This is a genomic window from Methylobacillus sp. DLP286, assembly GCF_056636515.1.
This window is the reverse complement of record NZ_CM153145.1, coordinates 1308002-1419760: the sequence shown is the minus strand read 5'-3', so window position 1 is coordinate 1419760 and position 111759 is coordinate 1308002. Positions and strand designations below refer to the sequence as shown.

116 protein-coding genes, 1 tRNA gene and 1 pseudogene (1 of these 118 running past the window's edge) are annotated in these 111759 nt (G+C 58.6%); 64 read left to right on the top strand and 54 right to left on the bottom strand.

What is annotated here, in order from left to right; genetic code table 11:
* The 12 genes from ACWXTG_RS06855 to ACWXTG_RS06800 all read left to right on the top strand — a co-directional run.
* On the top strand, positions 1 to 91 hold the final stretch of the coding sequence (locus ACWXTG_RS06855) for a flagellar assembly protein FliH (protein ID WP_480221146.1). The gene continues 590 nt to the left of window position 1, outside the view; only the last 91 of its 681 coding nucleotides appear in the window; the start codon falls outside the window, past its left edge; it ends in the stop codon at positions 89 to 91.
* Entirely contained in the window at positions 84 to 1502 is a 1419-nt protein-coding gene (fliI, locus tag ACWXTG_RS06850; RefSeq protein ID WP_480221145.1) for a flagellar protein export ATPase FliI, read from the top strand. Before ACWXTG_RS06855 ends, fliI begins: the two co-directional genes overlap by 8 nt.
* Before the next feature lie 24 nt (positions 1503 to 1526).
* Positions 1527 to 1979 carry a flagellar export protein FliJ gene (gene fliJ, locus ACWXTG_RS06845; protein WP_407996889.1) on the top strand — a complete coding sequence of 151 codons (453 nt, stop codon included), beginning with the start codon at positions 1527 to 1529 and terminating at the stop codon, positions 1977 to 1979.
* Positions 1980 to 1993: 14 nt separating this feature from the next.
* Positions 1994 to 3121: a flagellar hook-length control protein FliK gene (locus ACWXTG_RS06840; protein WP_480221144.1), complete on the top strand. Its 1128-nt coding sequence runs from the start codon at positions 1994 to 1996 to the stop codon at positions 3119 to 3121.
* Between the two features lie 325 nt (positions 3122 to 3446).
* On the top strand, positions 3447 to 3956 hold the full coding sequence (gene fliL, locus ACWXTG_RS06835; RefSeq protein ID WP_480221143.1) for a flagellar basal body-associated protein FliL: 510 nt from the start codon (positions 3447 to 3449) through the stop codon (positions 3954 to 3956).
* Positions 3957 to 3977: 21 nt separating this feature from the next.
* The gene (gene fliM, locus ACWXTG_RS06830; protein ID WP_407993875.1) at positions 3978 to 4985 is read left to right on the top strand and encodes a flagellar motor switch protein FliM; all 1008 of its coding nucleotides are present in this window, start codon (positions 3978 to 3980) and stop codon (positions 4983 to 4985) included.
* Entirely contained in the window at positions 4975 to 5403 is a 429-nt protein-coding gene (fliN, locus tag ACWXTG_RS06825; RefSeq protein WP_309566556.1) for a flagellar motor switch protein FliN, read from the top strand. The genes fliM and fliN overlap by 11 nt, the downstream gene beginning before the upstream one ends.
* 14 nt (positions 5404 to 5417) lie before the next feature.
* Entirely contained in the window at positions 5418 to 5846 is a 429-nt protein-coding gene (gene fliO / locus ACWXTG_RS06820) for a flagellar biosynthetic protein FliO (RefSeq protein WP_480221142.1), read from the top strand.
* 6 nt (positions 5847 to 5852) lie between these two features.
* Positions 5853 to 6605 (top strand): flagellar type III secretion system pore protein FliP, encoded by a 753-nt coding sequence (gene fliP / locus ACWXTG_RS06815; RefSeq protein ID WP_407993873.1) that lies wholly within the window; start codon positions 5853 to 5855, stop codon positions 6603 to 6605.
* Between the two features lie 18 nt (positions 6606 to 6623).
* Positions 6624 to 6893 (top strand): flagellar biosynthesis protein FliQ, encoded by a 270-nt coding sequence (gene fliQ / locus ACWXTG_RS06810; RefSeq protein ID WP_309566552.1) that lies wholly within the window; start codon positions 6624 to 6626, stop codon positions 6891 to 6893.
* A 10-nt stretch (positions 6894 to 6903) separates the two neighbouring features.
* Positions 6904 to 7701 (top strand): flagellar biosynthetic protein FliR, encoded by a 798-nt coding sequence (gene fliR, locus ACWXTG_RS06805; RefSeq protein WP_407993872.1) that lies wholly within the window; start codon positions 6904 to 6906, stop codon positions 7699 to 7701.
* Between the two features lie 102 nt (positions 7702 to 7803).
* On the top strand, positions 7804 to 9021 hold the full coding sequence (locus ACWXTG_RS06800) for an EAL and HDOD domain-containing protein (protein WP_480221141.1): 1218 nt from the start codon (positions 7804 to 7806) through the stop codon (positions 9019 to 9021).
* Between the two features lie 216 nt (positions 9022 to 9237).
* Here the strand turns inward: ACWXTG_RS06800 and flgL are convergent, their stop codons facing one another.
* The 11 genes from flgL to flgB form a co-directional block, all read right to left on the bottom strand.
* Entirely contained in the window at positions 9238 to 10152 is a 915-nt protein-coding gene (flgL, locus tag ACWXTG_RS06795) for a flagellar hook-associated protein FlgL (RefSeq protein WP_480221140.1), read from the bottom strand.
* A 14-nt stretch (positions 10153 to 10166) separates the two neighbouring features.
* Entirely contained in the window at positions 10167 to 12104 is a 1938-nt protein-coding gene (gene flgK, locus ACWXTG_RS06790) for a flagellar hook-associated protein FlgK (RefSeq protein WP_480221139.1), read from the bottom strand.
* Between the two features lie 55 nt (positions 12105 to 12159).
* Positions 12160 to 13041, bottom strand: coding sequence for a flagellar assembly peptidoglycan hydrolase FlgJ (gene flgJ / locus ACWXTG_RS06785; RefSeq protein ID WP_480221138.1), 882 nt, complete (start codon positions 13039 to 13041; stop codon positions 12160 to 12162).
* 12 nt (positions 13042 to 13053) lie between these two features.
* Positions 13054 to 14160, bottom strand: coding sequence for a flagellar basal body P-ring protein FlgI (locus tag ACWXTG_RS06780; protein WP_480221137.1), 1107 nt, complete (start codon positions 14158 to 14160; stop codon positions 13054 to 13056).
* 10 nt (positions 14161 to 14170) lie between these two features.
* The gene (locus ACWXTG_RS06775; RefSeq protein ID WP_309566544.1) at positions 14171 to 14839 is read right to left on the bottom strand and encodes a flagellar basal body L-ring protein FlgH; all 669 of its coding nucleotides are present in this window, start codon (positions 14837 to 14839) and stop codon (positions 14171 to 14173) included.
* Positions 14840 to 14873: 34 nt separating this feature from the next.
* Positions 14874 to 15659, bottom strand: a complete 786-nt coding sequence (gene flgG, locus ACWXTG_RS06770) for a flagellar basal-body rod protein FlgG (RefSeq protein WP_309566543.1) — start codon at positions 15657 to 15659, stop codon at positions 14874 to 14876.
* A 74-nt stretch (positions 15660 to 15733) separates the two neighbouring features.
* Entirely contained in the window at positions 15734 to 16474 is a 741-nt protein-coding gene (flgF, locus tag ACWXTG_RS06765; RefSeq protein WP_407993866.1) for a flagellar basal-body rod protein FlgF, read from the bottom strand.
* 258 nt (positions 16475 to 16732) lie between these two features.
* Positions 16733 to 17986 (bottom strand): flagellar hook protein FlgE, encoded by a 1254-nt coding sequence (gene flgE, locus ACWXTG_RS06760; protein ID WP_480221136.1) that lies wholly within the window; start codon positions 17984 to 17986, stop codon positions 16733 to 16735.
* A 34-nt stretch (positions 17987 to 18020) separates the two neighbouring features.
* Positions 18021 to 18707, bottom strand: a complete 687-nt coding sequence (locus ACWXTG_RS06755) for a flagellar hook assembly protein FlgD (RefSeq protein ID WP_407993864.1) — start codon at positions 18705 to 18707, stop codon at positions 18021 to 18023.
* Positions 18708 to 18736: 29 nt separating this feature from the next.
* Complete coding sequence (flgC, locus tag ACWXTG_RS06750; protein WP_309566538.1) at positions 18737 to 19144, bottom strand: flagellar basal body rod protein FlgC; 408 nt, start codon at positions 19142 to 19144, stop codon at positions 18737 to 18739.
* Positions 19145 to 19176: 32 nt separating this feature from the next.
* Positions 19177 to 19572, bottom strand: a complete 396-nt coding sequence (flgB, locus tag ACWXTG_RS06745; protein ID WP_309566537.1) for a flagellar basal body rod protein FlgB — start codon at positions 19570 to 19572, stop codon at positions 19177 to 19179.
* A 232-nt stretch (positions 19573 to 19804) separates the two neighbouring features.
* Between flgB and flgA the strand changes: the two genes are divergently transcribed.
* The 3 genes from flgA to ACWXTG_RS06730 all read left to right on the top strand — a co-directional run bounded on the left by flgA (position 19805) and on the right by ACWXTG_RS06730 (position 21446).
* Entirely contained in the window at positions 19805 to 20512 is a 708-nt protein-coding gene (flgA, locus tag ACWXTG_RS06740; RefSeq protein WP_480221135.1) for a flagellar basal body P-ring formation chaperone FlgA, read from the top strand.
* A gap of 152 nt (positions 20513 to 20664) precedes the next feature.
* On the top strand, positions 20665 to 20967 hold the full coding sequence (flgM, locus tag ACWXTG_RS06735; protein WP_407993862.1) for a flagellar biosynthesis anti-sigma factor FlgM: 303 nt from the start codon (positions 20665 to 20667) through the stop codon (positions 20965 to 20967).
* A gap of 29 nt (positions 20968 to 20996) precedes the next feature.
* Entirely contained in the window at positions 20997 to 21446 is a 450-nt protein-coding gene (locus tag ACWXTG_RS06730; RefSeq protein WP_480221134.1) for a flagella synthesis protein FlgN, read from the top strand.
* 46 nt (positions 21447 to 21492) lie between these two features.
* Here ACWXTG_RS06730 and motD read toward each other — a convergent pair whose 3' ends face one another.
* Genes motD through flhB form a run of 7 tightly spaced genes read right to left on the bottom strand, consistent with a single transcriptional unit; the run spans position 21493 to position 29212 of the window.
* Entirely contained in the window at positions 21493 to 22296 is an 804-nt protein-coding gene (gene motD, locus ACWXTG_RS06725) for a flagellar motor protein MotD (RefSeq protein ID WP_309566532.1), read from the bottom strand.
* Between the two features lie 12 nt (positions 22297 to 22308).
* Positions 22309 to 23049, bottom strand: a complete 741-nt coding sequence (locus tag ACWXTG_RS06720) for a flagellar motor protein (protein ID WP_480221133.1) — start codon at positions 23047 to 23049, stop codon at positions 22309 to 22311.
* Positions 23031 to 23765, bottom strand: a complete 735-nt coding sequence (locus ACWXTG_RS06715; RefSeq protein WP_309566530.1) for an RNA polymerase sigma factor FliA — start codon at positions 23763 to 23765, stop codon at positions 23031 to 23033. Before ACWXTG_RS06715 ends, ACWXTG_RS06720 begins: the two co-directional genes overlap by 19 nt.
* 13 nt (positions 23766 to 23778) lie before the next feature.
* Positions 23779 to 24603 (bottom strand): MinD/ParA family ATP-binding protein, encoded by an 825-nt coding sequence (locus tag ACWXTG_RS06710; protein WP_480221132.1) that lies wholly within the window; start codon positions 24601 to 24603, stop codon positions 23779 to 23781.
* Entirely contained in the window at positions 24600 to 25994 is a 1395-nt protein-coding gene (gene flhF / locus ACWXTG_RS06705) for a flagellar biosynthesis GTPase FlhF (RefSeq protein WP_480221131.1), read from the bottom strand. The genes ACWXTG_RS06710 and flhF overlap by 4 nt, the downstream gene beginning before the upstream one ends.
* The gene (gene flhA / locus ACWXTG_RS06700; protein ID WP_480221130.1) at positions 25991 to 28063 is read right to left on the bottom strand and encodes a flagellar biosynthesis protein FlhA; all 2073 of its coding nucleotides are present in this window, start codon (positions 28061 to 28063) and stop codon (positions 25991 to 25993) included. Before flhA ends, flhF begins: the two co-directional genes overlap by 4 nt.
* A 3-nt stretch (positions 28064 to 28066) precedes the next feature.
* A complete protein-coding gene (gene flhB / locus ACWXTG_RS06695) occupies positions 28067 to 29212 on the bottom strand; it encodes a flagellar biosynthesis protein FlhB (RefSeq protein ID WP_480221129.1) in 1146 nt (381 codons plus the stop codon).
* 565 nt (positions 29213 to 29777) lie between these two features.
* Between flhB and flhD the strand changes: the two genes are divergently transcribed.
* From flhD to cheZ, 16 genes are all read left to right on the top strand, one after another.
* Positions 29778 to 30095, top strand: coding sequence for a flagellar transcriptional regulator FlhD (flhD, locus tag ACWXTG_RS06690; RefSeq protein ID WP_011480164.1), 318 nt, complete (start codon positions 29778 to 29780; stop codon positions 30093 to 30095).
* 53 nt (positions 30096 to 30148) lie between these two features.
* A complete protein-coding gene (flhC, locus tag ACWXTG_RS06685) occupies positions 30149 to 30700 on the top strand; it encodes a flagellar transcriptional regulator FlhC (RefSeq protein ID WP_407997168.1) in 552 nt (183 codons plus the stop codon).
* Positions 30701 to 30741: 41 nt separating this feature from the next.
* Positions 30742 to 31539, top strand: a complete 798-nt coding sequence (locus ACWXTG_RS06680; RefSeq protein ID WP_309566524.1) for a class I SAM-dependent methyltransferase — start codon at positions 30742 to 30744, stop codon at positions 31537 to 31539.
* A gap of 159 nt (positions 31540 to 31698) precedes the next feature.
* A complete protein-coding gene (gene motA, locus ACWXTG_RS06675) occupies positions 31699 to 32559 on the top strand; it encodes a flagellar motor stator protein MotA (protein WP_309566523.1) in 861 nt (286 codons plus the stop codon).
* A 24-nt stretch (positions 32560 to 32583) separates the two neighbouring features.
* The gene (gene motB / locus ACWXTG_RS06670; protein WP_480221128.1) at positions 32584 to 33510 is read left to right on the top strand and encodes a flagellar motor protein MotB; all 927 of its coding nucleotides are present in this window, start codon (positions 32584 to 32586) and stop codon (positions 33508 to 33510) included.
* Positions 33511 to 33577: 67 nt separating this feature from the next.
* A complete protein-coding gene (locus ACWXTG_RS06665; protein WP_480221127.1) occupies positions 33578 to 34126 on the top strand; it encodes a chemotaxis protein in 549 nt (182 codons plus the stop codon).
* Between the two features lie 69 nt (positions 34127 to 34195).
* Positions 34196 to 34561 carry a response regulator gene (locus ACWXTG_RS06660; RefSeq protein ID WP_309566520.1) on the top strand — a complete coding sequence of 122 codons (366 nt, stop codon included), beginning with the start codon at positions 34196 to 34198 and terminating at the stop codon, positions 34559 to 34561.
* A 70-nt stretch (positions 34562 to 34631) separates the two neighbouring features.
* Complete coding sequence (locus ACWXTG_RS06655) at positions 34632 to 37001, top strand: chemotaxis protein CheW (protein ID WP_480221126.1); 2370 nt, start codon at positions 34632 to 34634, stop codon at positions 36999 to 37001.
* An 11-nt stretch (positions 37002 to 37012) separates the two neighbouring features.
* A complete protein-coding gene (locus ACWXTG_RS06650; protein WP_480221125.1) occupies positions 37013 to 37540 on the top strand; it encodes a chemotaxis protein CheW in 528 nt (175 codons plus the stop codon).
* 54 nt (positions 37541 to 37594) lie between these two features.
* The gene (locus tag ACWXTG_RS06645) at positions 37595 to 39274 is read left to right on the top strand and encodes a methyl-accepting chemotaxis protein (protein ID WP_480221124.1); all 1680 of its coding nucleotides are present in this window, start codon (positions 37595 to 37597) and stop codon (positions 39272 to 39274) included.
* 86 nt (positions 39275 to 39360) lie between these two features.
* Positions 39361 to 41160 carry a methyl-accepting chemotaxis protein gene (locus tag ACWXTG_RS06640; RefSeq protein ID WP_480221123.1) on the top strand — a complete coding sequence of 600 codons (1800 nt, stop codon included), beginning with the start codon at positions 39361 to 39363 and terminating at the stop codon, positions 41158 to 41160.
* A 32-nt stretch (positions 41161 to 41192) separates the two neighbouring features.
* Positions 41193 to 42044, top strand: coding sequence for a CheR family methyltransferase (locus tag ACWXTG_RS06635; RefSeq protein ID WP_480221122.1), 852 nt, complete (start codon positions 41193 to 41195; stop codon positions 42042 to 42044).
* Between the two features lie 2 nt (positions 42045 to 42046).
* Positions 42047 to 42658, top strand: coding sequence for a chemoreceptor glutamine deamidase CheD (gene cheD / locus ACWXTG_RS06630; RefSeq protein ID WP_309566512.1), 612 nt, complete (start codon positions 42047 to 42049; stop codon positions 42656 to 42658).
* Between the two features lie 69 nt (positions 42659 to 42727).
* Positions 42728 to 43795: a protein-glutamate methylesterase/protein-glutamine glutaminase gene (locus ACWXTG_RS06625; RefSeq protein ID WP_480221121.1), complete on the top strand. Its 1068-nt coding sequence runs from the start codon at positions 42728 to 42730 to the stop codon at positions 43793 to 43795.
* A 70-nt stretch (positions 43796 to 43865) separates the two neighbouring features.
* Entirely contained in the window at positions 43866 to 44264 is a 399-nt protein-coding gene (gene cheY / locus ACWXTG_RS06620; protein WP_230347692.1) for a chemotaxis response regulator CheY, read from the top strand.
* 2 nt (positions 44265 to 44266) lie between these two features.
* Positions 44267 to 44932: a protein phosphatase CheZ gene (cheZ, locus tag ACWXTG_RS06615; protein WP_480221120.1), complete on the top strand. Its 666-nt coding sequence runs from the start codon at positions 44267 to 44269 to the stop codon at positions 44930 to 44932.
* A 264-nt stretch (positions 44933 to 45196) separates the two neighbouring features.
* On the opposite strand, the gene epsA is transcribed toward cheZ, so the two are convergent.
* Positions 45197 to 45970, bottom strand: coding sequence for an XrtB/PEP-CTERM-associated transcriptional regulator EpsA (gene epsA, locus ACWXTG_RS06610; RefSeq protein ID WP_309566509.1), 774 nt, complete (start codon positions 45968 to 45970; stop codon positions 45197 to 45199).
* 181 nt (positions 45971 to 46151) lie between these two features.
* Here epsA and ACWXTG_RS06605 point away from each other — a divergent pair, with 181 nt between their 5' ends.
* Complete coding sequence (locus ACWXTG_RS06605) at positions 46152 to 46658, top strand: Crp/Fnr family transcriptional regulator (protein ID WP_309566507.1); 507 nt, start codon at positions 46152 to 46154, stop codon at positions 46656 to 46658.
* A 147-nt stretch (positions 46659 to 46805) separates the two neighbouring features.
* On the opposite strand, the pseudogene ACWXTG_RS06600 reads toward ACWXTG_RS06605, so the two are convergent.
* Positions 46806 to 47945 (bottom strand): annotated as a pseudogene (locus tag ACWXTG_RS06600) (IS3 family transposase).
* A 372-nt stretch (positions 47946 to 48317) separates the two neighbouring features.
* Here ACWXTG_RS06600 and ACWXTG_RS06595 point away from each other — a divergent pair.
* Positions 48318 to 48677, top strand: coding sequence for a hypothetical protein (locus ACWXTG_RS06595; protein ID WP_309566506.1), 360 nt, complete (start codon positions 48318 to 48320; stop codon positions 48675 to 48677).
* Positions 48678 to 48834: 157 nt separating this feature from the next.
* Here ACWXTG_RS06595 and ACWXTG_RS06590 read toward each other — a convergent pair.
* Positions 48835 to 48910 (bottom strand) — tRNA-Lys (locus ACWXTG_RS06590).
* Between the two features lie 116 nt (positions 48911 to 49026).
* Here ACWXTG_RS06590 and ACWXTG_RS06585 point away from each other — a divergent pair.
* Positions 49027 to 50658 (top strand): alpha-D-glucose phosphate-specific phosphoglucomutase, encoded by a 1632-nt coding sequence (locus tag ACWXTG_RS06585; RefSeq protein ID WP_480221119.1) that lies wholly within the window; start codon positions 49027 to 49029, stop codon positions 50656 to 50658.
* A gap of 151 nt (positions 50659 to 50809) precedes the next feature.
* Here the strand turns inward: ACWXTG_RS06585 and ACWXTG_RS06580 are convergent, their stop codons facing one another.
* The 5 genes from ACWXTG_RS06580 to ACWXTG_RS06560 form a co-directional block, all read right to left on the bottom strand.
* A complete protein-coding gene (locus ACWXTG_RS06580; protein WP_407996922.1) occupies positions 50810 to 51286 on the bottom strand; it encodes a retropepsin-like aspartic protease family protein in 477 nt (158 codons plus the stop codon).
* A gap of 2 nt (positions 51287 to 51288) precedes the next feature.
* A complete protein-coding gene (locus ACWXTG_RS06575) occupies positions 51289 to 52662 on the bottom strand; it encodes a phosphomannomutase/phosphoglucomutase (RefSeq protein WP_480221118.1) in 1374 nt (457 codons plus the stop codon).
* 41 nt (positions 52663 to 52703) lie between these two features.
* On the bottom strand, positions 52704 to 52898 hold the full coding sequence (iscX, locus tag ACWXTG_RS06570; RefSeq protein WP_480221217.1) for a Fe-S cluster assembly protein IscX: 195 nt from the start codon (positions 52896 to 52898) through the stop codon (positions 52704 to 52706).
* 61 nt (positions 52899 to 52959) lie between these two features.
* Positions 52960 to 54027, bottom strand: a complete 1068-nt coding sequence (locus ACWXTG_RS06565; RefSeq protein WP_407996924.1) for an NADH:flavin oxidoreductase/NADH oxidase — start codon at positions 54025 to 54027, stop codon at positions 52960 to 52962.
* Positions 54028 to 54040: 13 nt separating this feature from the next.
* Positions 54041 to 55564 carry a fumarate hydratase gene (locus ACWXTG_RS06560; protein WP_480221117.1) on the bottom strand — a complete coding sequence of 508 codons (1524 nt, stop codon included), beginning with the start codon at positions 55562 to 55564 and terminating at the stop codon, positions 54041 to 54043.
* Between the two features lie 350 nt (positions 55565 to 55914).
* Here ACWXTG_RS06560 and glyA point away from each other — a divergent pair, with 350 nt between their 5' ends.
* The 11 genes from glyA to ACWXTG_RS06505 all read left to right on the top strand — a co-directional run bounded on the left by glyA (position 55915) and on the right by ACWXTG_RS06505 (position 69656).
* Positions 55915 to 57162, top strand: a complete 1248-nt coding sequence (glyA, locus tag ACWXTG_RS06555; RefSeq protein ID WP_480221116.1) for a serine hydroxymethyltransferase — start codon at positions 55915 to 55917, stop codon at positions 57160 to 57162.
* A 198-nt stretch (positions 57163 to 57360) separates the two neighbouring features.
* Positions 57361 to 57807, top strand: a complete 447-nt coding sequence (nrdR, locus tag ACWXTG_RS06550) for a transcriptional regulator NrdR (RefSeq protein WP_230341323.1) — start codon at positions 57361 to 57363, stop codon at positions 57805 to 57807.
* 944 nt (positions 57808 to 58751) lie between these two features.
* Positions 58752 to 59876, top strand: a complete 1125-nt coding sequence (gene ribD / locus ACWXTG_RS06545; RefSeq protein WP_480221115.1) for a bifunctional diaminohydroxyphosphoribosylaminopyrimidine deaminase/5-amino-6-(5-phosphoribosylamino)uracil reductase RibD — start codon at positions 58752 to 58754, stop codon at positions 59874 to 59876.
* A gap of 11 nt (positions 59877 to 59887) precedes the next feature.
* Complete coding sequence (locus ACWXTG_RS06540) at positions 59888 to 60688, top strand: TatD family hydrolase (protein WP_480221114.1); 801 nt, start codon at positions 59888 to 59890, stop codon at positions 60686 to 60688.
* A 590-nt stretch (positions 60689 to 61278) separates the two neighbouring features.
* Positions 61279 to 62403 (top strand): S-methyl-5-thioribose-1-phosphate isomerase, encoded by a 1125-nt coding sequence (gene mtnA, locus ACWXTG_RS06535; protein ID WP_480221113.1) that lies wholly within the window; start codon positions 61279 to 61281, stop codon positions 62401 to 62403.
* An 8-nt stretch (positions 62404 to 62411) separates the two neighbouring features.
* Entirely contained in the window at positions 62412 to 63875 is a 1464-nt protein-coding gene (locus ACWXTG_RS06530) for an NAD(P)H-hydrate dehydratase (RefSeq protein WP_480221112.1), read from the top strand.
* Positions 63876 to 64058: 183 nt separating this feature from the next.
* Positions 64059 to 65687, top strand: coding sequence for a CTP synthase (locus ACWXTG_RS06525; RefSeq protein WP_480221111.1), 1629 nt, complete (start codon positions 64059 to 64061; stop codon positions 65685 to 65687).
* A gap of 5 nt (positions 65688 to 65692) precedes the next feature.
* A complete protein-coding gene (gene kdsA / locus ACWXTG_RS06520; RefSeq protein ID WP_480221110.1) occupies positions 65693 to 66532 on the top strand; it encodes a 3-deoxy-8-phosphooctulonate synthase in 840 nt (279 codons plus the stop codon).
* Positions 66533 to 66573: 41 nt separating this feature from the next.
* Entirely contained in the window at positions 66574 to 67857 is a 1284-nt protein-coding gene (gene eno / locus ACWXTG_RS06515) for a phosphopyruvate hydratase (protein ID WP_309566485.1), read from the top strand.
* The gene (gene ftsB, locus ACWXTG_RS06510) at positions 67854 to 68183 is read left to right on the top strand and encodes a cell division protein FtsB (RefSeq protein ID WP_480221109.1); all 330 of its coding nucleotides are present in this window, start codon (positions 67854 to 67856) and stop codon (positions 68181 to 68183) included. Before eno ends, ftsB begins: the two co-directional genes overlap by 4 nt.
* 24 nt (positions 68184 to 68207) lie before the next feature.
* Positions 68208 to 69656 carry a sensor domain-containing diguanylate cyclase gene (locus tag ACWXTG_RS06505; protein ID WP_480221108.1) on the top strand — a complete coding sequence of 483 codons (1449 nt, stop codon included), beginning with the start codon at positions 68208 to 68210 and terminating at the stop codon, positions 69654 to 69656.
* A gap of 3 nt (positions 69657 to 69659) precedes the next feature.
* Here ACWXTG_RS06505 and ACWXTG_RS06500 read toward each other — a convergent pair whose 3' ends face one another.
* From ACWXTG_RS06500 to ygfZ, 4 genes are all read right to left on the bottom strand, one after another.
* Entirely contained in the window at positions 69660 to 70121 is a 462-nt protein-coding gene (locus tag ACWXTG_RS06500; protein WP_309566479.1) for a TlpA family protein disulfide reductase, read from the bottom strand.
* A gap of 15 nt (positions 70122 to 70136) precedes the next feature.
* Positions 70137 to 71705, bottom strand: a complete 1569-nt coding sequence (locus ACWXTG_RS06495; protein WP_480221107.1) for a TonB-dependent receptor plug domain-containing protein — start codon at positions 71703 to 71705, stop codon at positions 70137 to 70139.
* A gap of 192 nt (positions 71706 to 71897) precedes the next feature.
* Complete coding sequence (locus ACWXTG_RS06490) at positions 71898 to 72275, bottom strand: TonB-dependent receptor plug domain-containing protein (RefSeq protein ID WP_480221106.1); 378 nt, start codon at positions 72273 to 72275, stop codon at positions 71898 to 71900.
* Positions 72276 to 72380: 105 nt separating this feature from the next.
* Positions 72381 to 73385: a CAF17-like 4Fe-4S cluster assembly/insertion protein YgfZ gene (gene ygfZ / locus ACWXTG_RS06485; protein ID WP_480221105.1), complete on the bottom strand. Its 1005-nt coding sequence runs from the start codon at positions 73383 to 73385 to the stop codon at positions 72381 to 72383.
* A gap of 14 nt (positions 73386 to 73399) precedes the next feature.
* On the opposite strand from ygfZ, the gene ACWXTG_RS06480 reads away from it, so the two are divergent.
* Positions 73400 to 73885, top strand: coding sequence for a protein YgfX (locus ACWXTG_RS06480; protein WP_480221104.1), 486 nt, complete (start codon positions 73400 to 73402; stop codon positions 73883 to 73885).
* 77 nt (positions 73886 to 73962) lie between these two features.
* Here ACWXTG_RS06480 and ACWXTG_RS06475 read toward each other — a convergent pair whose 3' ends face one another.
* From ACWXTG_RS06475 to ACWXTG_RS06465, 3 genes are all read right to left on the bottom strand, one after another.
* Complete coding sequence (locus ACWXTG_RS06475; RefSeq protein ID WP_480221103.1) at positions 73963 to 74337, bottom strand: hypothetical protein; 375 nt, start codon at positions 74335 to 74337, stop codon at positions 73963 to 73965.
* A gap of 159 nt (positions 74338 to 74496) precedes the next feature.
* Positions 74497 to 74814 carry a chaperone modulator CbpM gene (locus ACWXTG_RS06470; RefSeq protein ID WP_480221102.1) on the bottom strand — a complete coding sequence of 106 codons (318 nt, stop codon included), beginning with the start codon at positions 74812 to 74814 and terminating at the stop codon, positions 74497 to 74499.
* Positions 74815 to 74834: 20 nt separating this feature from the next.
* Positions 74835 to 75830, bottom strand: a complete 996-nt coding sequence (locus tag ACWXTG_RS06465) for a DnaJ C-terminal domain-containing protein (RefSeq protein ID WP_480221101.1) — start codon at positions 75828 to 75830, stop codon at positions 74835 to 74837.
* Between the two features lie 254 nt (positions 75831 to 76084).
* Here ACWXTG_RS06465 and ACWXTG_RS06460 point away from each other — a divergent pair, with 254 nt between their 5' ends.
* The 3 genes from ACWXTG_RS06460 to ACWXTG_RS06450 all read left to right on the top strand — a co-directional run bounded on the left by ACWXTG_RS06460 (position 76085) and on the right by ACWXTG_RS06450 (position 77305).
* Positions 76085 to 76612, top strand: coding sequence for an REP-associated tyrosine transposase (locus ACWXTG_RS06460; RefSeq protein WP_480221100.1), 528 nt, complete (start codon positions 76085 to 76087; stop codon positions 76610 to 76612).
* 76 nt (positions 76613 to 76688) lie between these two features.
* Complete coding sequence (locus tag ACWXTG_RS06455; protein WP_480221099.1) at positions 76689 to 77042, top strand: hypothetical protein; 354 nt, start codon at positions 76689 to 76691, stop codon at positions 77040 to 77042.
* Entirely contained in the window at positions 77039 to 77305 is a 267-nt protein-coding gene (locus ACWXTG_RS06450; protein WP_480221098.1) for a hypothetical protein, read from the top strand. The genes ACWXTG_RS06455 and ACWXTG_RS06450 overlap by 4 nt, the downstream gene beginning before the upstream one ends.
* Positions 77306 to 77488: 183 nt before the next feature.
* Here ACWXTG_RS06450 and ACWXTG_RS06445 read toward each other — a convergent pair whose 3' ends face one another.
* From ACWXTG_RS06445 to ACWXTG_RS06420, 6 genes are read right to left on the bottom strand one after another with little or no spacing between them, the layout of a single operon-like run.
* The gene (locus ACWXTG_RS06445) at positions 77489 to 78466 is read right to left on the bottom strand and encodes a vWA domain-containing protein (protein WP_480221097.1); all 978 of its coding nucleotides are present in this window, start codon (positions 78464 to 78466) and stop codon (positions 77489 to 77491) included.
* Between the two features lie 7 nt (positions 78467 to 78473).
* Positions 78474 to 79010 (bottom strand): hypothetical protein, encoded by a 537-nt coding sequence (locus ACWXTG_RS06440; RefSeq protein ID WP_480221096.1) that lies wholly within the window; start codon positions 79008 to 79010, stop codon positions 78474 to 78476.
* Positions 79001 to 79981 (bottom strand): vWA domain-containing protein, encoded by a 981-nt coding sequence (locus ACWXTG_RS06435; protein WP_457137367.1) that lies wholly within the window; start codon positions 79979 to 79981, stop codon positions 79001 to 79003. Before ACWXTG_RS06435 ends, ACWXTG_RS06440 begins: the two co-directional genes overlap by 10 nt.
* Entirely contained in the window at positions 79982 to 80947 is a 966-nt protein-coding gene (locus ACWXTG_RS06430) for a hypothetical protein (protein ID WP_480221095.1), read from the bottom strand.
* 2 nt (positions 80948 to 80949) lie between these two features.
* Positions 80950 to 81810 (bottom strand): DUF58 domain-containing protein, encoded by an 861-nt coding sequence (locus ACWXTG_RS06425; RefSeq protein ID WP_480221094.1) that lies wholly within the window; start codon positions 81808 to 81810, stop codon positions 80950 to 80952.
* Positions 81811 to 81815: 5 nt separating this feature from the next.
* Positions 81816 to 82832, bottom strand: a complete 1017-nt coding sequence (locus ACWXTG_RS06420) for an AAA family ATPase (RefSeq protein ID WP_309566740.1) — start codon at positions 82830 to 82832, stop codon at positions 81816 to 81818.
* A 249-nt stretch (positions 82833 to 83081) separates the two neighbouring features.
* Here ACWXTG_RS06420 and fabA point away from each other — a divergent pair, with 249 nt between their 5' ends.
* The 3 genes from fabA to ACWXTG_RS06405 all read left to right on the top strand — a co-directional run bounded on the left by fabA (position 83082) and on the right by ACWXTG_RS06405 (position 86400).
* A complete protein-coding gene (gene fabA, locus ACWXTG_RS06415; protein WP_309566741.1) occupies positions 83082 to 83597 on the top strand; it encodes a 3-hydroxyacyl-[acyl-carrier-protein] dehydratase FabA in 516 nt (171 codons plus the stop codon).
* Between the two features lie 61 nt (positions 83598 to 83658).
* Positions 83659 to 84882 carry a beta-ketoacyl-ACP synthase I gene (gene fabB, locus ACWXTG_RS06410; protein WP_480221093.1) on the top strand — a complete coding sequence of 408 codons (1224 nt, stop codon included), beginning with the start codon at positions 83659 to 83661 and terminating at the stop codon, positions 84880 to 84882.
* 69 nt (positions 84883 to 84951) lie between these two features.
* Positions 84952 to 86400 carry an aminotransferase-like domain-containing protein gene (locus tag ACWXTG_RS06405; RefSeq protein ID WP_480221092.1) on the top strand — a complete coding sequence of 483 codons (1449 nt, stop codon included), beginning with the start codon at positions 84952 to 84954 and terminating at the stop codon, positions 86398 to 86400.
* Positions 86401 to 86442: 42 nt separating this feature from the next.
* Here the strand turns inward: ACWXTG_RS06405 and ACWXTG_RS06400 are convergent, their stop codons facing one another.
* The gene (locus ACWXTG_RS06400) at positions 86443 to 87000 is read right to left on the bottom strand and encodes a peptidylprolyl isomerase (RefSeq protein ID WP_309566744.1); all 558 of its coding nucleotides are present in this window, start codon (positions 86998 to 87000) and stop codon (positions 86443 to 86445) included.
* 12 nt (positions 87001 to 87012) lie between these two features.
* On the bottom strand, positions 87013 to 87885 hold the full coding sequence (serB, locus tag ACWXTG_RS06395) for a phosphoserine phosphatase SerB (RefSeq protein ID WP_309566745.1): 873 nt from the start codon (positions 87883 to 87885) through the stop codon (positions 87013 to 87015).
* A 165-nt stretch (positions 87886 to 88050) separates the two neighbouring features.
* Between serB and sucC the strand changes: the two genes are divergently transcribed.
* The 6 genes from sucC (at position 88051) to ACWXTG_RS06365 (ending at position 93578) form a co-directional block, all read left to right on the top strand.
* The gene (sucC, locus tag ACWXTG_RS06390; protein ID WP_407993812.1) at positions 88051 to 89214 is read left to right on the top strand and encodes an ADP-forming succinate--CoA ligase subunit beta; all 1164 of its coding nucleotides are present in this window, start codon (positions 88051 to 88053) and stop codon (positions 89212 to 89214) included.
* A gap of 2 nt (positions 89215 to 89216) precedes the next feature.
* Positions 89217 to 90095, top strand: coding sequence for a succinate--CoA ligase subunit alpha (gene sucD / locus ACWXTG_RS06385; RefSeq protein WP_407993811.1), 879 nt, complete (start codon positions 89217 to 89219; stop codon positions 90093 to 90095).
* Between the two features lie 48 nt (positions 90096 to 90143).
* Positions 90144 to 91097 carry an ankyrin repeat domain-containing protein gene (locus ACWXTG_RS06380; RefSeq protein WP_407993810.1) on the top strand — a complete coding sequence of 318 codons (954 nt, stop codon included), beginning with the start codon at positions 90144 to 90146 and terminating at the stop codon, positions 91095 to 91097.
* 63 nt (positions 91098 to 91160) lie between these two features.
* Positions 91161 to 92768, top strand: a complete 1608-nt coding sequence (locus tag ACWXTG_RS06375; protein WP_480221091.1) for an NAD+ synthase — start codon at positions 91161 to 91163, stop codon at positions 92766 to 92768.
* Between the two features lie 37 nt (positions 92769 to 92805).
* The gene (locus ACWXTG_RS06370) at positions 92806 to 93144 is read left to right on the top strand and encodes a P-II family nitrogen regulator (protein WP_309566749.1); all 339 of its coding nucleotides are present in this window, start codon (positions 92806 to 92808) and stop codon (positions 93142 to 93144) included.
* Positions 93145 to 93197: 53 nt separating this feature from the next.
* On the top strand, positions 93198 to 93578 hold the full coding sequence (locus tag ACWXTG_RS06365) for a VOC family protein (RefSeq protein WP_407996954.1): 381 nt from the start codon (positions 93198 to 93200) through the stop codon (positions 93576 to 93578).
* A gap of 96 nt (positions 93579 to 93674) precedes the next feature.
* Here ACWXTG_RS06365 and ACWXTG_RS06360 read toward each other — a convergent pair whose 3' ends face one another.
* The 6 genes from ACWXTG_RS06360 to ACWXTG_RS06335 form a co-directional block, all read right to left on the bottom strand.
* On the bottom strand, positions 93675 to 95612 hold the full coding sequence (locus tag ACWXTG_RS06360; protein WP_480221090.1) for an FTR1 family protein: 1938 nt from the start codon (positions 95610 to 95612) through the stop codon (positions 93675 to 93677).
* Between the two features lie 47 nt (positions 95613 to 95659).
* Positions 95660 to 97414 (bottom strand): M61 family metallopeptidase, encoded by a 1755-nt coding sequence (locus ACWXTG_RS06355; RefSeq protein WP_480221089.1) that lies wholly within the window; start codon positions 97412 to 97414, stop codon positions 95660 to 95662.
* A 90-nt stretch (positions 97415 to 97504) separates the two neighbouring features.
* The gene (locus ACWXTG_RS06350) at positions 97505 to 98356 is read right to left on the bottom strand and encodes a peptidylprolyl isomerase (RefSeq protein ID WP_480221088.1); all 852 of its coding nucleotides are present in this window, start codon (positions 98354 to 98356) and stop codon (positions 97505 to 97507) included.
* Positions 98357 to 98377: 21 nt separating this feature from the next.
* Positions 98378 to 98656, bottom strand: coding sequence for a BolA family protein (locus ACWXTG_RS06345; RefSeq protein ID WP_480221087.1), 279 nt, complete (start codon positions 98654 to 98656; stop codon positions 98378 to 98380).
* Positions 98653 to 98955 carry a YciI family protein gene (locus ACWXTG_RS06340; RefSeq protein ID WP_480221086.1) on the bottom strand — a complete coding sequence of 101 codons (303 nt, stop codon included), beginning with the start codon at positions 98953 to 98955 and terminating at the stop codon, positions 98653 to 98655. Before ACWXTG_RS06340 ends, ACWXTG_RS06345 begins: the two co-directional genes overlap by 4 nt.
* Positions 98955 to 99494, bottom strand: coding sequence for a septation protein A (locus ACWXTG_RS06335; protein ID WP_480221085.1), 540 nt, complete (start codon positions 99492 to 99494; stop codon positions 98955 to 98957). Before ACWXTG_RS06335 ends, ACWXTG_RS06340 begins: the two co-directional genes overlap by 1 nt.
* Before the next feature lie 110 nt (positions 99495 to 99604).
* On the opposite strand from ACWXTG_RS06335, the gene ACWXTG_RS06330 reads away from it, so the two are divergent.
* From ACWXTG_RS06330 to ACWXTG_RS06305, 6 genes are all read left to right on the top strand, one after another.
* Positions 99605 to 100459, top strand: a complete 855-nt coding sequence (locus tag ACWXTG_RS06330; RefSeq protein WP_480221084.1) for a 3',5'-nucleoside bisphosphate phosphatase — start codon at positions 99605 to 99607, stop codon at positions 100457 to 100459.
* A gap of 12 nt (positions 100460 to 100471) precedes the next feature.
* A complete protein-coding gene (locus ACWXTG_RS06325; protein WP_309566758.1) occupies positions 100472 to 101101 on the top strand; it encodes an L-threonylcarbamoyladenylate synthase in 630 nt (209 codons plus the stop codon).
* On the top strand, positions 101101 to 101742 hold the full coding sequence (locus ACWXTG_RS06320; RefSeq protein WP_309566851.1) for a site-2 protease family protein: 642 nt from the start codon (positions 101101 to 101103) through the stop codon (positions 101740 to 101742). Before ACWXTG_RS06325 ends, ACWXTG_RS06320 begins: the two co-directional genes overlap by 1 nt.
* A 131-nt stretch (positions 101743 to 101873) precedes the next feature.
* Positions 101874 to 102674, top strand: a complete 801-nt coding sequence (locus ACWXTG_RS06315; RefSeq protein ID WP_480221083.1) for a segregation and condensation protein A — start codon at positions 101874 to 101876, stop codon at positions 102672 to 102674.
* 3 nt (positions 102675 to 102677) lie between these two features.
* The gene (gene scpB / locus ACWXTG_RS06310) at positions 102678 to 103232 is read left to right on the top strand and encodes an SMC-Scp complex subunit ScpB (protein ID WP_407993799.1); all 555 of its coding nucleotides are present in this window, start codon (positions 102678 to 102680) and stop codon (positions 103230 to 103232) included.
* Positions 103233 to 103301: 69 nt separating this feature from the next.
* Positions 103302 to 104468 carry a pseudouridine synthase gene (locus ACWXTG_RS06305; protein WP_480221082.1) on the top strand — a complete coding sequence of 389 codons (1167 nt, stop codon included), beginning with the start codon at positions 103302 to 103304 and terminating at the stop codon, positions 104466 to 104468.
* 21 nt (positions 104469 to 104489) lie between these two features.
* On the opposite strand, the gene ACWXTG_RS06300 is transcribed toward ACWXTG_RS06305, so the two are convergent.
* The 7 genes from ACWXTG_RS06300 to ACWXTG_RS06270 all read right to left on the bottom strand — a co-directional run bounded on the left by ACWXTG_RS06300 (position 104490) and on the right by ACWXTG_RS06270 (position 111691).
* Positions 104490 to 104852: a YidH family protein gene (locus ACWXTG_RS06300; protein ID WP_309566762.1), complete on the bottom strand. Its 363-nt coding sequence runs from the start codon at positions 104850 to 104852 to the stop codon at positions 104490 to 104492.
* 12 nt (positions 104853 to 104864) lie between these two features.
* Positions 104865 to 105764 carry a 50S ribosomal protein L3 N(5)-glutamine methyltransferase gene (gene prmB / locus ACWXTG_RS06295; RefSeq protein ID WP_480221081.1) on the bottom strand — a complete coding sequence of 300 codons (900 nt, stop codon included), beginning with the start codon at positions 105762 to 105764 and terminating at the stop codon, positions 104865 to 104867.
* A complete protein-coding gene (dapE, locus tag ACWXTG_RS06290; protein WP_480221080.1) occupies positions 105761 to 106888 on the bottom strand; it encodes a succinyl-diaminopimelate desuccinylase in 1128 nt (375 codons plus the stop codon). The genes prmB and dapE overlap by 4 nt, the downstream gene beginning before the upstream one ends.
* Positions 106885 to 107235, bottom strand: coding sequence for an ArsC family reductase (locus ACWXTG_RS06285; RefSeq protein WP_480221079.1), 351 nt, complete (start codon positions 107233 to 107235; stop codon positions 106885 to 106887). Before ACWXTG_RS06285 ends, dapE begins: the two co-directional genes overlap by 4 nt.
* Positions 107236 to 107275: 40 nt before the next feature.
* The gene (locus ACWXTG_RS06280) at positions 107276 to 109411 is read right to left on the bottom strand and encodes a putative bifunctional diguanylate cyclase/phosphodiesterase (protein WP_480221078.1); all 2136 of its coding nucleotides are present in this window, start codon (positions 109409 to 109411) and stop codon (positions 107276 to 107278) included.
* A gap of 524 nt (positions 109412 to 109935) precedes the next feature.
* Complete coding sequence (dapD, locus tag ACWXTG_RS06275; RefSeq protein ID WP_287111087.1) at positions 109936 to 110760, bottom strand: 2,3,4,5-tetrahydropyridine-2,6-dicarboxylate N-succinyltransferase; 825 nt, start codon at positions 110758 to 110760, stop codon at positions 109936 to 109938.
* Positions 110761 to 110848: 88 nt separating this feature from the next.
* Positions 110849 to 111691, bottom strand: a complete 843-nt coding sequence (locus ACWXTG_RS06270; protein ID WP_407996967.1) for a M48 family metallopeptidase — start codon at positions 111689 to 111691, stop codon at positions 110849 to 110851.
* Between the last annotated feature and the right edge of the window lie 68 nt (positions 111692 to 111759).

Below are 111759 nucleotides of genomic sequence, written 5' to 3'. Positions count from 1 at the left end.
CAACCAGATCGATGCCAGCAACGGCACGCGTTGGAAGCGCATCTGCGACGCCCTTGCGCAACATAACAATTGGATAGAGCCTAATGAGTAGCGCGCTGGCCCATCAGCAAGGCTGGAAAGAGTATCTCAATGATTGCAGCGAGATACTGGAGATCGTCGAGTCGTTGGAAGTCTCCGGCCGTATCACCAAGTTGACGGGCCTTGTGATGGAGGCGGTCGGCATCAAGCTGCCGATCGGCAGCGCATGCTATGTACCCCTTGCGGAAGGCCGCCGTGTCGAGGCCGAGGTCGTCGGCTTCGATGGCGGACGCATGCTGCTGATGCCGCAGAGCGGCGTCGAGGGCGTGACCCCGGGCGCCAAGGTCTTTGCGCTGGAGGTGGCGGAGGCGTTGCCCAAGCCCAACCAGGCCAAGCACCCTCGCCGCCGCGCGATTGACCGTGCGCGGCATCTGCCGGTAGGCGAGGCCTTGCTTGGCCGCGTTGTTGACGCTGCAGGACGGCCGTTGGACGAATTGGGGCCGCTCAACAGTGAAAACAGCGTGCCGCTCAACACGCGCCCCCTCAATCCCTTGTCGCGTGCGCCGATCGAGGACGTGCTGGATGTCGGCGTGCGTGCGATCAACAGCATGCTGACCGTCGGTCGCGGCCAACGCATGGGCCTATTCGCCGGTTCGGGCGTGGGCAAGAGCGTGCTGCTCGGCATGATGGCGCGCTATACCACGGCGGAAGTCATTGTCGTGGGCTTGATCGGCGAACGTGGCCGCGAGGTGAAGGAATTCATCGAGCAGATTCTCGGCGCTGAAGGGCTGGCACGTTCCGTGGTGGTAGCCGCGCCTGCGGATGTACCGGCGCTCATGAGATTGCAGGGCGCGAGTTACGCCACGGCGATTGCCGAATATTTCCGCAACCAGGGCAAAGACGTATTGCTGATCATGGATTCCCTGACGCGCTATGCGATGGCGCAGCGCGAGATCGCCCTGGCGATCGGCGAGCCGCCTGCAACCAAGGGTTATCCGCCTTCGGTATTTGCCAAACTGCCTGCGCTGGTGGAGCGTGCGGGCAACGGCAGGCCAGGCGAGGGCTCGATCACGGCGTTTTATACCGTGCTGACCGAGGGCGACGACCAGCAGGACCCGATTGCCGATTCCGCGCGTGCGATCCTCGATGGACACATTGTCTTGAGCCGCAGCCTGGCCGAGAGCGGGCATTACCCTGCCATCGATATAGAGCAGTCGATCAGCCGCGCGATGCATAACATCACATCGCTGGAACACCAGAAAAACGCACGCAAGCTCAAGCAGCTAAATTCCCGCTACACCCGCAACCAGGATTTGATCAATGTCGGCGCTTATGAAAGCGGGAGCGACCCGGTGCTGGACGAGGCCATCATGCGGCATGAGGCGATCGAGGCGTTTCTGCAGCAGGACATTAAAGAATCTGCCAGCTGGCAGGACAGCGTCGATGCGCTGGCCGGCCTGGTGGGAACAGCGGGAGTGCATTAATGAACAAGCCAGAGGGGAAACGGCATGTCTAGCCAGAAAAAGGTGGTATTGAATACGTTGCAGGGATTGGCGGAGAAGGATGTGGACGTTGCAACCGACCGCCTGGGCGAGGCCAGCCGGCAGTTGGCCGAGGCGGAAAAAAGCCTGAACCTGCTGATGCAATACCGTGCCGATTATGTCAGCCAGCGCGACCATGCCATGACGAACGGCATGACGGCGGAAATCTACCAGAACTACCAGAGCTTTCTCGGCAAGTTGTCGCAAGCCATCTTCAGCCAGACCGAGAATGTGGAGCGCTTGCGCCAGGTGCATCATCTGCGCAAGCAGGAATGGCAGGAATGCCAGAAGAAGAAAATGTCCTACGACGTGCTGATCGACCGTGCCGACAAGCGTGCGAACGCGATCGAGCTCAAGCGGGACCAGAAAATGATGGATGAACACGCAACGCGTGTGAGCCGCAACCAGACAAGGCAATAAGCAGGAGCTTGAACATGCAGAATATTCCCGTGCCCAATCAGGCGGCGATTCTCAACAATACCGCGGCCAGCGCTGCGGCTGCCAAGGCGGCAAAGCAGGCGAATGGTGCCAATGACGGACCGGCCTTCAAGGATGTGCTTGCCAAGCAGGTGCAAAACGAAGCCAGGCTGGCCGGCAGCGCGGAGCAGGCATTGCTGCGCCAGCGCCTGCAATTGCAGCTCAGTCTGGGGAGCGAAGGGCAGCAAGCAGTGAACCTTGAGAATCCTGAACTGGTTGCGCCCGAACTCATCGCTGGACAAGGCCTTGCGCCCGAGGATGTGGTGCCGGAGGTTACCGGAGAAGACGTGTTGCAGGCTAAGGATGCGACATTGACCGCCGCTGAAGAGGCGCCTTTGCCCATTGATGGGCAGCCGACGCTGGCTGCGGTCACCCCCGACGTGCAACGCCGGCCTATCGTGGAGGTTGCCGAACTGCCTGACAGGCTGGATGTGAAGCGTGAGCCTGTGGAGTGGCTTGGCAAGGGCAAGATGGATGACGTCGAGCCTAAATGGGACAAGGCTGCCGTGCAGGCAACGGCAGCATCGACAGCCAAGGCTGCGGCCGGTAACGAACAATCCGCACCGTTTGCTGATGCCTTGGAACAGGTGCAGCAGGCACAGCCCGGCGTGACGGCACCCTTGCCGCAGGCGCAGCAAGCACAGCAGGCAGCTGCGACGATGGATGTGCGCAGCAACCAGGTGCCTACGCCGTTTGGACAGCCAGGCTGGAACCAGGCGATTGGACAAAAGGTGGTATGGATGGCGGCTGGCGGGGAGCAGACAGCCTCCCTGACGTTGAACCCGCCGGATCTCGGTCCTTTGCAGGTGGTGATCCACGTGCACAACAACCAGGCAGATACCACCTTCCTCTCCGACCAGGCGGATGTGCGCCGGGCGCTGGAGGACGGCATGGACAACCTGCGCCAGATGATGAGTGAATCCGGGTTGCAGCTGGGGCAGGCCAATGTGCGGTCCGGGCAGCAAGAGGCCCAGCAACAGGCGGCCGGCATGGCCCGTAGCAATCCCGCTAGCCAGGGCGAAGAAACCAGCCAAGTATTGACCAAGGCCGCGACGGTGATGGGCTTGGTCGATACTTTTGCCTGAGAGTACAGCTAACAAAACTCTCCTGGCGTCGTTGCGCTGCCTTGCCACTGCTTGTATTGTCTATAGTAGAGCGCCTTGCCAGGAACGCTTCGCTGAGTTTTAAGCATCTCTGACAACGTGCTTCTGGCCTCTCTGTGCTGCCTATGACAAAGCCGGAAAGCGGTTTAGTTCTCTACCTCACTGCTCGAGAAGACAATCCCTTGGCTGTCAGCCTAGCGTCTATCCATGGATTTGGCGCGATTTCCTCCTTCTATTTCCCGCATGCTATTCTGGCGATTCTTTCATAATATTTCCTAACGGATAGCAGAACGGCGAAGGATTGCAGATGGCGCAACAGGCGGCAAAACAAGAGGCGGCAAAAGAGGCTCCGCCAAAAAAATCAAAAAAAGGCCTGATCCTGGCATTGACCGGGGGATTGGTGATACTGGCGCTTGGTGCAGGCGCCGCCTACTGGTATTTCAGCCAGCAGCACTCCGGCAACCGCCAGGACAAGCCCAAGGAAGAAAAGGTGGTGACGAAGGAGCCCGTGTTCGTTACCCTGGATACATTCACCGTTAACCTCCAGCCTGATCCCGACGACCAATATCTGCAAGTGGACCTGACGGTGCAGGTGGGGGACCAGGCCCAGGCCGATATCATCAAGATGCACATGCCCAGCGTGCGCAACCGTATCCTGATTCTGTTGAGCGGCAAGAAGTCTTCGGAGCTGCTGAGCATGGAGGGCAAGAAGACCCTGGCCCACGAAATCATCGCCCAGCTTTCGGAGCCGTTTTCACCGGGGGCCAAGCCGCAGGCGGTGAATGATGTGTTCTTTACTTCATTCGTGATCCAGTAATCATCATCAGCACAGACGACCATGGCGGATAATTTTCTCTCCCAGGAAGAAGTCGACGCCCTGCTCAGGGGGGTAACCAACGAGCAGGAGGATGACACGCCTGCCGTCGATCCGGCCGGGGTGCGCAACTACAACCTGGCCACTCAGGAGCGCATTGTCCGCGGGCGCATGCCGACATTGGAAATCATCAATGAACGGTTTGCCCGTTTGCTGCGTATCGGCCTGTTCAATTTCCTGCGTCGTACCACGGAGGTGTCGGTAGGCCCGGTCAAGATTTCCAAGTACAGCGAATTCATCCGCAACCTGGTGGTGCCGACCAACCTCAACCTGGTGCAGATGAAGCCGTTGCGCGGCACGGCGCTGATGGTGTTCGATCCGACGCTTGTGTTCCTGATCGTGGATAACTTGTTCGGCGGCGACGGGCGCTTCCATACGCGCGTCGAGGGTCGGGATTTCACGCAGACCGAACAGCGCATCATCCAGCGCGTGCTGGCGATCGTTTTCGAGACCTATGCCAAGTCCTGGGAGCCGGTATACAAGCTCGATTTCGAGTATATCCGTTCCGAGATGAACACCCAGTTCGCCAATATCGCCACGCCCAACGAAGTCGTGGTGTCCACCACCTTCAATATCGAGCTGGGTTCCGTCAGCGGCGAGATCCATTTCTGCTTCCCCTATTCGATGATCGAGCCGATCCGCGACGTGCTCACTTCGCCCCTTCAAGGCGAGGCCCTAGGCGTGGATAAGCGCTGGGTGCGTCTCATGACGCAGCAGATACAGAGCGCGGAAGTGATGCTCATCGCCGACCTGGCGAAGGCGGAAATGACGTTGGGGGACATCCTCAACATGAAGGTGGGCGACGTGATCCCGCTGTCGATTTCCGAGGCGGTTGAGGCCAAGGTCGACAACGTGCCGGTCATGCAATGCAAGTATGGTGTCTTTAATGGTCAATACGCATTACGCGTAGAGAAATTGCTGCGATCAAATTCCAGTGAATATGTAAAAGGAGAGGTATCCGATGGCGATTGATCCCAATGACGAGCAGTTGATGGACGACTGGGGCGCCGCCATGGCGGAGCAAAGCCAGGCAGAAGAGGCCGAGGCCTCGGCGCTGCAGGGCGGCAAGGCGGAGCAGGCGCCGGTGTTCACCGAGTTTTCTGCCAAGAACAAACTGCACGAAACCCAGAATGATATCGACTTCATCCTGGATATCCCGGTACAGCTGACCGTAGAGCTAGGCCGCACCAAGATCGCGATCAAGAACCTGCTGCAGCTCGCCCAGGGCTCGGTTGTCGAATTGGACGGGCTGGCAGGCGAGCCGATGGACGTGCTGGTGAACGGCTGCCTGATCGCCCAAGGCGAGGTCGTCGTGGTGAATGACAAGTTCGGCATCCGGCTGACCGACATCATCACGCCCGCTGAGCGCATTCGTAAAATCAACAAGTAACAGAACCGGTTTCCATGAAGAATACAGAACGCCTGGCTGCATACAGGCTGGCCTTGTCGGGCTTGCTGCTTAGCCCGGCAGTGACATGGGCGGCCGCCGAAGAGGTTTCCGCGACCGGCAGCTTGTTGCGCATGGTATTGGGCCTGGCATTGGTGCTGGGCGTGATGATAGGCATTGCCTGGCTGATGAAGCGCATGACGCCAGGGCTCAAGCAGCAATCCGTGGTGCGCATCGTCGGCGGCGTGAGCGTCGGCAGCCGCGAGCGCGTGGTGGTGGTCGAGGTCGCGGGACGGTGGCTGGTGCTGGGTGTCGCGCCCGGGCAAGTCACCAGCCTCGCTGATCTTGAGCCGGGCGAGGAAATTCCGATGGCGGGCTCTACAACCAACCAGGCGGCGACGCCGTTTTCAGCCTGGCTGAACAAGTCCCTGCAAAGAAAGCCCTGAACCGCCATGCCATCACGCTATTTTCCCGTTTTACTATCGTTGGCGCTGCTTGGCCTGCCGTTGCTGGGTCACGCCGCGGAACCTGGCGGCCTGGGCCTGATCAATAGCCAGCCGGCGGCAGGCGGTGGGCAGAATTACTCCCTGAGCATCCAGACCCTGATCCTGCTCACCTCGCTGTCGTTCCTGCCCGCCGCCTTGCTCATGATGACTGGGTTCACCCGCATCATCATCGTGCTGTCATTGCTGCGCCAGGCATTGGGCACGCAGTCCTCCCCGCCCAACCAGGTGCTGGTGGGGCTGGCGCTGTTCCTGACCTTTTTCGTCATGGGGCCGGTATTCGAGCGCATCTATACCGAGGCCTACCAGCCGTTCGACGAGGAGCGCATCACCATGCAGGAAGCCATGGTCCGCGGTTCCATTCCGCTCAAGGAGTTCATGCTCAAGCAAACGCGCGAATCCGACCTGGCCTTGTTTTTCAAGATGTCGCGTACTGATGCCGTGGCTACCCCGGAAGAGGTGCCCCTGCGCGTGCTGGTGCCGGCGTTCGTGACGAGTGAGTTGAAAACCGCCTTCCAGATCGGGTTTGCGATCTTCATCCCGTTCCTCATCATCGATATGGTGGTGGCCAGCATCCTGATGTCGATGGGGATGATGATGGTGTCGCCGGCCATCGTGGCCTTGCCGTTCAAGCTGATGCTGTTCGTGCTGGTGGACGGCTGGCAATTGCTGCTGGGTTCCCTGGCGCAGAGTTTCTATTGAGAGGGCAGATAGATGAGCATGAGTCCCGAACAAGTCATGACCATGGGGCGCCAGGCGGCGGAGGTATTGTTGATGATGGCCGGCCCGATATTGCTGGTAGTATTGGCCATCGGCTTGCTGGTGAGCATTTTCCAGGCCGCGACCCAGATCAACGAAACCACGCTGACCTTTATCCCGAAGCTTCTGGGCGTTTTTGCCACCCTGCTGATTGCCGGGCCCTGGATGCTGTCGGTATTTACGGATTACCTCAGGACGGTATTCACGAGCATTCCCACCCTGGCGGGGTGAATGAATCCGCATGGTGACGATCCCCAGCGAGTTCCTGCAGGTGTGGGTGGCGACCCTGATGTGGCCGCTCACGCGTATACTCGCCTTCATCGCAATCGCGCCGTTGTTCAACCACCGCGCGCTGCCGAACAATATCAAGCTGGGGTTCGGCCTGGTATTGACGGTGGCGGTGATCCCGGCCATCCCCGATATCCCGCCGGTATCGGTGTTTTCCATGAACGGTTTGCTGATCCTGTGCCAGCAAGTCCTCATTGGCGCGGCGATGGGCTTCAGCCTGCGCATCATCTTCTCGGCGGTAGAGCTGGCGGGACATGCCGCGGGGATGACCATGGGACTGGGGTTCGCCATGTTCTACGATCCGCAGACTCAGGGGCAGAGCACCGCAATCGGGCAGTTCCTGGTGGTGCTGTCCATGCTGATCTTCCTGAGCATCAACGGCCACCTGGTCGTGATTTCCACGCTGGCCGAGAGTTTTTCCAGCTTTCCTATCACCGCAGAGCCGAATTTCGGCCTGAATCCCTATAAAATCGCCCTGTGGGGAGGCAAGATATTCAGTGCCGGCTTGTTGATCTCGTTGCCCATCATCACGGCATTGCTGCTGGCAAACCTGGCGCTCGGCGTATTGACCAGGGCTGCGCCGCAACTCAACCTGTTCGGCATCGGTTTCCCGATTACAATATCGTTGGGATTCCTGTTGCTGATGCTGGCATTGCCCTACATGATGCAGCCTGTGCAGAAGCTGATGCACGAGAGCATGAGCTTCATGCAGGAGATAGCGCATCCTGTCGTCAAGGCGCCAAGGGAATAATAAAAGCGAAAAGCGGTTCGCAGAACATTTCATTGCTTCGCCCCATCAAGTTTTGCTTTTATTGGCCGCTTAAATAGAACGTCATCTGGAAATTTTGATTGTATGGAACAAGATCAGGCATATATCGGCCGTCAACCCATCATGAACCCATCGCAGGAGATCGTGGCCTACGAGCTGTTCTTCCGCCATAGCGCCGAGGCGACGACCGCGGTATACGAAAACAGTCTGCAGGCCTGCAACCGCGTGCTGATGAACACTATCAACGACATGGGCACCCAATGGCTGCTGGGCGACAAGCTGGCCTTCCTCAACATCAGCGAGGAAATGCTGCACAGCGAGCTCCTGGAACTATTGCCTCCGTCAAAGACCGTGCTCGAGCTGGAGGCATTGGTGGCGCCGAGCAATGAAGTGTTGGAGCGCTGCCAGTTCCTGCGCCAGCGCGGCTATCGGATCGCGCTCAAGGACAAGGGCGAGTCGTTGGTGGGCTCCGCGCTGATCGATTATGCCGATTACGTCAAGATCGATATCCTCGCCTATACCATGGATGAAGTGGCGCGGCGCTTCCTCGAATACCAGATTCTCGGCGTCACGGTGGTGGCGGAGAGGGTCGAGCATCATCACCAGTATGAGGCGTGCCACCATATTGGCTTCCACCTGATCCAGGGCTTCTATTTCGCCCACACCGAGACCTTCACGGCCAAGGTGATCAATCCGGCGTTCTCCGCCGTGCTGGATCTGCTGAACATGGTCAGCCGCGATGCCGACATCCCCGATATCGAAAACGGCTTCAAGCGCGACGCCGCGCTGTCCTTCAAGCTGCTGCGCTACATCAACTCCGTCGGGTTCGGCTTATCCTGCGAAATACAATCCCTGCGCCATGCGCTCACGATTATCGGCACCAAGCAGCTATATCGCTGGCTGACCTTGCTGATGGTGACGGCAGGGGAGAATTCCGCCGTGCCCGCGCTGATGAAAACCTCGATCACGCGCGGCCGCCTGACCGAGCTCCTCGGAGAGGGCTATTTCGACAAGACCGGACGCGACAACCTGTTTGTGACAGGCGTGTTCTCCATGCTCGACCTGATGTTGGAAATGCCGATGGAGAAGGTGCTGGAAAAGATAGACCTGCCAGATGCCATAAAGGATGCGTTGCTGCACCGCCAGGGCGTGTATGGGCCATTCCTGCAGCTGGCTGAGGCGTGTGAAAACCAGGACAACAGCCGCATCATTGCCCTGGCGGAAAGCCTGCAGCTTGACCCGAACAAGGTCAACGACTCGCATATCGCGGCCCTGTCATGGGTGGAGGCGCTCGGGGTATAGCACGCCTAGTCTGAGGAGCAAACAAAAAGCCGGAGTGTTCCTCCGGCTTTTTGTTTGAAAGCGGCTGGTATCGTTGCTTAGTCCCAGCTCGACTTGGCGCTGGCTGACAAAACCCAGCGAAGCGATCCTGGCTAGGCGCTCTGCCACAGGCCGTACAAGCGGTACGACAAGGCAGGGTAACAATGCCAGGAGAGTGTTGTTGGCCGCGCTTGGGATTTAGATCAAGTTGAACAGGGAAAGGCTGGTGGTGGCAACGAAAGCCTTCTGCGCGGCCTCGAGCACAGTCTGCTGCTTGGCCAGGTCGGACAATGCCTTGGCGTAATCGAGATCCTGCAGTTCCGATAGAGACTTGGCATATTGCAACTCGCGGCTGTCGCCGTCGCTATTGAGCGCCGTGATTTCCTTGAGGGCGGAACCATTGCGGGCCCGCACGGTGAGCACATTGTCCAGCGTGCCTTGCAAGGCGTCGCTCGCCGCCGTCAGTCCGTCCTGCAACGCCTGGGCGTCGGCATCGCTGGCCACCGGTGTCTGCAGCAAGTCGGTAATGGTCGCCAATGCGGCAAAGATGTCGTTGCCGTTCGCCTGGAAGACATTGGGCCCGTTGTCGGCAACCGGCAGTTGGCGGGTATTGGATACCTGTAATTGGCGGACCTGGTTGTCGCCGTTGTAGGTGGCGCCTGCCGCATTGAGCGTGTAGGGCACGGTATCCGTGCTGTAGCCGGCATACAGGTAGTTGCCGCTGCCATCCTGGGCGTTGGCCAGGCCGACCAGCGCTTCGAGATCGTTTTTCAGGTCGATGGCGATATAGCTGCGCTGGGTGTCGTCATAGGAGGCGTTGCCTGCCTCGGTGAGCCTGGCCTTTGCTGCAATCAGCAGGTCAGTGACACTTTGCAGGTTGCTTTCTATTGCATTCATGCCGTTTTCGGCGAACATGCGGTTGCGCTCGAATTGCGTGTTGACGCGTTGCGCGTTTTGCAATTCCAGCGCGCGTGCTGCGCCTACAGGGTCGTCTGCAGGTGTCAGAATGCGCTTCTTGCTCGAAATCTGCTGCATGAGGCGGTCTTGCTCAACCTGCAGCTGCGAGAGTCTGTTCAGGCCATTCTGGTATAGGGTGTTGGTGCTGATACGCATGGCACGTTCCTCGTTTATCTGATCGATAGCACTGTTTCAAACAGCGTGCTGGCAATCTGCATCACCTTGCCTGCCGCCTGGTAGGCTTGCTGGTAACGGATCAGGTTGACTGCCTCTTCATCCAGGTTGACGCCGGATTCGCTTTGCTGCGCGGTAATCGATTGTGCCAGCAGCGCATCCTCGGCAGCCCCCGTGACTTGCAGCTCGCGGGTGCGATTGCCGATGTAGCTCACCAGCTGGTTGAAGGTGTCCTGGTAGGATGCGGTGCCGCTGAGCATGGTCTTCGCAGTTTGCAAGGCAGCCAGTTGCAGCGCGTTGCGGTTATCGCCCGCGGCATTGCTGGTATTGGCCGCAATTGTGAACTGGTCGCCATCCGCAGGGGCGCCGCTCAGGCTGAAGCTGATGCCTGCCACGCTGATAGTGGCGCCGGCGCTGTACGGGACTGTGCTGCCTGCCGGATAAGTCGTGGTGACGCCCGCGCTGGTGGTGACCGTGATGGCCTCGCCGGCGGGGAAGCCGCTCAGGTCGCCGCTGTTGTAGCTCAGGGTGAACGGGCTCGCGAGCGGGGCGCTGGCGTAGCCGTTGCTCACGGTGGCGCCGCTGATCGCGCCGCTGCCGGTGTTGCCGCTAGCAGCCGAAGTCGCGATGACGGGCGCGCCGGCGGCGATGTCAGCGATCTGCTTGACTGACACGAAGAGATCGGTCGCCGCATTGGCTGTCGGCCTGATGAGGAATTCATCGCCCGTGTTCATGGCGCCGCCTGCCAGGGTGAAGCTGACGCCGTCTATCGTCTGCGGCAGGCTGCCGAAGGTTTGCACGGTATTGTCGCTGAGGCGGGTGACGATGTAGTTCGACCCGTCATAACGCAGGCGGTAGTCGCTTGCCGTCAACAGGTTGGCATCGGTAATGCTGCTGGAAATATCGGCATTGCCTGTATTGCGGCTGCTGGCATTCACCTGCGGCGAGGGGATGTTGAAGAAATTGCCGCCTTGCACGTTGTTGTTGGTCAGGCCTTGCTGGTGCTGGGTGTTGAATGACTGCGCCAGTGCGACGGCGATCTGCCCCAATGTATTCTGGGCCTTGTCCAGGGATTCGCGGCGGTATTCGATCAAGCCGCCGATGACGCCGCCTTGCAGGCTTTGTTCGGAGAGAATGGAGACGGTCGAGCCGACTTGGTAGGCGACTTCCAGCTTGCCCGGGTTGGTGGGCGAGTTGACCGTGGTGAGCGAATACGCGGTCAGTCCGTTGACCAGCGGGATGCCGTTGCCGATGGAGATATTGTATTTGTTGCCGTCCTGCACCACGACGGTACCCTTGATTTCCTTGTTCAGCGCGAGCACCAATTGGTCGCGTTGGTCCAGCAGGTCGTTCGGCGGCTGGCCCGTGCTGGTTGTCGCCAGGTCGATGGCTTCGTTGAGCCGCGCGATTTCCTTGGCGTAGTGGTTGACCGTATTGACGCTGGCGGTCAGCTGCGAATTCACCGAACTCTGCATTTCCTGCAGGCGGGTTCCCAGGCTGTTGAAGCGGCTCACCAAGGCTTCCGCGTTGGACAGCATGGCCTGGCGCGACGCCGCGTCGTTGGGTGCGGACGACAGGTCGTTGATCGAGTCGAAGAAATCCTGGATAGCAGGAGAAAGGCCCGCTTCCGAATCGGCCAGCATGTCATTGATCTGGTTGATATTGGAAAGCTGGGTGTTGATCGAACTGGCGATGGACTGGCTGTTGCTGATCTGGCGCGACAGCAAGTCGTTGTAGATACGCTTGACCGTGTCGACCTGCGTCCCGTTGCCCAGGTAGCCGAAGCCCCAGTTCTGCGCCTGGTTGGTGGACTGCACGATCACCTGGCGCGAATAGCCCTCGGTATTGGCATTAGCGATGTTGTGCCCTGTGACGCTGATGCCTACCTGGGCGGCATTGAGTGCAGTTTTGCCGATGTTGAATATATTGGACATGGGGCGTATCGATCAAGGTTACGTAAGTGGGTGAACGGCATAAAATTTGTAAACTTTAAGCAGCCGTGACGTTTTCGATCACCCGCCGCAGCTTGCTGGCGTACTGGGGATCGGTGGCATAGCCCGCGTCCTGCATCGCCTGGGCGTAGCCAGCGGTGCTGCCGGTATTGCCCATTACATTCTCGTAGCGCGGGTTGTTGCGCATCATGTTGGCAAAGTCGCGGAACGAATCGGCATACGAGTCATACGCGCGGAATTTCTCGATGCGCTTTTGCGGCATGCCGTTGATATATTCGGTGGTGAGCGCGTCTACCGTCTTGCCTTTCCAGTTCGGCCCGGCCTTGATGCCGAACAGGTTGTTGCTGGGAGTGCCGTCGGCACCAGTAATCTGGCGCTTGCCCCAGCCTGTTTCCAGCGCAGCCTGGCCCAGCATCAGGTGGGCGGGGATGCCGCTGTCCTGGCTGGCCGCCTCCGCATGCTGGCTCATCTGCTGCACGAATTCACGCGCATTCTGCGGCAGGGCTTGATTGGCGCTGGTGACGCTGGCTGCCGACTGGCTCGCATTGAGCGGCATGCTTCTCGGGGTAGGGGCCAGGGGGTCCAGCGCTTCCGGCGGCACGCTGGTGAGGCTGCCTTGCAGCTGGCGGGCCAGCATGTCGGCAAGGCCGGTGCCGCGGTTGGCTATCTGCTGGCTGAGCTGTTGGTCTAGCATTGAAGTAAAGGTGCGGCTTTGCTCGCTGTCGAACATGCTTTCCTTGGGCGTGGCGTCGCGCATGCTTTTCAGCATCATGTTGATCATCAAGGCTTCGAACTGCACTGCTGCGGCCTTGATCGATTCCGGGCTGTTGTCGCGCGCAGCGTATTTCAGGTTGTTCAGGCTGTTGGCATCGGCAGCCATCCTGCCGTTGATATCCGTATTGAGATTGTAGGCAGCCATGTCGCTGGGCTCCTAGATGATTTCCAGGTCGGCACGCAGCGAGCCCGCCGCCTTCATGGCCTGCAGGATGGCCAGCAGATCCTGCGGCGTGGCGCCGATGGCATTCAGCGCCTTCACCACGTCGGCAAGCGAGGTGCCCTTATCCAGCTTGATGACCTTGCCCGGTTCCTTGTTGATTTCCACCTGGGAAACCTGGGTGGCCACCGTCTGTCCGCCGGAGAACGGGCCTGGCTGGCTGATGGCGGGAGCGGTGTTGATGACCACGGAGAGGTTGCCATGGGAAATGGCGCAGTCGTCCAGTGTCACGGCCTGGTTCATGACCACGGAGCCGGTGCGTGCGTTGAGGATCACCTTGGCCGGGCCCTGGGATGGCTTGACGTCGAGGTTCTCCAGGTTGCCGATGAAGGCAATCCTGTTGGTCTCCATGGGGGGCTGTACCTGGATCACGCGCCCATCGAGCGGCGTGGCGGTGCCATTGCCGAAGCGCTTGTTGATGGCGTCGACCACCATGCTGGCGGTGGAGAAATCGGCTTCCTTGAGCTCCAGCCTGATGGTGCTGGTTTCGGTCAGCTGGCTAGGCACGGCGCGTTCCACGATGGCACCGGCTGAAATGCGTCCTGCGCCAAGGTGGTTGATCTGCGTGCTGGTGCCGCTGGCGCCGGCCCCGGCCCCGCCGATGACGAGGTTGCCCTGCGCCATGGCATACACCTGGTTGTCGGCGCCCTTGAGCGGGGTCATGAGCAGGGTGCCCCCGCGCAGGCTGCGCGCGTTGCCCATGGAGGATACCGTGACGTCCATGTTCTGGCCGGGCTGGGCGAAGGGCGGCAAGTTGCCGGTGACCATGACGGCGGCCACGTTGCGCAATTGCAGGTTGGTGCCGCTGGGCAGGTTGATGCCCATCTGCTGCATCATGCTGACGATGCTTTGCACCGTGAACGGGGTTTGCGTGGTCTGGTCGCCCGTGCCGTCCAGGCCGACGACCAAGCCATAGCCGATGAGCTGGTTGGAGCGCACGCCCTGGATGGTGGTGAGGTCCTTGATGCGCTCTGCATCGGCCGGCAGGGCCAACAATAAGGCAGCGAGCGCGGAGATCAGGGCGAGAGGGCGTGTGAGTGTCATGGTGTCAACCTTACAAAGGCACGAAGCTCAGGAAGAAGCGGGTGAGGATGGACATCACCTGGGCAGCGTCCATATTGCTGTTGGTGCGGTATTCAATGCGCGCATCGGCAACGCGGCTCGAGGCGACGGTATTGCCTGCGGCGACATACATTGGGTCCACCACGCCTGAAAAGCGCACGAACTCGGTGCCGCGGTCGAACGCTACCTGTTTCTCGCCGCTGACGACCAAGTGGCCGTTGGGCAGGACTTCCGTCACGGTGGCGCTGATGGTGCCGGTGAACACGTTGCGAGAGTTGGATGCGGCGGCGTCGTCGTAGGAGTTGTCCGAGGCGGCATTGAAGCTTGCCTTGGGCACGTTGTGGCCGAACAGGCCGGTGATGCCGGCATTGACCGCGCCCGACTTGCTGGCGGAATTGGTGCCCGACTTGGTGGCGGAAGTGTTCTCGGTGATGTTGATGACGATGGTGTCGCCGACCAGGCGCGCGCGCTTGTCTTCAAGCAAGGGGCGGTAGGTCGCCGGGCTGTAGATGCCGCCGCTATTGTAGGCTGTCTGCACTGGCGCCACCGGGCGCGCAGTATTGGGGGCCTGCGTAATGGTCTTGGGGGTGACGGCGCACCCGCTGCCGAGCAGCAACAGGCCCAATGCCAGCCAGGTCCTTGAGTAGATAAGCGATCGCATATATTGTCCTTTGCCGCCCATGTTCATGCCGGGATTACAGTTGCGACAGGCGCTGCAGCATCTGGTCCGAAGTGGAAATCGCCTTGCTGTTGATCTCATAGGCGCGCTGGGTCTGGATCATGCTGACCAGCTCTTCCGCCACGTTGACGTTGGAGGTTTCCAGGTATTGGTGTATCAGCAAGCCGGTGCCGTTCATGCCGGGCTGGTTGATGTTGGCGGCCCCGGAAGCGGCGGTCTCGATATACAGGTTCTCGCCGCGCGACTGCAGGCCGGCCGGGTTGATGAAGGTCGCCAGCTGGAAGGTGCCGATCTGCACGGCGTTGTTCGGGTTGTCCGGCAACACCACGGACACCGTGCCGTCGCGCGCTACCGTGAGGCTTAGCGCATTCGGCGGGACGATGATGGCCGGCTGCACGGTGAAGCCGCTGGCTGTCACCAGCTGGCCCTGGTTATCAAGCTGGAAAGCGCCATCGCGGGTATAAGCCGTGGAGCCGTCAGGGAGTAGCACCTGGAAGAAACCTTCGCCGCTGATGGCGACGTCCTTGTTGTTGCCGGTCTGCTGCAGGTTGCCCTGGATATGGATGCGTTCGGTCGCTACAGGACGGACGCCGGTACCCAGTTGCAGGCCCGAAGGCAGCTGGGTCTGCTGGGAGGATTGCGCGCCGGGTTGGCGGATGTTTTGGTAGAGCAGATCCTCGAATACGGCGCGGGTTTTCTTGAAGCCGTTGGTGCTGACGTTGGCCAGGTTGTTGGCAATCACGTCCATCTGCGTTTGCTGGGCATCAAGGCCGGTCTTGGCGATCCATAGCGAACGTATCATGGTCTGCTCCTTTGCAATGGCAGCATCGGGCTGCCGGGATTCTGGAATTTAAGGCTATGCTACTCCAGCGCCGCTCAACTTAAACTGAAGATCTGACCCGCTTTTGTGGCGTTATTCTCCGCGTTCTGGATCAACTTGGTTTGCAGGTCGAACTGGCGCGCCTGCGAGATCATGTTGACCATTTCCTCCACGACGTTCACATTGCTGCCTTCGAGCGCGCCGCTTGCCACCGTCACCGTGGCGTCGGCGTTCAGGGGCTGGCGGTTCTTGGTCTCGAACAGGCCGTCCGTTCCGCGCACCAGGTCCGCGTCGTTCGGGTTGACCAGCTTCAGCCGGCCTATGAGGTTGGTGAACAGCGGCACGACATTGGTGGCGACAGCGGAGACCGTGCCGTCATTGGCAATCGCAATCTTGGCTTCGGGCGGGATCGTGATCGGACCGCCGTCGCCCACGACCGTGAGGCCGTCCTGGGTTTGCAGGACGCCGTTCTCATTCAACTTGAAATTGCCGTTGCGGGTGTAAGCCTCTGTACCGTCCGGCCTTTGCACCGCGAACCAGCCGCGGTCGCGGATTGCGACGTCGAGCTCGCGGCCGGTGGTGTTGATGACCCCGCTGTTGAAATTAGTGCCTACCGTGGCATCTACAACGAATGCGCGGGTAGGCAGGCCGTCGCTCAATACGGGAACCGCACGGAAACTGTCTATCTGGGCACGGAAGCCGGTCGTCGTGGAGTTCGCCAGGTTGTTGGCCGTGGTCGATTGCTGCTCCATGATATGTTTCAGGCCGGTCATTGCGGTATAGATCAGGCGGTCCATGGCGATTCCTTTCTCTTGTTAGCGGTCAACAAAACTCTCCTGGCGTTGTTGCTCTGCCTTGCCGTACTACTTGTATTGTCTGCGGCAGAGCGCTCAGGAGCGATTCGCTGAGTTTTGTTAACCGCTTTTATTACTGTAATGGTTGGATGGCTTTGCATTCGCGCGTAGAACAAGGCGGGCTGCCGCAGACCGTGCCTTTCGCACGGCAAGGCAGCCCAATGCTGTTATACGCTTGAAGGCGAATCCATGTTCAATGAATTAACGTAGGTTGACCAAGGTCTGCATGATCTGGTCCTCGGTCTTGATGGTTTGCGCATTGGCCTGGTAGACGCGCTGCGCGGTGATCATATTGACCAGTTCAGCCGTCAGGTCGACGTTGGAATCCTCCAAACGGTAGGATTGCAGCACGCCCAGGCCGCCGGAGTTGGCAACGCCGACGATGGGAGGGCCGGACTCGGAAGTTTCAGCCCATTGGTTGTCTCCCAACGGCTGGAGGCCGTTGAGGTTGCGGAAGTTGGCAAGAGCGACTTGGCCCAGTATCGCGCTTTGACCGTTGGAGTAGCGGCCGAGAATGGAACCGTCGGAGCCTACGCTGAAGCTCGACAAACGGCCCGCGCTGTAACCATCCTGCCCAAGGTCGCTTTCGCTGAAGGAGTTGGCAAACTGAGTGCTGCCAGCCAGATTCAAGGTAACCGACATGGGGGTGAGGCCGCCGGTTCCGACCGGAATGCTGATGTTCGGGGTCGCCGGCGTGATTGTCGGATTGATGCCTGAGCCGGTGAATACCATGGTGCCGACAGGGACGGGAGGCGTGCCCACGGGCGTCTGGACGCCATCTGCGCTTGCCATGATCGTCCATGTGGTGGTGGCGGGCGTTACGGCGGTATCAACGCCTGTCTTGAGGTAATACAGCTGCACCGCGTGCGAGTTGCCCAGCGAGTCGAACACCTCGATCGGGGTCGAGTGGCTGTAAGTGCTGGGGTCGTTGATGTCGAACATATCCGGGTCCAGGATGTCCGCGCGTGAGTCCAGGTTCAACGGCCCGGTAATGGAGGTGGTGGCGCGCGGAGCAAGGTCTGCGGCATCAATGCGCAGTTCAGTCAGGGCGCCGGTCTGGATTTGGCCGTTGACCAGGGCATATCCTGTCAAGCGCTGCCCGGAAGCGTTCTCGATATAACCATCCTTGCTCAACTGGAACTGTCCGTTGCGGCTGTAGGTGATGGCACCGTTGTCGCTCATGCGGAAGAAGCCGTTGCCATTGATGGCCACGTCCAGCGGGTTTTGCGAGTTGGAAATGTTGCCTTGCGTGAACTGCTGGGTGATCGCGGCGATCTTGGTGCCGATGCCGATCTTGGACGCGTTGCCGCCGCCCAGGGAGTTGGCATAGACGTCGGCGAACTCCGTGCGCGATTGCTTGAAGCCGACGGTGCTCGCATTGGCAACGTTGTTTCCGATGACTTCAATGTTCTTGGAAGCGGCGTTGAGCCCGCTCAAACCCTGTTGGAAAGCCATGTTGTTCTCCTGGTGGTAGATACCTGGGTTGTGGTTAGAAAATCTGCTTGATCTGGTCTGTGGTAATTGCTGCCAAATTGCTCAGGTTGAGCTTGACGCCGTCGCTGCCGGTGGACACGCTCATGACCTGTTCATAGCTGAGCGTGGTCGACGCAACGGTGCTGTTGCCCGTGGTTGCGGTCGCTTCGATGGTATAGCGGCCGTCTGTCAGTTTCGCGCCGTCGTCGCCATAGCCATCCCAGCCCAGGGGCGTGATGCCCGGTTGCTGGTTGGTCACTGTGAGGGTTCTCACCACCTTGCCTGAGCTGTCCTTGATATTGACGGTGAGCTTGTCCGCACCGACAGGCAGCTCGACGCCGAAATAGGCAGCGGACTCGCCCTCGGTTTCGGTAGGGGCAAGATAGGTGCTGTTGCCTTCCACCAGGACAGTATTGCCGATCAGGCTGGAGGCTTGCAGGGCCTGTGTCGCCTGCATGCTGCTGATGAAAGTGGACAGCGTGGCGTTCATCTTCTCGATCCCGGTCACGGTGGACAGTTGCGCCATCTGGCTCGTCACCTCGGCGTTGTCCATCGGGTTGAGCGGGTCCTGGTTCTTCATCTGCGCGATCAACAGCTTCATGAACCGGTCCTGGGTTTCGGAAATGCTGCTGGCATTGCTGGTGGAGCTAGTGCCGTTCATGCTGGTGAGCAGTGAATCGGAAATGCCTGAGGTGCTTGCCATGATCGTTACTCGCTTTCAGGGTCTAAGGTTTATTGGCCGATGGTCAGGGTCTTGAGCAGCATGGATTTTGCCGCGTTCATGGTTTCAACATTGTTCTGGTACGACCTGGATGCCGAGATCATGTTGACCATCTCTTCGGTGACGTTGACGTTGGGCATGGCGACATAGCCGTTGGCGTCAGCCAGGGGGTGCTTGGGGTCGTACTTGAGCTGCGGCGGCGCCTGGTCTTCCACGACCTGCTGCACCTTGACGCCTTGCGCATCGCCGTTGGGGTTCACCGGCACGGCGGAAAACACAATATGCTTGGCGCGGTAGGGCTGGCCGTTGGAGCTGGTCACGCTATCGGCATTGGCCAGGTTGCTTGCCACGACGTTCAGGCGCTGGCCCTGCGCACTCATGGCCGACCCGGAAATATTGAATACATTAAAAAGTGACATTCACGTCTCCTTCAAGATTTAGGCGGCCGCCATTACTGGCCTTGTATCGCGGACAGCAGCTTCTTGATCTGCCCGCTGATCATGGTGGCGCTGGCTTCGTAGCGTAATGCGTTGTCGGCGAACTGGTTGCGTTCCACGTCCATGTCGACCGTATTGCCGTCGACGCTGCCCTGGATAATGGAGCGGTACAGCACGCCGTTCTGATGGCTGGCGGTGGCGGGGATATGGCCGGGGTTGGTGGTGTCCGCTTTCAGTCCGCCGGAGGCGCCGGCGAGGGCCTGTTTGAAAGTGTCGGCAAAATTGATGTCGCGCGCCTTGTAGCCCGGGGTATCGGCATTGGCGATATTGGCCGCCAGCAGTTCCTGGCGTTGCCCGCGCACGCGTAGCGCGGTTTCATGGAAATTGAGTGCGGCATCCAGCTTGTTCATCGTACAACCTCCCTTGCTAACGGCGGCGGTCAAGAAATGCGTGCGACTGCCGTTATTTCAGATGATTGCGAGTCTAGAACCTGTCGTGCAAATTCCATTGCATGAACAAGGGGGAAATTCCCCTCTTGTTTCCTGCTTATGTACTTGCATGCCTCAGTAAAATGCACCTTGATTTGAATTCCAACCACTATCCTGAATGAATAGTGCCAACCCGGAGCCGAGGAGGGGTGCAATGAAGCGAGTATATATCACTGGGCGTATCGCTGCCTTGCTGATTGCTTGCCTATGCGGGATGCCGGTGCATGCAGCGGCCAACCACCAGGATTTGACGCAGCTGCGGGTCCAGGTAGAGCAGTTCTTGTTGAGCCAGAGTGCAGGAATGCCCGGCAAGGTGTCGGTATCGGCAGCCGCCGTGGACTCGCGCCTCAAGCTGGCAAGTTGCGACAACCTGCAGATGTCATTGCCTCCCGGCAGCAAAATCTGGGGACGGACCAGCGTGGGCGTGCGCTGCAATGCGCCGCAAGTCTGGACCATCTATGTACAGGCCAACGTGCAGGTCATGGCGGAATACCTGATTGCCGCAGGCCCGCTGGCGCAAGGGCATATCATTACCGAGCAGGACCTGGCCAAGAGCCAAGGGGATCTTGCCAAACTGCCGCCCGGCGTGTTCACGGATGCGAGTCAGGCGGTCGGGCGGGCGGTATACGTGCCGCTGAGCGCAGGCACGGTGCTGCGGCAGGAAATGCTGCGCGTATTGCCGGTCGTGCAGCAGGGGCAGAAAGTAGTGCTCAACACCATAGGCGAAGGCTTCAGGGTGTCGGCGGAAGGTACGGCGCTGAGCAACGCGGGCGAAGGCCAGCGTGTGAAGGTGAAGGTGGGCAACGGCCAGGTGGTCAGCGGGCTGGCGCGCCAGGGCGGCTTGATTGAGGTCATTTTCTAGCGCAGTCATACTCAAGGCATTTTCGATACGGGCTTTGTGACTTTGGCAAAAGGCTTTAAACTTTTTTACTAAAGTTAACAAAAATGCCGCCGATAAGAGCAATATATCGGTATGCGGTTTTGCCGTAGATGAAACTAGCCTAAGGAATTGCCATGAAAATTGATGACGCACTTCAGAAAGCGGTTGCGCTTAGCAATGACAAGACTGAGAACAGGCCTGCTCCTCGCACCAGCGAGACCAAAACGCCTGTTGCTGGCGAAAGTGTCACCTTGTCCCCCTTGGCTTCGCAATTGCAATCCATCGAAGCCGCCGGAGCCAATGAGCAAGTATATGACGCGGACAAAGTCAGCGCGATCAAATCTGCCATTTCCAGCGGCCAGTTCAGGGTAGACTCTGAAAAGGTCGCAGATGGCCTTATCAACACAGTAAAAGACCTGTTGACAGCCCAACGTTAAGGCTGCGCAGGAAGAAAGGGTATCCTGACATGACCACAGCCAGCTTCGAGCGTGAAATTGCGTTGACCGACAACCTGCTGGAGCTTTTGAAGCGCGAGCAGGCCTGCTTGGTCAAGGTGGATGTGGATGCCATGGAAGGCTTGCTCAATGAAAAGTCCCGCGTCTTGCAGGACATCAACGCCATTACCCAGGCCCGTTACCAAGCGGTGGCAGCCTTGGGCTTCGGTACGGACGAGCGCGGCCTTGCCGCCTGGATCGCAGCTCAGGATGCCGTCATCCAGGAGTCCTGGAGCAGGTTCCAGGGCCTGATAGACCAGGCCAAAGAGCTCAATCGCGTGAATGGCGTCCTGATCAACAAACAGTTCCATCGCAACCAGCAGGTGCTCGACACCTTGGGCAGGCCGCCGTCCGCAGGACAGTTCTACGGCCCGAACGGCCAGGCCAGTTCGGGTTCAGGCCTCTACAATGCGCATGCCTGAAAAATAGTACAAGGATAACGAAAAGCCGGGATGTTTCCCGGCTTTTTTATTGCTGGATGTCTGCTGCTTGGAGTTTCTCGGGTTTGCGGTAGAGCACCATGATAGAGACGCGGCGGTTCTGCGCGCGCCCTTCGGCGGTCTCGTTGTCAGCGACGGGTTGCGTGTCGCTATAACCGACAGCGCTGAGCCGTTCTGCATCGATGCCGTTTTCTATCATCTTGCGCACTACGCTGGTGGCACGCATCGAAGACAGCTCCCAGTTGGAGGGAAACTGGGCATTGCTGATCGGGGCGTTGTCGGTATGGCCTTCCACCTGGATGGCATACTGCTGGTCAGCCAGCACCTGGGTGATTTCATTGATGGGAGCGTTCGCTTCCGCCTTGATGGCGGCCGAGCCTGCCTGGAACAGCACGCCGTCGGCAATGTCGATGCGCACGCCCCGGCTGGTCTTGCTGATGTTGATCTTGCCGTTCGTGGCCAGGCTGCCGAGCGTGCGATTCAGGTTGGCGATCATGGCGCTGATGTTTTCCTGTTCCTGGCGCTGTTTTTCCTTCTGCAGGCGTGCCAGCGGCAGGGCGTTGATCAACGAGCTGGTGGGTGGGGTCTTGAGGACACTCTTACCTGCGGAGGACTTGGCGTCGGGCGGAGGATTCGCCTCTTTGTCGGGCGGGGTGCCGCTGAATGCGCTGCCCAACGCGGAGGTGAGTTCCTTGTATTTCTGGTCGTTGACCGACGAAATGCCATACATGACCACGAAGAAGGCGAACAGCAGGGTAATGAAGTCGGCGTAGGAGACTAGCCAACGGTCATGGTTGTCCGGGTCATCCTCAAATTTTCTTCTTCTTCCCATATCGCCCTGAGATTAGCGTAAGTATGCATTCAAGCGCTCTTCCACGATCTTGTGGTTTTCGCCATTCGCGATTCCCACCATGCCCTCGACCACCATTTCGCGGCGTGTGGTCTCCAGTTGCACAAGCGCCTTGAGCTTGTTGGCGACCGGCAGGAAGAGCAGGTTGGCAAAGCCGACGCCGTAGATGGTCGCAACGAAGGCAATCGCGATGCCGCTGCCCAGCTTGCTCGGGTCGGAGAGGTTCTCCATGACATGGATCAGGCCGAGCACTGCGCCCAGGATGCCGATGGTCGGGGCGTAGCCGCCGGCCGCTTCCCATATTTTGACCGCGTTGCGCTGCGCTGCCTCATAGCGGTTGATATCCACGTTGCAGATATCGCGGATCTTCTCGGGAGGCGTGCCGTCTATCACCAGGCGCAATGCCGTTTTCACGAAGGGGTCCGGTTCCGAGTACATATGGTTTTCCAGCAGCAGGATGCCGTCCTTGCGCGCAATCTGGCTCCAGGCGCTGATGCGGCGCGCCAGTTTTTCCCTGTCGTCCGCCGGGGGCAACACCACCCATTTCAATAGGCGTATCCCCTGGATGAAGAACACGGGGCGGGTTTGCAACAGCACCGCGCCTATGGTGCCGAACAGCACGATCATGAATGCGGCGGGCTGGACGAGCGAGCTGAACTTGCCGCCCTCAAGCGCTTGCCCAAGCAGGATGCCGGCAAGGGCGAGGAGTATGCCGCCTAGGCTGCTCCAGTCCACAACTTTTCTTTCAGGTTGGTGCGCAGGCGTGCAACAGCCTGGGTGTGCAATTGGCAAACCCGGGATTCGGATACGCTCATGATGGCGCCGATTTCCTTGAGGTTCATTTCTTGTTCGTAGTAGAGGCCCATGAGGATTTTCTCGCGTTCAGGCAGCGAGTCGATGGCGTCGATCAATGCTTCGCGGAAATCGGTGGAAAGCAAGGCTCTCAGCGGGTCTCCGGAGTCATCGGACTGATAGCGGTCCAGGAAGTGGTCGCCGCTGTCCTGCTCGCTGAAATCTTCGTAATAGATGAGCTGGTGCCCGCTGCAGTCATCCAGCATTTCTTGGAAATCATCCATGGAAAGGTTGAGTTCGCGCGCAATTTCGCCCTCGGTGGGCGGTCGGCCGAGTTTCTGCTCCAGCAGGTGCACGGCCGTCTCGACATCGCGCATGTTCTTGCGCACGCTGCGCGGCAGCCAGTCGGCGCGGCGCAGCTCGTCGATCATGGAGCCGCGGATGCGTTGTGCGGCATAAGTCTCGAACTGCGCGCCATGGTTGTCTTCATAGCGGTTGGTGGCATCGAGCAGCCCCATCATGCCGGCCTGTATCAGGTCGTCGATATCGACGCTGGCGGGCAGCTTGGCCTTGAGCTGGTAAGCAATTTTCTTGACCAGGCTTGCATGCTGCTTCAGCAGTTCTTCCTTCGGGCTGGTTTTTCCATGCAAGGTGTACATCACTTGGGTCCTCTTAGCTGAGCGACGTTTCCAATAAACCATGATTATGGTCTATTTTGCCCGCTAATGCCTTAAATGCTGCCGCGGCCTTGGTCATGGGGAAGGCTTCGATGACGCTGCGGCCGAGTTTCGCGGCGATGCCCAGATGCTCGTCGGACGGGATCAGCCCGGCAAAGTTGAGCTCGATATAAAGGTGCCGGCGCGCCACTTCTGCAATGTTGTTGAAGACGACGCGCGCCTGCGCCTCGCTGGCATGCGACACCACGATGCCGAAAGAGCGCCTGCCTATCTGGCCGCATAGTTGCTTGATCAGGGTGTAAGCCTGGGTAATGGAACCGACATCCCGTGTCATGTGTATCAGTATCTCCCCATGATGTAGTACGTCCAGCGGCATGGCGTCTTGAGCGTTGAGCGCCGCATCCACCAGAACGATGTCGTGCTGGCTCGCCATGGCCAGGAACACCCGCTCGAGCTGCTGTTTGATGTTGTCGTTTTGCAGAAAACGGCCGGCGGAATTTCCTGACAGCAATTTTGCAACAGAATAGCCTTGGCTGTCATTGTTTATTAACGGCTGGTGCAGTTCCGGCCGCATGATGGCCTCCAGCAATGTTCCCTGCTCGGCATTGATGCCGTAATGGCCGACCTCGTGCATCAAGGCGCTGGTCGCCTCCACGATCAGCACCTTGTTTCCTTGCCGGTAAAGCGGGGCGGCAAGGTTGGTCATGAACCTGGCGTGCTCAGGTTTGCTGGCCGCGGAAAGCAGGGAGATGATCCTGGGCTTGGGGCCTGCCATGAGGCGGCGCAGGCCGGCCGCCTGGTCTTTATGCTGCTGGTTCATGCGAGGCCTCCTGCGATTTTTCCGCTGCTGGCGATGTTGGCCATCAGGAACGGCATTTCCGCATCGCGGAACTGGAATTGCTCCGCCTTTTTGCGCGTCATCTTGAATGCATGGTGCGCGAGGAAATTATTGTTGGCGATATGGATGTCCTCGGGCACGCGCTGGCCGTTGGCGACGTAATAAAGCCTGAGGCGTTCTCGGATGATGATGTCGAGCACGCTGCCGATCGAGGCGGCCTCGTCCAGCTTTGTGATGATGCCGCCGTCCAGGCCGTAGCGTTTGTATACGTCCATGACGTCGGCCAGGGTTTCGCCGGAGCTGGTGGCGTTCATGCACAGGATCTTCTTGATCGGCAGGCCGGTCTTGGACAGCATGGCGATTTGCTCCGCCACCATGCGGTCGCGCTGGCTGACGCCTACCGTGTCGATCAGGATGGTGTGCTTGCCCTTGAGCTCGTTCAGGGCAATGCGCAGGTCGGCCTCGTCCTTGACCGCATGCACCATGACGCCGAGGATCTTGCCGTAGATGCGCAATTGCTCGTGCCCGCCTATACGGTAAGAGTCGGTCGTGATCAGGGCCAGTTTTCCCGGGCCGTGCTTCATGACGAAGCGGGCGGCAAGCTTGGCGGTGGTGGTGGTCTTGCCGACGCCGGTCGGGCCGACCAGCGCATAAATGCCGCCCTGGTCGAGAATCTGTTGTTCGTCGGTGATGGTGTTGATGTTGTTGCTGAGCACGTTGTGCAGCCATTTCATGGCTGCGGCCTCGCTGTGGCCGGCAGGGACTTTTTCGGCAATCTGGCGCGAGAGGCCGGCGCTGAAGCCGGCCGAGATCATCTTGCCGAGCACACTGGACTTCACCGGGTCGCGTTGCTGGATATTGGTCCAGGTGATTTCGGTCAGCTGCGACTCGATGGCGCCGCGCATGGAGCGCAGCTCCTGCATCATATTGGCCATTTCGCGCTGGGCCATGCGGTCTTGAGCGGCCTGTTCGCTCACCGGCTGGGCGTTGTTCTTCACCAGGGGCTTGGCGACTTGGGGCGCGGCTGCCTGGATCTCTGGGCGTACGGGCTGCTTGCTTGCGGCTTGCGCGCGCTGTTGCTGCAGCGCCTTGTGGTTCAGCGGTTCCGCCGTTTTCAGGATGCGCTGGTTGCGGCTCAGCATGGACACCAGGGTTTCTTCCACGTCCGGCGCAGGAGACTGCGCCTTGGCGGCGACCGGCTTCGGCTTGTCGCGCGCCACCAGCGTCGCCATGTCCTCCTCGCGGAACGCCAGGATTTCGTTACCGCCTTCGACGGCGCGGTTGGAGAGGATGACGGCATTGGCCCCCAGTTCTTGCTTCACCATGTTCAGGGCTTCGCGGGAGTTTTTTCCGAAGTAACGTTTGATGTTCATGCTTGGCCTCCAATTAGGCTGGTAACGCGTATGGTTTTGGTGTCAGGAAGTTCTTCATGCGAGAGCACACGCAAGCGCGGGGCTGCGCGGCGCAGGAATCTGGATAGTGCGGTGCGCAGCGAGCCGGGAACCAGCAGCACCGGGGCCAGGCCCATTTGCTCCTGCTGTTTGGCCGCATTGGCGGTCTGGGTCGAGAGGGTCTCCGCCAGCCCCGGCTCGATGGCCGCGCCGCCATTGGCGCTGGCTTGCAATGCCTGCATCAGCAAGCGTTCCAGGTTGTGGTCCAGCGTCATGACCGGCACCTCGTTGCCGGTGGGGAACAGCTGCTGCACGATGGCGCGCCCGAGCTGGATGCGTACCAGCGAGGTGAGCTCGTCGGTGTCCTGGGTGCGCGGGCCATGCTCGGACAGGGTTTCGATGATGGTGCGCATGTCGCGGATATGCACGCCTTCCATCAGCAGGTTCTGCAGCACTTTCTGCACGCTGGAGAGGCTGAGCGCCTTAGGCACCAGGTCTTCCACCAGCTTGGGCGATTCCTTGCCCACATGGTCGAGCAATTGCTGCACTTCCTGGCGGCCCAGCAATTCCGCCGCGTGCGAAGTGATCATGTGGTTGAGGTGGGTGGCGATCACCGTGCTGGTGTCGACCACGGTATATCCCATGGCTTGCGCCTGGTCGCGGATGTTGGCTTCGATCCATACCGCAGGCAGCCCGAATGCGGGATCGGTCGTGGCCGTGCCGCTGAGCGGGCCGGTGACGTTGCCCGGGTCGATTGCCAGGTATTGGCCGGGAAAGGATTCGCCGTTGCCGATCTCGACGCCCTTCAATGTGATGCGGTAGCCTGCAGGGCGCAGCTCCAGGTTGTCGCGGATATGGATGGGCGGGGGCAGGAAGCCGACTTCCTGGGCGAATTTCTTGCGCAACCCCTTGATGCGCTTCAACAAGTCGCCGCCCTGGGCGACATCGACGAGGGGGATCAGCCGGTAGCCGACCTCCAGGCCGATGACATCCACAGGCATCACGTCGTCCCAGCTGGCTTCCGGGGAATCGGTGGCTGGCGCAGGCGTTTTTTCAGGTTCGGCTTCCTTGACTTGCTGTTTCTTTTCGGCTGCATAGGCAATGCCGGCCAGCAAGCCTGCAAGCAGCAGGAAGGCGAAATGGGGCATGCCGGGGATCAGGCCCAGGCCGGCAATGATGGCAGCGGTGATATAGATGGCGCGGGGATTGGCAAACAGCTGTTCCGTCAACTGGTTGCCGATGTCGCGATCGTCGGCAACCCGGGATACGACGACGCCGGCAGCCACCGAAATGATCAGGGCTGGAATCTGCGCCACCAGGCCGTCGCCGATCGCCAGCAGGGTATAGTTCTTGACCGCGTCGGCGAAGCTGAGATCGTGCTGAACCATGCCGACGATCAAGCCCCCGAGGATATTGATCACGATCACCAGGATGCCCGCCACCGCATCGCCGCGCACATACTTGCTGGCGCCGTCCATGGCGCCGTAGAACTCGGCTTCCTGCCCAATTTCCTTGCGGCGGCTGCGTGCCTCTTCCTCGCCGATCAGGCCGGCGTTCAGGTCCGCATCGATCGCCATTTGCTTGCCGGGCATCGCATCCAGCGTGAACCGCGCACCGACTTCCGCGATACGGCCCGCACCCTTGGTGACCACGACGAAATTGATGATGGTCAGGATGACAAATACCACAATCCCCACGGTATAGTTGCCGCCGATCAGGAAGTGCCCGAACGCCTCGATCACCTTGCCGGCCGCATCCGGGCCGGTGTGTCCTTCCGTCAATACGACACGGGTGGAGGCGACGTTGAGCGAAAGCCGCAGCATGGTGGTGACCAGCAATACGGTCGGGAAGGCGATGAAATCCAGCGGCTTGGAGGTTTGCAGGCCAACCAGCAGCACCAGGATGGAGAGCGCGATATTGAAACTGAACAAGGCATCCAGCGCGATCGCCGGCAATGGCAGGATCATCATGGCGAGCAGCATGATGATAATGATGGGCGCCGCCATCGAGGCTCCGCCGTTCAGCCACGAAGGGAGTTTGAAAGCATTCATGACTTAGTTGGCTCCTTTCATATGGGGGTCCATCGCGTCCGGCACGTCCAATGCGGTCGGCATGTCGGGGTAGTAGCCGCCATGCGTCTTGTAGCTGCGCAGCTGGAAGATATAAGCCAGGATTTCGGCGACAGCGGCATAGAGCGCCTGCGGGATTTCATCGCCCAGCTCGGTATGGGCGAAAAGCGCCCGCGCCAGCTTGGGGGATTCAAGGATCGCGACTTTATGCTCGCCGGCGATTTCCCTGATCTTGAGCGCGATATCGTCGGCGCCCTTGGCGATCACGCGCGGCGCCGCCATGGATTGGTCGTCATACTTGATGGCAACGGCATAGTGGGTCGGGTTGGTGATCACCACATCTGCCTTGGGAATCTCGGCCATCATGCGGCGGCGCGCCATTTCACGTTGCTGCTGACGGATACGCCCCTTGATCTGCGGGTTGCCTTCGCTTTCCTTGGCTTCCTGCTTGACCTCTTCCTTGGTCATCTTGAGCTTGTTGTTGTAGCTCCAGCGCTGGTAGGGCACGTCGATCAGCGCAATCAGTACCAATGCGGATACGATGAAGAGGAACCCCTTGATCAGGATGCCGTCCACCTGGGCGATACCGGTTTCCAGGGGTTGCGTCGGCAGCGAGAGCAGGGTGTCGAAGTCGTGCGCCATCACCATGTAGGAAACAGTGCCTACCAGGGTTGCCTTCAATATGGCCTTGACCAGCTCCACCAGCGAATTCTTCGAAAATAGGTTCTTGATGCCATTGAGCGGGTTGAGCTTGCCGAATTTGGGGGTGAATGCCTTGTTGCTGAAGTTCCATCCGCCTACCAGCACCGGGGCCCCTATAATCACGACCAACAGCAGCAGGACCAAGGGCGCAAACGCAATCAGCAATTCCAGGATCCCGCTCGCAATCTTGCTGAGCAACAGGCTGAAGTCGAAGGCGGCCTCGCGGCTGATGCGCAGGTTGCTGTTCATATTGCTCAGCATGGCCTGGTTGAGCCGGCCGCCCAGCATCATGAGGCCAAGGCCGCCAGCCATCAGCACCACGCAAGTGGAAAACTCGCGCGAACGCGGCACGTCGCCGTCCTCGCGGGCTTTTTCTATGCGCCGCGGCGTGGGCTGTTCCGTTTTTTCCAAATCGCTATCTTGCGCCATGCTCGTCCGTTCCCTGATGCAGGCAATATGTATTTTCTGTACACGTTGCCTTTCACGATGGCTGCATTATTCGTCACGGACAAAGCAATGAAATCGAAGAATAGAAGGGGGAAAACCAGTTATTCCTGATAAAAAAGTTAAAAATTTTTTGAAGAAATTCCTAAAGTTTGGGTAAACCATGCCGATAGATGTATTGTATGGAAAATTTTTTCGAATAAATTTCCATATTAATTAGTAACTTATAAAATTTTCGCAAATTTTTTTAAATTTACCCTAAAGCTTGATCAAGCGCTGCCGTTAAGCGGATATGGTTGCAAAAAATATTTTGAGGGATGCAAATCGTTAGATTGAGTTAGTGACTGAAAATTAGCAGTACTCCTCCTCTGAAAGCCTTATCTCCCAAGGCCGGTACGGTGTTTGTAAGACAAACACCGTACCGGCTGTGTTCGTTCGTCTTACGTAAAAAACCGACAGACGCTAGTTTTTTCCTCATCCCAAAAAGTTCAAAGTACGTCTCACCTGCACTGCACATAGCAGCGCTGACTTCTAAGCAAGGGAGCTGGAAATGAACGAACAAGAAATCATGGCAGAGATTAAAGATGCTAACCTCAGTTATCTGATGCTGGCGCAACAAATGATTCGTGCAGACAAGGCTAGTGCAATTTTCCGCCTTGGGCTGAGCCAAGAGATTGCAGATTTGCTGGAAGGTCTGAGCAATGCGCAACTGCTGAAGCTGAGCAGCTTCAATATGATGCTGACACGTTTCCGCTTCGATGACACCGCGATTCTGGGCATGCTGACCAGCTACACCAAGGATCGCATGCAGGCACAAGCCCATGCCGCCATCTTGATGGCGGGCCAGGGCGTTGAAGAAATCGCCTGAAGATAAAAAACATTCAGTCGCAAGCATCGGCAGTTCATTGGGTATCGGGGGGTATCATGAGTAAGAGCGTCATCAACGAAGCAGAACAGATCCAGTTGGCCATCCAGATGATTCATCTTGGCGCGAGGCTGCAATTGCTCGAATCCCAAACGACTTTGTCTCGTGAACGCTTGATCAAGCTATATAAGGAAATCAAGGGCATGTCGCCGCCTAAGGGCATGCTCCCCTTCTCGACCGACTGGTTCCTGACCTGGCAGCCGAATATCCATTCCTCGATTTTTGTGAATATTTATCACTTCCTGATCCAGCATGCAGGCGTGACGGGAATCACAGCCGTCATGAAGGCTTACAGGCTGTATCTGCAGCAGGTGGGAAGCGAACCTGACGATGACGAGGTGGTGTTGTCGCTGACACGCGCCTGGACCCTGATCCGTTTTCTCGATAGCAATATGCTGAAGATGCAACGCTGCAGCTGCTGTGGCGGCGAATTTGTCGTAAACGCCTACGACCTCCATGAACGTTATCAGTGCAACCTTTGCCATGTGCCTTCACGCGCCGGCAAGACCAAGAAAGCCAAGGAGCAGGCGGCAGCATTGATCGCGTAATCGTGAATATGTCGCTTCAACAGTTTTAATGGATCTTGCCCATGCGAATTGAGCAGGAGCCAAACCCGGAGTTGAGTGGTGCCAGGAAGCGGCTTCCCCCCGCTATCCTGGCTTTTTTTATTCAGTTTGCGGCGCTTGCGGCAGTCTGGTGCACCAGCCAATTGCTGTGGGGTCTCGGCTGGCAGGATTTGCCGGCCTGGACTTTGTTCCTGCTGCAAGGAGTGGTTGCCTGTCTGTTGTCCATCATGCTGGCGATGGCCGCTTGGTGGAGGTGGATACACCTGTTGTTCCCGTTGGCGATCCTGGCTATGCTGCAATGGCAATTGCCCGCATGGATATATCTGCTGGCGTTTTGTTTTACCCTTGCTCTGTTCTGGAGCACGTATCGCACCCAGGTGCCCTTCTATCCGACCAGGCCCGCGACTTGGCGTCAGGTCAAAGAGCTGGTTCCCGCGGACAGGCCGGTCGGCGTGCTCGATATCGGCAGCGGAATGGGCGGGCTTGTCATGTACCTGGCCCGGGAACGCACGAATGCCAGGTGTGCCGGAATTGAGCTGGCGCCTTTGCCATGGCTGATCAGCGTCTTGTCGGCCTTCTTAAAAAAATCTCCCGCATCATTCAAGTATGGCGACTACCAGGCCGTTAATCTTTCTGAGTACGACGTAGTGTTCGCGTACCTCTCCCCGGCGGCGATGCCTGATGTTTGGCTCAAGGCTAAGAAGGAAATGCAGGCAGGTAGTTTGCTTATCAGTTACGAGTTTGAGATTCCGGGAGTGGCTCCCAAGTTGCAGATTCAGGATAAGTTCGATGCCCCGAGTATTTTCGTATGGGAATTGTAAGCGCGGGACATTGCGCTCTAGGAGGCGTTCAAGCCACGATGATTCAGATATAAAGGGTTATTGCACTTCAATTGCCGCGATCAGAACATCAGCTTGATTGCTATGCTGAAAAAGAACTTAAGAAATCGGGCCTGTGAAGCCTGAGCGGAGCTTGCTGATATGCTGGTGATAGCGGGGTATCTGGTAGTACTGGGAAGTGTCTTTGGCGGGTTCGCCATGGCAGGCGGGCATCTGGCCGCCTTGTTCCAGCCGATAGAGTTGCTCATGATCGGCGGGGCCGCCATTGGCGCTTTCCTGGTAGGAAATGATGCCAAAGCAATCAAGGCGACGCTGAAAGCCTTGCCCAGCGTATTCAAAGGTTCGAAATACACCAAATCGCGCTATATGGATCTGTTGGCGCTGCTGTTTGAAATCCTCACCAAGATCCGCCGCGACGGGATGATGGCGGTCGAGAGCGACATCGATAACCCCGAAGCCAGCCAGATTTTCTCCAAGTATCCGGACATCCTTGCCGACCATCACCTGATGGATTTTATTTGCGATTATCTGCGCCTGATGACGTCGGGCAACATGGATGCGTTCCAGATCGAGAACCTCATGGACAATGAAATCGATACCCACCACCACGAAAGCATGGTGCCTTCACACTGCATCGCCCGTCTGGGCGACGGCATGCCGGCGTTTGGCATTGTGGCTGCGGTAATGGGGGTGGTGCACACCATGGAATCCGTAGGGTTGCCGCCAAACGAATTGGGGGTGCTGATTGCCCACGCCTTGGTGGGAACCTTCCTCGGCATTTTGCTCGCTTATGGCTTCGTCGGTCCGCTAGCGAGCTTGCTGGAGCGCAAGGCTGACGAGTCATCCAAGATGTTCCAGTGCGCCAAGGTGACTTTCCTCGCCAGTCTGAACAGTTACGCTCCTGCGATTGCGGTGGAGTTCGGCCGCAAGGTGCTGTATTCGACCGAGCGTCCCGAGTTCGCCGAACTGGAGGCTCACGTCAAGCAGGCCAAGGCCCGCTAGGGAAAGGAAAAGGCGGAGAACGAGATGGCCCAGGAAAACGTCCGGATTGTCGTCAAACGTGTCAACAAACATGGCGGTAGCCGTCATGCTGGTGCCTGGAAAATAGCCTATGCCGATTTCGTGACGGCAATGATGGCGTTCTTTCTCCTCATGTGGTTGTTGGGCTCCACGTCCAAGGCCGACCTGGAAGGGATTTCGGAGTATTTCAAGATGCCGCTCAAGGTGGCGATGCAAGGCGGGCCGGGCCTTGGCGCCAGCGATAGCGTCCTCAGGGGCGGCGGTACTGATGTGACCAAGGTACAGGGGCAGATCAGGAAGTCTGACGATATTGAGGCCAGGAAAAAGCCGGACTTGAAGGCCGCCAAGCAAGCGGTGGCCAAGGCGGATATGGAAAGGCTCAAGGTGCTGAAAAAGCGTATCGAGGATGCCATCGAGGCCAGCACGACATTGCGCCAGTTCAAGAAGCAGCTGTTGCTGGACATCACGACAGAAGGGCTGCGTATCCAGATCGTGGATGAGCAGAACCGCCCGATGTTCGCCTCTTCCAAGGCGGAACTTCAGCCATACGCCCGTCAGATCCTGCACGAGATCGGCCAGTTGCTCAACGACGTGCCGAACAAGATCAGCTTGTCCGGTCATACCGACTCGGCCCCTTATCCGAGTGGAGAGCGTTACTACAGCAACTGGGAGCTATCCTCTGACCGAGCCAATGCCTCACGCCGGGAATTGGTTGCCGGTGGCATGAAAGAGGAAAAGCTATTGCGCGTGGTAGGCTTGTCTTCCGCGGTATTGTTCGATAAGGAAAACCCGCTCAATCCCGTTAACCGTCGTATCAGCATCATCATCATGAACAAGAAGGCGGAGGAGGAAACGATTAACGACAATGGTTCGACGGAGGTGCGCGCAGCTGGCGATGTGCCTGCTGTGACTGAGAGTTTTAATAAATCATGATAGTGATCAAGCGGGATTTTTCTCTTGTTTTTTACAGATTGAATGTAGTCCGGACAGGATAGCGTATATGGCAAGTCAGACTATACCGATAGACGAATTAAAGGAGTTGCTGGTCAGTCTCGGCGGCTGGGGCGAGGAGCATCTTGAACACGTGGAGGCAGATCTCGGCCAGGCCAACGCGTTGTTGCGCGAGGCGATCAGCATGCTGGTGGATGGCTTCATGGCCATCAACCGGGCGGCGCAGGCGCAGCAGCAGATACTGTTGAGCTTGAGCGTCAGCACGCAATTATCTCAACAGCATATTGCCGAGGTGGCAATGTATAGCCGCCAGATCGAGAGCGAAGTGAACCGAGTCGTGACGGGAATGCAGTTCGAGGACATGACCAACCAGCTACTGACGCGCGCGCTCGCCCGCGTGGGCGGGCTCAAGTTATTGCTGCTGGCAATGGCGGATCAGCATGAGTCCTTGGTTTCCGGACATTCGCACGAGGATATTGCGGTCATTTTGCAAAAGATGAGCGAGTCGCTCAACGAAAAACGCGCTTCCATGCATCGCGATTTACAGTCGTCCGTGAATCAGCAGCATATGGGGGCGGGCGATATTGAGCTGTTTTAGGGTTTCTCTTTTAACAATGTCAGGTACGTGCCGGAGCGCATAGGCGCGCAATAACGGGGATTGAAAGATATGGGAAAAACAATACTGGCTGTAGATGACTCCGGGTCGTTGAGACAGATGGTGGTGTTCAGCCTGAACGCCGCCGGCTACCAGGTGATCGAGGCGGTGGATGGCGAGGATGCTATGCACAAGGCGCAGGCCCAGGTCGTGGATCTTGTGCTCACGGACCAGAATATGCCCAATATGGACGGACTGACGCTGATTAAATCACTGCGCAGCCTCAGTTCTTACCAGAAAGTGCCGATATTAATGCTAACGACCGAGTCCAGTGACGAAATGAAGGCATTGGGCAAGGCGGCTGGAGCGACAGGATGGCTGGTCAAGCCATTTGATCCCAAGCGTTTATTAGATGTTGTTCAGCGTGTCATTGGGTGAGGTTGGTGCACTGCACAGGACTGATCTCCGTGTGGAGCGTGGATAGCATGAATCAATGTGGAGTTGAATAATGACAATTGACATGAGCCAGTTTTACCAGGTGTTCTTCGACGAGTCGGACGAACTGCTGGCGGAAGCTGAGCGTTTGCTGCTCGAGCTTGATATCGAGAACCCGAGCGCGGAAGACCTCAATGCCATTTTTCGTGCTGCACACTCCATCAAGGGCGGGGCCGCGACTTTCGGCATGACCGACATGACCGAGATCACCCATGTGCTTGAGAACCTGCTGGACCGTATCCGCAAGAACGAGATGAAGCTCCAGGCAGAGCATGTGGACGTGTTCCTCGCCGCCAAGGACATTCTCAAGATGCAGCTGGATGGGCACCGGAACGGAAGCGCAGTGGATCAAGAGGCCGTCAGCGAGATCAAGGCGACATTGCATAGCCTGGCCCAGGAGGGCGGACAGGCTGTCGCTGCCCCGACGGAGGCATTGCCCGCGACTGGGCAAGCGCCCGCGGAGGCCAAGCCCGGCAATGCAATTGCCTCAGCGCCAGCTGCCGGTTCGACCAGGCAATACCAAGTGCAGTTGCCGGAATTGCCGGAAAAGGACGTGACGGCATTGACTGAGGAGCTGGCACTGTTGGGTACGGTGGAAGCATTGCCTGCGGTCGGCAACCGCCATGTGCTCAAGTTGAGCACGGAAGAGAGCCTGGACGACATCGTGGCCATCTGTTCTTTCATCCTCGACCCGGACGACCTGGTCATTACCGAGCTCGACGCTGGCGAACGCGACGCGCCCCTGGCCAAGCCAGCGGCTGGCGGCAGCCAGGCCTTTTTGATCGAAATCCCGGAAATTCTGGACAAGGATTGGAGCACGCTGGTTTCAGAGCTCGAATTGCTCGGCAAGGTCGCCGTGCAGCCTGTGGTGGGCAACTTGCATTCGCTCTGGCTGGAAACCGAAGAGGACCGTGACAGCATCCTCGCGGTGAGTTCCTTTGTCGTCGACGTCGACAAGATCAAAGTGACAAAGAGAAGTGATGCTCCGCTAACAGAAAGCGTGCAGGCAGAACCGGTTCAGGCTAAGGAAAAGCCGTTGGATGAGGGCGATTTCGGTTTGTTTGATGAAAGCGCCGTCAAACCGGAGCCTGTGGAGAAGCCTGCCGCTGTAGAGGCAACCAAGGTGAATGCGGAACCGCCGGAAAACAAACGGGTGGCGCCGCGCCGCGAGGCTGACAAGGCGGCGGCAAGCCAGGAAACCACATCCATCCGTGTCGGGATCGAGAAGGTGGACCAATTGATCAACCTGGTTGGCGAGCTTGTCATTACCCAGGCCATGATAGAGCAGCGTACCGGCACGCTGGACCCCATGCTGCATGAGCGCCTGCTCAACAGCGTAGGCCAATTGACACGAAACACCCGCGATTTGCAGGAAGCCGTCATGTCGATCCGCATGATGCCGATGGACTATGTATTTTCCCGTTTCCCGCGCATGGTGCGCGATCTTGCGAGCAAGCTCGGCAAGAAGGTCGAGTTCGTCACCAACGGCGCGGCCACCGAGCTGGACAAGGGTCTGATCGAGCGTATTGTCGACCCATTGACCCACCTGGTGCGCAACAGTATCGACCATGGCATCGAGTCGCCCGAGGTGCGTGCCGCCGCAGGCAAGAGCCCGGTGGGCCGTTTGTCGCTTTCAGCAGGGCATCAGGGCGGCAATATCATTATTGAGGTGAGCGACGATGGTGGCGGCCTCAACCGCGAACGCATCCTCAACAAGGCCAAATCCTCGGGGCTGAGCGTTTCCGACAGCATGCCGGACGGCGACGTATGGCAACTGATCTTTGCTCCTGGCTTCTCTACGGCGGAACAGGTGACCGATGTCTCCGGCCGAGGGGTCGGCATGGATGTGGTCAAGCGCAATATCACTGCCATGGGCGGTGTGGTCGACATACGTTCCGCCGCCGGATACGGCACCACCATTTCTATTTCCCTGCCCTTGACCCTGGCGATTCTTGACGGCATGTCCGTCCGGGTCGGGGATGAGGTCTACATCCTGCCGCTCAGTTTTGTCATGGAGTCGCTGCAGCCGTCTGCGGGCGACGTCAAGGATGTGACCGGCCAGGGCCGCCTGGTCAAGGTGCGTGAAGATTACCTTCCGCTGATTCCGCTATACCAGATGTTTGGCATCGAACCACTCTATCGCGAGCCCGAGGACGGCATCCTCGTGGTCTTGCAGGCGGACGGCAAGAAAGCCGCATTGTTCGTTGATGAACTGGTGGGTCAGCAGCAAGTCGTGGTGAAGAATCTCGAATCCAATTACCGCAAGGTGGCGGGGATTTCCGGCGCGACCATCCTCGGCGATGGCGGCGTCTCGCTGATTCTGGATGTTGCCAATTTGCTGCGGTCCAGCAGGCAGTTGATCACTGAAACTTCCATTCATTAAGAGGTGTTGTCATGTTAGAACCAACAAGCAGTAAAGCAGAGAGCCAGTCGCAACCGGTTCCATCAGGGGCAGCGCAAGGTGAGAGCAGCGAGTTCCTCGCTTTTACGCTGGGCAGCGAGGAATACGGGATTGATATCCTCAAGGTGCAGGAGATCCGCGGCTACGAGAGCGTGACCAGGATCGTCAACGCGCCGGAATTCATCAAGGGCGTGATCAACCTGCGCGGCATCATTGTCCCGATCGTGGACATGCGCATCAGGTTCAACCTGGGCACGCCTACCTACGACCAGTTCACCGTCGTCATCATCCTCAATATCAACGGGCGTGTGACCGGGATCGTGGTGGACAGCGTTTCCGACGTCACGACGCTGAACGCGCAACAGATCAAGCCTGCGCCGGAGATGGGCTCCATCCTGAGTACGGACTACCTGATTGGCTTGGGCACGCTGGATGACCGCATGTTGATTCTGGTCGATATCGATAAGTTGATGACCAGTTCGGAAATGGGCTTGGTCGACAATATCGTTGCCGACGCTTAGTCATCAGATAACGATAAAAACAGACATACTGAACTCGAAGGGCGGAGATTAGAAATGAAGCTACTGAATCCATTGATGAATTACATGTATGGTCAGAGGATCACCAAGCGCCTCATGATCGGTTTTGGATCGTTGCTGGTGTTGCTGGCGGCGATCGTCATCCTCAGTTTCGTGCTGATGACATCCATGAGTAACCGTACGGACGCGATTGTCGCGGAATCGGCGACCAAGCAGGCATTGCTGAATGATTGGAAGCTGTATACCAATATGAACATCGTCAATGCCGTGGCTTATATCAGGAACCGTAGCCAGAACCAGGAGGCATATTTCCTCGAAAAGATGGATGAGTATTCGAAAGAGGTCGACAAGCTGCAGGCGCAGGCCTTGGAATCCATGAAGGGCGACGAGTACCAACCTCTGTTAGAGAAAATCAACAAGGCGCGCGAGGAGTATCGCACCGTGCGCAGCGATGCCTTCAAGATCCGTGTCGCATTGAATGTGCGCGCAGCAGCGCTTGAGAACTGGCTGACCAATGAGCAAGTGAGCCTCGAGGAAAAGCGCAATGTCAGCAATAAGCTGGCCGCTGATGAAAAGGCATACTACGAAAGTATCGACAGCAGTTTCCAGGCTGCCCGCGACGCTTATCAGGGCGCCATGAACGAGTTGTTGCAGTATGAGCGCGACAGGGCAGTGGAATTGGCTGCGGCTAACAAGAGCGCCAGCATCCAGGGCCGTACCCTGGTGATCGTGCTGGGCTTGCTGGCCATCCTGCTGGGCGTGGTATTCGCGAGAGTGATTACGGTGTCCATCATCGAGCCGATCAATTACGGTATCCGCGTGATCGGCCGTGTCTCCAAGGGCGACCTGGCGCCGCGCCAGAACGACCTACTCGACATGATCAATGAAAACGCCTCCGATGAGCCTGGCAAGCTGCTGGTCGGCATCCGCTTCATGATCCAGGAACTGCGCAAGCTGGTGACGGAAGTGCGCGGCAGCACGGACACGATGCTGGTCGCGACCAGCGAGATTTCCTCCGGCAACGCCGACCTCTCTTCGCGTACCGAGTCGCAGGCTTCCAGCCTGGAAGAAACTGCCAGCTCCATGGAAGAGTTGACTTCCACCGTGCGCCAGAATGCGGACAACGCAAGACAGGCCAACCAATTGGTGATCACGGCTTCGGAGTCTGCGGTGCGTGGCGGACAAGTGGTCGACCAAGTCGTCAACACCATGGGCTCGATCAAGGAGAGCTCGCGCAAGATTGTGGACATCATCGGCGTCATCGACGGCATTGCCTTCCAGACCAATATCCTCGCGTTGAATGCTGCAGTTGAGGCGGCACGGGCGGGCGAACAGGGGCGCGGGTTCGCGGTGGTGGCGAGCGAGGTGCGCAACCTGGCCCAGCGTTCCGCGGCGGCGGCCAAGGAAATCAAGGGCCTGATCGGCGACTCCGTCGAGAAGGTCGATATCGGCAACAAGCTGGTGGACCAGGCCGGTACCACGATGAGCGAAATCGTGAGCTCGGTTCAACGCGTGGCCGACATCATGGGCGAGATTACCTCCGCCAGCCAGGAGCAAAGCTCCGGTATCGAGCAGGTGAACATCGCTATCGGGCAGATGGATGAAATGACCCAGCAGAATGCCGCCCTGGTTGAGCAGGCGGCGGCAGCGGCAGAAAGTCTTGAGGAACAGGCGCAGAAACTGTCCTCCACGGTCAGCGTATTCAAGATCAGCTAAAAATAAAATACTTGTTTTGATTAAAAGGCAGAAAAACGCAAACAGGGTGGCTGCATTGCCATCCTGACAATAGGAGAAAAAGTAACATGCGTATCAACATGCCTGTGACAACGAATGAGTATTTGCTGCGGGACGGCCAGTCGATTCTGTCGACGACCGACCTGCAGGGAAAAATCACTTATATAAACCAGGATTTCATCGAGGTCAGCGGCTTTACCGAAGAAGAGCTGATTGGCGCGCCTCACAACCTGGTGCGTCATCCGGACATGCCCTCCGAAGCTTTTGCCGACATGTGGGCGACGTTGAAGGCCGGATTGCCCTGGACGGGGATGGTCAAGAACCGGCGCAAGAACGGCGACTATTACTGGGTCCTGGCGAATGCCACGCCCATGCGCCAGAGCGGCAGTGTCGTGGGATATATGTCCGTACGCGTCAAGCCCACGCGCCAGCAAGTCGAACAAGCCGCGCGGATTTATGCCAGCTTGCGCGAAAACAAGCGCCATGGCCTCAAACTGCACCGTGGCGAGGTCCTGAAAACAGATTTAATCTCGCGGGTAAGAAGAGCAATGCAAATGACATTGAAAACAAGAGTGACCGTGACAACCATCGCCATCATTCTGGCGATGATTGTCGTCATGGCGGCAGCGCTTAGCGGGCTGGGCATTGGCTTCGTGATCGGCGGCGCCTTGGTTGCCATCGTGGCGGCCGTGGGGCTTGCCATGTCGCTTTCCGCCTCGGTGATCAAGCCGCTGCGCGAAGCAACCGACATCGCCAATTCGCTCGCGAGCGGCGATCTTTCGCACAAGTTCAGCAGCAGCAAGACGGACGAGACCGGCATGCTGTTGCGGGCGCTCAACCAGATGAATGTCAACATCGTCGCCATGATCTCCGACATCCGTACCAATATGCAGCGCATCAATATAGGTGTCAGCGAGATTGCCAAGGGCAACAACGATCTTTCGGCACGTACCGAATCCCAGGCCAGTTCGCTGGAAGAAACGGCCAGTTCGATGGAAGAGCTGGCCTCTACCGTGAAGCAGAACGCCGACAATGCACGGCAGGCCAATCAACTGGTGATATCCGCCTCCAGCGTCGCGGCCCGCGGCGGCGAAGTGATTGGGGAAGCCAGGGACAGGATGCGCCTGATCAGCGAGTCTGCCAACAAGATTTCAGACATCATCGGCGTGATCGACGGCATCGCCTTCCAAACCAATATCCTGGCATTGAATGCCGCGGTCGAGGCGGCCCGTGCCGGCGAGCAAGGGCGCGGGTTTGCCGTGGTTGCCGCAGAAGTGCGCAACCTGGCCCATCGTTCCGCGGCGGCGGCCAAGGAAATCAAGGGATTGATTTCCGATTCTGTGGAGCGGGTGGAGGCTGGGGTGGTGTTTGTCGACCAGGCCGGCACGACGATGACGGAGATCGTGTCTTCGGTGCGTAGTGTCACCGATATCATGGCGGAAATATCAGCGGCCTCGACCGAGCAGAGCTCAGGTATTGACCAAGTGAACCACGCAGTCAATGACATGGACGAGGTCACCCAGCGCAATGCCGCGCTGGTCGAGGAGTCCGCTGCGGCGGCGGAGGCATTGAAACGGGATGTGTTGCAGCTCGAGCGTGCCGTCAGCGTGTTCAAGCTTGGCAACGGCAGGGATGTCGCGCTGGAGCAGCAACAGCCTGTGGTTCAGGCCAAAGTTTCCGCACCGGTGTCGTCAAGGGCTAAGGTAGAGGTTAAGCCAAGCGCTTCTGCAACATCAAGCCCAGCCGCCAACGATGCGAAAATGAAAACTAAAGAAACTGCGAAGCAGGCGGCGCCCCCGTCCAAATCCGCACTACCCAGGAAGGTCATCGGTCCGGATCTTTCCAGCGATGAATGGGAAGAGTTCTGATCGCGCACGCGCATATGCAGAGGAACGTGTAATTGAATTCAAGCACAGTGAGCAAATCAAGTGCGGGCAAGGAGTTTGATTTTACAGAAGCGGATTTTGCCCGCGTACGCAAGCTGATCTATCAGGCGGCTGGCATTTCGCTGTCGGACTCCAAGCACGAGATGGTCTACAGCCGTCTTGCAAGGCGCTTGCGCGCGACTGGCATATCCAGCTTCCAGCATTACCTCGACGTGCTGGAAAGCGGTTCCGGCTCTGATGAGTGGGAGGCCTTTACCAACGCGCTCACCACCAACCTGACATCGTTCTTTCGCGAACATCACCATTTTCCCATTCTCGCGGAACATATCCGCAAGGCGGCTCAGCCCATTTCCATCTGGTGCTGCGCGAGTTCCACCGGCGAGGAGCCATACAGCCTTGCTATTACCGCTTGCGAAGCCTTCGGCACGCTGCGGCCGCCTGTCGAGATCATCGCCACCGATATTGACACCAATGTGCTGGCAACCGCTGCCTCCGGCATCTACACCTACGACCGCATCGAGAAATTGCCCATGGAGCAGAAGAAGAAATTCTTCCTACGCGGGACCGGCAAACAGCAGGGCATGGTGCGGGTGCGCGACGATTTGCGCAAGCTGATCAGTTTCAGGCCCCTGAACCTGCTGAGCAACAGCTGGCCTGTCAGCGGACAGTTCGATGCGATCTTCTGCCGCAATGTCATGATCTATTTCGACAAGCCGACACAGGCGGCGATTCTCAAGCGCTTTGCCCCGTTGATGAAGCCGGACGGCTTGCTTTTCGCCGGGCATTCGGAAAATTTTCTTTACGCCACTGACGCATTCAAGCTATTGGGCAAGACGGTATACACCCTCGAGCGGCGAGGAGGCTGAGCATGGCCAGCCCGATAGAAGAGCAGTTGGCTACCAACCTGTATTTCGACAAGACCTTCAATTGCGAGGCGGCCAAGATTTTGCCTGGGGAGTATTACACGACCAACCAGGACATCGTGATCGTGACGGTGCTGGGTTCATGCGTATCCGCATGTATCCGCGACAAGGTTTCCGGCGTTGGCGGCATGAATCATTTCATGCTGCCGGAGGGTAGCCCTGCGGATGCCAACAACCCGGTTTCAGAGTCGGCCCGTTATGGGACTTATGCCATGGAGGTGTTGATCAACCAGCTATTGAAGAACGGTGCGCGCCGGGAGAACCTTGAGGCCAAGATTTTTGGTGGCGGCAATGTGTTGAGCGGCTTTACCGCCATCAATATCGGCGAGAAGAATGCGGCATTTGTGCGCAAGTATTTGCGCGACGAGAATATCCGCGTGGTCGGCGAGGACCTGAACGATATCTATCCCCGCAAAGTGTATTTCTTCCCCAAGACCGGGCGCGTATTGGTGAAGAAGCTGAAGCAGATGCATAACAACACCTTGATTACGCGTGAAGAAAGCTATGCCAAGAGGCTCAACACGAACAAGGTGGCTGGCGATGTGGAATTGTTTTGAGGCAGGCTCAACGGTGGTGGCTGGGAGGAGACCAGATGCCAGGTGATAGTTAAATAAAAAGGCAATGTCATGACCATAAAAGTTCTTATCATCGACGATTCAGCGCTGATTCGCAGCTTGTTGACGGAGATCATCAACCAACAGCCTGATCTCGAGGTGGTGGGCGCGGCTCCCGACCCCTTGATCGCGCGGGAAATGATCAAACAAAAGAATCCTGATGTGCTGACCCTTGACGTGGAAATGCCCAAAATGGACGGGTTGGATTTTCTCGAGCGCCTGATGCGGCTGCGCCCGACGCCGGTGGTGATGATTTCCTCGCTGACCGAGCGCGGCTCGGAAATCACCATGCGGGCCATGGAGCTGGGCGCGGTGGATTTCATTACCAAGCCGAAAATGTCGATTGCCAGCGGCATGCATGAATATAGCGAGATGATTGCGGACAAGATACGCGCAGCTTCCAGGGCGCGCCTGATTGCCAGGAAACCATTGACTCCGGCGACAGGCAGCACTGGTTTGCCTTCGGTCGGCAATCCCCTGATCAGCAGCGAGAAGCTCATCATCATTGGCGCCTCCACGGGCGGCACCGAGGCGATCAAGTCCTTCCTGATGCAAATGCCGTCGGACTGTCCCGGCATCCTGATTACGCAGCATATGCCGGCAGGCTTTACGCAATCTTTTGCCAATCGCCTGAACGCCTTATGCAAAATCTCGGTGCAGGAAGCCAAGGGCGGCGAGCGCGTCCTGCCTGGCCATGCGTATATTGCGCCTGGGCATTCGCACCTGTTGCTGGCGCGTAGCGGCGCCAATTACGTGACGCAGCTGGATGACGGCCCGCCCGTGAGCCGGCACCGCCCCTCGGTGGATGTCTTGTTCAGTTCTGCCGCAAGCAATGCGGGCAAGAATGCGATTGGTGTTATTCTCACGGGCATGGGCAAGGATGGTGCCGAAGGCATGCTGAAAATGAAGCAGGCCGGGGCCTACAACTTTGCGCAGGACGAGGCGAGCTGCGTCGTCTTCGGCATGCCCAAGGAGGCAATTGCCATGGGCGGGGTGGACGAGGTGAGCTCATTGTATGATATGCCTGGCAAGGTGCTGCAATACCTCGCAGCCAACAGCGCGCGGGCATTGCGTGTTTAATATGGAGGTGCCGCAGCATGATCGACCGGCATTTCCGGCAATACAAATAAAAGTTGAAATGGAGTAACAAATGGCAAATCCCAATACCAAATTTCTGGTGGTCGACGACTTTTCGACCATGCGGCGTATTGTGCGTAACCTGCTCAAGGAGCTGGGTTACAACAATGTCGATGAAGCTGAGGATGGCGTCATGGCCCTGGCCAAGTTGAGGAGCGGAAGCTTCGATTTCGTGGTGTCCGACTGGAACATGCCCAATATGGACGGGTTGACCATGTTGCAGCAGATACGCGCCGACCCGGCGCTGTCATCGTTGCCGGTGTTGATGGTGACCGCAGAAGCGAAAAAGGAAAACATCATTGCGGCTGCCCAGGCAGGCGCCAATGGCTACGTGGTGAAGCCGTTCACCGCTGCGACATTGGATGAGAAGCTTAGTAAAATTTTTGAGAAGCTTGAAAAAGCAGGGGGCTGATAATGAGTAACCCACTTCAACATGTAGAACTCGTACCGGGTGAAGCCGAGAACATGCAATCCCAGCATGATGAAATGCTGCACCGTATCGGCTTAATGACCAGGAACCTGCATGAAAGCTTGCGCGGCCTTGGATTCGACAAGCTGCTCGAGCAGGCGGCGCACGGAATACCCGATGCCAGGGACAGGCTCAATTACGTAGCGCGCATGACCGAGCAGGCGGCAGAGCGCGTATTGAATGCGACCGACATTGCGACGCCCTTGCAGGATGAGTTGAACCAGCAGGCCGTCAGCCTGGAAGAGCGTTGGAAAAACATCCTGGCCGTACCTTCGCTCAAGAAGGATTATGACCAGGTGGCCGACGAGACGATGGCATTCCTCACCAAGACGGTAAGTCATACCGATGCGACCAAGGCGCAATTGCTCGATATCATGATGGCGCAGGATTTCCAGGACCTGACTGGGCAAGTGATCAAGAAAATCACCGAGCTTGCGCAGGAAATAGAACAGCAACTGGTGCAGGTGCTCATCGACTTCTCCCCAGGCACCGGGGTGAAAAAGGAAGACAACAGCCTCATGAACGGCCCGCAGATCAATCCTGATACCGCCATCGACGTGGTGGCGAACCAGGAGCAGGTGGATGATTTGCTCGACAGCCTCGGTTTTTGAGCGGCTGGCAGCCGATGGCGATGGATGGCTAGTCCGATTGGCCTATTGTTCGCCAATTAAGGATGAGCGACCATGCGTACCCAAGAGCAGTACAAAATAAAATGTGCAAAAAAGCACGCAGTACATCACATTTTCCAGGGGAGCTTCCGCGTTATACGCATAGAAGCGACAAGTTGCGCTTAACCTAAGGTAAATGACAATCGAGAGGTGGGGAGGCTGTGGAGATCACGGCCTTTTTAGTACCTGCCGTGATTGAAGGCACGGCTATTTGCGGAACTTGGCGACGGCCTGTGCGCGATTCAGCACATTGAGTTTCTTGAAAATGCGTTGCAAATGGTTTTTGACAGTGAAGGCGCTGATGTCGAGGATCATGCCGATTTCCTGATTGGTTTTGCCCTTGGTGACCCAGTCCATGATTTCCAGCTCCCGGCCGGAAAGAATATTCAGGCTTTCATCCTTGGGCTCTGGTTCGACCTTGACGGGTGTGGGCTGCTGTTCCGGCAAATGCTCGATCTGCCGCAACGCACTGTCGATGTAAGGCAGGAGCGCTTCCAGCATGGGGCGCGAGGCCGGAGGAAAACTCAAGTTGGAGCTGAGCAACACATAAAGACAATCGTGCCGGCCACGATGATCCTTGATGGCATGCACCAAGGCCGATTTCATGTTTTTTAAGTAATAACTTGATTCTACGTTCGAGAACTCGCAGTCGTGCAAAATATTGTCGGCTGCGGCAAGCGTAAAGGGGGCCTTGGCATGGTTCAGCCAATAGTTGAACAGGTTCTGCAGGAACTTATTGATTTCGTGGCTGGCAATCTTGTCGGAGCGGATGCCAGGCAGGGGCGAAACAACATTGAAGTATATGACTCCAAGTGAAAAGTCTCCCCAAGCCGTGATCATGATCTCATGCGGAAGGAAAATCTGCAGTTTCCCCTGCATCCAGAGAAAAAGCTCGAAGTGCGAGCGAATTCTCAAGGATTCGTGCATTAGCTCAATTAACTGGCTTTTCTCGATATCGTTTAAGTTTTTATTTAAGGACATGTGCTCGGTTATAATTTACTAAGCAATTCAGGTCTAATTTTTTGTGTCATATATATACTCTTGCATTATTATGACGCAAATAGCTTGAGTATGAGAATTTTTGAGAGCATTTATCTATTAATTTCCATAAATATTTTATGGGTAATTAATACATTCCTTTAAATCTAAGGGCAAAAATTACATGTATCCTGATTTGGTGCATCTGGGCGGAGCCGATAAATACGTCGAAGAAATCCTAGAAATCGTCAATACAATCAAGCTGTTTGGCGATTTCACCGATGAAGAAGTGCGTTATTTATGCTCTTACATGCAATGCTATGCTGCGCCCAGAGACTGTCAATTGCTGACCGAAGGCGATACGGGCGATTACCTGCTCCTGATCCTCACGGGCGAAGTCAATGTCATCAAGGACATTCCGAATAAAGGCATCCAGACGATTGCCCAGGTGGGCGCCGGCGCGATTATCGGCGAAATGTCCATGATCGACGGCATGCCGCGTTCAGCCAGCTGCGTCGCCAGCTTGCCCACGGACTTTGCGGTGCTGACCAGGGAAGCGCTCTATCAATTGCTGGCCAATATGCCCAAGCTGGGCAACAAGGTGCTGGTAAGATTGCTGCAATTGCTCACGGCGAGGTTCCGCGAGACCTCCGACAGGTTTCTTCCGAAAACGTTGGGCGAGCTGGTCTGACCGGCGAATGTCAATGTAAGGACTAGGCCGCTGGTGTTGAACGGTGCGCCGAAGAATAAAGCCACTGAAATCCCGCTATGCGGGATTTTTTTATGTCCGGCAAAAATAGTAAGGCTTCACCCACGCATGTGAATCGCCCCGGTTTTTCTAGACACTCTGTAGCCGGTTGAAATACTGATTTTCGAACTCTACCGGAGAAACGTCGTTTGCATAACCATGGCGACGTTTCGGGTTATAAAATATCTCGATGTAGTTGAAGACATCCCGGCGAGCTTCCTCGCGGTCGAGATAGGTTTTGCGGCGGATTCGCTCCCGTTTGAGTAGCTGGAAGAAACTCTCAGCGACAGCGTTGTCATAGCAATTTCCCCGTCGGCTCATGCTGGCCACCAGGCCATGGGCTTTCAGAAAGGCTTGCCAGTTGTGGCTGCTGTACTGGCATCCCTGGTCCGAATGGACGATCACGGGCGCCGTGGGATTTCGCCGCCAGACCGCCATCAGCAAGGCATTGATTGCCAGTTCGCTATCGATCCGCGAGCGCATCGACCATCCGATGACCTGACGCGAGAACAGGTCCAGTACCACGGCCAGATACAACCAGCCTTCGTTGGTTCGGATATAGGTGATGTCTGTCACCCAAACCTGATTGGGCGCTTCGACATCGAATTTCTGCTCCAGCTGATTCTCAGCCACGACCGCGGGCTTGCCGTAGCGACCGGCCCGACGACGGTAGCCCACCTGTGCCCGCAGCCCTTCCTGCCTCATCAAACGATAAACCCGATGTTTGCCGCAGCGCTCGCCCAGATCGCGCAGGTCATGTGCAATCTTGCGATAACCATAGACGCCACCGCTCTCCAACCAGGATTGCTTGATCAGCCCCAGCAGTCGTTGATCATCCTGCTGACGAGGCAACACGGGTTCGGCCTTCCAAGCGTAATAGCCGCTGGGATGAACGGCCATCATGTGGCAGAGCCGGCGCACCGGATACTGCGTTTCATGGGATTGAGTACCTTACCGGGACTCTTTGGCAAAGTACGCTGCGGCCTTTTTTAGGATGTCGCGCTCCTCGCTGACCCGCTTCAGTTCGGCCTTGAGTCGGCGAATTTCTGCCGCCTGGCCTTGCAACTCGCTACGCTCAACCTCGGGCACGCTGTAACGCTTCAGCCACTCGTACAGGGTCGGCAACGTCACGCCCAATCGACTCGCCACTTCTGAGGCGGGATGACCACGATCCGTGACCTGTTTGACCGCTTCAATCTTGAACTCTTCCGGGTAACGCTTGCTGCTCATGACTTCTCCTTTTGCCTAAGTTTAAGGCTTCGGAGCGTCTACTGGTTCCGGGGCGATTCAATGGCGCCATCAACCCTGGGCGCTATTATCAAGATTCGCTTGCTAGTCAAATTGGCAGTTTTCGCGATGGCTGCAAGTATCAATCTTTCCCCAGGCCTGCATAGCAAAAGCAGGCTTCACACGATGTCATTGGCTTTTCTACTTCTACCAGGGATTCCGGCAAATCGATCCATCCAAGCGCGGAGGCGATATCTTCTCGGTATTACAAGAGAATAAATTTGTCAAATAAATTTCTATTTAATATAGTAAATAATATGTATTAATAGTAAATATTGATTGTGCGCGATAAGTCAATGCAGGAGGAAGGCTGACATGTCCAATGGCGATGCATTCGTACTAACCCATAATGCCAAGTATGTCATTGAGAAGAATTTCAAGGGCGTAGATATATTTTCCCTTTATCTGGAAGCTAAAGTGCTTGGCAAGAAGAGCAAGGTCAAGCGCCAAATACGAGAATTCGCCAGGGCACGCGATATTGCATTGATGCTAGACGGTTTCAAGGGCAGGTATTTCAAAGCTACATCCTGTGGCGTGGTGTTTGTCATGGCTGTTCCCGAGATATGCATCACCATTTTCAGGTTGAAAGACCGTCAGCATATTGGCAAGAGATTTGCTAATTCAAAAGACCAAGCCCAACTGCCCTTAGGCAACATATCGGGTTCAAGCCGATGATCGATGCTTGCAACCTGGGTCAAGCTCGAGAGTGAGTTGATTCAATTATTGTTTTAAGGATGCTGGATAGCTCGCCAATTTTGGCAGCGTTTACGGAAAGTAACTGGGAAGCGAAAACACAAAAGGGTTAGCGTAATTGCTAACCCTTTGATCTGACTGGTGGGGCATGTAGGGGTCGAACCTACGACAAACGGATTAAGAGTCCGCTGCTCTACCAACTGAGCTAATGCCCCAATCGAGGAACGAGATTATGCTTGGGTTTCGAGCCTATGTCAACTTGAAAGTGAGAAGTTAATCGAGTAAGTTAGCTGCTGCATTCAATCTTAACAACCCCCCGAAAGTATATTGCATGGCAATTCATATCATTACCACTCAACCGTTCAGCGACCAAAGGCCGGGAACATCCGGGTTACGCAAGCGAGTCACGGTTTTTCAGCAGCCGCATTATCTTGAAAATTTCGTACAAAGCGTTTTCGACGCGATCGAGGCGCCTGTCGGGGCGTCATTGGTTATTGGAGGGGACGGGCGTTTCTATAACGTCGAAGCAATACAGGTTATCCTCAAAATGGCTGCTGCCAACGGAATAGGGCGCGTATTGGTCGGCAGGAACGGCATCTTGTCCACGCCGGCAGCATCCTGCGTGATCCGCAAGCATAAGACGTTCGGCGGCATCATTCTGTCGGCCAGCCATAACCCCGGCGGACCCCAGGGCGATTTTGGCATCAAGTTCAATTCGGCCAATGGCGGGCCAGCATCGGAAAAAGTGACGGAAGCTATTTTTGCGCGCAGCAAGGAGCTGATCCAGTACAAGATCGTGGATGCGCCGGATGTGGCGCTGGATGTTGTGGGGGAAACCGAGTTGGCGGGAATGAAGGTAGAGGTCATCGATTCCGTCAGCGATTATGTTGACTTGATGGCGACATTGTTCGACTTCGATGCCATCCGCCAGCTGCTGGCCAGCGGCTTCCGTTTGCGTTTTGATGCGATGCATGCGGTGACTGGGCCCTATGCGCGTGCCATTTTGGTCGACCGGCTCGGCGCTCCACCGGATGCTGTGATGAATGCCGAGCCTCTCCCTGATTTTGGCGGCGGCCACCCCGATCCCAATCTTACCTATGCGCGTGACCTGGTCGAGATCATGTATGGGGACGACGCGCCGGATTTCGGCGCGGCGTCGGACGGCGACGGGGACCGCAACATGATCCTGGGCAAGCGTTTCTTCGTGACGCCTTCGGATAGCCTGGCATTGCTTGCCGCCAATGCGCGGCTGGCGCCGGGCTATGCGCAAGGGATTGCCGGGGTCGCACGCTCCATGCCGACCAGCGCGGCGGTGGACCGTGTGGCGCAGGAGCTGGATATCCCATGTTTCGAGACACCGACCGGCTGGAAATTCTTCGGCAACCTGATGGATGCGGGCAGGGTGACATTGTGCGGCGAGGAGAGCTTCGGCACCGGATCGGACCATGTGCGCGAAAAAGACGGTCTGTGGGCGGTATTGTTCTGGCTCAATATCCTGGCGATCAAGCGCCAGCCTGTGGAAACCATCGTCAAGCGCCATTGGGCCAGGTTCGGCCGCAATGTCTATTCGCGCCATGATTACGAGGAGCTGCCCAGCGATGCCGCCAACGGCTTGATCGAGCATGTCCGTGCCCAGTTTGCCTCGTTGCCCGGGCAGGTGTTGGGCCGCTATACCGTCAAGACATGCGACGACTTCAGCTATACCGATCCTGTCGACGGCAGCGTGAGCCAGAAGCAAGGGATACGCATCTTGTTCGAGGATGGTTCGCGTATTGTGTTCCGCCTTTCGGGAACAGGCACCGCCGGCGCAACGCTGCGCATCTATCTCGAGTCTTTCGAGCCGGATACTGCCAAGCATGACGAGGATGCGCAGGATGCCTTGGCGGAATTGATCGCCATTGCCCAGCAAATCTCCGAGCTGAAACAGCGTAGCGGACGCGAGCAGCCTACTGTCATTACTTGATGGTGCATTCCTTTACTGTGGCCCGATGTACGGCAGTGGCGCAGGGAAATGTTGGCGTTGCTGCTGTACTATTATCTGCTTGAAAACGGCTTGGAAGAATTCCCGTCTCGCTATTTCCTGCCTTGCCTCGGTAACAGGCGGCGCAATCCGCCTATTCCTCAACCTGTGTGATCGTCATCTTGCCCTGGAACAGGCGCACGTCCATGCGCGCCAGGAACGACATTCCCAGCAGCACGTCGCCATCCAGCCCGGGGGCGATCACCGCCGCGACATTGTGCGCCTTGACGCCGCCTAGCTGTACGGATTGCAGCCGGGTCATGTAGGCGACGGTATCGCCGTTGGCGGTGGAGGTGCGGATCGCCTGGTTGCTTTGCAGCTGCAGGCGCTCCGCAGTGCGTTGCGAGATGGCAACGCCGGTGGCGCCGGTGTCCACCAGCACATTGACCATGACGCCGTTGATGAGCGCCTCGGCGCGGTAATGCCCGTCAAGCCCGCGCTGCAGTGTGACGCTGGGCGCATCGCCCAGGATGCCGATGCGGTTCGGGTTGAGGGCGCGATCCGCCAGGAAGTAAAGCCCGCTGGCCAGTGCAAGCCAGACCGCCAGCCAAAGCAGACGCGCGCCGCTCATGCTCAGAACGGCAGTTTGGCGTCAGGCGCGGCAGCGAGAATGACGCTGCGGAACTGGTCCTGGATGCGCTTGAGCGCTTCCGCGTTGTCGGCCTCGAAGCGTAGGACGATCACCGGCGTGGTATTGGAAGGGCGCATCAGGCCAAAGCCATCGCTGTATTCCACGCGCAGGCCGTCGATGGTGATGACTTCTTTGGCGCCTTCGAACTTGGCGCTGGCCTGCAGCTGGCTGATGAGTTGGTGCGGCTCGCCTTCCTTCATATTGATGTGCTGCTCCGGCGTGCTGACGCTGTCCGGCAACGCATTGAGCACGGCGGACGGGTCGTCGAACTGGCTGAGGATTTCCAGCAGGCGTGCGCCGGAATACAAGCCGTCGTCGAAGCCGTACCAGCGTTCCTTGAAGAATATGTGGCCGCTCATCTCGCCTGCCAGCACAGCGCCGGTTTCCTTCATCTTGGCCTTGACCAATGAATGACCGGTTTTCCACATCAGCGGCTCGCCGCCGCGCTGCTTGATCCAGGGGGCGAGGTTGCGGGTGGATTTCACGTCGTAAATGATGGTGGCCTGGGGGTTGCGCTTGAGCACGTCCTCGGCAAACAGCAGCAGCTGGCGGTCCGGGTAGATGATGCTGCCATCCTTGGTGACCACGCCCAGGCGGTCGCCGTCGCCGTCGAAGGCGAAACCGATTTCGGACTGGCCGGTGAGCAGGTTCTCGATCAGGTCCTTGAGGTTTTCCGGTACGGAGGGGTCGGGATGATGGTTGGGGAAATGACCGTCGACTTCGCAGAACAATTCCTCCACTTCGCAGCCGAGCGCGCGGTAAAGTTTGCCCGCAAACGCACCGGGCACGCCGTTGCCGCAATCCACGGTGAGCTTGAGCGGGCGCTTGAGCTTGATGTCGGAGGCGATACGGTCGATGTACGCAGGGGCGATGTCGTGGCTGCTTTCCGTGCCGTTGCCGTGCGTGAAGTCGTTGTTGTCGATGCGGGCGCGCAGCCGTTGAATGGTCTCGCCGGACAAGGTCTCGCCGGCCACCACCATTTTCAGGCCGTTGTATTCCGGCGGGTTGTGGCTGCCGGTGACCATGACGCCGGAGCCGGTATTCAGGTGGTAGGCGGCGAAATACACCATGGGAGTTGCCACCAGCCCGAGGTTGATGACGTCCAGGCCGCTTTTGCGGATGCCGCGCGAAAGCGCTGCGGCAAGCTCGGGACCTGAAAGGCGGCCGTCGTAGCCGATGCAGATGGTTTTCTGGCCGCGCAGCGCAGCTTCGCTGCCGATCGCATGGCCGATGGCTTCCACGGTTTCCGGCGTGAGGGTCTTGCCGACGATGCCGCGGATATCGTAAGCCTTGAAGATTTCTTTTGGTGCTGTCATGGTGCTCCCTTGATTGATGCTGAAATGCTGTGAATTCGGGGTTATTCCGCTTCTTCTATCCAGGCAAGCTGGATAGCTTCCAGGATGCGTTCTCCGCATTTCTCCGGATCGTCATCGAAATCATCCAGCGCCAATATCCAATCGTAAAGATCAGTGAAGCGGATGAGCTTGGGGTCGACATCAGGATGTTTATCAAAGAGTTCTTCAGCAATGCGCTGGCTATCAGTCCATTTCATCATGTTTTCCTTTCAATCAGTTGCTTATATTATCCGGCAACTATGAAAATTAAGAGTCGCTTTAAATGTGCTTGGCACGTACATATTGCTCCGGCCATGTGACATCGGTGCGCAACTCCTTTGCTGCATGCAGCGGCCAGTGCGGGTCGCTCAGCAGCTTGCGCGCGAGCATGATCACGTCGGCTTGGCCTGAAACGAGGATATGCTCGGCCTGGATGGCGGAAGTGATCAGCCCGACCGCGCCGCTGGCAATACCTGCCTCATGGCGGATACGTTGCGCGAACTCGGTCTGGTAGCCGGGCCCGGCAGGGATCTTGGCGTCCAGGAGCAGGCCGCCGCTGGAGCAGTCTATCAGGTCGATGCCGATGTCCTTGAGCCATTTGGCAAACTGTATCGATTGCTCGATGTCCCATCCGCCTTCCACCCAGTCGGTCGCGGAAATACGCACGAAGACAGGCTTGTCCTGCGGCCACAATGTGCGCAGATCGCGCGCGATGTCGAGCGCCAGGCGGCAGCGGTTTTCCAGGCTGCCGCCGTATTCGTCCTCGCGTCGGTTCGACAGGGGTGAAAGGAACTCGTGCAATAGATAGCCGTGGGCGCAATGCAATTCCAGCACCTCAAAGCCTGCATCCAGCGCGCGCTGGGCGGCCGCATGGAATTGGCCTGCGACTTGCTGGATTTCCTCGCGGTCGAGGGCGAGGGGCGTGCCATGCTCCGGCGTGACGGGAATGGCGGAGGGCGCCACGGTCTGCCAGCCGCCTTGTTCCAGGCTCAGGAATTTGCCGTCGCGCCAGGGCACGTCGCAGGATGCCTTGCGTCCGGCATGGGCTATCTGGATCGCGGGGACGGCCCCTTGCTGCTTGATGAATTCCACGATCGGCTTGAACGCCTGGGTGTGCGCCTCGGACCACAGCCCCAGGCAGGAAGGGGTGATGCGGCCTTCGGGTGAGACCGCTGTAGCTTCGACAATGACCAGGCCGGCGCCGCCCACGGCCAGGCCGCCCAGGTGAACCAGGTGCCAATGGTTGGCAATGCCTGCCTCGGCAGAGTACTGGCACATGGGGGAGACAAAGATACGGTTCTTGATTTCAGTCTCGCGGAAGCGGATCGGGGTAAATAGCTTGGCCATGCGTGAATCCTGTCTATTCGCTGAAAATGGGGATGTCGGCAATCCGGGGGCGCCATTCGGCAGGGCCGGAGTCATGCACCGAGTGCCCCAGGCTGTCCACGGCCACGGTCACCGGCATATCCTCCACCGTGAATTCATAGACGGCTTCCATGCCCAGGTCGGCGAAGGCGACGACGCGTGACGCCTTGATGGCTTGCGAGATCAGGTAGGCCGCGCCGCCGATGGCGATCAGGTAGACCGATTGATGCCGCTTGATCGCCTGCACGGTGGCTTCGCCGCGTTCGGCCTTGCCTATCATGCCGAGCAGGCCGGTCTTGGTCAGCATGGTTTCCGTGAAGCGGTCCATGCGCGTGGCGGTGGTAGGGCCCGCCGGACCGATGATTTCGTCTCCCACCGGGTCGACCGGGCCGACGTAGTAAATGAAGCGGTTGGTGAAATCCAGGCCTTCCGGCATGGGTTCGCCCCGCGCGATCAGGTCGACGATGCGCTTGTGGGCGGCATCGCGGCCGGTAAGCAACTTGCCCGAGAGCAGCAGTTTCTCTCCCGGCTGCCATTGCGTGATGTCGTCCGGCGTCAGCGTATCCAGGTTGACGCGGCGCATGGGCGTGCTGGCGTCCAGCGCAATCTGCGGCCAGTCTTCGAGCCTGGGGACAGGCAGCCGGGCAGGGCCGCTGCCGTCCAGCGTAAAGTGCACATGGCGCGTGGCGGCGCAATTGGGGATGATGGCGACCGGCAACGAAGTCGCATGCGTCGGGGCTTCGAGTATCTTCACGTCCAGCACGGTGGTGAGCCCGCCCAGGCCTTGGGCGCCGATGCCGAGCCGGTTGACCTTCTCATATATCTCCAGGCGCAGTTCCTCCGCGCGGGTCTGCGGCCCGCGCGCCTTCAATGCCTGGATGTCGATGGAGGCGAACAGGGACTGCTTGGCGAGCAGCACGGCTTTTTCTGCGGTGCCGCCGATGCCGATGCCGAGCACGCCGGGCGGACACCAGCCGGCGCCCATGCCGGGAACCGCCTGCAGCACCCATTCCACGATGTCATCGGAAGGTTCCAGCATGGCGAGCTTGGATTTGTTTTCCGAGCCGCCGCCCTTGGCGGCGATATGGATGTCGACCGTGTCGCCGGGCACCATCTCGACATGCACGACGGACGGCGTGTTGTCCCGGGTATTGAGGCGCTTGCTCGCCGGGTCGCGCACGATGGAGGCGCGCAGGCGGTTATCCGGGTCGAGATAGGCGCGGCGCACGCCTTCGTCCACCATCTCCTGCAGGCTCATGCCGGCCTGCCATTGCACGTTCATGCCGACGGAAACAAAGGCCACGACGATGCCGGTATCCTGGCAAAGCGGGCGTTGCCCTTGCGCGCAGAGATAGGAGTTGATGAGGATTTGGCCGATGGCATCGCGCGCGGCCGGGGAAGGCTCGCGTTGCCATGCATCGTGCATGGCCGCGAGGAAGTCCGGCGAATGGTAGCAGGCAATGTATTGCAATGCCTGGTGGATGCTGTCGATGAAATCTTCTTGGCGGATGACGGCCATGATGCGGAATTAGAGATGGAATATTAAGGAGGGATTATACCTGACCGGGGAGAAAAGGCCGCCAGCAACATCAGACGAAGAGGTTGCCGGCGGAGAGAGTGTGTGATGAGATGGGGATGCATCTCAAGATGATCGTAGCAATCGATGTGCCAATTGGTAATATCTATATATTTCAATGATATATGAATTTCAACGCGGAGCGGCCCGGCTGTATTGGCGCAGGTGGTGGCTGCAATTGGCTGCAGGCAGGCAATGAATCATTTTCATTGGCTGTGAATCTGTTTCAAAGCTGTTGTGCAGCGAACATGTTAAAATCCCGCCTATTCATTTTCATCCCCGAGATATAGAACATGTTTAGCACGGCCAAAAACCTGAGCGTTGTTGATCCCGATCTGTGGAAATATGTGGAAGCCGAGCGCCACCGCCAGGACGAACACATCGAACTGATCGCCTCCGAGAACTACACCAGTCCTGCCGTGATGCAGGCGCAGGGTTCGCAGCTGACCAACAAGTATGCGGAAGGCTACCCGGGCAAGCGCTTCTATGGCGGCTGTGAATTCGTTGACGGCGTCGAGCAATTGGCGATCGACCGCCTGAAGAAGCTGTTCGGCGCCGAATATGCCAACGTGCAGCCGCACTCCGGCTCCCAGGCCAACCAGGCCGTGTACTTCTCCATTCTCAAGCCCGGTGACACCGTGATGGGGATGAACCTGGGCCACGGCGGCCACTTGACGCACGGCTCCCCGGCCAACCTGTCCGGCAAACTGTTCAACATCGTGCCTTACGGCCTGAATGCCAAGGAAGAGATCGACTACGACGAAATGGAACGCATTGCCCTGGAGTGCAAGCCCAAGCTGCTGATCGGCGGCGCTTCCGCTTACGCGTTGCGTTTCGACTGGGCGCGCATGGCCGAAATCGCCAAGAAGGTTGGCGCCTATTTCATGGTCGATATGGCGCACTATGCCGGCTTGATCGCGGCTGGCGTTTATCCCAACCCCGTGCCGCATGCCGACTTTGTCACCTCCACAACGCACAAGACCTTGCGCGGCCCGCGTGGCGGTCTAATCATGGCCAAGGCCGAGTTCGAGAAGTCGCTCAATTCCAGCGTGTTCCCAAGCCTGCAGGGCGGTCCGCTCATGCACGTGATCGCAGGCAAGGCGGTCGCCTTCCTCGAAGCGGCGCAGCCAGAATTCAAGGCTTACCAGGAGCAGGTGTTGAAGAACGCCGACACCATGGCCAAGACCCTGGCTTCGCGCGGCTTGCGTATCATCTCCGGTGGCACGCAGTCGCACGTGTTCCTGGTCGACCTGCGTCCCAAGGGGCTGACCGGCAAGGCGGCCGATGCCTACCTCGGCCAGGCGCATATCACCGTGAACAAGAACGCAATTCCGAACGACCCGGAAAGCCCGTTCGTCACTTCCGGCATACGCATCGGATCGCCAGCGATCACCACGCGCGGCTTCAAGGAAGCGGAAGCCGCCGAAGTGGCCAACCTGATTGCCGATATCTTGGATAACCCGACTGACGAATCCGTGATTGCCGCGACCAAGGCCAAGGTGCATGCCTTGACTTCGCGCTTCCCGGTATACGGCGCTTAGTGCGACTAACAGAGCTCCCCTGGCGTTGTTGCTCTGCCTTGCCGTACTAACGTACTGCCCGCAGCAGAGCGCCTAGCCAGGACCGCTACGCTGAGCTCTGTTAGCCGCACTTAAGCATTATTATCCATACAGTGCGTGCCTTGTAGTTAAGTAGGTTTTCTTCTTTAAATTGTAAGAATTGCGGGGCAGAATTACTCGATGAAATGTCCGTTTTGCGGTGCCGACGATACGCAGGTGATCGATTCCCGTGTCAACGAGGAAGGGGACTCCATTCGCCGCCGCCGCCGCTGCAATGCCTGCGACAAGCGTTTCACCACCTACGAAACGGCGGAGCTGCACCTGCCGCAGGTGGTGAAGCAGAACGGCAACCGCGAGGAATTCAACCGGGATAAATTGCGCCTGTCCTTCACGCGCGCATTGCACAAGCGCCCGGTGCCGACCGAATATGTGGACAGGGCGCTCGAGCATATCGTGCAGAAAATCCTCGCCAAGGGGGAGCGCGAGATCATTGCGCGCGACCTTGGCGAAATCGTCATGCAGGAATTGAAAGCCATCGACAAGGTGGCTTATATCCGCTTCGCTTCGGTTTACCGCAGCTTCCAGGATGTGGATGATTTCAGCGACGTCATCCGCGACCTGGATTGATTGCAGGACTGGCGACGAGCCAGCAGCCTGATTGAAAAGCACCGCTTCCAGTGATTTGGAGCGGTGCTTTTTTGTATTGATAGTTAGAGAAGTAGGGGCGCCCTTGATTGTGATTTGACGGGAAGATGGTTTTCGTCCTGCCGGGCGAGTCGCTTTTCTTTGCTTCGCTAAAGGAAAGTGACCAAAAGAAGGAGATGAAGGCACACACAATTGAGGGCGAGCACAGCGATGCCAAGTGTTGGCTTTTCCTCCCGTCTGGCTGCGCCGAGTAGCGCAGCTTTTAATGGATTAAGGACTGGCGTCTGTCTGAGCGCAGCGAGTTCAGCCAGTCCCCATTAAAAGCGAGCAACGCAGGTTGCCCGGAACGCAGTGTAGGGACGCAGACAATCGGGTCGCCTTTTCTTTCGTATCTTTCTTTTGGCGAAACAAAAGAAAGATACTCGCCCGGCGAGGCGAAAGCCATCCTCTCGCAATCACCGCATGGATGCGAACTAAAAACCGTTGAGTTTGATTAGGTTTGAGGGTTGGAGCTTGGATAGTAAGTTAAGCAACCATGGTCTTGACCACTATCGCAGGTGATTGACCCATTGCCTTTCGCTTGCCAGCGAGTTCCTTTATTTTGCTTCGCCAAAATAAAGGAACCAAACAAAAGGCGACCCCGGAGTCTGCACGGGCGCTGCGCTCCCGGTCCCCTGCGTTGCTCAATCTGTCTGGGCGCTTGCTGAACTCGCTGCGCTCAAACAGACGCAAGCGCTTTTTCCAGCCAGATTTCCGCTACTCGGCGCAGCCAGACGGGGAAACCAAAATCAAAAGCAACTTGGCTTCGCTACGCTCGCCCTTGGGTTTGTGGCGGGCAGGCCCGCTGTTGATGTTTGATATTAAGGGCTGCGTGCACTGCTGCTCTGTGCTTGTCTCCCGCCCTTGCCAGCACTTATCATGGCAGCATGAATACCCTTATTTCCCCGGAATTTTCCGCTAGCGACCATCACTATATGAATCTTGCCTTGCGCGAGGCGATGCGTGGTTTGTACGGTACCAGTCCCAACCCGCGCGTCGGCTGCGTGATCGTTAAGGATAGCAAGGTGGTCGGGCATGGCGCGCATCTCAGGGCGGGGGAGCCGCATGCGGAGGTGCATGCCTTGAGGATGGCCGGGGAGCAGGCGGCAGGCGCCGATGCCTACGTTACCCTGGAGCCGTGCAGTCATTTTGGGCGTACGCCGCCGTGTGCCGATGCCTTGGTCAAGGCGGGCGTCAGGCGTGTAGTCGCCGCCATGCAGGACCCTAATCCGGTGGTGTCGGGCAACGGGCTGCGGCGGCTGGCCGAACATGGCATCGAGGTTGCTTCCGGTTTGCTCGAACATGAAGCCAGGGCATTGAATGTGGGGTTCATTTCGCGCATGACCAGGCAACGCCCCTGGGTGCGCAGCAAGATCGCCGCCAGCCTGGATGGCAAGACCGGCCTGAGCAACGGGCAGAGCAAATGGATCACCGGGCCTTCGGCCCGCCTGCATGTACAGCAATGGCGGGCGCAATCCTGCGCGATACTCACAGGCGTCGGCACCGTGCTTGCTGACGATCCGCTGCTAACCGTGCGGGACGAGGGGCTTCTGCAGGCGCGGCATGGCGTCCAGCCCTGGCGCGTGATCGTCGATAGCCAATTACGCATTCCGCCTTTTGCCGCGACACTGTCGGTCGGCCGGGTGCTGGTCGCCCATGCGGCAAGCCTGCCTGCACAGGAAAAGGCCTTGCGTGATGCTGGTGCCGAATTGGTAGCTCTACCTGGCCAGGCAGGGCAGGTAGACCTCGAGGGCCTGTTGCAAGCGCTGGCCCAGCGGCAGATCAATGAAGTGATGGTGGAGGCGGGCGCGGTGTTGAATGGCGGCCTGCTGCATGCCGGCCTGGTTGACGAGTTGCTGCTGTATTACGCACCAGTGCTGCTGGGCGCAGAGGCACGCGATATGTTCGCCATGCCTGCGTTGCAGGACATGCAGCAGAAAATTCAATTGCAAACGCTGGATTTGCGCCAGGTGGGTGCAGACTGGTTCGTGCGCGCCAAGCCTGTGAAGTGACGGCGGGGCTGATGCTGATCGATACCCACTGCCACCTTGATGCACCCGAGTTCGACCATGACCGTGCGGAGATGGTGCAGGCTGCTTTGCAGGCGGGAGTTGGCATCATCGTGGTGCCTGCGGTCGTGCGCAGCAATTTCGCCGCGGTGCAGGAGCTTGCAGCGCATTACCCGGGCTGTGCCATGGCGCTGGGCATACATCCTTTATTCGTCGACCAGTCGCAACCGCAAGACCTGGAAATCCTGGCAGGGGAAATCGCGCGCAACCGCGACCATATGGTGGCTGTGGGGGAAATCGGCCTGGATTTCTTCGTCGAACATTACGATCGCGAGCGCCAGGAGTTTTACTTCGTCGAACAGCTCAAGCTGGCGCGGGAATACGACCTGCCGGTGCTGCTGCATGTCAGGCGATCTGTGGACCAGGTATTGAAGCAGGTGCGGCGGTTCAAGGTGCGGGGCATTGCCCATGCGTTCAACGGCAGCCTGCAGCAGGCGCAGGAATTCATCAAGCTGGGCTTCAAGCTGGGGTTCGGTGGCGCCATGACCTATGAGCGCGCGCTCAAGATACGCCACTTGGCGCAGGCGTTGCCGCTGGAAACCATCGTGCTGGAAACCGATGCGCCGGACATTCCTCCCTCATGGCTGGGTCATCATGGACGCAACCAGCCGGATCAGCTTGTGCGGATTGCCCAGGTGCTCGCGGAAATCAGGCGTAAAGATGTCGAATCGATCATGAAAAAAACCACTCAAAATGCACTTGACATTTTGCCCAGGCTGGCGAATTTATACACACCACCTCAAGTGATACTTTAAAGCCTGTTAAAAAATGTTAACAATCCAATGGCTTACAATAAGTTATTGATTTTAAATGATTAATAAATAAGTTCATTTTTTGGGCGATTAAAAAAAACCATTATGGATTGGGAAGTTACACTTTTAAGTCACAGCTATCCACAAAATTATCCACAGAATTTGTGGATAGCTCAGCAGATAGCCAATAGGCGCAATTTGAAGCGTCAAGGTTGGCTAAAAGTGGAGAATGCACGACCTGCGTTGACGAGGCCAAAATTGATATTGAAAAACGATGAAATTAAAGTTGCATTTTTACGGCAGATTTAATTTCATTTTTGCTGGATTGATCCATTGCCATAGTTCTTGCCGATCAATTTATGGTCAGTTGTGCACACAAGCTCAAGTATTACTTAAGCTTTTTGCAAGAACTCTAATGAATCCAAAGACATACTAAATTTTATTAAAAATCAATAACTTATTATTTAGTGCAAAAAGCGGGCAAATTGAAAAATTCCTTTTAATTACAATAGTTACAATTTCAAGTCACCCCTATCCACAAAATTATCCACAGATTTTGTGGATAGTAATATTTCTTGTTTCCAAATAGAAAAATGAAAATAGGTCAACAACAATTTCGTACCATCTGGCCGCTTATTGCAGAAAGCGAAAACGCTTCATATCGCGTGGGCATTATCGACCAGACAGCGCTGCCGCATGAATGGCGTATCGTTACACTCGATTCAGTGCAACAGGTGGCGGATGCCATCCGCCGGATGCAGGTGCGCGGCGCTCCATTGATCGGGGCTGCCGCTGCCTATGGAATGGCGTTGGCAAGCCAGCATTCCGCCAGCGACGGAAACTTGCAGGCGGCGGCCGCTAGCTTGCTGGCAAGCCGGCCAACGGCGGTGAATTTGCGTTGGGCGGTGGAACGCATGATGCTGAAATTGATGGCCGTCCCTGAAGCCCAGCGCTGCGAATACGCCTGGCAGGAAGCTGCGCAGATCGCTGACGAGGATGTCCGCATCAACCAGGCGATCGGGCAGCATGGACTGGCCTTGCTGCAAGCATTGGCAGAGGGCAAATCGGGCCGGCTTAATATCCTTACGCACTGCAATGCCGGCTGGTTGGCGACCGTGGATTGGGGAACGGCGCTGGCCCCTATTTATGCCGCCTTTGATACCGGCATGGATATCCATGTATGGGTGGATGAAACCCGGCCGCGCAACCAGGGCGCCAGCCTGACGGCGTGGGAGCTGCAGCAGCACGGCGTGCCCTATACCGTGGTGTGCGACAATGCAGGCGGGCACCTGATGCAGCAAGGCAAGGTGGATTGCGTGATGGTGGGGGCAGATCGCGTTACGCGCACCGGCGATGTCTGCAACAAGATCGGTACCTATCTCAAGGCGCTGGCTGCGGCGGATAACGAAGTGCCGTTCTACGCTGCCGTGCCGACGCCGACAATAGATTGGCAGATTGGTGGTGCTAAGGATATCCCGATCGAAGAGCGTGACGCCGATGAAATCCACATGGTGGCCGGGCGGGCGGAAAACGGATGCACGGCTAGCGTGCGCGTGACACCTGAAGGTAGCCCGGCGGCCAATCCCGCGTTCGACGTGACGCCCGCGCGGCTGGTGACTTCCATCATTACCGAGCATGGCTGCTATGCACCAGGCCGTCTAGGCAATATCCTGCAGATTGTCGATCCAACAATCAATCCAGTAACCAGCAACCATTAAGCCAGCCCATGAATCCTTTATATGATCTAGTTCAACTGCGGGAAATCGAGCAGCGGCATGCTGCTGATGGTTTGATGGAAAAAGCCGGCCTGGCGGCTGCCGATATGGCGCGCACGCTGCTACTCGAGCATGAATACAGCGTGCTGGTGCTGGTAGGGCCGGGAAACAATGGCGGCGACGCACTGGTCGCCGCACGCCATCTGAAGGCGGCTTGGCACCAGGTGACCGTGGTGTTTACCGGCGACAGGGCCAGGCTGCCTGCCGATGCAGCCGCCGCCTACGATGCATGGGTTGCTGTAGGCGGCGAATTATGTACTGAAATCCTGCCGCACGGGCGTTGGCAATTGGTGATCGACGGCCTATTCGGGATCGGCTTGTCCCGCGAGCTGGATGCCCATTACTGTGGGCTGATCGGGCAAGTAAACGCGCTCGGCCTGCCGGTGCTGGCGCTCGATATTCCCAGCGGCTTGTGCGCGGCGACAGGGCGCGTGCTCGGCGCCTCCATCAAGGCCAGCCATACGTTGAGCTTCATCGGCCTCAAGCCTGGCTTGTTTACCCTGGACGGCCCTGATCATGCGGGCGACATTCACCTTGAGGCACTGGGGCTGGAGATCGAGGATTCAAGGGCCGCTGGAACGTTGGTCGACCAACCTCCGGCCTTGCCCTTGCCGAGAAAGCTGAACAGCCACAAAGGCAGCCATGGCAGCGTTGGGGTGATCGGTGGCGCTGAGCATATGGCAGGAGCTGCCATCCTCGCTTCCAGGGCCGCGCTGCTGCTGGGGGCAGGGCGGGTGTATTGTGGCCTGCTCGCAAACCAGCCTTTTGTGCTGGATACGGCGCAGGCGGAATTGATGCTGCGCGATGTCGCCAGTGTGCCGACGTTGTCCAACGTATTGGCAGTCGGGCCCGGCATGGGGGTCTCGAGCGCGGCGATGGCAGTTCTGCATGAGGTGCTGGCACAGCCGCAGCCCCTGGTGCTGGACGCGGATGCGCTGAACCTGGTGGCGACGCATCCCGAACTCCAGCAGGAAATAAAATGGCGTGCCGCAGGCAGCACGGTACTGACCCCGCATCCCGGCGAGGCAGCCCGCCTGCTGGGATGCGGCAATGACGAAGTGCAGGCCGACCGTGTTGCCAGCGCGTTGAGGCTTGCTCATGCATACCAGGCTGCTGTCGTGCTCAAAGGCTGCGGCAGCATCATCGCCTTGCCGGACGGGCGCTGGTTCATCAACCGGAGCGGCAATCCCGGTATGGCAAGCGCCGGCATGGGCGATACCTTGTGCGGCATCATAGCCGCCTTGTTTGCGCAGCGAATGGCCATGGAGCAGGCGGTGCTGCTCGGGGTTTACCTGCACGGCGCTGCCGCTGATGCCTTGGTTTTGCGCGGTATCGGCCCGGTCGGGCTCACTGCCGGCGAAGTGGCATTGGCTGCAAGGGAGCTGCTCAATGGCTGGGTGTACGGCAAGGCTTGATGCCATGCCGCAGGCATGGTCAAAACCGCTCCTGAAGCGATCATTCAACTATTGAACCTTACCGATTGAATATTAATCATAACGGCTTGCCAAGCGCCGTGTAGGCGGATTTTCCCATTTGTCGGCAATAGGCGTTTGCAGTAAAATCTAACCCCGTCCGCAATGTCCCAAAGTTTTTATTCCATGACCAAATTCGTATTTGTTACCGGCGGGGTTGTTTCCTCATTAGGTAAAGGCATTGCAGCTGCCAGCTTAGGCGCAATTCTAGAGTCGCGTGGCATCAAGGTGACCATGCTCAAGCTTGACCCCTACATCAACGTCGACCCGGGCACCATGAGCCCGTTCCAGCACGGCGAGGTGTTCGTCACCGACGACGGCGCCGAGACCGATCTCGACCTCGGCCATTACGAGCGCTTCATCAGCGCGCGCATGGGCAAGCGCAATAACTTCACTACCGGCCAGATCTACGAAACCGTGATCAAGAAGGAGCGCCGCGGCGAATACCTGGGCAAGACGGTACAGGTGATTCCGCACATCACCGACGAGATCAAGGCGCATGTGAAGCGCGGTGCCGAAGGCGCCGACGTGGCGATTGTCGAAGTCGGCGGCACGGTGGGCGACATCGAGTCCCTGCCTTTCCTCGAAGCCATCCGCCAGATGGGCATAGAGGAAGGCCGCACCAATACCTGTTTCATGCACTTGACGCTGCTGCCGTGGATTCCTACCGCAGGCGAGCTCAAGACCAAGCCTACCCAGCATTCCGTGAAGGAGCTGCGCGAGATCGGTATCCAGCCCGATATCCTGCTCTGCCGTGCGGACCGCGCCATTCCCGAAGACGAAAAGCGCAAGATCGCCTTGTTCACCAACGTGCCGCACGAGGCGGTGATCTCGGTGATGGATGCCGACAGTATTTACAGCATTCCCCGCATGCTGCACGAGCAGATGCTGGACGAAATCGTCTGTCACAAGCTCAACCTGCTTGCGCGCGCGGCTGACCTGTCGAGCTGGAACCGCATCGTGCATACGCTCAAGAACCCCAAGCATGAAGTCAATATCGCTTTCGTCGGCAAGTATGTAGACCTGACCGAATCCTACAAGTCGCTGACCGAAGCCTTGATCCATGCGGGCATCCACAACGAATCCAAGGTCAATATCCACTATATCGATTCCGAGGATGTGGAAAAGCAGGGCACGGGCGAACTCGAAAAGATGGACGCCATCCTAGTGCCGGGCGGTTTCGGTAAGCGCGGGACGGAAGGCAAGATCGCCGCGATCCGCTATGCGCGCGAAAGCAAGACGCCATACCTGGGCATCTGCCTGGGTATGCAACTGGCCGTGATCGAGTTTGCGCGCAATGTCGCCAAACTCGAGAATGCCAACAGCACCGAGTTCGACCCCAAGACCCCGCATCCGCTGGTGGGCCTGATCACCGAGTGGAAGAACGCCGACGGCAAGGTGGAGCAGCGCAGCGAGGATTCCGACCTCGGCGGCACCATGCGCCTAGGCGCGCAGAAGTGCCCTATCGTGCCGGATACCAAGGCGTTTGCCATTTACGGCGCCGAAGTCAACGAGCGCCACCGCCACCGCTACGAAGTCAACAACAACTATGTGGAGAAGCTGGAAAAGGCCGGCCTGGTGGTGTCGGCGCGTACACCGACCGAGCAGCTCTGTGAAATGGTCGAGCTGCCAAGCGATGTGCATCCCTGGTTCGTCGCCTGCCAATTCCACCCTGAATTCACCTCCAATCCACGCAGCGGGCATCCCTTGTTCAATGCCTATATTGCAGCGGCCTTGGCCAACAGAAAGGCGTAACCAACATGCAGCTTTGCGGTTTTGAGGTTGGCATAGACCAGCCCTTGTTCCTGATTGCCGGCCCATGCGTGATCGAATCGCAGGAAATGGCGATCGAGACGGCAGGCCAGCTCAAGGAAATCACCACTGCGCTGGGCATCAACTTCATCTACAAGTCTTCATACGACAAGGCCAACCGCAGCTCCAACAAGACCTTCCGTGGTTTTGGCATGGACGAGGGCTTGAAGATTCTCGACGAAGTGCGCCGCCAGCTCGGCGTGCCCATCCTCACCGACGTGCATACCGAAGAGCAGGTTCCGCACGTGGCTGCGGTGGTGGATATCTTGCAGACGCCGGCCTTCCTCTGCCGCCAGACCGACTTCATCACGGCCTGCGCCAAGTCCGGCAAGCCGGTGAATATCAAGAAGGGCCAGTTCCTGGCGCCTGGCGACATGAAGCAGGTGGTGCAGAAGGCAAAAGAAGCCAACGGCGGCGCGGATACCATTATGGTGTGCGAGCGCGGTGCTTCTTTTGGCTACAATACTTTAGTCTCTGACATGCGTGGACTCGCCATTATGCGCGAGACGAATTGCCCGGTGGTGTTCGATGCCACGCATTCAGTCCAGCAGCCTGGCGGCCAGGGGGACAAGAGCGGCGGCCAGCGCGAGTTCGTGCCTGTGCTGGCGCGTGCCGCAGTCGCCAGCGGCGTGGCAGGGGTGTTCATGGAAACCCATCCAGACCCTGCCAAGGCGCTGTCCGACGGACCGAATGCCTGGCCTTTGTCCAAGATGAAGGCCTTGCTGGAAGTGTTGGTCGACCTCGACCGTGTGGTGAAAAAAGCCGGCTTCATCGAGCATACGGTGTAAGCCGGAACAAAAAATCCAAATCTAAATTGAGGAAATAAAGCATGAGTGCAATTGTTGATATTATTGCCCGCGAGATCATCGATTCCCGCGGCAACCCCACTGTCGAGGTAGATGTCCTGCTCGAGTCAGGCGTGATCGGCCGTGCGGCCGTGCCTTCCGGCGCCTCCACCGGCACCAAGGAAGCGGTCGAGCTGCGCGACGGCGACGCCGCGCGTTACCTCGGCAAGGGCGTGTTGCAGGCGGTCGAGAACGTCAATACCGAAATCACCGAAGCCATCATCGGCCTCGACGTGGAAGAGCAAAGCTTCATCGACCAGACCCTGATCGACCTCGACGGCACCGAAAACAAGAGTCGCCTGGGCGCCAACGCCATCCTCGCGGTCTCCATGGCCTGCGCCCGTGCCGCGGCTGAAGAGTCCGGCTTGCCGCTCTACCGCTACCTCGGCGGTTCCGGCTTCATGCAACTGCCTACCCCGATGATGAACATCATCAACGGCGGCGCGCACGCCGAAAACAGCGTGGACATGCAGGAATTCATGATCATTCCCGCCGGCCTGCCGACGTTCCGCGAAGCCCTGCGCGCTGGTGCCGAAGTGTTCCATGCCTTGAAGAAAATCCTGCACAACGAAGGCTTGGCGACCACCGTGGGCGACGAAGGCGGTTTTGCGCCCGACCTGCCGTCCAACGAAGCCGCGATCCAGTACATCCTGCAGGCGATCACGGCCGCCGGCTATGAGCCGGGACGCGACATCCTGCTGGGCCTGGATTGCGCCAGCTCCGAGTTCTACAAGGACGGCCTCTATCACCTGGAATCCGAAGGCCTGCAACTGACGTCGGAGCAGTTCGCCGACTACCTGGCGACCTGGGTCGACAAGTACCCCATCGTCAGCATCGAGGACGGCATGTCCGAGCATGACTGGGACGGCTGGAAGCTGCTGACCGACCGCATCGGCAAGAAGGTGCAGCTGGTGGGCGACGACCTGTTCGTGACCAACGCCAAGATCCTGCGCGAAGGCATCCAGAAGGGCGTGGGCAACTCCGTGCTGATCAAGGTCAACCAGATCGGCACCCTGACCGAGACCTTCACCACCATCGAGACCGCCAAGCGCGCCGGCTACACTGCCGTGATCTCGCATCGTTCCGGCGAGACCGAGGACACCACGATTGCGGATATCTCCGTGGCAACCAATGCCTTGCAGATTAAGACCGGTTCCTTGTCGCGTTCCGAGCGCATCGCCAAGTACAACCAGCTGTTGCGTATCGAGGAAGAGCTCGGCGATGCCACCAGCTATGCAGGCAAAGAAGCGTTCTATAACCTGAAGTGAAACTCCTCACCCTCATCTTCGTCGCCCTGATTGCTTTGCTGCAGTATCCGCTGTGGCTGGGCAAGGGCAGCTGGCTGAGGGTGTGGGACCTGAACCAGAAGATCGTCGCGCAGAAGAGCAGCAATGCCCAATTGAAGCTACGCAACGACACTCTGGACGCTGAAGTGCGCGACCTCAAGCAGGGCAATACCGCGATCGAGGAGCGCGCGCGCAGCGAACTGGGGATGATCAAGCAGGACGAAGTGTTCTATCAGGTCATCGACCAGATCCCTGCCGCAACAGGTTCTCCATCTGCCATTCCTGCCGCGCCGGACGGTGCGCATTGATCTGGTTGACCAACCAGGGCCGGCATGGGCAGATACAGATTAATCCTCTTGATCACCGTCATCCTCGCCATGGGGGTGATGGCGACGTCGTACATCAGCTATCGCGTGTCGCGCACTTCCATCCACGATGCGATCGTGGAGAGCATGCTGCCTCTCACCTCCGACAATATCTATTCCGAGATCCAGAAGGATCTCATCCGGCCCGTCTTCATTTCCTCCATGATGGCTTCGGATACTTTCCTGCGTGATTGGGTGTTGGAAGGGGAACAGAACCATGACAGGATTAGCCGTTACTTGTGGGAGGTGCAGAATCGCTATGGCGCTTTCGTTAGCTTCTTTGTATCGGATCGTAGCCGCAACTACTATTACAACCGGGGCTTGCTCAAGCAGGTGAGCCCCGACGTCGAGGACGACGCCTGGTATTACCGCGCGCGTGGGATGCAGGCGCCTTACGAGATCAATGTGGATCGCAATACGTCGCATGCGGATGGGCTCATCATCTTTATCAATTACAAGGTGCTGGACTACGACGGCAGCTATCTCGGCTTGGTCGGCGTGGGGTTGGCTGTGGACTCGGTACAAAAACTCGTCAGCCATTACCAGCACAAGTTCAAGCGCGATGTTTACTTTATCGATGCCGAAGGCCTGGTAAGGCTTTCCGGTAGCCGCTACCATGCGACGGGCAGCCGGATTCAGGATAAGCCGGGCCTGGAGCAGGTGTTTCGCCAGGCACGGCAGCAGGGGGCGCCTGCCAGTTTCGAGTATGACCGCCAGGATAGCCGGCAGTTGATCAATATCCGCTTCATTCCGGAGTTGAACTGGTATCTGTGCGTGGAGCAGAACGAGAGCGAAGCCACGCGCGATATCCGCCATGCCTTGCATGCCAACCTCCTGTTGTGCCTGGTGGTGACGGCCATCGTGGTAGCATTGGTCCATGTCGTCCTGCGCCGATACCAGGGCAAGCTGGAAACCATGGCGACCACGGATACCCTGACAGGGTTGCCCAACCGGCGCGCGTTCGACATCGTGATCGACATATTCAGGAACGAGAACGACCGCGCTCGCAGCAACCTGGCTTTCATTACGCTCGATATCGATCATTTCAAGGCCATCAACGATCGTCTGGGCCACTTCGGCGGCGACCATGTCCTGGTCGAGGCTGCCAGGATACTGAAATCCAGCACCCGGGCGGCGGATTTCATCTGCCGCTGGGGAGGGGAGGAGTTCCTCCTCGTGGTCAAGGATTGCGACGAGCACAACGCAATGCTGCTGGCCGAGAAGATGCGTAGCGCCATCGAGCACGAAGCGATCGGTTATAAGGGGGCGCAGATTCGCATCACGGCTAGCTTGGGCGTGGCCGTGGCCAGAGCCGGGGACAAGGTGGAAGCGATGCTGGAGCGTGCGGACCAGGCCTTGTACGAAGCCAAGAGGGCGGGCCGCAACCGGGCCGTGCTGGGCGCTGTTGACCGCTGACGGTCAGCGGCAATCCGCTGTAATCTTTTCCAGGTCTTTCACTGTAAGCGCCCCCGGTTTGCGGAAACAGATATGCTCATTCTTATCCAGCGCCACAGTGAAGGGCAGTACGCCGATCTTGTTGCCCGCCTTGCGCATGAGCCCGGTCACATTCATGCCCGGCCGCAATACGGTTGAGCTGACCGGATGCTGATCCAGAAAACGCTGCGCCATGGCGGCGCTATCCGTATTGACCAGCAAAACGCTCCAATCCGGGCGTTGGGCCGCGAATTGATCGAGCATCGGCAGCTCCGCCACGCATGGCGGACAATCCACTCCCCAGAAATTGACCAGCACCGGCTTGGCGACTTGGCGCAATTCGACAAAGCGCGTGCCGTCCAGCGTCGGCAGTTTGAAATCCCACGCCGGTTCCGCTGCGGCATGGCTGCCCGAGACCAATAGCAGGATGAAAAGCAGTCTGCGCATCTATCGGCGATCCAGTCAGAAATTCAGCTTGAGCCCGGCGTAGAGATAGCGGCCGCGGCCCGGGCCCCATAAATGCGTGAAGTCCACGTTGCCCGCGCCGTCGATCCAGAGAAAGTTTTCCTTGTTGACCTGCTGGTAGTCGAACAGGTTGTCGGCCCCGGCATAGAGCGCCACGGTCTTGTTGACCTGGTATTCTGCGCGCACGTCGGTGGTCGCGTAGGAAGGGCTATGGTCGCGCTTGCGGCTGCCGTCGAAGTTGTAGCGCGGGTTGTTGGCATAGTCGTAGAACTTGGCGAGGTCGTGCGGCCCGGTCCAGTTGACGCGTAGGTAGGCGGTCCAGGGGCCTTGCTCGACATCCACGGTGAAGAAGGCGCGCGCCTTGGGACGGGAGAATATCAGCGTCCCGGGCGTGAACTGGTAATGGAAGCGTTCGCCGCCGATGCTGACCACGGTGCTGGGCGTGAGCTGGTAGGAGAGATTGATGTCCACGCCTTGCACCACGACCTTGTCGGGTGAGTTCTCGAACAGCGTCACCGTGCCGGTGCCGCCGGCGGGGTCCGCCACGCCCGGCGTCAGGATCGCCATGTCGTGGATGCGGTTGTAATTGTACGAACCGACCACCGCCAGCCGCTCGTCGGCATAACTCAGAGCATAACTGAGGTTGTCGGATTTCTCCGGCTTGCTCAGCAGCCGGATGATGCGGATGTCGTCGAGGATGCCGTGATCCTGCTCGAAGAAGCTGGTCGGCGCGCGGAAGCCGCGTCCTACACTGAAACGGCTCGCGACCTCATCAGTATGGTGGTAGAGCAGATTGAGCCGCGGCGAGGTGATGGTGCCGAACACATTGTGGTCGTCCGCGCGCACCGAGGCATTGAGTTCCAGCTTGTCTTCAAGGAAAGTGCGGTAGGCCTGCAGGAACATGGCCGGGGTGCGGTAGCGGTAATTGTCCACGCCCCGCACGAAGTCATCCTGCGCCGCGGAGTAGCCGTGGCTGCGCAAGTCTTCGTAGCGGTAATTCAGCCCGGCGGTCAGCAGCCAATCCGCCAGCGGGAACTGGTAGGATGCCTCCAGGTAATATTGCTGCTGCTTGGCCTTATAGGTGGTGATTTCGTAAAAACTGTCCTGCTTGTGCTGGGCGGCGCCGACAGCCAGGCGCAGCTTGCCGTCGCCCAACTGCTTTTCCGCCGAGGTGGTGAGCTGCACCCGGTCGGTAAAGATGATTTCCGACAGTCCCGCCCGGCCCAGATCCCAGGGCAGGAATCCGCTGCCGTCCGGTGCGAACCAGCCGTTGCTCACAGGCGAGCCATGCCGTCCGCGGCTGAAATCGAAAGGATTGCCCGACTGATCCGCCTTGATGGCGCTGTAGCTTTTGCCGAGCGCGCCGCCGTTGCGCTTCTCGTCCACGATGTCCAAGCGGCCGCGTACGGTAAATCCGCCCAGGTCGTCGGCGAACCAGCCTATGCCCAGCATCTTGCGGTCATAGCCGGTATATTCGGAAACGCCTTCGCCGCTGGCATCCACCGCATCATGGCGGTTCTGGCTGAACGTCGCGGTCAACGCCCCGCTGTCCAGCGTCTTGGCCAAATACCCTTCATACAAGCGCGAAGTGAAACTGCCGCCTTGAATGCGCAGCTTGGCGCTATCCTGCTGCGGCCGCTTGCTGACGATATTGACCGATCCCGCGAGCGCTTCCGGCGCGATCAGGCTGGCGCCCGCGCCGCGTGCGATATCGATGCGTTCTATGCACCAGACGCTGACGCTGTCGAGGCCATAGGCCTAGGAGACGGACGAGTAGATGGGGATGCCGTCGATCAGCAATGTGGTATAGCGGCCGGGCAGATTGTTGAGCAGCACGTTGCGCACGTTGCAGATCGAGCACTCCACCTGCACGGCAATGCCGGGCTGCTTCTCCAGCGCCTCGGTCAGGTTGACGGCGCCGGATTGCTCAATGCGGCGCTCGCTGATGGATTCGGTCTTGACGATGTCGTCGCGCAGCGCGCCGGGCCTGGTCGAACCCTGGTTGTTGCGGCTCTTGATGGTGATCGGCGGGAGCTGGATCTGGGAGGTGTCCTCTTCGGCACGCGGGCTGGATAGGGGCAGCAATCCCAGGCAGAATGAGGCTAGCCATGCGGCAAAAAGTTTAGTGGGTGTCATATGCATCCCTTGAATAAGCGATAATTTATGAAAATGATAATTATTATCGTTTGATGATGCAATCCCTTTTTGACGAAATGGCTTTGTCGCGCTCCTGAAAGCGGATTATTTTTCCAAGGCATAAGGCAGGGATAATAGGACTAGCTCCTGCCCCTGCCAGCTCAAGCCGCCAGCTTCCACGCTCTCGAGCCGCAATTCGGCAAGGACATCCTGCCCGCCGGCGGGGTTGGGCGCGCTGCGCACGATTTGGCCTGCGGCAACGCCGTTGGCGTCCACGATTTCCTCGCCTGCCGCAGGCTTGGCGTCACCGGCGACATGGGCAAGATGCGTGCGGCGCTTGACCTTGCCCAGGTAGTGCGTGCGCGCGACGATCTCCTGGCCGGTGTAGCAGCCTTTCTTGAAGTTGATGCCGTTCAGCAGGTCGAGATTGACCATCTGCGGCACGAACGCTTCCTGCGTGGCGGCGACGATCTCGGGAATGCCAGCCTGGATTTCGCGCCAGTCCCAATCGGCCTTGTTCGCGGGGACAAGGTGCTGGCTCAATGCGGTCCAGAGTTCGGCAGCCTGCGCGGCCGGGCTGAGCAGCTCGTAACGCGGCAACGCGCCGGGCAGGCGGATGACGGTGATGCCGTCCTGGCTCACCTGGGCATACTCGGTTTCAGGGATATGGCTGAAACGGGTTTTCAATGCCGCTTCCGCCGCATTGCCCGCAATGCCGATGCGTACGGTTTCGTCGCTGCGGTCCGCAACCACCACCTTGGAGCGCAATACGTACATGCGCAGCCGCTTTGCGATGGATTCGAGCAGGCCGCGATCGAACTGCAGGTACAATTTGCCATCCTGGGCAAAGGCGAGGAACAGCGCCAGCAAGCGTCCCTTGGGCGAGCAATAGCCGCTGTAATGGCTGCTGCCGCCATCCAGCTTCTTGACGTCATTGGTCACCTGGCCCTGCAGGAACGTGACCGCGTCTTCACCCTCCAGCGACAACAGGCCATAATGCGACAAGTCGGCGATGATGCCGTCGTCAGCCTTGGCCCGGCCGGGGAATTGAATAATGCCGTCCTGCACTGTAGCGCCTTGTTCGGACAGGAATTGCTGCCATGAAGTCATGAATCATCCTCTGAATGAATAAACTGCAGAAAACACCGCACCATTATAGCGTGAAGCCGGCGACCCTGATCCTGGGGGCGTCGCGCTGGCTCGCTTTCCTGTTCCTGTCGATGGGTGCCATCGCCGGTGTTTCCATCATCCTGCTGCCGTGGGCATGGTGGCTGAAAGCCATCCTCATAGCCGCCATCACTGCCGTGATTGCCCGGCAGATCTGGCGCGACGCCTGGCGCAGACATCCGTCCTCGCCCGTGATGATCGAGCTGGATCATGCAGGCAAGCTTTGGCTCGCCACGCGCAACGGCATGCGTTATCCCGCCCAAGTGCAGGGCAGTACGTTGGTGACGGCGGGCCTGACCGTGCTCAACCTCAAGCTGGAATATGGACGGGCTTCCTGCGTGATCCTACCGGATGCCGTGGATGCGGAAGCCTTCCGACGCTTGCGCGTGTGGCTGCGTTGGCGTGCGAATGAAGAGGAGGTAGAAGCTGCTGTGGAGAAATGAGGCGGGTTGTCCGGCTTGATCGGCAACAGTGAAAACAAATTTTCCGCAGCGAGGATTGGGCCGGCTTTAACGGATAATCACCTGATGCTGGAGCAACGGCGGTCCCAATAGGTCTCGAACTGGTTTTTCTTGAACTCTTCAACCTCGTATGCAGAATCGGTCGGCTCTATCCACACCGACTCAAAACGCCCGGCTTCCTTGTCGAAAATCTTGATGAAGCGCGTCCATTCGGGTTCATCTGGCCGTTTCACCTCGCCGCAAAGGTTCATGCTGTCGTCGAATTCCGTCACGATCAGCGCGCGGAATTGAATGCTGTCACGGTTGGATTGCCCATTCAGCATGTCCTGCTTGGCGGCTTCTTCGAATGCTTTTTTATCGGTATAAGGGCGTGCATGGGCTTGGTATTGAAATATCAATATCCAGGCAGACAAGGCGATTGCAATTAACTTCATACAAGTTCCTGAGCATCCAAAGATTTTGGATTGTAATGCATTGCTGAGATTGACTAATGGTCAATCCCATATTGGAGAGCACGGTATAAGCCTGAGCGAGATGTTCCCATCATTGCGGCGCAATGCTTATCGTGATTTCGTCCTACGCGGATTGGAAGCTTAAAACTGTCCTAATTGCCGGCGCAATGCCGCTACTTCCTCCATCAGGTCGACGGCGAGCGCAGCCAGTTGCGGGTCGGCATCGAAGCTGTGCTCCAGGTCGGCAATACGGCGGGCACGCAACAGGGTGGCGCTGGCAAACCGCCATTCGGCGGCAGCGTTGCCGTGAGCTGGGTGCAGTACGCTGGCTTCGACATGGGTGAGCACCCATTCGGGTGCCTGGCGCACGCAGTGGGCCAGTTGTTCCAATGTCAGCGCTGCGTCTTCCAGCAGTTCTGTCAGTTCGGCGGGTACGAGGGTAGGAGTGTTGGTGGTCATGGGATGGCTCCACAGAAGGTTCAGCGCGGATCAAAGCCGGGGTAGGCGGCGGCCAGGGCGTTCCAGGCGGCCTTCTGCGCATCAGTGACGGCGCCGGGCACGGCGATGTCCAGTTCCAGGTACAAATCGCCTGGGGCGCTGGCCGAAGGAATGCCGCGTCCCTTCAGGCGCAGCTTGCGTCCGCTGCCGGAGCCGGCGGGCACGTTGACCTCGACCGTGGCGCCGTCAGGCGTGGTGACCTGCACGCCGCCGCCCAGCGCGGCCTCCCAGGGCGTGACCCACAGCTTTTGCGTGATGTCGCGGCCCTCGATGCGCCAGCGTGTGTCAGGACGGAAATGCACTTCCAGGAACAGGTCACCCGCAGCGCCGCCGCCGAAGCCGGGGCTTCCTTGGCCCGTCAGGCGGATAAGCTGGCCTTCCTTCACGCCCTTCGGAATCTTGACTTGCAAGGTGCGTTCCTCGGGTACGGGCTGGCCTTGCTCGTCCAGCCGCACGCCGCGCAGCGTGATGCCGCGCTCGGCGCCCCTGTAGGCGTCGATCAATTCCAGCTCGATGCGGGCATGGCGGTCCTCGCCGCGCATCTGGGCGGAGCCCCGGCCTTGGCGGCCGCCGGTGTGGGCGCGACCCGCGCGGCCAAACAACTGCTCGAAGAAATCGCTATGCCCGCCGCCTTCACCAAACTGGCTGTGGAAGGCATGGCGGAAAGCCTCGGCATTTCCATCGCCGCCGGAGAACTCGAAGCCCTCGTTCCAGCCCGGGGGCGGCCGGATATCGTCACCCGAGCGGGCGCCTGCGGCCCAGTTCTGCGCACCCACGGTGTCATAGGCCGCACGCTTCTCGGGGTCGGATAGTACGGTGTTGGCCTCGTTCACCTCGGCCATGCGCTCCGTGGCATCGGGTTCCTTGCTCACGTCGGGGTGGTATTTGCGCGCCAGCTTACGGTAGGCTTTCTTGATGTCGTCGGCGCTGGCTGATTTATCCACGCCGAGGATCTGGTAATAGTCCTTGAATTCCATAAATAAACTCGCCTCAGTGCGCTGCGGTGGATGGCTTTCTAGTGTCGGGACTGCGTGCTCGTTATGCCGTAAGGTTGTTTCGCTTCTGAAAGCAGCATACTGGCCGAGCATGTCTTTGTCGAGGGATGGACGTAGGTAGCGGGCGAGCGGCCTGGCTGGGGTTATCCTGACCTAGCGCCATACCTATTCAGCATGTAGGGCGCAATAACCAACGGGCATTGCGCCGTATTCTTCCTTTCCAATAAACTCATTGTATGGACTACAGGCGTGTATGGCATAAAGGTGGAATATATTTCTTCACCGTCAATTTGTTGCAACGGCAAAAGAATGACTTGTTGACCCAACACATTGATCTCTTGCGCCAAGTCGTATTATCTGTCAAACAACGGCATCCCTTTATCATCCACGGCTGGGTCGTGTTGCCTGATCACTTGCATGCCCTGATTGAATTGCCTGCCAACGATGCAGACTATGCCGTTCGCTGGCGACTCATCAAGTCTGGGTTTTCCAAATCGATACCGAAACAGGAATATCGTTATGTCGTACGACTCGAGAGGGGCGAACGAGGTATCTGGCAAAGACGGTATTGGGAGCATTGCATCCGAGATGAAGCCGATTTCCAAGCCCATATGGATTATATTCACATCAACCCGGTTAAGCATGGTCTGGTGGCGAGTGTAAAAGATTGGCCTTATTCGACTTTCCACCGATTAGTCGAGCAAGGCATCTATCCTTGCGATTGGGCCGGAGGGAGTGAGGGCAAAGTTGAATATGGCGATTGAGGGAGGTAGCATACGGCGCAATGCCCGTTGGTTATTGCGCCCTACGCGGGCTGCAAATACGCTAGTTGGCTTAGGCGTGAATGCTTCGTTCCAATTGGCAAGTGGCAAAGAATTTAGCTATATTGATTTAACAGTGGCAGGCGCCACATCATTTGCAACAACAGGGACTAGTCTCTTGCCAACTTTATACATCAATACTTTGGGGGCATACGGAGGCTCACTGGCACAATTGCAGAATCCCTTACCAAAAACAACTGGTGCGGGAGCGGGAACACTAATTGGTTATCCAATAGGTAAAGCAATTGATTTTATGCCATCATCTAAATATTTACCTAGCTCCAGTATAACGAGAACAATTATAAGCTCTGGGCTTTCTAGCTCATCACAAGAGTATATTGGAAATAAAATAAAAGATATTTTTAATAAATGAAAAATCAGGAAAATCCCCATTTAGTTCTATTTTTTCTATTTAACTGGATAATTTTTTTTACTGCATTTTTGATAGGAGTTTTAATTATTATATTTATTGCCTCGCCAATTATTTTTGGATTATTAAGTGGCGCCAGGGAAATTGATTCTTTTAATAAATATTATAAATACTTAATAGCGTGTATCCCTGCTGGATTTATTGCTGCAATTGGATCAACACTTGAATGCTGGATGCGAAATAAAAAAAATAAAAACACAGACTAACATAACAATGGCGCGTTATATCATTTGCAACAACAGAGGCTTGACTAATTTCTTTTTGGGTAAAAAGATCGAAATCAAAATCAAAGGGGTCAGCCCGAGTAGGGCGCAATAACCAACGGGCATTGCGCCGTATGTTATCTGACCTTTGACTGATTGAGCAAAGTGCCGAGTTTCACTTTTTCTCTAGTGATTAACTACCTTACGATATAAAGCCCGCTTGAGCAGCCTCCTCAACCGTTGCGGCGTATACGAGGCAAGCACCAATCCCCCAGCGACAATTGCAAGCAGCCAATCGATATGCATAGGCGCAAAGTCGCGTCTGCTGGGCTTGAGCTGGTGCATCGCGGTTTTGACATCCTCGACATGGTCGCCGTTGACGTAGGCAGCGCCGATTTCCTCGCTGAGTTTGATCAGGTATTCCTCATCCAGGGTGGACTGGTAGCGGTCATTCTCGGAGGTGGCTGTGCCCTTGTCGCGCGTGCCCAGGTTTTGCTGCGAAATTTGTGCGACGCCGGGTTGCAGGACGAAGTTTTCCGCCGACCAGTAGCCCAGCAGTTTGTTGTTTTCATCGAACTTGGGAATGGGTTGCGGCTCCTTGCTGCCTATGCCGACCAGCAGCCAGTCGCCGTCTTTCTGGAAGTTGCCGAGGTCGCGGGTATTGAAGGCATGCAGGCGCGGGGCTTCTTCGCCGTCGGTAAAGAAGATGGCTTGGGTGGGCTCGGGCATGGTGCGCAGCAGGCGCGCCAGCGAGTCCACGCCTTCGCGCAGGCGGGTGTTGCCGGACCATGCCTGGCGCCATTCTATGCGGGCGATGGTGTCCTGGATGGCGGCGTAGTTCTCGCAGACTTCGATCGGCGTGTAAAGTGCGGCGACGCTGAGTCCGGAGAAAAGCGCCAGGCTGACGCGGCTGCCGCACGGCATGCTGGCGACCAGGTCGTGCGCGAGGTGCTTGGTGTATTCCAGGCGGGAAATATCCTCGCCGCGCCAGGTCATGCCCTTGGTGTTCATGCTCTGGCTGATGTCGATCACCAGCATGGTGCTGTAGATGTTGTGCGGCACCGGGATGGTGGGCTTGAATGCGGCCGTCAATAGCAGCAGCAGCGCTAGCATTGGCAGCAGGGTCTCGCGGTGCATATAAGGCTTGAGGCGGGCGGGCAGCATGGTCTTGTTACGGCAGCCCTACTGGGATGTTGCCCATGATGAGGCCAGGCGAGTCTGATTCGCCCGATCCCGGCGTGGGGGTCGAGGGCAGCATGCTGAGCACGCGGTCGAGGTTATGGCGCGCATCCCAGAAGCTGTGGTCGAGACGCAGTGATTGCTCGTAGGCCGTACGTGCCTGGTTGAGCAGGTATTCCGTCTCGTCTCGCACAGTGATGTCCCGCCCGTTCACCGCCAGGCCGCGCAGGAAGAAGATGTTGCCGGTATTGAACTGCACTGCGGATTTTTGTGTGTCGTCGCCTTTTTCCAGCAGTTGCCCGAACAGCTGTGTTGCTTCCTGGTAGCGTCCGTTGCGGGCCTGCCAGTAGGCCACCGCGAACTTGGCCTCATAGCTGTCCTGGCGCGTACTGGGGGATTTGCCTTGCTGGATGGCCTGGTTGAAGGCGCGGATTTCCCGGATCTGGTAGGCCTGCCATCCGGCCAGGCCGAGAGAGCCGATGGCGAGTAGGGCGAATCCCCAGGTGAGCTTGCTGGCGCTTAGTGCCATGTTCTGACCTCGATGAATTTTGCCAGCAGCAGCAACGACAACAGCACGGCTGCCAGCAGGTAGCAATAAGGGGCGAAATCGCGGCCGGGAATTTCTTCCTGGTAGCGGATGGGTTTCTTTTCCTTGCGGTTGATGTCCTCGATCGCGGCTGCCAGCGATTTCGGGTCTTCGGCCTCGTAGGCCTGGTAGCCGGTGCGCAAGGTCTTGAAGAAGTCGTTGAGCTCGAGCGCGGGCGGCAGCGGCTTGTCTTCGGGGGGCACATAGCTGGTATCGAAGATGCTGGTGGCGCCCGGCTGGCGCAGCACGATCCAGTAAAGCGTGACGTTCATGCGCTCCAGCCAGTCGCGGATTTTCTGCTGGGTGTTGGCGCCCATGCGGCCGCCGCCGTCGGACAGCAGGATGATGGCGCGCGAACCCGAGTCAGGGGTCTTGTCGAACTGGGCGAGGCCGGTAGTGAGGCCGCTGCCGATATTGGTCTGGAACAGGGCTGCACCACCGGCAGCACGAATCGCCGCCAATATGGCCTCGCGGTTGTCCGTGAGCGGCAAGGCGTGCATGGCGGAGTTGCTGAAGGTGACCATGCCGAACATGTCGTTACTGCGCTCATTGACGAAATGCGTGATGAGGCGCTCGGCCGCCGCGGCCTTGGATTCCCCGGCGACGCCGCTGGTTTCCGCACCCGAGAAGGCTTCGTCCATGCTCGCGCTGCGGTCGATCACCAGCACCAGTTGCGCGCCCTGGCCAATGCGCTCGATATATTGCGCATCGGTCGCCGGCCCGGCGGCGCCCAGCAGCATGAAGCACAGCGCCAGCGCGGCAAGTATTTTCAGCAATATGCCCAGCAAATCCGAGAGGCGGTCGCGCGGCAGCAGGCTCAGCCAGGAATAGCTGCGGCTATGCTGGCGGTCCAGTAACAAGGGCACCAGGCTGAGCGGCAGCAGCATGAGCAGCCAGGCATGGTTGAAATTCACTTACTTCATCCCCCGCTCGATGTCGCGGCAGCGGCGGCCGAACTGGCGCAGCCATGCGTGCGGGTCTGCCGGGACGTTCCGCTCGGAGCTGTCGAAAAATATCGCTCGGGACAATAAGAAGAAGCGCGCGACATCTTCCGCCAGCGGGGCGAAAGCGGGCTTGATGCGGATGATCTCCTCGGCGCTGAAGACGCTTTGCCTGCAACTCTGCTTGAACGCTTGGTGCAGGTGGTTGACGGCCGCCTCCAGCCCATCCGCGTCATGGCCGGTTTTCTTCAGTTTGCGATAAGCCTTGGCGAACGGACCGCCCATGCGGGGCAGCCAGGCGTGGTTGCCCAGGATGTACAACAGCCCGAGCAGGCTCAGGCCGAAGATGGCGAATGCGCCGTAAAGAACCTGCCGTTGCCTATGATCGCTGATCAGCAACGGGCCGCGCAGCGGGCTCATGTCCTTACTGATATTGACCGAGCCATAGACGGCCAATGGCGAAATGCGGAAATTCCAGCTGGGGATGCGCACCTGGAACAGCTTGCCGTCGCCGGAAAACTTCACGAACTCTGGCGGCAGCGCCGCCGGCTTGGCGACGATGCTGGAGGTGAATACCTGGTAGCTGAGTTCCAGCGTGTAGATGTTCTGGCCGTTCTCATGCGACTCGCTGAGCTTGCTGGCGTAGAGCTCGATGCCTTGTTCCTTGTTGCGGTAGCGTTTCTGGTTGCCGGGAATGGGCAGCGAGGTCGGCAGCAGCTTGTACTGGTCGTTGACCTTGAGCGTGATGGTGCGACTGAGGACATCGCCCACGTGGTACCCCACTTCGCGTACCGGGTTTTTGTCGATGATCTCGACAGGCGGGTCGTCGGCTTTTGTGGCAGGAGTTTCAGCCGCTGGAGCCTCAGCCGCCTGGGCCGGGATGATTGCCAGCATGACGGCCAGCAATAGGAAGGTATTGAATCTGTGGAGTGCGATCATGTTCATGCCGTCACAAACTGGTAGAAGTATTCCGTCAAGGCGTCTGCGTCGAAGCCTTGCTCGATAAAGAAGGGCGGGACGTCAAAGCGCATGAACAATGCGTTGAGTGCGGCATGGCGTTCTGCAAATGCCGCTTGGATGCGGGCGTGGGTGGATTTGCGCAACATCAGCGTGCGCTTCTCGCCGGTCTCGCTGTCGGTGACATGCGTCAGCCCGAATTCGGGGATGGCGCTGTATTCGGCGGCATCCCACAGTACGATCGGCACGATATGGTGCCGCTGCATGGAAACCAGCGCTTCCTCGAGCGCCTCCAGTGGCATGTGGAAGTCCGAGACCAGCAGGACCAGCGCGCGTTCGCGCGGCAGATAGCGGCTGATCTGCAGGATGCCTTCACTACCAATATGTGGAGGACGGTAGTCTTTCAAGGATTCAGCCAGCAAGTAGGCCGCCTGCACTCGCGTGCTGGCGGGGATCACCCAGGCGTCGTTGATTTCCTCGTCGAAGCCGATGAAGCCGAACGGGTCGTTGACGCGCGAGGCCGACTGTGCGGCGGAGGCGGTGATTTCCGCGGCAATCCTGAGCTTGTTGAAATGGCCGGAAAACCCCATGGAGCCGGACAGGTCGCAGGCGACGAACACGGGCACCGCGCTGCGCTGGTTGTAGATGCGCACATAGACCTGTTCCATCGGGTCGCGCAGGCTGAGGCGCAAATCGATACGGCGTGGGTCGGGATAGGAGATCAGGGGCGCATGCCCGACGAAATCCATGCCCAGCCCGCGTTGTGCGCTGGCATGGCGTCCAGGATGGCGGCCGCGGGAACGCCAGCCGATCTGGTAGCTAAATTCCTTGGCTAGCTCGTTCATGGCGTTCAGGTGGCGCTGATGGTGTGAATGGCCTGGCTGAGCAGTTCGCGTGCAATCTCGGTGCGGCGCATTTCGTAAATCGGGTTGAAGACCAGGCGGTGCGCGATGGTTTCGTGGAACACGGCATGAATGTCTTCGGGCAGCACCGCCTCGCGGCCGTTGAGCCAGGCGTTGACGCGCGCGGCGCGCATCATCATGGCGATCCCGCGCGGACTGGCGCCGGCCACCACCAGGCGCTTGATGTCCACGCCTTCGACCTTGAGGCCGTAATCGGCCGGGCTGCGGGTTGCCAGCCAGAGGTCGAGCGTATAACGGCGCAAGGCAGGGCTGGCCTGCACGCTGGACTGGATCAGCGATGCGATCTGGTTGAGCCCGTCGAACTGCAGGATGCCTGGATTCACCTGGTCGACCAGGGCATCGACGTCATGGAAGCGCGTCTCGAAAATCAATGATTCCATGATGTCGGCGTCGGCCGGGACGGTGATGGGGATTTCCATCATGAAGCGGTCGCGCGCGGCGGAGGGAATTTCGAAGGTTTCCTCTTTTTCCACCTGGTTGCGGTCGGCGAACACCAGCATGTGGGGGAAATGATGCTCGCGGTTGAAGGCGGACAAGGTGCGTTCCGCCATCACGCGCAACAGCAGCGAGTGCACCTGCGGACGTGCGCGGTTGATTTCGTTGAAGAAAAACACCGACAGGTTGGTGCCGTGCGACAACAGCGGGCCCGGGCTCACGTGCGGGCGGCCGTCATCGCCGAGGTAGGTGTGGTACACCAGGTCGTTGGGCATCAGGTCTATGGTGCCCTCGATACGCTGGTAGCCGCCGCCGATGCCTCGCGTGAAGGCGCGCAGCAATGTCGTCTTGCCGACGCCGACATCGCCCTCGAGCAGTACGTGGCCACGGGCAAAGATGGCGGTGGTGATCAGGCGTATCGCATTGGCCTGGCCGACCACGACCTGATTGACGTTGTTTTCCAATTGCAATGCCTGCGCACGCCAGTCGGCCAATTGACGGTCACTCATGTGGTGGATTCCAGTACTAGGTTGAATGGTTGATGGGGAAAATTTCCCGTATGGTAGGGTTTTTAATTCATGGTGTAAACAGATCGGTATAGTTTTGGCGCGAGCTAGCCGTTTTGTGCCGTCATACACGGCAAGCCGGTGGAGCCGCGACTGGATTTGCGGAGATTTATTAATACTTTCACAGCTTAGGGCTTTTGTTAAAAAGCATTTCAGGCGAAAATAACGGGATTATCAGTACAGAATAATTAAATGCAAAAACAGAATAGTTTCACCTTTGAAGAATTGCTTTCCTGTGGTCGTGGCGAAATGTTCGGGGAAGGCAATGCGCAATTGCCCTTGCCGCCGATGTTGATGTTTGACCGGATCGTCTCCATTACTGAAGATGGCGGTCAATATGGCAACGGGCAGATTATTGCGGAGCTGGACGTCAGGCCCGACCTCTGGTTCTTCAACTGCCATTTCGAGGGCGACCCGGTGATGCCGGGTTGTCTGGGCCTGGATGCCATGTGGCAATTGGTAGGTTTCTACCTCGGCTGGATGGGCGGCAAGGGCCGCGGCCGCGCATTGGGCGCGGGCGAAGTGAAGTTTACCGGCCAGGTGCTGCCTACTGGTAAACTGATTACTTATCGTATTGACCTCAAGCGCGTGATTATGCGCAAGCTGGTCATGGGCATCGCCGATGCCCACATGGAAATTGACGGTCGCGAAATTTATGCAGCCAACGACTTGCGCGTCGGCCTGTTCACACGCACCGACAATTTCTAGCAGATATATTCTGCTGAAACAGCCTATCGCTATTGATTGAATTAATGTGGGAGAACACGCAATGCGTCGTGTCGTCGTCACCGGGATGGGCATCATTTCCAGTCTCGGTAACAACAAATCTGAAGTCCTGGACAGCCTGAAGGCAGGCCGTTCCGGCATCCGTTTTCAACAGGAATATGTTGATCAGGGGCTGCGTTCGCACGTCGCCGGCTCGATCGAGAACCTCGAGCTGGAAGCCCTGATCGACCGTAAGCTCATGCGCTTCATGGGTAAAGGGCATGCTTACGCCTGGCTGGCCATGCAGGAGGCGATTGCCGATGCCGGCCTGCCGCCCGAGCTGGTGTCCAATATCCGCACCGGCCTGATCGTGGGCCAGGGCGGCGCCTCGCACGAGAACATCCTGTCCGGCGTAGATACCTTGCGTGCCAAGGGCGTGCGCCGCGTCGGCCCTTACATGGTGACCAAGGCCATGGCGAGCGGGGTGTCCGCATGCCTGGCGACGGGTGCCGAGATCAAGGGCATCAACTATGGCATCAGTTCCGCCTGTGCGACCAGCGCCCACTGTATCGGCGCAGCCGTGGAGCAGATTCAGCTCGGCAAGCAGGATATTGTGTTTGCCGGCGGCGGCGAGGAGGAGCACTGGACGCTGTCCTTCATGTTCGATGCCATGGGCGCATTGTCCAGCAAGTACAATGCGACGCCGGAGAAAGCATCGCGCACGTATGACGTCGACCGCGACGGCTTCGTGATTTCCGGCGGCGGTGGCATCGTGGTGGTTGAGGACTACGAGCATGCCAAGGCGCGCGGCGCAAAGATCTATGCCGAAATCGTCGGCTACGGCGCGACTTCCGACGGCTACGACATGGTGGCGCCTAGCGGCGAGGGTGCGGAGCGCTGCATGCGCCTGGCCTTGCAAGGCGTGGAAGGCCCGGTGGATTACATCAACACTCACGGCACCAGCACGCCGGTGGGCGACGTGAAGGAACTGGAAGCGATCCGCGCCGTGTTCGGCGGCAGCGATGTCGCGATTGCTTCCACCAAGTCGCTGTCCGGCCATGCGCTTGGCGCTGCGGGCGTCAATGAGGCGATCTATACCCTGCTGATGATGGAGAATAACTTCATTGCGGCTTCGGCTAATATCGACAATCTCGACCCGGCAGCCGAAGGGCTGAACATCGTGCGCGAGCGCATCGACAACGCCGATATCCAGACCGCGGTGTCGAACAGCTTCGGTTTCGGCGGCACCAATGCCACGCTAACATTCTCGCGCAGGCAGCTTGCTTGATCTGATTGAACGGGGCCGATGGCCCCGTTGTCATGTTGGAGTCTGGAGTGTGTATCAAGGGCTGTAGGTATGAAACGCTATGAGAAGCTGGTGCACGACATCGCGACCGCCATTCGCTCCGGCGTGCTCGCTCCAGGCGAGAAACTGCCTTCCGTACGCCAGGCCTGCCACAATCACAAGCTGAGCCCGGCCACCGTCTTCCGCGCCTATTACGAGCTGGAAAACCTGGGCCTGATCCGCGCCCAGCCCAAATCGGGCTATTACGTCAGCAACCATGCAATCAAGCAGCTGGCTTCCAAGACCACGCCCGCGCCTGGGCAGGAAAGCACCGCCGTCAGCATTTCCGATATGGTGTTTTCCATCCTTGGCTCGATCAAGGACCCGGACACGGTGCCGCTTGGCTCGGCTTTTCCCTGGCCGGGATTGTTCCCGCTGGAGCGCCTGTCCCGCTCATTGGCGCATGCCACGCGCGACATGGGCCCGGCCGCCATCGTCGAGTCATTGCCACCCGGCAACCGCGACCTGCGCCGGCAGATTGCAAGGCGTTATCTCATGCAGGGCATAGAGGCGGATGTCGATAGCATATTGATTACCAATGGCGCCTTCGAGGCATTGAATCTGTGTCTCGAGGCCGTCACCAAGCCCGGAGACCTGGTCGCCATCGAGTCTCCTGCCTTTTACGGGTGCTTGCAGGCGCTGGAGCGCCTGCAGCTGAAAGCGGTGGAAATCCCGGTGGACCCGGTATTGGGCATGGATCTGGATTATCTGGAAAAAATACTGGAAAAATGCCCGATACGCGCTTGCTGGAGCATGACCAGCTTCCAGAACCCCATGGGGGTTTCCATGCCCGCGGAGCGTAAGCAGGCGCTGGTCGAGCTGTTGACGCGGCACAGCATTCCCTTGATCGAGGACGACGTATACGGCGAGCTCTATTTCGGCATGCAGGAGCACAGGCCTGCCAAGGCGTATGACAAGGAAGGCTATGTCATGCATTGCAGCTCGTTCTCCAAGACGCTGGCGCCCGGCTACCGCATCGGCTGGGCGTTGCTGCCAAGCCGCTTCGAGCGCGAAGTGGAGCGGCTCAAAGTGATCACTTCCTTATCCACCAGTACGATCGCCCAGGCGGCGATCGCGGATTTCCTCCAGCATGGAGGCTATGATCGCCACTTGCGCAGGCTCCGCACCAAGTTCGAGTTGCAGCAATATCAGTATCTGCACTTGATCGCGCAGCATTTCCCCGCGGAAGCGCAGGTGACGCGACCCCATGGCGGGTATTTCCTCTGGGTGGCCTTGCCGGAGGAGGTGGACGCATTGACGTTGTTCCAACGCGCGCTGGAGCAGGGAGTGAGCATTGCGCCCGGCCCGATCTTCTCTGCCAGGCGTCAATGCTGCAATTGCATCCGCATCAATTACAGCAAGCCGGTGGATGCGGAGATCGAGCGGGCGTTCAAGACCTTGGGACGTTTGATGGGTACGCTTGAGAGGCGCGATGCGGCCATCAGTGCGGACGAAAGGTGAGGTTGCCTGGCTGTGATGCCAGCCAGGCCTGTTGACCAGCTTTTATTCCTTGATCGTGACCGACTCGATCACGATGTTCTGGAATGGCGCGTCGCCGCCGTCGGTGGGCATGATCGCGATACGCTGCACCACATCCATGCCCTTGATCACGCGGCCGAACACGGTATAGCCCCATCCCGTCTCGGAGCGTTCGCTGAAATTGAGCGAGGCGTTGTTGGCGACGTTGATGAAGAACTGGTCGGAAGCCGAATGGGGATCGCCGGTGCGTGCCATGGCGATCGTGCCGGTGGCGTTGGTCAGGCCGTTGTCCGCCTCGTTCCTGATCGGCGGATGCGTGGGCTTGGGCTCGAAATTGGCGTCCAGCCCGCCGCCTTGGATCATGAAGCCTGCGATCACGCGGTGGAAGATCGTGCCTGCGTAATGGCCTTCCTTGGCGTAGCGGATGAAGTTGGCCACAGTGTTGGGGGCTTTTTCGCTATTGAGGTCGACGACGATCAAGCCCTCGCTGGTCTGGATTTCGGCGAGCGGCTCGGCCATGGCCGGCATGGTTCCCAATAGGAGGACCAGGAGTGTTGGCAGATGCAGGAGTTTGGACAGCATAGAACAATTTCCTCAATGACAGGTTGGGGCTGAAGATACGGACAGCGGGGCAAACAAATACACCAGGCCTTCCAGGTCTACGTGGTTGAGCGCGTAGGTGGCCTGCTGCTGCACAACGGGTTTGGCATGGTAGGCCACGCCGCAGCCGGCGGCAGACATCATCTTGAGGTCGTTGGCGCCGTCGCCGATGGCGGCCACCTGGTCGTGCCGCAGGCCCAGCTCCTGGCGGAAGCGCTCCAGATAGTCGGCCTTGGCCTGGGCGTCGACAATATGGCCGAGCAAGCGGCCGGTCAGCTTGCCATCGACGATCTCCAGCGAGTTGGCCTTGGCGACGTCCAGGTCCAGCATGGCCTTGACCCGGTCGGCAAAGAAGTCGAAGCCGCCAGACACCAGCATGGTCTTGATGCCGTGCTGCTTGCACGCCGCGATCCAGGCTTGCGCGCCGGGCGTCAATTGCAGGCGCTCGTCGATCACGCGCTGCAAGGCAGACGCGTCCAGCCCCTTGAGCAGGGCCACGCGGCGGCGCAGGCTTTCGGCAAACTCGATCTCGCCGCGCATCGCGCTCTCCGTGATCGCCGCGACTTGCGGCTTGAGGCCTTGCATGTCGGCAATCTCGTCTATGCATTCTATGGTGATCAGGGTGGAGTCCATGTCCATCACCGCCAGGCCCAGGTTGTTCAGCTGATGTTTGTCTTCCACCAGCGCGACGTCAATGCGCTGCTCGAGGCAGAACGCATGCAGTGCGGGAGGAATCTCCGCCTGGCCAGCCAACTGATAGGCATGTTCGCCGATCTGGATAAACTGCTGGTGGCTGGCGCTGAGTAGCTGGTGGATATGGGCCAATTGCTCGAATCTGATTACCGGGCCCTGGATGACGAGGCGCATATGCGAAAACACTATGGGGTGAAAATTGGGCTTTATTATACATGGCTGCAACTATTGCCGGATTCGAACTTGCTTGCCTGCTGATGCGGCCCCTGGGTCTCCGTGCTGGCGCAATACGGGGATTTGCGCGAAAATACGCTATTAGTCCATCATAAAAGTAAAAACATGAATTTGCATGAGTATCAGGCTAAGGCGCTGCTGCAGCGTTACGGCGTGAACGTGCCGCGCAGCCAGGTGGCGGAGACGGCACAGGCGGCGGTGGATGCCGCACGAGCTCTGGAGGGCGACGCCTGGGTGGTCAAGGCCCAGGTGCATGCCGGCGGCCGTGGCAAGGCCGGCGGCGTCAAGCTGGTGCGCAACCTGGACGAGGTGCAGGATATCGCGGTCAGCCTGCTTGGCAAGCGCTTGGTCACCTACCAGAACGCTCCGGATGGCCAGCCCGTGGAAAAAGTGCTGGTCGAGGAAACGCTGCCGATCGCCCGTGAACTGTATGTCTCCATGCTCGTGGACCGCTCGCTGGAGCGCGTCGTGCTGGTGGCTTCGGCTGCGGGCGGCATGGAAATCGAGGAAATCGCCAAGGACAGTCCGGAAAAAATCCTGCAGGAGGTCTGCGACCCGCTGAACGGGCTGGTGGATTACCAGGCGCGCAATATCGCGTTTGCCCTGGGACTGGCCGGCGACCAGATCGCGGCGTTCACGCGGCTGGCCAAGGGGCTGTACCGCCTGTTCAAGGAAAACGACCTGGCATTGCTGGAAATCAATCCGCTGATCGTTACCGCGGAAGGTGCGCTGGTGGCGCTGGATTGCAAGATGAGCGTAGATGACAATGCGCTCTACCGCCGCCGCGAACTCGCGGAGCAGCGGGACTGGAGCCAGGACGACGCCAAGGAGGCCGAGGCGCATAATGCCGGGCTCAACTACATCGCATTGAACGGCAATATCGGCTGTATGGTGAACGGCGCCGGCCTGGCCATGGCGACCATGGACCTGATCAAGCTGCACGGCGGCGCGCCCGCCAACTTCCTCGACGTCGGCGGCGGCGCTACCGCGACCACGGTGGCGCGCGCGTTCAAGATCATTCTCGCCGACCCTAACGTCAAGGCCATTCTCGTCAATATCTTCGGCGGCATCATGCGTTGCGACATCATTGCCGAAGGCATCATCACTGCGGTCAAGGAAGTGGGCATCGAGATTCCCGTGGTGGTCCGCCTGGAAGGCACCAATGTCGAGCTCGGCCGCAAGATGCTGAGAGAGAGCGGCTTATCCATAATTTCTGCCGCAGGCCTCACCGATGCCGCGCAGCAGGCAGTAGCAGCAGTGAAGGCGTAACGATGGCAATACTGGTCAACAAGCATACCAAGGTCCTCTGCCAGGGCTTTACCGGCAAGCAGGGCACATTCCATTCCGAGCAGGCGCTGGCCTACGGCACCCAGATGGTGGGCGGCGTCACGCCGGGCAAGGGCGGTCAACGCCATCTCGACCTGCCCGTTTTCAATACCATGCGCGCCGCAGTGGGCGAGACAGGGGCCAATGCCTCGGTGATCTACGTGCCTCCCGCATTCGCCGCGGATTCCATCCTGGAAGCCTGCGATGCGGGCATCGAGCTGATCGTCTGCATTACCGAGGGCATACCGGTGCTGGACATGCTCAACGTCAAGGCGGCGCTCCAGGCCAACGGCGCGCGGCTGGTCGGCCCCAACTGTCCTGGTGTGATCACGCCGGACGAATGCAAGATCGGCATCATGCCCGGCAGCATCCACCTGCGCGGCAAGGTCGGCATCGTATCGCGCTCCGGCACCTTGACCTATGAAGCCGTGCACCAGACGACGGCGCTGGGCCTGGGGCAATCCACTTGCGTCGGCATCGGCGGCGACCCGATCCGCGGCATGGATTTCGTCGACTGCCTAGAGCTGTTCGAGGCCGATCCGGAAACCGAGGCGATCATCATGGTGGGCGAGATCGGCGGCAGCGACGAAGAGGCGGCGGCGGAATACATCAAGCAATACGTGAGCAAGCCGGTCGCGGGTTACATTGCCGGCCAGACGGCGCCAGCGGGCAAGCGCATGGGGCATGCAGGCGCGATCATTTCCGGCGGCAGCGGCAAGGCCGAGGACAAGATCAGGGCATTGGAGCAAGCCGGGGTCGTGGTGGCCAGTTCGCCGGCGGGGCTGGGCGAAGCGGTCCAGGCCGCGATCAAGGCCAAGCAATAGATATTGGGTAGGCAATTTGTGTTCAATTTATCAGCCATGGAAATCTCTATGTTGCGTCGTTTAACTGCAGTGGTGCTCTGTAGCGCATGGCTGGGCATGGCGGCAGCGCCCGCCATTGCGCAGGACCAGGTGCCTTACCTCCTGACCGTGTCGTCCAAGGGCGACCTTGCCACCGTCAAGTCATTGCTGAACAGCGGGGTCAATCCCAATACCAAGGATGCGGAGGGCATCACCGCCCTGATGTACGCGGCGCGCAAGGACAAGGCGGACGTCGCACGCGCCTTGCTGGAAAAAGGGGCCGACGTGAACGCCAAGGATGCGGGCGGCTGGACGGCGCTCATGTTCGCAGCCAAGAAGAACTTTGTCGCCACCGCCAAGGTATTGCTCGAGCATGGCGCGGATGCCAAAGTGCGCGACGAATCCGGTTGGAGCGCATTGGGCATGGCGGCAACCTCCGGCTACAGCGAAATGGTGGGCCTGTTGGTGGAACGCGGCATCGATCCCAGCAGCAAGAGCGACGACGGCAAGAGCATCCTCATGTATGCCGCCAGAAACGGCGATATCGACACCATCAATACCCTGCTGGCCCAGGGCGCCGACATCGCCGCACGCGACCGTTTCGGCCTGACCGCGCTCATGTATGCGGCGCGCGAGGGCAACGCAGAGGCGACCGCATTGCTGCTCGACAAGGGGGCCAAGGTGGACGCCCAGGACAAGACCAAGTGGACAGCGCTGGGCTGGGCAGTCAAGAAGTCCCAGGAGGCAACGGCCAAGGTGTTGATCGAGAAGGGCGCCAACGTCAACCATAGGGATTCCGAAGGCACGCCCATCCTGCAATATGCAGTGAGCGAGGGCAATGTCGAGCTGGTCAAGCTGCTGCTGGCCAGCGGCGCCGACGTGAAGGCCAAGGACCAGTACGGCCTGACCGCGCTGGTCTACGCCCTGAAAGGCAAGAAACCCGAAATCGTGCAGTTGATCAAGGATGCAGGTGGCAGCTACTAAAGTGCAGTTATGCCGGATGCAGCAATGTCGCGGATGCCGGCTTTTGCAAATTGCAGGCGTGACATGAAGATCGCGGTTGCTCAACTCAACGCCACGGCCGGCGACCTGGGAGGCAATGCCGCCAGGATCGTCGAACAGGCCCTGCGTGCCGAAGCCGTCGGGGCGACCTTGCTGCTCTGTCCCGAACTGGCGTTGTCCGGATATTCTCCTGAGGACCTGCTGTTGCGGGACGATTTCAACCAGGCATGCGAGCGCGCGCTGCATGCCTTGGCGCAGGAGTTGCCCGCTGCATTGACCGTGGTGGTCGGGCATCCGCGCAAGCATCTTGGCAACCGCTATAACGCGGCCTCGGTGCTGGAGGGCGGCAAGGTCCGCCATACCTATCATAAGGGGCTGCTGCCCAACGACAGCGTGTTCGACGAAGTGCGCTACTTCAGCGAGGGCAGCGAGGCGCTGGTCATCGACCACCGGGGCCACAGGCTCGGCATCGTGATCTGTGCCGACGTCTGGGCGCCCGAGCCCGCCCGCCGCGCGCGCGATGCGGGCGCGGACTTGCTGCTGGTGCTGAATGCCTCGCCGTATCACATCGGCAAGCAGCAGGAACGCCATGCCGTGGTGCGCGACCGCATCAAGGAAACCGGGTTGCCCGTGGTCTATGCCAACCTGATCGGCGGCCAGGATGAGCTGGTATTCGACGGCGCGTCGTTCGTGATGAACGATGAAGGCACATTGACGCAGCAACTGCCGTCATTTGAGGAGGCATTGGGCATCGTGTCCTTCAGCGATGGGGCGCCCGAGCTGGCGGAGGTGCATCCTGTGCCCGAGCTGGAACCGGCGGTTTACCAGGCGCTGAGCCTGGGGTTCCGGGACTACGTCGTTAAGAACAATTTTCCCGGCGTGCTGCTCGGTTTGTCGGGAGGCATCGATTCCGCGCTGACATTGGCGATTGCCGTGGATGCGCTGGGTGCCGACAAGGTGCAGGCGGTGATGATGCCTTCGGAGTTCACGGCTTCCATCAGCATGGAGGATGCCCGTGCGATGGCGGCAGGGCTCGGTGTGCGCTATAGCGAAATTGCGATCGGCCCGGTATTCGAGTCGTTCTGCGCCGCATTGGTGCCGGAGTTTGCCGGCAAGCCGTTTGACACTGCGGAGGAAAACCTGCAGGCGCGCATTCGCGGCACCTTGCTGATGGCGATTTCCAACAAGTTCGGCGGCATCGTGGTGACTACCGGCAACAAGAGCGAGACTGCGGTAGGATATTCGACACTGTATGGCGATATGGCGGGCGGGTTTGCCTTGCTCAAGGACGTTTCCAAGACATTGGTCTACCAGCTGGCCAAATACCGGAATATGATCAGCCCGGTGATTCCGGAGCGTATCATCGTGCGGCCGCCGTCGGCCGAATTGCGCCATGGGCAGACCGATCAGGACAGCTTGCCGGATTACGCCGTGCTGGACGGTATCATGGAGGCTTACGTCGAGCACGACTACAGCTGGGAAGAAATTCTGGCGCTGGGTTACCGTGAGCAGGACGTGCTCCGGGTTACCCGGTTGATCGACAGGAACGAGTACAAGCGGCGTCAAGCCCCTATTGGAGTCCGTGTGACGAAACGCGGGTTTGGCAAGGACAGGCGCTACCCATTGACCAACAAGTTCGCGTTCAATGGGTAGTTTCGAGACGGAAAGCAAACAGGAGAAGGAACAAGCGATGAAGAAAATTGAAGCAGTGATCAAGCCATTCAAGCTCGACGAGGTGCGCGAGGCGTTGTCCGAGATCGGGGCAAACGGGCTCACCGTGACCGAGGTGAAGGGTTTCGGCCGCCAGAAAGGCCATACCGAGCTTTACCGCGGCGCGGAGTACGTGGTGGATTTCCTGCCCAAGATCAAGGTCGAGCTGGTGGTGACCGACGATATCGTCGATGCGGCGGTGGAGTCCATCATCAAGGCCGCGCGTACCGGCAAGATCGGTGACGGCAAGATTTTTGTCACGCCCGTGGAGCAGATCATCCGTATCCGTACCGGCGAGACTGACGAGGCTGCCATTTAATTAGCCTACGCGTTCGTTTTACCCAAATGTTTGCCTTGAATGGAGAGTGAGCTGTGATCAAGATCAAGCAGATGCTGCATACCGGCATCATCGTGTCCGACATGGAGCGTTCGCGCGCCTTCTACGAGGGCGTGCTCGGCCTGGTGCCGAGCGACAAGCGCCCGCCATTGAGCTTTGACGGTGCCTGGTACGATATCGGCATCAACCAGTTGCACCTGATGGTCGTGCCCGATCCCTATGCCGATGCCGAGCTTCCCGCCCACGGAGGGCGCGACTACCACGTGGCCTTTGCCGTGGACGACGTGATGGAGATCAAGCAGGCATTGGACGAGGCCGGCGTGGAGTACACCATGAGCATGTCCGGGCGGGCGGCCTTGTTCTGCCGCGATCCCGACGGCAATGCGATCGAGTTCTCCGCCGTGAAGATGGATTGACCGCGCTGTTCATTGCGTCGATCAGTCCGGGAGCAACCGGCTGATCTTGTCGAGCAGACAAAAAAGCCTGGCATCATGCCAGGCTTTTTTTTGCGTTTAATGCTTTTCCTGCTGCCGGCTGAGCAGCGTGCCGGCGACGATGAGCGCCAGCACTATGCCTTGCGCGGTCAGTGTCTGGATGGTGGGGTATATGCCCAGCAGCGGCAGGCTGAAGAAGTGGATGCGGTCTGCGGCAATGACGCCTGCCTCCTGCAACGCTGCGATGCCATTGCCTGCAAACACGACGGCCAGCAAGGCCAGCAGGCCTGCCGTGGCGGCAAAGAACTTGCCCAGCGGCAGGCGGACGCTGAATTTGAGGATCGCCCATGAGATGATCGCCAGCAGGACGGCGGCCGCTACAATGCCGCCGACCACTGCGCCCTGGCCCTCCGCTCCTGCCTGCGCCCAAAGCGCCTGGTAGAACAGGATGACCTCGAACAGCTCACGGTATACCGCGAGGAACGACACCCCGGCAATGGCCCACCAGGTGCGCTTGTTGAGCGCGGCGGTCACGTGGTGGCTGATGAATTGCTGCCAGGCGTGGGCGTGCGACTTGCTGTGCAGCCAGTAGCCCACGTACAGCAGCATGGCGGCGGCAACCAGCGCGGTGACGCCCTCTGTCATCTCGCGGCCAGCGCCGGAGATGGTGAGCAGGTAGCTGGCGACGAACCAGGTGACGCCGCCCAGCACGACGGCGAAGATCCAGCCGAGGTGGAAGTAGGGCAGGGCATCACGCCTGCCGGTCTTGCTGATGAAGGCGCTCAATGCGGCGAGGATCAGGATGGCTTCCAGCCCTTCGCGCAACAGGATCAATAGCGAGCTGACGAACGCGGTCACGCCGGTCAGGCTGCCGGACCCCAGCCTTTCATCGGCTTCGTCGAGCAGGTCGTTGATCCGATCGATTTGCGCTTCGACTTCATCAGCGCCGGCATTGCGCGCGATGGCGCTGCGCAGATCCATCATGTGGCGCTCGATATCGAGGCGGAGCGGCTTGTCGATGTTGTCCAGGCTGTTTTCCACCAACTCGAAACCTTCGAGGTAGGCGCTGATGGCATGCTGGCGCGCATTGGCATAGTCGCCATCGCGATAGGCTGCCAGCGCGGCCTCCAGCTTGCTGCGCGAAATGTTGAGCGGATTGCCGGCAACCGCCTGCAACGCGGACGGCTGTGCGGCAAGGTAGGTTTGCACGTCGCTGAGGCCGGCCTGCTCAAGCTCGGCAGGGGCCTGCATCACCAGTTGCTTCAGGCTGCCCAGTTCCGTCTTGCCGCGGCCCTGTTGCCATGATTGCTCGCCAGCGGCCTTCTGCTCGTCGGTGGCGCGCAAGATGCTCACATAGAATGCCAGGCTCCAGCGGTCGGCCTCGGGCAGCTGCGCATAGGATTGCATGGGGGTGCCGTTCACTCCCAGGGTGATGGTGTTGTACAGGCCGTAGATGCTGCGCATGCGCATGCGGTCCTGGTCGTGGAAATTGCTGGGCTCTGGTTCCAGCCCCTTTGCCAGCGGGCCATCCCCGTGGCCGGTGACGCCGTGGCAGGCGGCGCAGGTTTCGCCGAACAATTGCGCGCCGCGGTTGAGGTCGGGAATGTCCTTGGGCGCGACGGTGATCTTGTACGCCTGAATCACGGCAAGGCGCAGGTTGTTGGCAGTTGCCGATACGGCTTCGCCTTCCGCTTTTGCCAGAATCTGCTCGCGCAGCTTTGCCGCCTGCTTGAGCAATTCCGCCTGCTGGGTAACGGCAGGCAGTTCCGAAATCAAGTTGGCGGACTGGGTGGCGAACTCGAGCTGTTCTTCATATTCCTCGGGGTTGAGCACCTCGCCGCCCTGCACGAACTCGGGGTAGTCCACGCTGACGTAATCCAGCATATGCACCGCAGTCTGCGCTTTTTCTTCATTGGTGACGGCGAATGCAGGGTGATAGCTGGCCAGCCAGATCAAGCTGCCGATCACAAGCATGTGCAAGGGGGGCAACAGGCGGGACAGGACAATGGGCATCATGAGATATAACCTTGTTTTAATGCAGGTGCGGGTAATGTCGTATTTTATCAACTTATGGCAAGCCAGTCCTGGCGCAGTTGATCCTGTTCCGGTTTGCGTTTGTCGCCCACGGCGAGCGTGACGTTGGCGAGCGCATGGTCGCGTGGCTTGATGACGGCAGTCATGAGTTCGTCGCGCCGGAAGAAATGCAGGTTGATTTGTTTACGCCCGCGCTTGAGCTGCTGCTTGAGGCCCTTGGCGCTGGCCTTCAGCTTGTCTTGCGCGACGAGCACGTCGCCTGCTGCCAGCCCTGCCTGTTCAGCCGCGCTGCCGCTGAAGACATGGCTGATGCGGGTGTCGTCGTTCGCGAGCTGCAGGCCCAGCCATTGGCGTACCAGGTCGGCATCGCCGGTTTTGGGAGCTGTATAGCGGATGCCAAATTTCGACAGCAGCTTTTCCAGCGGCGGGTCTTCGCAGCCTTGCACGCAGTCGCGGAACAGCGAGGCGAGCCTGTCGCCGCAGGTTTCCCTGATCAATTCCTGCATGCTGCCTTCATCTACGAGCATGTCGTGTTTGAAGTTTTTCCAGAGCGCCAGCATGACGTCGTCGAGCGAGCGCCCCTTGAGCCGCAGGCTGAGGTCTATCGCCAAGGCGACCAGCGAGCCCTTGAGGTAATAGCTGACCTGGCTGTTGGGCGTGTTTTCATCGGGTTTGTAGAGCTTGATCCAGGTGTCGAAGCTGGACTCCTCCAGCGACTGTACTCGGCGCCCCGGCGTGCGCAGGTAGCGCGTGAGGTCCTTGCTCAACGCGGCGAGGTATTCCTGCTCGCTCATGAGGCCGCTGCGCACCAGCGCCAAGGTGTCGTAATAGGCGGTGAAGCCCTCAAACACCCACAATAGGCGCGTGTAGGCCTCGCGGCTGAGGTCCAGGTTGGCAAAGGCGCTGGGGCGGATGCGCTTGACGTGCCAGGCATGGAAATACTCATGGCTGCACAGGCCGAGAAAGTCCTGGTATTGCTGCCGGTCGTGCTGTTCATGCTTTACCGGCAGCCAGCTGCGCGGGCAGATCAGGCTGGTGGAGTCGCTATGCTCCAGGCCGCCGTACTGGTTGTCGGCTGCGGCATAAAGCAGGAAGTCGTAGCGCTTGAACGGGGCCTCGCCGAAAAAGCGGATATGGTGTTCGCAGATTTTCTTCAGGTCGCGGCTGATGGCTTTGAGGTCTGCTTCGTGCCTGCCCGAGACGACCAGGCGGTGCGGCACGCCCATGGCCTTGAACTCCGCAATCGCCAAGGTGCCGATCTCGACCGGGTAGTCGATCAAGGCCTGGTAGTCGCTCGCCTCGTAGAGGCCGAAGCCGTTCGAGCTAGTTTTGTGGGCCGGCAGCGTGGTGGCGATGGTCCAGCCTGCATAGGCCTTGCCCGGATGGTGGATTTCGACACTGCAATGTTCCTGCTCTTGCCCGGCTACTTGCAGGAACAGGCTGCTGCCGTTGAAGTAGGCGCGGGTGTGGTCGAGGTAGGCGGTGCGTACCGAGAGGTCGTAGGCGTACACCTGGTAGCGGATGACGAGCGGGTGCTTGCAAGGCGCTGCGACCCAGGTGCTTTTGTCGACTTTGCGCAGCTCGACTTCTTGCCCATCGCTGCTTGCATTGATACTGACGATGTGGCGCGCGAAATCTCTGACCAGGTAGCTGCCGGGTAGCCAGGCCGGCAACGACAGGCGCTGGCCTTCGGCTGCCGGGTGGGCGATGCGGCATTCCAGCTCGAACAAGTGGCTTTGCGGCGTATCGAAACGCACGTCATAGTGGATATTGTGTGGCTTCATTGGCAGTAAGCTCGATCAGGTCAGTATCAATATGAAAAAAGCCCGCCGCCGGGCGGGCTTTTCCGTGTCAAGCAGAGTGTTGCTTAAGGATTACTTGGCGACAGTGGCGCCGGCGGGAGCCTCAATCTTGGCCTTGCTGCGCAGGTCGGTCAGCAGTTTTTCCAGGTTGCGCTGTTGCAGCTGCTTTTGCAGGCCTTCCTTCACGTCATCGTAGGAAGGCGGTTGCGTGGTGCGGGTGTCTTCCAGCTTGATCACGTGCCAGCCGAACTGGGTCTGCACCGGCGCGGTGGTGTACTTGCCCTTTTGCAGCTTGGCGACGGCATCGCTGAACGGCTTCACCATGCCGGCCGGTGCGAACCAGCCCAGGTCGCCGCCTTTTTCCTGTGAGCCGGGGTCCTTGGATTTTTCCTTGGCCAGCTTGGCGAAATCACCGCCCTTGCCGAGCTGGGCGATGATGTCCTTGGCTTCGGCCTCGGTCGGCACCAGAATGTGGCGCGCGCTGTATTCCTTGTCGCCCAGCTCCTGCTTGTATTTCTCGTATGCCAGCTTGGTGTCGGCCTCGCTCACGGGATGCTTCTTGATGTAGTCCTGCAGGAAGGTGTTGACCAGCAGTTCGCGGCGGGTCAGCTCTTCCTTGGCAAGGTAGTCAGGCTGCTTGTCCAGGCCAGTGCGCTGTGCTTCCTGGTAGATCAGTTCACTGCCGATCAGCTTGTTGATGATGACGTTCTTGACGTTGTCGTCCACATTCTGACCGCGGGAAGAGGCTTCCTTGGCAATGTAATCGTACAGGGATTGCTTGATCGGCTTGCCGTTGACGGTGGCAACGCTGCCGTTGGCGCCAGCAGCAAAAGCGGGTTGCAGGATACCGAAGGCAACCGTGGCAATCAGGGCGCTGGTAGTGAGTTTCATGAGAATTCCTTGGCTGGTTAAAATGGATGTCATAAAGTTGAGCGTGCTAACGTATCAGTCAATTGTGACAATAGGAGGTTCATCTGCCGCAATCGCCTGGATGCTGAGCGCATGTATTTTCTGTGGGATCAGGTCGCCCAGTATTGCATAAACCTGGCGATGCCGCATGACCTGGGACTTGCCGGAAAATTGAGCGCTGGCAATGGTCACGAAGAAATGCCCGCCGCCGTTGTTGCCGGCGTGGCCCTTGTGCAGGGCGCTGTCGTCACGGATCTCCAGCGCGGTGGGTTCCAGTATCGAGAGTCTGCTGCGGATTTCTTCTGTCAGGGTCATGCTGGCAATGTCTTGCGGAAAGGTTTGACTGTGACAGCCGAATAAACGCCTGCGTTCACGAACGGGTCGTCATTGGCCCATGCCTGTGCCGCCTCCAGGCTGTCGAACTCCGCCACGATCAGGCTGCCAGTGAAGCCGGCCGGGCCCGGATCATTGCTGTCGATCGCAGGGAAGGGGCCGGCTAGCAAGAGGCGGCCCGCATCCTGCAAGGCCTTCAGGCGCTCAAGGTGGGGAGGGCGGGCGGCCAGACGCTTTTCCAGGCTGTCGGGGACGTCTTCCGCGATGATGGCATACCACATTATTTTTTATCCTGTTCGGTGATGTGCTTGTTGAGCAGCAAGGTCTGGCCGATCACGAACACGAACATCAGGCCCATGGTGCCAAACAGCTTGAAATCCACCCAGAGGTCGGTGGAATAGTTGAAGGCGACATACAGGTTGAGGAAGCCCAGCAGCAGGAAGAACATCGCCCATGCCAGGTTGAGGCGGCTCCAGATCGGGTCCGGCATGGCAATCTGCTTTTCCATGAAGCTGCGGATCAGGTTGCGTTTGAACAGCCACTGGCTGCCCAGCAGGCCGACGGTAAATACCCAATAGAGGATGGTGGGCTTCCATTTGATGAAGCTTTCATCGTGCAGCCACAGGGTGGCGCCGCCAAACACCACGATGATGACGCCGCTCATGATCAGCGCATTGTCCACCTTGCCGGTCCTGGCCTTGGCCCAGACGATCTGGGCGATGGTGGCGACAATCGCAGCGGCAGTGGCTTCGTAAATGCCGAACAGCTTGTAAACGATGAAAAAAAGAATAACCGGGAATAGATCGTAAAGAAACTTCATGTGTCGTCCGCAGGCCGTGCGCTAGGGTGCATCGGGATTAGGTTTTAAGTTGATGCGGTATTTTGCTATGATTCGGCAAGACTAACAAGCTGTACTGCCAACCCGCCTCCATGCCATCCCTTATCGACTTGCATAGTCACTCCACGGTTTCTGATGGATTGCTCGCGCCGGAGGCGCTGGTGGCGCATGCCGCGGAGCAGGGCGTGAAGGTATTATCCCTGACGGATCATGACGATACTTCGGGTCTCGCAATTGCGGCCAAGGTGGCAGCCGAGCACGGCATGCAGTTCATCAACGGGGTGGAAATTTCCGTCACCTGGCGCAGGCGCACCATCCATGTCGTGGGTTTGAGGGTGGATCCGGACTATGCCCCGTTGCGCGACGGGCTTGAAAAAATCCGCGCAGGACGCCATGTACGCGCGGAAGGCATTGCCGCCAGCCTGGAGAAATTCGGCATCAGCGGCAGCCTGGAGGGCGCCTACGCCCATGCCGGACAAGGCATCATCGGACGCGCGCATTTTGCGCGTTACCTGATCGAGCAAGGATACGCCTCCAATATGAAGAGCATATTCAAGCGCTACTTGGTCAAGGGCAAGCCAGGCTATTTCGAGCATCACTGGGCCACGCTGGAGGAGGTCGTCGCCTGGATCAACGGCAGCGGCGGCATGGCGGTGCTCGCACATCCCGGCCGCTACGATATCGGGCGAAGCAATATGCTGTTATTGTTGGAGGAGTTCCGCAACCTGGGCGGCGAGGCGATCGAGGTTGTCACCGGCAGCCATACCGCGGACCAGTTCCAGGAGTACGCGAAGCTTGCGCATATGTTCGGCCTCAAGTCCTCCATGGGTTCCGATTACCACGGCCCGGGCCATGGCTATATTGAAATGGGCCGGCTGCCGGATTTGCCGCGCGGCTGCATCCCGGTCTGGCAGGATTGGCCGGAAACCCGATCGCTTAACAGTTAAGGTAGAGTCAAGTTGGCGCAATATTTTGTTATTCATCCTGAAAACCCTCAGACGCGTCTGATCAACCAGGCGGTTGCCATCCTGCGCGATGGCGGCGTGATCGCCTATCCCACGGATTCCAGCTATGCGCTTGGCTGCATGCTGGGCAACAAGGACGCGCAGGACCGCATCCGCGCCATCCGCGGCGTGGACGACAGCCATCATTTCACGCTGGTCTGCCGAAACCTGGCCGAACTTTCCACCTATGCCCAGGTGGACAACAGCCAGTTCCGGTTATTGAAAGCCAATACGCCGGGGCAATATACCTTCATCCTCAAGGCCACGCGCGAAGTGCCGCGCCGCTTGCAGCATCCCAAGCGCAGCACCGTGGGCCTGCGGGTGCCGCAGCATGCCGTCACCCTGGCATTGCTGGAAGAGCTGAACGAACCGATGTTGAGCATGACGCTGCAACTGCCCGGAGACGACGCGCCCCTCAACGAAGCATGGGAAATCCGCGACCAGCTGGAGCACCAGGTGGAACTGGTGATCGATGCCGGCGCATGTTCGATCGACCCGACCACGGTGATCGACCTCACGGCGGAAAGCCCCAGCCTGATCCGCCTGGGTGCGGGCGATCCCGCGCCGTTCGGATTGGAGGCATGATGGAGCTCACCTTGATCCAGAAAATCGCCATCTACGCCTTGCCGGTGATTTTCGCGATTACCGTGCATGAGGCGGCGCATGGCTACATCGCCCGCTATTTCGGCGACACCACGGCGGAAAGTATGGGCCGGATTACGCTCAACCCCATCAAGCACATCGACCCGATAGGCACCATACTGGTTCCGGCATTGCTGGTACTTTCCGGCACCGGCTTCCTGTTCGGCTGGGCCAAGCCGGTGCCTGTCGATTATGCGCGCCTGCGCAACCCTAAGCAGGATATGCGCTGGGTGGCTGCTGCAGGCCCTGCGTCGAATTTCCTCATGGCGATTTTCTGGGCGATGGTCTACAAGTTTGCCACCACCTTGTCGGGCGACTTTGCCATGCCGCTCAGCCTGATGGGGCAGGCCGGCATCCTGGTCAACGTGGTGCTGATGGTGCTCAACCTGCTGCCGTTGCCGCCATTGGACGGCGGCCGGATTGCGGTCAGCCTGATGCCCAACCAGATGGCGTATAAATTTGCCCAGGTCGAGCGCTACGGCTTTATCATTCTGCTGGTATTGATGTTCACTGGCATCCTGTCCAAGATCATGATGCCCTTCATCATGCTCTTGCTGGCAATGTTTGCCGGTATTTTCAGCTGAACTATCAAACCAGGAATCAGCAGACCAATAATCACCAAGGAGGCTGTATGGCGATGCGGATTGCGCTCTGGTGCTGGCCTGACTCCACGGCTTGCCTGCGAGCTGCCTGCCCATTGAGGGCAGTGTGAACAATGGTGACGCAACTTGCATTCGATGTCCGCATCTATGGCGAACAACTGGACGCCATCCCGCAGGATCTCTATATCCCGCCGGATGCGCTCGAAGTCTACCTCGAGGCCTTCGAGGGCCCGCTGGACCTGCTGCTGTACCTGATCCGCAAGCACAACCTCGATATCCTCGATATCCCCATGGCGCAACTGACCCGCCAATACATGGAATATGTCGAGAAAATGCGCGAGAGCAAGCTCGAGCTGGCGGCGGAATATTTACTCATGTCGGCCATGCTGATCGAGATCAAGTCGCGCATGCTGCTGCCCAAGCCGGAAAGCATAGAGCAGGAAGAAGACCCGCGCGCCGAGCTGGTGCGGCGCCTGATGGAATATGAGGCGATCAAGCTGGCGGCGGAACGCCTGGACGCCATACCGGTGGCCGGCCAGGAAATCCAGGTGGCGCGCGCCTATTACGAACATATTGCCGAGACGGCCTGGCCCGAGGTCAGCTTCGACGAGCTGATGGCCGCCTGGCAGTCGGTGCTCAAGCGCGCGAGCCATTTCCAGCACCACAAGGTCGGTCGTGCCGAGCTTTCGGTGCGCGAGCACATGAGCCTGGTATTGCGCCGCCTGCAGCAGGAATCGCTGGTGGAGTTCACTGCCTTGTTCGATATAGAAAACGAAGGCCTGCCCACGCTGGTGGTGTATTTCCTTGCCATACTCGAGCTGGCGCGCGAGGGCCTGGTACGCATCACCCAGCAGGAACCCTTCAGCCCGATTTACCTGCAGGCGGCAGACATGCCGCTGGCGAGCGTCAACTAAGCCATGAGCGCATCGCAAAACATCAGCGAAATGAAGCAGGTGCTCGAGGCCGTGTTGCTGACGGCGGGGGAACCGCTGTCGCTGGACATGTTGTTGCGCCCGTTCGAAGGCCGCATGGAGCGCGCCACCTTGCGCATGCTGCTCGACGAGTTGCGCCAGGAGTGGCAGGGCCGCAGCATGGAGCTGGTGCAGGTGGCGAGCGGCTGGCGCTTCCAGGCGCGCGCCGACCTTGCCCCCTTTATCGCCCGCCTCAATCCCGAGCGGCCGATGCGCTATTCGCGCGCCGCCCTTGAAACGTTGGCGATCATCGCCTACCGCCAGCCGGTCACGCGCGGCGATATCGAGGAAATCCGCGGCGTGGCGGTCAACCCCAATATCATGCGCCAGTTCCTCGAGCGCAACTGGATCGATGTCGTCGGGCAGCGCGACGTGCCGGGGCGGCCTTCGCTCTATGCGACCACCAAGACTTTCCTCGATGATCTTGGCTTGCGCTCCTTGTCCGAATTGCCGCCCATCCAGCATTTCACCCAGCAGGAAATTCCGCTCGATATCGGATAATCTGCGCCAGGGCGGCGGAATGAACGCGCTCTGGCTTATAATACGCGCAATACTCTCAAGGTCGATTCCATGGCACGCCCGTTCAAGCAACAACGCAATCCCCGCAATACCTCTCCTGCCAAGCCTGCAGCGGCAGATCCCAATGCCGTGCCGCAAAGGCTGCACAAGCTCCTGGCTCTGGCGGGATTCGGCTCGCGCCGCGAGATGGAAACCTTGATTGCGAGCGGCCGCATCACCATCAATGGCAAGACCGCGGAAGTAGGGGCCAGCGTGGTGCCCAGCGACGTGGTGCGCATGGACAGTCGCCCGCTGCACCTGCCGTTCGAGCCGGAGTTGCCGCAAGTGCTGCTGTACCACAAGCCGGAGGGCGAAATCGTGAGCCAGGACGACCCGGAAAATCGGGCTACCGTGTTCGACAAATTGCCGCGCATCCGCAACGGCAAGTGGATCGCGATCGGCCGTCTGGACATGAACACGTCGGGGCTACTGATCTTTACCACCTCCGGCGAGCTGGCGAATCGCTTCATGCATCCGCGCTACGAAGTGGAGCGCGAGTACGCCGTGCGTATTTTCGGCGAACTCACTGACGGCGAGATGGCGCAGCTCACCTACGGCATCGAGCTGGACGACGGCCCGGCCAATTTCGATAGCATCCGCCCGCAGGGCGGCGAGGGCGCCAACCACTGGTACGAGGTGATCCTGCGCGAGGGCCGCAACCGCGAGGTGCGCCGCCTGTTCGAGGCGTTCCAGAAACCCGTGAGCCGCCTGATCCGCGTGCGCTTCGGCCCGGTCAACCTGCCACCCCGCCTCAAGCGCGGGCAGATGCTGCACCTGGGCGTCAAGGAAGTTACCGGGCTGATGGAGTGGGCCGAGCTGGCGGTGCCCAAGGGGCCTGCGCGCCAGCTTACTCCGCGTGAGAAGGAAAAGCTGGGCAAGGTATTTACCCCCAAAGCGAGAAGGTCGCGGTTCGATCCAGAAGCCGGCTTGGAAAGCAGGGGACCAAGGCGCGTAACCAAGACGCGTGAAGAGGGAATACGGCAGGAACTGGAAAAGCAGCAACCAGTCCGCAGGTCGCGTTCCCGGCATGGCGACGTCGAGCCTGAGGAAGCGCAACGTCCTGCAAGGCAGCCTAAACAGGCTGCCAAGCCTGCGCGCAAACCGGCAAACCGCCGTATTCGGCAGGCTGCAGATATCGCGCCGGCAAAGCAGCCCGCAGGCAAGCGCGCGAAGCGCTAGGGCAAAGTTGTGAACAAGCTCTTAGAACAGCAGCAAGTCGACAGCAAGCAAGCTGCCGGCCAACGCCACTGCAATGGCCAATACCGAGGATAGCCAGGGCAAGGCCAGCTGAGGGACATCCTCGGGCGGCAATGTTTGGACGTAGCGGCGATGGTTGTACTGCGCGCAGAGAATCACGGCCGCGCCGCTGAGGACGAGCAGCAGGCCGAGCAGGTCAGAGAGCCAGCGGTGCGAATTGAGGTGTTCCACCTGGCCGGGCGCCAGCAGGGTGAGGAACAGGCCGAAGCGCGCCACGACGAACCCAAGCGCCATGAGCGTAAGGCCGGAACGCAGCCATGCCAGCAGGGTGCGTTCGGCAGCGAAGAATACTCTTGGGTCTGACACGGATTATCCTGTTTAAGGCAATTGTTCTTTGGTCAGCAGGAAGACGAATTCGTTGCCCGAGTCCACCTCCAGCCAGGTAAACGGCAAATGGGGATACGCCTCCAGCAATGCGTCGCGGTTGTGGCCGATTTCCACTACCAGCAGGCCGTTGTCGTTCAGGTGCTTCTTGGCTTCATGCAGCAGGGTTTGGGTGTGGTCCAGCCCCGCGGCGCCGCTGCCCAGCGCGATCTGCGGCTCGTTGCGGTATTCCTGCGGCAACAGTTCCATGGATGGCGCGTCCACATAGGGCGGATTGCTGATGATGAGGTCGTAAGTCTTGCCTTGCAGGTTGCTGAACATATCGGACTCCACGGCGCTGATCTGGTCTTCCAGGCCGTAGTTGCGGATATTGATGTTCGCCACCGCCAGCGCGTCGGGGGAGATGTCCACGACGTCGATCTGGGCGTTGGGGAAGGCATTCGCGAGCAGCACGCCAAGACAGCCGCTACCGGTACAGATGTCAGCGGCGCTTTCCACCATTTCCGGATATTCGACCCAGGGGTTGAGGCTGTCCTCCAGCAGTTCGGCAATGAAGGAGCGCGGTACGATGACGCGTTCGTCCACGTAGAACTTGAAGCCCTTGAGCCATGCCTCGTTGACCAGGTAGGCGGTCGGGGTGCGGTCGGTGATGCGGCGGTGGATCAGCTCTTTCAGGCGGGTGCGTTCCGGCGGCAGCAGGCGCGCATCCAGGAAGTTGTCCAGGGTGTCGTGCGGCAGGTGCAGTGACGACAGGATCAGCCATACGGCTTCGTCATAGGCATTGTCGGTGCCGTGGCCGAAAAAGATGCTGGATTCTTCGAAGCGGCTGACGGCGAAACGCAGCCAGTCGCGAATGGTGTGGAGTTCTTCAGTAATGCCGGGGAATCTCATCATTTCAATAGCGCTTCCAGGGTGAGCTTGTATGCATGCTGCAGGGGTTCTATGTCCGCGACGGCAACGCATTCGTTGAGTTTGTGGATGGTCGCGTTGAGCGGGCCGAATTCGACGATTTGGGCGGCAATGTCGGCAATGAAGCGGCCGTCGGAGGTGCCGCCGCTGGTGGAAAGCTCGGGGGTGACGCCGAATGCCTGTTCAATCGCGGACGAAATGGCGGTGACCAGAGAGCCCTTGGGCGTCAGGAACGGTTTGCCGGAGAGCTCCCAGGCGAGGTCGTAGTCCAGCTGGTGGCTGTCTAGGATGGCATGGACGCGCTGCTTGAGGTTTTCGGCGGTGCTCGCGGTGGAGAACCTGAAGTTGAACAGGATATCGACTTCGCCGGGCACGACATTGGTGGCGCCGGTGCCGCCATGGATGTTGGATATCTGCCAGGAGGTAGGCGGGAAGTATTCGTTGCCTTCATCCCATACGGTGTCGGCCAGCTCCTTGATCGCAGGCGCAGCCATATGGATCGGGTTCTTCACCAGGTGGGGATAGGCGATATGGCCTTGTATCCCCTTGACGGTCAGCCTGCCAGAGAGCGAACCGCGGCGGCCGTTCTTGATCATGTCGCCGCCGACCTTGCTGGAGGTCGGCTCGCCGACGATACAGTAATCGATCAGCTCGTTGCGCGCCTTGAGGGTGTCGACCACCTTGACGGTGCCGTTGACTGCCACGCCTTCTTCATCCGAGGTGATGATGAGGCCGATTGAGCCGGGGTGGTCGGGATGGTCTGTGACAAAGGCTTCGATTGCGGTGATGAAGGCCGCCAGCGAGGTCTTCATGTCGGCAGCGCCCCGGCCGTACAACATGCCGTCCTTGACGGTGGGTTCGAACGGCGGGGTATGCCATTGCTCTACCGGGCCTGTAGGGACGACATCCGTATGTCCGGCAAACACCAGCAACGGGCCGGTATTGCCGCGACGTGCGTAGAAATTGTCCACATCGCCGAAGCGCAGGCGTTCAACGGTGAAGCCCAACGGCTCCAGGCGGGAGATCAGCAGCGCCTGGCAGCCTTCGTCGTTGGGAGTGACGGATTGGCGGGCAATCAGGTCCTTGGCTAGCTCCAGCGTCCTGCTCATGCATTGAACAGCTTGGCATAAGCTGCCTCGGTGAAGCCTAAGCTGAGCACCTGTTCGTCCTTGACCAGCACCGGACGCTTGATGACGGAAGTCTTTTCCTGCATGAGCCGGATGGCGGAAGCGTCGTCGGTAACCGCCGCCTTTTCCGCCTCGCTCAAACCACGCCAGGTCATGCCTGCCCGGTTCACCAGTTTTTCCCACTCTACCTGGCTGAGCCAGTGCTTGAGCGTTTCTTCACTGATGCCGGATTTCTTGAAATCATGGAATTCGTAAGCAACGCCGTGCTCGTCCAGCCAGGTGCGCGCTTTCTTCACCGTATTGCAGTTGGGGATACCGTAGAGCTTCATGTATATGCATCTTGATGACTATGGATCCCTGCATTTTACACTAGCGCGCTGGAGTGAGGCCGTCGGCTGTGACCGCATATGCGGACCACGCGATTTCTTCAGGCGAAGTTTTATCCGGTCGCGATGCGAACTTGCTGGACATCAGGAACTCGATCAACTGGGCCTGATGCACGGAGTTGGCACAGAAAAATCCTTGGATTTCGTTGCATTCCAAGGACAGCAGCGCATTGCGCTCGTCCTCGTTGCTTACCTGTTCCGCCGCCACCTTGAGGTTCTGGGTATGCGCCAACTCAATGATCGCGCCGGCAATGGCACGGGTTTTCTGGTTGCTGATGAGTGCATGGGTAAAGCTGCGGTCCAGCTTGAGCGCTTTCAGGCCCAGGTGCTGTATGTAGGGCAGGCTAGAAAAGCGCGTGCCGAAATTTTCCAGGCTGATCTTGAGGCTGATGGCCGGCAGCTGTTTGAGCAGGTCGGTGTAATGCTCCGGCTGTTGCATGAAATCCGACTCCGCCACTTCCAGGATCAACGCGTCGGCCGGCAGCCTGAAGTGGCTCAGCTTGGCCGCGACCTGTCGCTGAATATCGGGAAAACGCAATTGCATGGAAGTGAGCGGCAGGTAGACCGGCACATGGATGCGCTGCTGGCGCAATGTATTTACGACGCGGTAGCTTTGTTCCAGCACCCAGGCATTGATGTCATCGATCAGGCCGATGTTTTCCGCCATGGGAGCGAAGGTGGCGGCAGGGATGGCGCCTTTGGTCGGATGCAGCCAGCGGGGTTGTATTTCCAGCCCGGTGATGGTGTTGCCGATGATGTCCATGCGCGGTTCGAAGTAGAGCACCATTTCCCCATTCTCGATCGCGTGGCGCAGCTCCTGCCGGGTTTCCAGCAGGTCGAAGGAAGAGGGTTCCAGCCGGTCGTCAAACAGGCGGAAACCATGGTTGTCCTTGGGTTGCACGCGGTGCATGGCAGCCTCGGCATAGGTCAGCAGGCGCTCGGCATCGCCATGCTTGGGATACAAGGATACGCCTGCCCTGGCTTCCAGCGTGACGTCATGGCGGTCGATGCGGAATGTGGCGTTCAGCGACTGCATGATTCTTTCCATGACGGGCATGATGTCATGTTCGTGCTTGATGTCCTCGAAGAGGACGAGAAACTCTTCCGATCCGTTGTAAGCCGCCATGTCGCAACCGCGAATGGTGTCCTGGATGCGCTTTGCCGCCGAGCGCAGGATTTCATCGCTGATATGCTGGCCTAATTCCTGTTTGATCAGCTTCAGGTTGTCGAGCTTGATGATGGCGACGGCCAGTGCCGTGCCGAGCCTTGCAGTGCGGCGGACACCAATACTCAGGTGATGTTGGAAATAGCGGTGGTTAGGGAGCTGGGTCAGGTTATCCAGCATGCTCATGCGGCTGAGCTTGTCCTGCGTGTCTGCATGCAACCAATTGCCCTTGTCGCGGTGGCGCGAATCCACGATGGTCAGGATGGCGGCAAGCATGATCAAGGTACAGATACCCAGTGCGATAATCACCGAAAACAAGCCGGGCTGCGATGTGGATGCCGCGGTCAAGACAACGTGAGGCGGAATCTCGACTGCAGCCATCGCGGTAAAGTGAGTGCAGGCAATACCGCCCGTCATTATCGTGGCAGCGTAAAGCTGCGAGCTGAGGCTGGACTTCCTGGATTGGTGGTCATGAAACATGCGGGCCAGGGCCAGTATCGAGATGGCGATGGCAATGCTGACGGATAATGCCAGCAATGTCTTATTGTAGGTGATCTCGGGATACATCTGCATGGCATGCATGCCGGTGTAGTGCATGCCGCTGATGCCCAGCCCCATCACCACTCCGGCAACAATCAGCATCTGCAGCTTGAGGCCGGGCCTGCTGGCGATATCCAGCGTGAGCCATGAGACGCTGACGGCAATCAGCCAGGACAATACGGTGTCGTCGAGCATGGACTCCATCGGAGTAGGCAGGGACCATGCGAGTATGCTGATGAAGTGCATGGCCCAGATGCCCGAGCCCATGGCGACGGCTCCCAATCCCATCCACGCCTTGGCGGATCGGCCTTGATTGCGGACAACACGATTGGTGAACATGAACGCAGCCATCGATGAGATGAATGCAATCACAATCGAGAGCAGCACCAGTTTGTAATCGTAATCGCCTGTCATGGTTATCCTTATATCCTGCAAAAAAATGTGGATTCGATATCAATATGGCAACTTTTATGCCGTCAGGAAAAAACGGGACAGGGGATGGGGTGCTGGAATGATTTTCTTGTATTTTTTATATAAAACAGGGTCTTATTTTTTTATTCTTTGAAGGTGACGCTGGATGGAAAACAATAAAAAACCTGCCAGTGGCAGGTTTTTGTTGGAGCTTCGACGCCAGTGTCAGAATATTGACAGCTTCGACCGAGGGTTTGGCTTAGATGCCACGCAATAGTTCGTTGATGCCCACTTTAATACCGAAACTTTTGGCTCCGGCACGGCTTGCGCCTTAACTTGGGCAGATGCCCAAGTTAGCCTTCACCGAAAAACGCTTGGTTCGACTGTGATTAAATACCGCGCAGCAGCTCGTTAATGCCAACCTTGCCAAGCGTTTTTTGGCTCCGGCCCGGCTTTGCCTTAGCCCGGACAATGTCCGGGTTAGCCTACACCGAAAGACCTTGGGAACGCAGACTCAATTCTCTTTGTTAAATACCACGCAAGAGTTCGTTGATGCCCACTTTACCCAAGGTCTTTTCATCGACTTTCTTGACGATGACGGCGCAGTAGAGGCTGTAGCTGCCGTCCTTGGAAGGCAGGTTGCCCGATACGACGACAGAGCCTGACGGTACGCGGCCATAGGTCACTTCGCCGGTTTCGCGGTCGTAGATCTTGGTGCTCTGGCCGATGTAGACGCCCATGGAAATCACGCAGTTGTCTTCGACGATGACGCCTTCGACCACTTCGGAGCGCGCGCCGATGAAGCAGTTGTCGCCGATGATGGTGGGGCCGGCCTGTACAGGCTCCAGCACGCCGCCAATGCCTACGCCCCCGGAGAGGTGTACGTTCTTGCCGATCTGGGCGCAGGAGCCGACAGTGGCCCAGGTGTCCACCATGGTGCCTTCGCCGACGTAAGCGCCGATATTGACGTAGGAAGGCATCAGGACGGCATTCTTGGCAATGAACGAGCCACGGCGCACGATGGCGTTGGGCACCACGCGGAAGCCGCCGGCCTTGAAATCGGCTTCAGTGTAATTGGCGAACTTGGGGGGAACCTTGTCGAAATACTTGGTGACGCCGTCGTCGAGCAGGACGTTGTCTTCAAGGCGGAAGGAGAGCAATACTGCCTTCTTGATCCATTGATGGGTAACCCAGTTCTGCCCGTCGGTGCGTTCTGCCACGCGCAGTTTGCCGCTATCGAGGTCGGCAAGCACGCTGAACACGGCATCCTTGATTTCTGCGCTGGCAGTGGATGGGGTAATCTCGGCACGACGCTCGAACGCGTCTTCGATAATGGTTTGCAAATTGCTCATCTAAGATTCCTAGGGATCGCTTCAGATAAAACCGCTATTTTACCTGAAAACGGCCCCATGGTTAGGCTTGGCAAGCATTTGAATTGCCTTATTTACCTTGCTTCTTTGCCTGTTCGTACAGCGGCATCACGGAAGGGATCAGGCGCTTGATGTCCGCCATGCGTGATTCGTCCGAGGGGTGGGTGCTGAGGATTTCGGGCGGTTTCTCGCCGCCTACCGCGCTCATTTTCTGCCAGAGGCTCAAGGCGGCATTCGGGTTGTAGCCCGCGCGGGCAGCAAGCTCGAGACCGATTTGATCGGCTTCGTGCTCCGCGGTGCGACTGTTGGGCAGCGTCAGGGCGACCGCGGCGACAGTGCCGCCAACCGCGAGGGCCTGGACTGCGTTGTCGGCATTCTTGGTGCTGAGGCCGACGACTGCTGCCAAGCCCAGCAGGCCGTATTGCTGGGCCTTGGCGCGTGACATGCGCTCGCGCACGTGCTCGCGCAGCGCATGGGCGATTTCATGGCCCATCACGGCGGCGAGCTCGTCATCGGTGGGCTTGATCTGGTCGATCAGCCCGGTATAGACCATGATCTTGCCGCCCGCCATGCAATAGGCGTTGATTTCCTTGCTTTCCTGCACGTTGACTTCCCATTTCCAGTTCGGGGCATCCGGGCGGAATACGCCGACATGCGCAATCAGCTTGTCGGCGATATTGCGGACGCGCTTGGTCTCGGCGCTGTCCGTATTCAGGAGTTTCTTGGATTGCGCGTCCTTGACGGTTTGCTGGTAGGCGAGGGCCGACTGCTCCACCGCCTCCTGTTCGGTAACGAGTCCGACGTATTGCTTGCGGTCGACGCCCACATTGCCGCTGCTGGTCGTGCTGACGGTGGTGCAGCTCGTAAGCTGGGCTAGTGCCAGCGCAATCAATATCAGTCTGATGGAATTCATGTTTACAACCTTATAAGCGATTTGATGAATAGCGGCTTGATGGCGTTAATCGATACCGTATTTTAGAC

Bases quoted from the DNA above. Each gene is read 5' to 3' on its own strand.
- fliI (WP_480221145.1), top strand. From the start codon at position 84: ATGAGTAGCGCGCTGGCCCATCAGCAAGGCTGGAAAGAGTATCTCAAT.
- fliJ (WP_407996889.1), top strand. From the start codon at position 1,527: ATGTCTAGCCAGAAAAAGGTGGTATTGAATACGTTGCAGGGATTGGCG.
- ACWXTG_RS06840 (WP_480221144.1), top strand. From the start codon at position 1,994: ATGCAGAATATTCCCGTGCCCAATCAGGCGGCGATTCTCAACAATACC.
- fliL (WP_480221143.1), top strand. From the start codon at position 3,447: ATGGCGCAACAGGCGGCAAAACAAGAGGCGGCAAAAGAGGCTCCGCCA.
- fliM (WP_407993875.1), top strand. From the start codon at position 3,978: ATGGCGGATAATTTTCTCTCCCAGGAAGAAGTCGACGCCCTGCTCAGG.
- fliN (WP_309566556.1), top strand. From the start codon at position 4,975: ATGGCGATTGATCCCAATGACGAGCAGTTGATGGACGACTGGGGCGCC.
- fliO (WP_480221142.1), top strand. From the start codon at position 5,418: ATGAAGAATACAGAACGCCTGGCTGCATACAGGCTGGCCTTGTCGGGC.
- fliP (WP_407993873.1), top strand. From the start codon at position 5,853: ATGCCATCACGCTATTTTCCCGTTTTACTATCGTTGGCGCTGCTTGGC.
- fliQ (WP_309566552.1), top strand. From the start codon at position 6,624: ATGAGTCCCGAACAAGTCATGACCATGGGGCGCCAGGCGGCGGAGGTA.
- fliR (WP_407993872.1), top strand. From the start codon at position 6,904: ATGGTGACGATCCCCAGCGAGTTCCTGCAGGTGTGGGTGGCGACCCTG.
- ACWXTG_RS06800 (WP_480221141.1), top strand. From the start codon at position 7,804: ATGGAACAAGATCAGGCATATATCGGCCGTCAACCCATCATGAACCCA.
- flgL (WP_480221140.1), bottom strand. From the start codon at position 10,152: ATGCGTATCAGCACCAACACCCTATACCAGAATGGCCTGAACAGACTC.
- flgK (WP_480221139.1), bottom strand. From the start codon at position 12,104: ATGTCCAATATATTCAACATCGGCAAAACTGCACTCAATGCCGCCCAG.
- flgJ (WP_480221138.1), bottom strand. From the start codon at position 13,041: ATGGCTGCCTACAATCTCAATACGGATATCAACGGCAGGATGGCTGCC.
- ACWXTG_RS06780 (WP_480221137.1), bottom strand. From the start codon at position 14,160: ATGACACTCACACGCCCTCTCGCCCTGATCTCCGCGCTCGCTGCCTTA.
- ACWXTG_RS06775 (WP_309566544.1), bottom strand. From the start codon at position 14,839: ATGCGATCGCTTATCTACTCAAGGACCTGGCTGGCATTGGGCCTGTTG.
- flgG (WP_309566543.1), bottom strand. From the start codon at position 15,659: ATGATACGTTCGCTATGGATCGCCAAGACCGGCCTTGATGCCCAGCAA.
- flgF (WP_407993866.1), bottom strand. From the start codon at position 16,474: ATGGACCGCCTGATCTATACCGCAATGACCGGCCTGAAACATATCATG.
- flgE (WP_480221136.1), bottom strand. From the start codon at position 17,986: ATGGCTTTCCAACAGGGTTTGAGCGGGCTCAACGCCGCTTCCAAGAAC.
- ACWXTG_RS06755 (WP_407993864.1), bottom strand. From the start codon at position 18,707: ATGGCAAGCACCTCAGGCATTTCCGATTCACTGCTCACCAGCATGAAC.
- flgC (WP_309566538.1), bottom strand. From the start codon at position 19,144: ATGTCACTTTTTAATGTATTCAATATTTCCGGGTCGGCCATGAGTGCG.
- flgB (WP_309566537.1), bottom strand. From the start codon at position 19,572: ATGAACAAGCTGGATGCCGCACTCAATTTCCATGAAACCGCGCTACGC.
- flgA (WP_480221135.1), top strand. From the start codon at position 19,805: ATGAAGCGAGTATATATCACTGGGCGTATCGCTGCCTTGCTGATTGCT.
- flgM (WP_407993862.1), top strand. From the start codon at position 20,665: ATGAAAATTGATGACGCACTTCAGAAAGCGGTTGCGCTTAGCAATGAC.
- ACWXTG_RS06730 (WP_480221134.1), top strand. From the start codon at position 20,997: ATGACCACAGCCAGCTTCGAGCGTGAAATTGCGTTGACCGACAACCTG.
- motD (WP_309566532.1), bottom strand. From the start codon at position 22,296: ATGGGAAGAAGAAGAAAATTTGAGGATGACCCGGACAACCATGACCGT.
- ACWXTG_RS06715 (WP_309566530.1), bottom strand. From the start codon at position 23,765: ATGTACACCTTGCATGGAAAAACCAGCCCGAAGGAAGAACTGCTGAAG.
- ACWXTG_RS06710 (WP_480221132.1), bottom strand. From the start codon at position 24,603: ATGAACCAGCAGCATAAAGACCAGGCGGCCGGCCTGCGCCGCCTCATG.
- flhF (WP_480221131.1), bottom strand. From the start codon at position 25,994: ATGAACATCAAACGTTACTTCGGAAAAAACTCCCGCGAAGCCCTGAAC.
- flhA (WP_480221130.1), bottom strand. From the start codon at position 28,063: ATGAATGCTTTCAAACTCCCTTCGTGGCTGAACGGCGGAGCCTCGATG.
- flhB (WP_480221129.1), bottom strand. From the start codon at position 29,212: ATGGCGCAAGATAGCGATTTGGAAAAAACGGAACAGCCCACGCCGCGG.
- flhD (WP_011480164.1), top strand. From the start codon at position 29,778: ATGAACGAACAAGAAATCATGGCAGAGATTAAAGATGCTAACCTCAGT.
- ACWXTG_RS06680 (WP_309566524.1), top strand. From the start codon at position 30,742: ATGCGAATTGAGCAGGAGCCAAACCCGGAGTTGAGTGGTGCCAGGAAG.
- motA (WP_309566523.1), top strand. From the start codon at position 31,699: ATGCTGGTGATAGCGGGGTATCTGGTAGTACTGGGAAGTGTCTTTGGC.
- motB (WP_480221128.1), top strand. From the start codon at position 32,584: ATGGCCCAGGAAAACGTCCGGATTGTCGTCAAACGTGTCAACAAACAT.
- ACWXTG_RS06665 (WP_480221127.1), top strand. From the start codon at position 33,578: ATGGCAAGTCAGACTATACCGATAGACGAATTAAAGGAGTTGCTGGTC.
- ACWXTG_RS06660 (WP_309566520.1), top strand. From the start codon at position 34,196: ATGGGAAAAACAATACTGGCTGTAGATGACTCCGGGTCGTTGAGACAG.
- ACWXTG_RS06655 (WP_480221126.1), top strand. From the start codon at position 34,632: ATGACAATTGACATGAGCCAGTTTTACCAGGTGTTCTTCGACGAGTCG.
- ACWXTG_RS06650 (WP_480221125.1), top strand. From the start codon at position 37,013: ATGTTAGAACCAACAAGCAGTAAAGCAGAGAGCCAGTCGCAACCGGTT.
- ACWXTG_RS06645 (WP_480221124.1), top strand. From the start codon at position 37,595: ATGAAGCTACTGAATCCATTGATGAATTACATGTATGGTCAGAGGATC.
- ACWXTG_RS06640 (WP_480221123.1), top strand. From the start codon at position 39,361: ATGCGTATCAACATGCCTGTGACAACGAATGAGTATTTGCTGCGGGAC.
- cheD (WP_309566512.1), top strand. From the start codon at position 42,047: ATGGCCAGCCCGATAGAAGAGCAGTTGGCTACCAACCTGTATTTCGAC.
- ACWXTG_RS06625 (WP_480221121.1), top strand. From the start codon at position 42,728: ATGACCATAAAAGTTCTTATCATCGACGATTCAGCGCTGATTCGCAGC.
- cheY (WP_230347692.1), top strand. From the start codon at position 43,866: ATGGCAAATCCCAATACCAAATTTCTGGTGGTCGACGACTTTTCGACC.
- cheZ (WP_480221120.1), top strand. From the start codon at position 44,267: ATGAGTAACCCACTTCAACATGTAGAACTCGTACCGGGTGAAGCCGAG.
- epsA (WP_309566509.1), bottom strand. From the start codon at position 45,970: ATGTCCTTAAATAAAAACTTAAACGATATCGAGAAAAGCCAGTTAATT.
- ACWXTG_RS06605 (WP_309566507.1), top strand. From the start codon at position 46,152: ATGTATCCTGATTTGGTGCATCTGGGCGGAGCCGATAAATACGTCGAA.
- ACWXTG_RS06595 (WP_309566506.1), top strand. From the start codon at position 48,318: ATGTCCAATGGCGATGCATTCGTACTAACCCATAATGCCAAGTATGTC.
- ACWXTG_RS06585 (WP_480221119.1), top strand. From the start codon at position 49,027: ATGGCAATTCATATCATTACCACTCAACCGTTCAGCGACCAAAGGCCG.
- ACWXTG_RS06580 (WP_407996922.1), bottom strand. From the start codon at position 51,286: ATGAGCGGCGCGCGTCTGCTTTGGCTGGCGGTCTGGCTTGCACTGGCC.
- ACWXTG_RS06575 (WP_480221118.1), bottom strand. From the start codon at position 52,662: ATGACAGCACCAAAAGAAATCTTCAAGGCTTACGATATCCGCGGCATC.
- iscX (WP_480221217.1), bottom strand. From the start codon at position 52,898: ATGAAATGGACTGATAGCCAGCGCATTGCTGAAGAACTCTTTGATAAA.
- ACWXTG_RS06565 (WP_407996924.1), bottom strand. From the start codon at position 54,027: ATGGCCAAGCTATTTACCCCGATCCGCTTCCGCGAGACTGAAATCAAG.
- ACWXTG_RS06560 (WP_480221117.1), bottom strand. From the start codon at position 55,564: ATGGCCGTCATCCGCCAAGAAGATTTCATCGACAGCATCCACCAGGCA.
- glyA (WP_480221116.1), top strand. From the start codon at position 55,915: ATGTTTAGCACGGCCAAAAACCTGAGCGTTGTTGATCCCGATCTGTGG.
- nrdR (WP_230341323.1), top strand. From the start codon at position 57,361: ATGAAATGTCCGTTTTGCGGTGCCGACGATACGCAGGTGATCGATTCC.
- ribD (WP_480221115.1), top strand. From the start codon at position 58,752: ATGAATACCCTTATTTCCCCGGAATTTTCCGCTAGCGACCATCACTAT.
- ACWXTG_RS06540 (WP_480221114.1), top strand. From the start codon at position 59,888: ATGCTGATCGATACCCACTGCCACCTTGATGCACCCGAGTTCGACCAT.
- mtnA (WP_480221113.1), top strand. From the start codon at position 61,279: ATGAAAATAGGTCAACAACAATTTCGTACCATCTGGCCGCTTATTGCA.
- ACWXTG_RS06530 (WP_480221112.1), top strand. From the start codon at position 62,412: ATGAATCCTTTATATGATCTAGTTCAACTGCGGGAAATCGAGCAGCGG.
- ACWXTG_RS06525 (WP_480221111.1), top strand. From the start codon at position 64,059: ATGACCAAATTCGTATTTGTTACCGGCGGGGTTGTTTCCTCATTAGGT.
- kdsA (WP_480221110.1), top strand. From the start codon at position 65,693: ATGCAGCTTTGCGGTTTTGAGGTTGGCATAGACCAGCCCTTGTTCCTG.
- eno (WP_309566485.1), top strand. From the start codon at position 66,574: ATGAGTGCAATTGTTGATATTATTGCCCGCGAGATCATCGATTCCCGC.
- ACWXTG_RS06505 (WP_480221108.1), top strand. From the start codon at position 68,208: ATGGGCAGATACAGATTAATCCTCTTGATCACCGTCATCCTCGCCATG.
- ACWXTG_RS06500 (WP_309566479.1), bottom strand. From the start codon at position 70,121: ATGCGCAGACTGCTTTTCATCCTGCTATTGGTCTCGGGCAGCCATGCC.
- ACWXTG_RS06490 (WP_480221106.1), bottom strand. From the start codon at position 72,275: ATGACACCCACTAAACTTTTTGCCGCATGGCTAGCCTCATTCTGCCTG.
- ygfZ (WP_480221105.1), bottom strand. From the start codon at position 73,385: ATGACTTCATGGCAGCAATTCCTGTCCGAACAAGGCGCTACAGTGCAG.
- ACWXTG_RS06480 (WP_480221104.1), top strand. From the start codon at position 73,400: ATGAATAAACTGCAGAAAACACCGCACCATTATAGCGTGAAGCCGGCG.
- ACWXTG_RS06475 (WP_480221103.1), bottom strand. From the start codon at position 74,337: ATGAAGTTAATTGCAATCGCCTTGTCTGCCTGGATATTGATATTTCAA.
- ACWXTG_RS06470 (WP_480221102.1), bottom strand. From the start codon at position 74,814: ATGACCACCAACACTCCTACCCTCGTACCCGCCGAACTGACAGAACTG.
- ACWXTG_RS06465 (WP_480221101.1), bottom strand. From the start codon at position 75,830: ATGGAATTCAAGGACTATTACCAGATCCTCGGCGTGGATAAATCAGCC.
- ACWXTG_RS06460 (WP_480221100.1), top strand. From the start codon at position 76,085: ATGGACTACAGGCGTGTATGGCATAAAGGTGGAATATATTTCTTCACC.
- ACWXTG_RS06450 (WP_480221098.1), top strand. From the start codon at position 77,039: ATGAAAAATCAGGAAAATCCCCATTTAGTTCTATTTTTTCTATTTAAC.
- ACWXTG_RS06445 (WP_480221097.1), bottom strand. From the start codon at position 78,466: ATGCTGCCCGCCCGCCTCAAGCCTTATATGCACCGCGAGACCCTGCTG.
- ACWXTG_RS06440 (WP_480221096.1), bottom strand. From the start codon at position 79,010: ATGGCACTAAGCGCCAGCAAGCTCACCTGGGGATTCGCCCTACTCGCC.
- ACWXTG_RS06430 (WP_480221095.1), bottom strand. From the start codon at position 80,947: ATGATCGCACTCCACAGATTCAATACCTTCCTATTGCTGGCCGTCATG.
- ACWXTG_RS06425 (WP_480221094.1), bottom strand. From the start codon at position 81,810: ATGAACGAGCTAGCCAAGGAATTTAGCTACCAGATCGGCTGGCGTTCC.
- ACWXTG_RS06420 (WP_309566740.1), bottom strand. From the start codon at position 82,832: ATGAGTGACCGTCAATTGGCCGACTGGCGTGCGCAGGCATTGCAATTG.
- fabA (WP_309566741.1), top strand. From the start codon at position 83,082: ATGCAAAAACAGAATAGTTTCACCTTTGAAGAATTGCTTTCCTGTGGT.
- fabB (WP_480221093.1), top strand. From the start codon at position 83,659: ATGCGTCGTGTCGTCGTCACCGGGATGGGCATCATTTCCAGTCTCGGT.
- ACWXTG_RS06405 (WP_480221092.1), top strand. From the start codon at position 84,952: ATGAAACGCTATGAGAAGCTGGTGCACGACATCGCGACCGCCATTCGC.
- ACWXTG_RS06400 (WP_309566744.1), bottom strand. From the start codon at position 87,000: ATGCTGTCCAAACTCCTGCATCTGCCAACACTCCTGGTCCTCCTATTG.
- serB (WP_309566745.1), bottom strand. From the start codon at position 87,885: ATGCGCCTCGTCATCCAGGGCCCGGTAATCAGATTCGAGCAATTGGCC.
- sucC (WP_407993812.1), top strand. From the start codon at position 88,051: ATGAATTTGCATGAGTATCAGGCTAAGGCGCTGCTGCAGCGTTACGGC.
- sucD (WP_407993811.1), top strand. From the start codon at position 89,217: ATGGCAATACTGGTCAACAAGCATACCAAGGTCCTCTGCCAGGGCTTT.
- ACWXTG_RS06380 (WP_407993810.1), top strand. From the start codon at position 90,144: ATGTTGCGTCGTTTAACTGCAGTGGTGCTCTGTAGCGCATGGCTGGGC.
- ACWXTG_RS06375 (WP_480221091.1), top strand. From the start codon at position 91,161: ATGAAGATCGCGGTTGCTCAACTCAACGCCACGGCCGGCGACCTGGGA.
- ACWXTG_RS06370 (WP_309566749.1), top strand. From the start codon at position 92,806: ATGAAGAAAATTGAAGCAGTGATCAAGCCATTCAAGCTCGACGAGGTG.
- ACWXTG_RS06360 (WP_480221090.1), bottom strand. From the start codon at position 95,612: ATGATGCCCATTGTCCTGTCCCGCCTGTTGCCCCCCTTGCACATGCTT.
- ACWXTG_RS06355 (WP_480221089.1), bottom strand. From the start codon at position 97,414: ATGAAGCCACACAATATCCACTATGACGTGCGTTTCGATACGCCGCAA.
- ACWXTG_RS06350 (WP_480221088.1), bottom strand. From the start codon at position 98,356: ATGACATCCATTTTAACCAGCCAAGGAATTCTCATGAAACTCACTACC.
- ACWXTG_RS06345 (WP_480221087.1), bottom strand. From the start codon at position 98,656: ATGACCCTGACAGAAGAAATCCGCAGCAGACTCTCGATACTGGAACCC.
- ACWXTG_RS06340 (WP_480221086.1), bottom strand. From the start codon at position 98,955: ATGTGGTATGCCATCATCGCGGAAGACGTCCCCGACAGCCTGGAAAAG.
- ACWXTG_RS06335 (WP_480221085.1), bottom strand. From the start codon at position 99,494: ATGAAGTTTCTTTACGATCTATTCCCGGTTATTCTTTTTTTCATCGTT.
- ACWXTG_RS06330 (WP_480221084.1), top strand. From the start codon at position 99,605: ATGCCATCCCTTATCGACTTGCATAGTCACTCCACGGTTTCTGATGGA.
- ACWXTG_RS06320 (WP_309566851.1), top strand. From the start codon at position 101,101: ATGGAGCTCACCTTGATCCAGAAAATCGCCATCTACGCCTTGCCGGTG.
- ACWXTG_RS06315 (WP_480221083.1), top strand. From the start codon at position 101,874: ATGGTGACGCAACTTGCATTCGATGTCCGCATCTATGGCGAACAACTG.
- scpB (WP_407993799.1), top strand. From the start codon at position 102,678: ATGAGCGCATCGCAAAACATCAGCGAAATGAAGCAGGTGCTCGAGGCC.
- ACWXTG_RS06305 (WP_480221082.1), top strand. From the start codon at position 103,302: ATGGCACGCCCGTTCAAGCAACAACGCAATCCCCGCAATACCTCTCCT.
- prmB (WP_480221081.1), bottom strand. From the start codon at position 105,764: ATGATGAGATTCCCCGGCATTACTGAAGAACTCCACACCATTCGCGAC.
- dapE (WP_480221080.1), bottom strand. From the start codon at position 106,888: ATGAGCAGGACGCTGGAGCTAGCCAAGGACCTGATTGCCCGCCAATCC.
- ACWXTG_RS06285 (WP_480221079.1), bottom strand. From the start codon at position 107,235: ATGAAGCTCTACGGTATCCCCAACTGCAATACGGTGAAGAAAGCGCGC.
- ACWXTG_RS06280 (WP_480221078.1), bottom strand. From the start codon at position 109,411: ATGACAGGCGATTACGATTACAAACTGGTGCTGCTCTCGATTGTGATT.
- dapD (WP_287111087.1), bottom strand. From the start codon at position 110,760: ATGAGCAATTTGCAAACCATTATCGAAGACGCGTTCGAGCGTCGTGCC.
- ACWXTG_RS06270 (WP_407996967.1), bottom strand. From the start codon at position 111,691: ATGAATTCCATCAGACTGATATTGATTGCGCTGGCACTAGCCCAGCTT.